The organism is Bradyrhizobium sp. DN3, assembly GCF_041357655.1.
Classification (GTDB): domain Bacteria; phylum Pseudomonadota; class Alphaproteobacteria; order Rhizobiales; family Xanthobacteraceae; genus Bradyrhizobium.
Genome location: NZ_JAULLN010000015.1, coordinates 1 through 113,338, shown reverse-complemented (window position 1 = coordinate 113,338; position 113,338 = coordinate 1). Strand labels below are relative to the sequence as shown.

At 64.2% G+C, this 113,338-nt stretch carries 101 protein-coding genes, 1 tRNA gene and 1 pseudogene (1 of these 103 cut by a window edge); 52 read left to right on the top strand and 51 right to left on the bottom strand.

Translation table 11 applies throughout. The features are described from left to right. The 5 genes and pseudogenes from AAE027_RS22400 to ftsZ form a co-directional block, all read left to right on the top strand. Window positions 1-1,602 carry the 3' portion of a DUF2326 domain-containing protein gene (locus tag AAE027_RS22400; RefSeq protein ID WP_370989512.1) on the top strand. The gene continues 207 nt to the left of window position 1, outside the view, so only the last 1,602 of its 1,809 coding nucleotides appear in the window; the start codon falls outside the window, past its left edge; the stop codon is at window positions 1,600-1,602. Between the two features lie 65 nt (window positions 1,603-1,667). Then, window positions 1,668-2,693, top strand: a complete 1,026-nt coding sequence (locus tag AAE027_RS22395) for a hypothetical protein (RefSeq protein ID WP_370989511.1) — start codon at window positions 1,668-1,670, stop codon at window positions 2,691-2,693. A 140-nt stretch (window positions 2,694-2,833) separates the two neighbouring features. Next, a pseudogene (locus tag AAE027_RS22390) lies at window positions 2,834-3,004 on the top strand (DUF2235 domain-containing protein); the annotation flags it as partial. Between the two features lie 123 nt (window positions 3,005-3,127). Further along, window positions 3,128-3,640, top strand: coding sequence for a hypothetical protein (locus AAE027_RS22385; protein WP_370989510.1), 513 nt, complete (start codon window positions 3,128-3,130; stop codon window positions 3,638-3,640). 52 nt (window positions 3,641-3,692) lie between these two features. After that, window positions 3,693-4,952: a cell division protein FtsZ gene (ftsZ, locus tag AAE027_RS22380; protein ID WP_370989509.1), complete on the top strand. Its 1,260-nt coding sequence runs from the start codon at window positions 3,693-3,695 to the stop codon at window positions 4,950-4,952. Between the two features lie 347 nt (window positions 4,953-5,299). On the opposite strand, the gene AAE027_RS22375 is transcribed toward ftsZ, so the two are convergent. Next, window positions 5,300-5,980, bottom strand: coding sequence for a hypothetical protein (locus AAE027_RS22375; RefSeq protein WP_370989507.1), 681 nt, complete (start codon window positions 5,978-5,980; stop codon window positions 5,300-5,302). 163 nt (window positions 5,981-6,143) lie between these two features. Here AAE027_RS22375 and AAE027_RS22370 point away from each other — a divergent pair, with 163 nt between their 5' ends. Further along, on the top strand, window positions 6,144-7,475 hold the full coding sequence (locus AAE027_RS22370; protein ID WP_370989506.1) for a DUF2235 domain-containing protein: 1,332 nt from the start codon (window positions 6,144-6,146) through the stop codon (window positions 7,473-7,475). A 446-nt stretch (window positions 7,476-7,921) separates the two neighbouring features. Continuing rightward, the gene (locus tag AAE027_RS22365; RefSeq protein ID WP_091893446.1) at window positions 7,922-8,173 is read left to right on the top strand and encodes a PilZ domain-containing protein; all 252 of its coding nucleotides are present in this window, start codon (window positions 7,922-7,924) and stop codon (window positions 8,171-8,173) included. A gap of 179 nt (window positions 8,174-8,352) precedes the next feature. Here the strand turns inward: AAE027_RS22365 and AAE027_RS22360 are convergent, their stop codons facing one another. From AAE027_RS22360 to cobS, 5 genes are all read right to left on the bottom strand, one after another. After that, entirely contained in the window at window positions 8,353-8,760 is a 408-nt protein-coding gene (locus AAE027_RS22360; protein WP_370989505.1) for a hypothetical protein, read from the bottom strand. A gap of 235 nt (window positions 8,761-8,995) precedes the next feature. Beyond that, on the bottom strand, window positions 8,996-10,108 hold the full coding sequence (locus AAE027_RS22355; protein ID WP_370989504.1) for an NADH:flavin oxidoreductase/NADH oxidase: 1,113 nt from the start codon (window positions 10,106-10,108) through the stop codon (window positions 8,996-8,998). Window positions 10,109-10,337: 229 nt separating this feature from the next. Continuing rightward, window positions 10,338-11,429, bottom strand: a complete 1,092-nt coding sequence (locus AAE027_RS22350) for an esterase-like activity of phytase family protein (protein WP_370989502.1) — start codon at window positions 11,427-11,429, stop codon at window positions 10,338-10,340. Further along, window positions 11,426-13,327, bottom strand: coding sequence for a cobaltochelatase subunit CobT (gene cobT / locus AAE027_RS22345; RefSeq protein ID WP_370989499.1), 1,902 nt, complete (start codon window positions 13,325-13,327; stop codon window positions 11,426-11,428). The genes AAE027_RS22350 and cobT overlap by 4 nt, the downstream gene beginning before the upstream one ends. A gap of 157 nt (window positions 13,328-13,484) precedes the next feature. After that, window positions 13,485-14,483, bottom strand: a complete 999-nt coding sequence (gene cobS / locus AAE027_RS22340; protein ID WP_091893436.1) for a cobaltochelatase subunit CobS — start codon at window positions 14,481-14,483, stop codon at window positions 13,485-13,487. A gap of 296 nt (window positions 14,484-14,779) precedes the next feature. On the opposite strand from cobS, the gene AAE027_RS22335 reads away from it, so the two are divergent. Next, window positions 14,780-15,439 (top strand): DedA family protein, encoded by a 660-nt coding sequence (locus AAE027_RS22335; protein ID WP_370989498.1) that lies wholly within the window; start codon window positions 14,780-14,782, stop codon window positions 15,437-15,439. Between the two features lie 108 nt (window positions 15,440-15,547). Here AAE027_RS22335 and AAE027_RS22330 read toward each other — a convergent pair whose 3' ends face one another. Then, window positions 15,548-16,849: a citrate/2-methylcitrate synthase gene (locus AAE027_RS22330; RefSeq protein WP_370989497.1), complete on the bottom strand. Its 1,302-nt coding sequence runs from the start codon at window positions 16,847-16,849 to the stop codon at window positions 15,548-15,550. Between the two features lie 77 nt (window positions 16,850-16,926). Between AAE027_RS22330 and AAE027_RS22325 the strand changes: the two genes are divergently transcribed. Together AAE027_RS22325 and AAE027_RS22320 are read left to right on the top strand one after the other, a co-directional pair. Beyond that, window positions 16,927-18,021 carry a citrate synthase/methylcitrate synthase gene (locus tag AAE027_RS22325; RefSeq protein ID WP_370989496.1) on the top strand — a complete coding sequence of 365 codons (1,095 nt, stop codon included), beginning with the start codon at window positions 16,927-16,929 and terminating at the stop codon, window positions 18,019-18,021. A gap of 256 nt (window positions 18,022-18,277) precedes the next feature. Beyond that, window positions 18,278-19,303, top strand: a complete 1,026-nt coding sequence (locus AAE027_RS22320) for an HWE histidine kinase domain-containing protein (protein WP_370989495.1) — start codon at window positions 18,278-18,280, stop codon at window positions 19,301-19,303. Between the two features lie 2 nt (window positions 19,304-19,305). Here AAE027_RS22320 and AAE027_RS22315 read toward each other — a convergent pair whose 3' ends face one another. Continuing rightward, complete coding sequence (locus AAE027_RS22315; RefSeq protein ID WP_091893426.1) at window positions 19,306-19,938, bottom strand: J domain-containing protein; 633 nt, start codon at window positions 19,936-19,938, stop codon at window positions 19,306-19,308. Between the two features lie 129 nt (window positions 19,939-20,067). On the opposite strand from AAE027_RS22315, the gene AAE027_RS22310 reads away from it, so the two are divergent. Then, on the top strand, window positions 20,068-20,337 hold the full coding sequence (locus tag AAE027_RS22310) for a BolA family protein (protein ID WP_091893424.1): 270 nt from the start codon (window positions 20,068-20,070) through the stop codon (window positions 20,335-20,337). Window positions 20,338-20,510: 173 nt separating this feature from the next. Here the strand turns inward: AAE027_RS22310 and AAE027_RS22305 are convergent, their stop codons facing one another. From AAE027_RS22305 to AAE027_RS22295, 3 genes are all read right to left on the bottom strand, one after another. Next, a complete protein-coding gene (locus AAE027_RS22305) occupies window positions 20,511-21,815 on the bottom strand; it encodes an HlyC/CorC family transporter (protein WP_091893423.1) in 1,305 nt (434 codons plus the stop codon). A 92-nt stretch (window positions 21,816-21,907) separates the two neighbouring features. Further along, window positions 21,908-23,056 carry a 3-dehydroquinate synthase gene (aroB, locus tag AAE027_RS22300; RefSeq protein WP_370990086.1) on the bottom strand — a complete coding sequence of 383 codons (1,149 nt, stop codon included), beginning with the start codon at window positions 23,054-23,056 and terminating at the stop codon, window positions 21,908-21,910. Next, window positions 23,053-23,664, bottom strand: coding sequence for a shikimate kinase (locus AAE027_RS22295; RefSeq protein WP_164939658.1), 612 nt, complete (start codon window positions 23,662-23,664; stop codon window positions 23,053-23,055). Before AAE027_RS22295 ends, aroB begins: the two co-directional genes overlap by 4 nt. A 146-nt stretch (window positions 23,665-23,810) precedes the next feature. Between AAE027_RS22295 and AAE027_RS22290 the strand changes: the two genes are divergently transcribed. From AAE027_RS22290 to AAE027_RS22275, 4 genes are all read left to right on the top strand, one after another. Further along, a complete protein-coding gene (locus AAE027_RS22290; protein ID WP_074116966.1) occupies window positions 23,811-23,957 on the top strand; it encodes a histidine kinase in 147 nt (48 codons plus the stop codon). A gap of 17 nt (window positions 23,958-23,974) precedes the next feature. Further along, the gene (gene xerD, locus AAE027_RS22285) at window positions 23,975-24,931 is read left to right on the top strand and encodes a site-specific tyrosine recombinase XerD (RefSeq protein ID WP_370990087.1); all 957 of its coding nucleotides are present in this window, start codon (window positions 23,975-23,977) and stop codon (window positions 24,929-24,931) included. Window positions 24,932-25,236: 305 nt separating this feature from the next. Further along, window positions 25,237-26,199 (top strand): acetyl-CoA carboxylase carboxyltransferase subunit alpha, encoded by a 963-nt coding sequence (locus AAE027_RS22280; protein WP_091893415.1) that lies wholly within the window; start codon window positions 25,237-25,239, stop codon window positions 26,197-26,199. Between the two features lie 639 nt (window positions 26,200-26,838). Further along, window positions 26,839-28,404 carry a L,D-transpeptidase family protein gene (locus AAE027_RS22275; protein WP_370990088.1) on the top strand — a complete coding sequence of 522 codons (1,566 nt, stop codon included), beginning with the start codon at window positions 26,839-26,841 and terminating at the stop codon, window positions 28,402-28,404. Window positions 28,405-28,579: 175 nt separating this feature from the next. Here AAE027_RS22275 and AAE027_RS22270 read toward each other — a convergent pair whose 3' ends face one another. The 7 genes from AAE027_RS22270 to AAE027_RS22240 all read right to left on the bottom strand — a co-directional run bounded on the left by AAE027_RS22270 (window position 28,580) and on the right by AAE027_RS22240 (window position 36,361). After that, on the bottom strand, window positions 28,580-29,275 hold the full coding sequence (locus AAE027_RS22270) for a branched-chain amino acid ABC transporter ATP-binding protein (RefSeq protein WP_370990089.1): 696 nt from the start codon (window positions 29,273-29,275) through the stop codon (window positions 28,580-28,582). Further along, window positions 29,268-30,002, bottom strand: coding sequence for an ABC transporter ATP-binding protein (locus AAE027_RS22265; RefSeq protein ID WP_370990090.1), 735 nt, complete (start codon window positions 30,000-30,002; stop codon window positions 29,268-29,270). The genes AAE027_RS22270 and AAE027_RS22265 overlap by 8 nt, the downstream gene beginning before the upstream one ends. Then, the gene (locus tag AAE027_RS22260; protein WP_370990091.1) at window positions 29,989-31,080 is read right to left on the bottom strand and encodes a branched-chain amino acid ABC transporter permease; all 1,092 of its coding nucleotides are present in this window, start codon (window positions 31,078-31,080) and stop codon (window positions 29,989-29,991) included. Before AAE027_RS22260 ends, AAE027_RS22265 begins: the two co-directional genes overlap by 14 nt. Before the next feature lie 192 nt (window positions 31,081-31,272). Continuing rightward, window positions 31,273-32,490 carry a substrate-binding protein gene (locus AAE027_RS22255; RefSeq protein ID WP_091893405.1) on the bottom strand — a complete coding sequence of 406 codons (1,218 nt, stop codon included), beginning with the start codon at window positions 32,488-32,490 and terminating at the stop codon, window positions 31,273-31,275. 4 nt (window positions 32,491-32,494) lie between these two features. Beyond that, entirely contained in the window at window positions 32,495-33,352 is an 858-nt protein-coding gene (locus AAE027_RS22250; protein WP_027577047.1) for a branched-chain amino acid ABC transporter permease, read from the bottom strand. Between the two features lie 138 nt (window positions 33,353-33,490). Further along, window positions 33,491-35,005, bottom strand: a complete 1,515-nt coding sequence (locus tag AAE027_RS22245; RefSeq protein ID WP_091893564.1) for an amidase — start codon at window positions 35,003-35,005, stop codon at window positions 33,491-33,493. Window positions 35,006-35,173: 168 nt separating this feature from the next. After that, window positions 35,174-36,361: a substrate-binding domain-containing protein gene (locus AAE027_RS22240; protein WP_176945867.1), complete on the bottom strand. Its 1,188-nt coding sequence runs from the start codon at window positions 36,359-36,361 to the stop codon at window positions 35,174-35,176. A gap of 179 nt (window positions 36,362-36,540) precedes the next feature. On the opposite strand from AAE027_RS22240, the gene AAE027_RS22235 reads away from it, so the two are divergent. Then, a complete protein-coding gene (locus tag AAE027_RS22235; RefSeq protein ID WP_091893399.1) occupies window positions 36,541-36,984 on the top strand; it encodes a MarR family winged helix-turn-helix transcriptional regulator in 444 nt (147 codons plus the stop codon). 540 nt (window positions 36,985-37,524) lie between these two features. On the opposite strand, the gene secA is transcribed toward AAE027_RS22235, so the two are convergent. Next, window positions 37,525-40,365 (bottom strand): preprotein translocase subunit SecA, encoded by a 2,841-nt coding sequence (gene secA / locus AAE027_RS22230; protein ID WP_370990092.1) that lies wholly within the window; start codon window positions 40,363-40,365, stop codon window positions 37,525-37,527. A 354-nt stretch (window positions 40,366-40,719) separates the two neighbouring features. Between secA and AAE027_RS22225 the strand changes: the two genes are divergently transcribed. The 3 genes from AAE027_RS22225 (at window position 40,720) to mutT (ending at window position 43,587) form a co-directional block, all read left to right on the top strand. Next, window positions 40,720-41,643: a peptidylprolyl isomerase gene (locus AAE027_RS22225; protein WP_370990093.1), complete on the top strand. Its 924-nt coding sequence runs from the start codon at window positions 40,720-40,722 to the stop codon at window positions 41,641-41,643. Window positions 41,644-41,928: 285 nt separating this feature from the next. Further along, window positions 41,929-43,170, top strand: a complete 1,242-nt coding sequence (gene argJ, locus AAE027_RS22220; protein ID WP_370990094.1) for a bifunctional glutamate N-acetyltransferase/amino-acid acetyltransferase ArgJ — start codon at window positions 41,929-41,931, stop codon at window positions 43,168-43,170. Between the two features lie 6 nt (window positions 43,171-43,176). Next, a complete protein-coding gene (mutT, locus tag AAE027_RS22215; protein ID WP_370990095.1) occupies window positions 43,177-43,587 on the top strand; it encodes an 8-oxo-dGTP diphosphatase MutT in 411 nt (136 codons plus the stop codon). Window positions 43,588-43,625: 38 nt separating this feature from the next. Here the strand turns inward: mutT and AAE027_RS22210 are convergent, their stop codons facing one another. Then, window positions 43,626-44,474, bottom strand: coding sequence for a methyltransferase domain-containing protein (locus AAE027_RS22210; RefSeq protein WP_370990096.1), 849 nt, complete (start codon window positions 44,472-44,474; stop codon window positions 43,626-43,628). A 145-nt stretch (window positions 44,475-44,619) separates the two neighbouring features. Here AAE027_RS22210 and AAE027_RS22205 point away from each other — a divergent pair, with 145 nt between their 5' ends. The 4 genes from AAE027_RS22205 to AAE027_RS22190 are packed head-to-tail and all read left to right on the top strand — an operon-like array spanning window position 44,620 to window position 47,100. Continuing rightward, on the top strand, window positions 44,620-45,417 hold the full coding sequence (locus AAE027_RS22205) for a ComF family protein (RefSeq protein ID WP_370990097.1): 798 nt from the start codon (window positions 44,620-44,622) through the stop codon (window positions 45,415-45,417). Between the two features lie 47 nt (window positions 45,418-45,464). Then, window positions 45,465-45,740 carry a glutaredoxin 3 gene (grxC, locus tag AAE027_RS22200; RefSeq protein ID WP_091898955.1) on the top strand — a complete coding sequence of 92 codons (276 nt, stop codon included), beginning with the start codon at window positions 45,465-45,467 and terminating at the stop codon, window positions 45,738-45,740. Then, window positions 45,737-46,615, top strand: a complete 879-nt coding sequence (locus AAE027_RS22195) for a carbon-nitrogen hydrolase family protein (protein WP_370990098.1) — start codon at window positions 45,737-45,739, stop codon at window positions 46,613-46,615. Before grxC ends, AAE027_RS22195 begins: the two co-directional genes overlap by 4 nt. Continuing rightward, the gene (locus AAE027_RS22190) at window positions 46,612-47,100 is read left to right on the top strand and encodes a DUF1178 family protein (protein WP_370990099.1); all 489 of its coding nucleotides are present in this window, start codon (window positions 46,612-46,614) and stop codon (window positions 47,098-47,100) included. Before AAE027_RS22195 ends, AAE027_RS22190 begins: the two co-directional genes overlap by 4 nt. Here the strand turns inward: AAE027_RS22190 and AAE027_RS22185 are convergent. The 3 genes from AAE027_RS22185 to AAE027_RS22175 all read right to left on the bottom strand — a co-directional run bounded on the left by AAE027_RS22185 (window position 47,097) and on the right by AAE027_RS22175 (window position 49,517). After that, entirely contained in the window at window positions 47,097-47,996 is a 900-nt protein-coding gene (locus AAE027_RS22185) for an EamA family transporter (protein WP_370990100.1), read from the bottom strand. The two genes, AAE027_RS22190 and AAE027_RS22185, sit on opposite strands and share 4 nt — an antisense overlap. A 265-nt stretch (window positions 47,997-48,261) precedes the next feature. Then, entirely contained in the window at window positions 48,262-49,035 is a 774-nt protein-coding gene (ubiG, locus tag AAE027_RS22180) for a bifunctional 2-polyprenyl-6-hydroxyphenol methylase/3-demethylubiquinol 3-O-methyltransferase UbiG (protein ID WP_370990101.1), read from the bottom strand. A gap of 14 nt (window positions 49,036-49,049) precedes the next feature. Then, the gene (locus tag AAE027_RS22175) at window positions 49,050-49,517 is read right to left on the bottom strand and encodes a PH domain-containing protein (protein ID WP_370990102.1); all 468 of its coding nucleotides are present in this window, start codon (window positions 49,515-49,517) and stop codon (window positions 49,050-49,052) included. A gap of 153 nt (window positions 49,518-49,670) precedes the next feature. On the opposite strand from AAE027_RS22175, the gene AAE027_RS22170 reads away from it, so the two are divergent. The 5 genes from AAE027_RS22170 to AAE027_RS22150 all read left to right on the top strand — a co-directional run bounded on the left by AAE027_RS22170 (window position 49,671) and on the right by AAE027_RS22150 (window position 56,731). Further along, window positions 49,671-50,927 carry an aspartate kinase gene (locus tag AAE027_RS22170; RefSeq protein WP_091898950.1) on the top strand — a complete coding sequence of 419 codons (1,257 nt, stop codon included), beginning with the start codon at window positions 49,671-49,673 and terminating at the stop codon, window positions 50,925-50,927. A gap of 268 nt (window positions 50,928-51,195) precedes the next feature. After that, the gene (gene ptsP / locus AAE027_RS22165) at window positions 51,196-53,463 is read left to right on the top strand and encodes a phosphoenolpyruvate--protein phosphotransferase (protein ID WP_091898949.1); all 2,268 of its coding nucleotides are present in this window, start codon (window positions 51,196-51,198) and stop codon (window positions 53,461-53,463) included. Window positions 53,464-53,521: 58 nt separating this feature from the next. Beyond that, on the top strand, window positions 53,522-54,607 hold the full coding sequence (gene prfA, locus AAE027_RS22160) for a peptide chain release factor 1 (protein WP_370990103.1): 1,086 nt from the start codon (window positions 53,522-53,524) through the stop codon (window positions 54,605-54,607). A gap of 3 nt (window positions 54,608-54,610) precedes the next feature. Next, complete coding sequence (gene prmC / locus AAE027_RS22155; RefSeq protein ID WP_370990104.1) at window positions 54,611-55,492, top strand: peptide chain release factor N(5)-glutamine methyltransferase; 882 nt, start codon at window positions 54,611-54,613, stop codon at window positions 55,490-55,492. A 459-nt stretch (window positions 55,493-55,951) separates the two neighbouring features. Then, complete coding sequence (locus AAE027_RS22150) at window positions 55,952-56,731, top strand: DUF4167 domain-containing protein (RefSeq protein ID WP_370990105.1); 780 nt, start codon at window positions 55,952-55,954, stop codon at window positions 56,729-56,731. 274 nt (window positions 56,732-57,005) lie between these two features. Here the strand turns inward: AAE027_RS22150 and AAE027_RS22145 are convergent, their stop codons facing one another. After that, window positions 57,006-57,752: a class I SAM-dependent methyltransferase gene (locus AAE027_RS22145; RefSeq protein WP_091893760.1), complete on the bottom strand. Its 747-nt coding sequence runs from the start codon at window positions 57,750-57,752 to the stop codon at window positions 57,006-57,008. A 108-nt stretch (window positions 57,753-57,860) separates the two neighbouring features. On the opposite strand from AAE027_RS22145, the gene gloB reads away from it, so the two are divergent. Both gloB and AAE027_RS22135 read left to right on the top strand, forming a co-directional pair. Next, window positions 57,861-58,628 carry a hydroxyacylglutathione hydrolase gene (gene gloB / locus AAE027_RS22140; RefSeq protein WP_370990106.1) on the top strand — a complete coding sequence of 256 codons (768 nt, stop codon included), beginning with the start codon at window positions 57,861-57,863 and terminating at the stop codon, window positions 58,626-58,628. Between the two features lie 23 nt (window positions 58,629-58,651). Beyond that, window positions 58,652-59,074 (top strand): cupin domain-containing protein, encoded by a 423-nt coding sequence (locus tag AAE027_RS22135; protein ID WP_091893764.1) that lies wholly within the window; start codon window positions 58,652-58,654, stop codon window positions 59,072-59,074. 136 nt (window positions 59,075-59,210) lie between these two features. On the opposite strand, the gene yddG is transcribed toward AAE027_RS22135, so the two are convergent. From yddG to AAE027_RS22120, 3 genes are all read right to left on the bottom strand, one after another. Next, window positions 59,211-60,080: an aromatic amino acid exporter YddG gene (gene yddG / locus AAE027_RS22130; RefSeq protein ID WP_370990107.1), complete on the bottom strand. Its 870-nt coding sequence runs from the start codon at window positions 60,078-60,080 to the stop codon at window positions 59,211-59,213. Window positions 60,081-60,249: 169 nt separating this feature from the next. After that, window positions 60,250-60,975 carry an acetoacetyl-CoA reductase gene (gene phbB, locus AAE027_RS22125; protein WP_091893769.1) on the bottom strand — a complete coding sequence of 242 codons (726 nt, stop codon included), beginning with the start codon at window positions 60,973-60,975 and terminating at the stop codon, window positions 60,250-60,252. Window positions 60,976-61,228: 253 nt separating this feature from the next. Continuing rightward, window positions 61,229-62,407, bottom strand: a complete 1,179-nt coding sequence (locus tag AAE027_RS22120; RefSeq protein WP_370990108.1) for an acetyl-CoA C-acetyltransferase — start codon at window positions 62,405-62,407, stop codon at window positions 61,229-61,231. Window positions 62,408-62,711: 304 nt separating this feature from the next. On the opposite strand from AAE027_RS22120, the gene phaR reads away from it, so the two are divergent. Both phaR and AAE027_RS22110 read left to right on the top strand, forming a co-directional pair. Continuing rightward, window positions 62,712-63,302, top strand: coding sequence for a polyhydroxyalkanoate synthesis repressor PhaR (gene phaR, locus AAE027_RS22115; protein ID WP_091893773.1), 591 nt, complete (start codon window positions 62,712-62,714; stop codon window positions 63,300-63,302). Window positions 63,303-63,514: 212 nt separating this feature from the next. Then, complete coding sequence (locus AAE027_RS22110) at window positions 63,515-64,132, top strand: class I SAM-dependent methyltransferase (RefSeq protein ID WP_370990109.1); 618 nt, start codon at window positions 63,515-63,517, stop codon at window positions 64,130-64,132. A 224-nt stretch (window positions 64,133-64,356) separates the two neighbouring features. On the opposite strand, the gene AAE027_RS22105 is transcribed toward AAE027_RS22110, so the two are convergent. Then, window positions 64,357-65,244 carry a branched-chain amino acid aminotransferase gene (locus AAE027_RS22105; RefSeq protein ID WP_370990110.1) on the bottom strand — a complete coding sequence of 296 codons (888 nt, stop codon included), beginning with the start codon at window positions 65,242-65,244 and terminating at the stop codon, window positions 64,357-64,359. Window positions 65,245-65,474: 230 nt separating this feature from the next. On the opposite strand from AAE027_RS22105, the gene AAE027_RS22100 reads away from it, so the two are divergent. Further along, window positions 65,475-66,410 (top strand): alpha/beta hydrolase, encoded by a 936-nt coding sequence (locus AAE027_RS22100; RefSeq protein ID WP_370990111.1) that lies wholly within the window; start codon window positions 65,475-65,477, stop codon window positions 66,408-66,410. A gap of 40 nt (window positions 66,411-66,450) precedes the next feature. On the opposite strand, the gene AAE027_RS22095 is transcribed toward AAE027_RS22100, so the two are convergent. The 3 genes from AAE027_RS22095 to AAE027_RS22085 form a co-directional block, all read right to left on the bottom strand. Next, window positions 66,451-66,699: a hypothetical protein gene (locus tag AAE027_RS22095; RefSeq protein WP_370990112.1), complete on the bottom strand. Its 249-nt coding sequence runs from the start codon at window positions 66,697-66,699 to the stop codon at window positions 66,451-66,453. A gap of 118 nt (window positions 66,700-66,817) precedes the next feature. Then, window positions 66,818-67,378 (bottom strand): carboxymuconolactone decarboxylase family protein, encoded by a 561-nt coding sequence (locus AAE027_RS22090; protein WP_370990113.1) that lies wholly within the window; start codon window positions 67,376-67,378, stop codon window positions 66,818-66,820. Window positions 67,379-67,460: 82 nt separating this feature from the next. Further along, complete coding sequence (locus tag AAE027_RS22085; RefSeq protein WP_091893785.1) at window positions 67,461-67,925, bottom strand: Lrp/AsnC family transcriptional regulator; 465 nt, start codon at window positions 67,923-67,925, stop codon at window positions 67,461-67,463. 162 nt (window positions 67,926-68,087) lie between these two features. Between AAE027_RS22085 and AAE027_RS22080 the strand changes: the two genes are divergently transcribed. After that, window positions 68,088-69,101: a 1-aminocyclopropane-1-carboxylate deaminase gene (locus tag AAE027_RS22080; protein ID WP_370990148.1), complete on the top strand. Its 1,014-nt coding sequence runs from the start codon at window positions 68,088-68,090 to the stop codon at window positions 69,099-69,101. A gap of 203 nt (window positions 69,102-69,304) precedes the next feature. On the opposite strand, the gene recQ is transcribed toward AAE027_RS22080, so the two are convergent. The 6 genes from recQ to AAE027_RS22050 all read right to left on the bottom strand — a co-directional run bounded on the left by recQ (window position 69,305) and on the right by AAE027_RS22050 (window position 77,706). Beyond that, the gene (gene recQ, locus AAE027_RS22075) at window positions 69,305-71,170 is read right to left on the bottom strand and encodes a DNA helicase RecQ (protein WP_370990114.1); all 1,866 of its coding nucleotides are present in this window, start codon (window positions 71,168-71,170) and stop codon (window positions 69,305-69,307) included. Between the two features lie 243 nt (window positions 71,171-71,413). Then, window positions 71,414-72,157, bottom strand: a complete 744-nt coding sequence (locus AAE027_RS22070) for a polysaccharide deacetylase family protein (protein WP_370990115.1) — start codon at window positions 72,155-72,157, stop codon at window positions 71,414-71,416. A 105-nt stretch (window positions 72,158-72,262) separates the two neighbouring features. Further along, window positions 72,263-73,264, bottom strand: a complete 1,002-nt coding sequence (metA, locus tag AAE027_RS22065; RefSeq protein WP_370990116.1) for a homoserine O-succinyltransferase MetA — start codon at window positions 73,262-73,264, stop codon at window positions 72,263-72,265. Window positions 73,265-73,276: 12 nt separating this feature from the next. Further along, entirely contained in the window at window positions 73,277-74,578 is a 1,302-nt protein-coding gene (locus tag AAE027_RS22060) for an O-acetylhomoserine aminocarboxypropyltransferase/cysteine synthase family protein (RefSeq protein ID WP_370990117.1), read from the bottom strand. 267 nt (window positions 74,579-74,845) lie between these two features. Next, complete coding sequence (locus tag AAE027_RS22055) at window positions 74,846-76,405, bottom strand: amidase family protein (RefSeq protein ID WP_370990118.1); 1,560 nt, start codon at window positions 76,403-76,405, stop codon at window positions 74,846-74,848. 119 nt (window positions 76,406-76,524) lie between these two features. After that, on the bottom strand, window positions 76,525-77,706 hold the full coding sequence (locus AAE027_RS22050; protein ID WP_370990119.1) for an MFS transporter: 1,182 nt from the start codon (window positions 77,704-77,706) through the stop codon (window positions 76,525-76,527). Between the two features lie 98 nt (window positions 77,707-77,804). Between AAE027_RS22050 and AAE027_RS22045 the strand changes: the two genes are divergently transcribed. From AAE027_RS22045 to AAE027_RS22035, 3 genes are all read left to right on the top strand, one after another. Next, window positions 77,805-78,758, top strand: a complete 954-nt coding sequence (locus AAE027_RS22045; protein WP_370990120.1) for a LysR family transcriptional regulator — start codon at window positions 77,805-77,807, stop codon at window positions 78,756-78,758. 245 nt (window positions 78,759-79,003) lie between these two features. Continuing rightward, a complete protein-coding gene (locus tag AAE027_RS22040; protein ID WP_370990121.1) occupies window positions 79,004-79,462 on the top strand; it encodes a VOC family protein in 459 nt (152 codons plus the stop codon). A 150-nt stretch (window positions 79,463-79,612) separates the two neighbouring features. Then, complete coding sequence (locus AAE027_RS22035; protein ID WP_370990122.1) at window positions 79,613-80,053, top strand: CBS domain-containing protein; 441 nt, start codon at window positions 79,613-79,615, stop codon at window positions 80,051-80,053. Window positions 80,054-80,423: 370 nt separating this feature from the next. Here the strand turns inward: AAE027_RS22035 and AAE027_RS22030 are convergent, their stop codons facing one another. Both AAE027_RS22030 and AAE027_RS22025 read right to left on the bottom strand, forming a co-directional pair. Then, the gene (locus tag AAE027_RS22030) at window positions 80,424-83,369 is read right to left on the bottom strand and encodes a transketolase (protein ID WP_370990123.1); all 2,946 of its coding nucleotides are present in this window, start codon (window positions 83,367-83,369) and stop codon (window positions 80,424-80,426) included. A 49-nt stretch (window positions 83,370-83,418) separates the two neighbouring features. Continuing rightward, on the bottom strand, window positions 83,419-84,204 hold the full coding sequence (locus AAE027_RS22025; RefSeq protein WP_370990124.1) for a hypothetical protein: 786 nt from the start codon (window positions 84,202-84,204) through the stop codon (window positions 83,419-83,421). Between the two features lie 214 nt (window positions 84,205-84,418). On the opposite strand from AAE027_RS22025, the gene AAE027_RS22020 reads away from it, so the two are divergent. The 4 genes from AAE027_RS22020 to AAE027_RS22005 all read left to right on the top strand — a co-directional run bounded on the left by AAE027_RS22020 (window position 84,419) and on the right by AAE027_RS22005 (window position 88,732). Then, window positions 84,419-85,609, top strand: coding sequence for an NADH-quinone oxidoreductase subunit D (locus AAE027_RS22020; protein WP_091893905.1), 1,191 nt, complete (start codon window positions 84,419-84,421; stop codon window positions 85,607-85,609). 20 nt (window positions 85,610-85,629) lie between these two features. Then, entirely contained in the window at window positions 85,630-85,956 is a 327-nt protein-coding gene (locus AAE027_RS22015; RefSeq protein ID WP_091893809.1) for an antibiotic biosynthesis monooxygenase family protein, read from the top strand. Window positions 85,957-86,047: 91 nt separating this feature from the next. Then, window positions 86,048-87,556, top strand: a complete 1,509-nt coding sequence (locus AAE027_RS22010) for an outer membrane protein assembly factor BamB family protein (RefSeq protein WP_370990125.1) — start codon at window positions 86,048-86,050, stop codon at window positions 87,554-87,556. Between the two features lie 183 nt (window positions 87,557-87,739). Next, the gene (locus AAE027_RS22005) at window positions 87,740-88,732 is read left to right on the top strand and encodes a ribose-phosphate diphosphokinase (protein ID WP_370990126.1); all 993 of its coding nucleotides are present in this window, start codon (window positions 87,740-87,742) and stop codon (window positions 88,730-88,732) included. On the opposite strand, the gene AAE027_RS22000 is transcribed toward AAE027_RS22005, so the two are convergent. Continuing rightward, window positions 88,644-89,774 (bottom strand): hypothetical protein, encoded by a 1,131-nt coding sequence (locus AAE027_RS22000; protein WP_370990127.1) that lies wholly within the window; start codon window positions 89,772-89,774, stop codon window positions 88,644-88,646. The two genes, AAE027_RS22005 and AAE027_RS22000, sit on opposite strands and share 89 nt — an antisense overlap. 235 nt (window positions 89,775-90,009) lie before the next feature. On the opposite strand from AAE027_RS22000, the gene AAE027_RS21995 reads away from it, so the two are divergent. From AAE027_RS21995 to AAE027_RS21980, 4 genes are all read left to right on the top strand, one after another. Continuing rightward, window positions 90,010-90,720 carry a dienelactone hydrolase family protein gene (locus AAE027_RS21995; RefSeq protein WP_370990128.1) on the top strand — a complete coding sequence of 237 codons (711 nt, stop codon included), beginning with the start codon at window positions 90,010-90,012 and terminating at the stop codon, window positions 90,718-90,720. Beyond that, window positions 90,704-91,384, top strand: coding sequence for a phosphoribosyltransferase (locus tag AAE027_RS21990; protein ID WP_370990129.1), 681 nt, complete (start codon window positions 90,704-90,706; stop codon window positions 91,382-91,384). The genes AAE027_RS21995 and AAE027_RS21990 overlap by 17 nt, the downstream gene beginning before the upstream one ends. After that, complete coding sequence (locus AAE027_RS21985; protein ID WP_370990130.1) at window positions 91,381-91,749, top strand: HIT family protein; 369 nt, start codon at window positions 91,381-91,383, stop codon at window positions 91,747-91,749. Before AAE027_RS21990 ends, AAE027_RS21985 begins: the two co-directional genes overlap by 4 nt. A gap of 246 nt (window positions 91,750-91,995) precedes the next feature. Beyond that, complete coding sequence (locus AAE027_RS21980) at window positions 91,996-93,195, top strand: CBS domain-containing protein (protein WP_370990131.1); 1,200 nt, start codon at window positions 91,996-91,998, stop codon at window positions 93,193-93,195. 117 nt (window positions 93,196-93,312) lie between these two features. On the opposite strand, the gene ligD is transcribed toward AAE027_RS21980, so the two are convergent. Together ligD and AAE027_RS21970 are read right to left on the bottom strand one after the other, a co-directional pair. Further along, entirely contained in the window at window positions 93,313-94,206 is an 894-nt protein-coding gene (gene ligD, locus AAE027_RS21975; protein WP_370990132.1) for a non-homologous end-joining DNA ligase, read from the bottom strand. 10 nt (window positions 94,207-94,216) lie between these two features. Continuing rightward, the gene (locus AAE027_RS21970) at window positions 94,217-94,570 is read right to left on the bottom strand and encodes a DNA polymerase ligase N-terminal domain-containing protein (protein ID WP_370990133.1); all 354 of its coding nucleotides are present in this window, start codon (window positions 94,568-94,570) and stop codon (window positions 94,217-94,219) included. On the opposite strand from AAE027_RS21970, the gene AAE027_RS21965 reads away from it, so the two are divergent. After that, window positions 94,563-95,135 carry a uracil-DNA glycosylase gene (locus AAE027_RS21965; protein ID WP_370990134.1) on the top strand — a complete coding sequence of 191 codons (573 nt, stop codon included), beginning with the start codon at window positions 94,563-94,565 and terminating at the stop codon, window positions 95,133-95,135. The genes AAE027_RS21970 and AAE027_RS21965 overlap by 8 nt on opposite strands. Before the next feature lie 110 nt (window positions 95,136-95,245). Here the strand turns inward: AAE027_RS21965 and AAE027_RS21960 are convergent. Beyond that, window positions 95,246-95,335, bottom strand: a tRNA-Ser gene (locus AAE027_RS21960). Between the two features lie 194 nt (window positions 95,336-95,529). Between AAE027_RS21960 and AAE027_RS21955 the strand changes: the two genes are divergently transcribed. Beyond that, on the top strand, window positions 95,530-95,871 hold the full coding sequence (locus tag AAE027_RS21955; protein WP_370990135.1) for a hypothetical protein: 342 nt from the start codon (window positions 95,530-95,532) through the stop codon (window positions 95,869-95,871). Window positions 95,872-95,923: 52 nt separating this feature from the next. On the opposite strand, the gene pcaF is transcribed toward AAE027_RS21955, so the two are convergent. Then, window positions 95,924-97,132, bottom strand: a complete 1,209-nt coding sequence (gene pcaF / locus AAE027_RS21950) for a 3-oxoadipyl-CoA thiolase (RefSeq protein WP_370990136.1) — start codon at window positions 97,130-97,132, stop codon at window positions 95,924-95,926. A 306-nt stretch (window positions 97,133-97,438) separates the two neighbouring features. Here pcaF and mutS point away from each other — a divergent pair, with 306 nt between their 5' ends. Then, window positions 97,439-100,180 (top strand): DNA mismatch repair protein MutS, encoded by a 2,742-nt coding sequence (mutS, locus tag AAE027_RS21945; protein WP_370990137.1) that lies wholly within the window; start codon window positions 97,439-97,441, stop codon window positions 100,178-100,180. A 148-nt stretch (window positions 100,181-100,328) separates the two neighbouring features. On the opposite strand, the gene AAE027_RS21940 is transcribed toward mutS, so the two are convergent. From AAE027_RS21940 to AAE027_RS21920, 5 genes are all read right to left on the bottom strand, one after another. Next, a complete protein-coding gene (locus AAE027_RS21940) occupies window positions 100,329-101,129 on the bottom strand; it encodes a hypothetical protein (RefSeq protein ID WP_370990138.1) in 801 nt (266 codons plus the stop codon). Window positions 101,130-101,307: 178 nt separating this feature from the next. Then, a complete protein-coding gene (locus tag AAE027_RS21935) occupies window positions 101,308-101,817 on the bottom strand; it encodes an OsmC family protein (RefSeq protein WP_370990139.1) in 510 nt (169 codons plus the stop codon). Window positions 101,818-101,872: 55 nt separating this feature from the next. Beyond that, window positions 101,873-102,658, bottom strand: a complete 786-nt coding sequence (locus tag AAE027_RS21930) for an ABC transporter ATP-binding protein (protein ID WP_370990140.1) — start codon at window positions 102,656-102,658, stop codon at window positions 101,873-101,875. A gap of 4 nt (window positions 102,659-102,662) precedes the next feature. Next, window positions 102,663-103,508 (bottom strand): ABC transporter permease, encoded by an 846-nt coding sequence (locus AAE027_RS21925; protein WP_370990141.1) that lies wholly within the window; start codon window positions 103,506-103,508, stop codon window positions 102,663-102,665. Window positions 103,509-103,720: 212 nt separating this feature from the next. After that, on the bottom strand, window positions 103,721-104,692 hold the full coding sequence (locus AAE027_RS21920; protein WP_370990142.1) for an aliphatic sulfonate ABC transporter substrate-binding protein: 972 nt from the start codon (window positions 104,690-104,692) through the stop codon (window positions 103,721-103,723). A 187-nt stretch (window positions 104,693-104,879) separates the two neighbouring features. Here AAE027_RS21920 and AAE027_RS21915 point away from each other — a divergent pair, with 187 nt between their 5' ends. Then, window positions 104,880-107,669: a [protein-PII] uridylyltransferase gene (locus AAE027_RS21915; RefSeq protein ID WP_370990143.1), complete on the top strand. Its 2,790-nt coding sequence runs from the start codon at window positions 104,880-104,882 to the stop codon at window positions 107,667-107,669. 146 nt (window positions 107,670-107,815) lie between these two features. Here AAE027_RS21915 and AAE027_RS21910 read toward each other — a convergent pair whose 3' ends face one another. Next, on the bottom strand, window positions 107,816-108,346 hold the full coding sequence (locus AAE027_RS21910) for a methylated-DNA--[protein]-cysteine S-methyltransferase (RefSeq protein ID WP_370990144.1): 531 nt from the start codon (window positions 108,344-108,346) through the stop codon (window positions 107,816-107,818). A gap of 40 nt (window positions 108,347-108,386) precedes the next feature. Between AAE027_RS21910 and AAE027_RS21905 the strand changes: the two genes are divergently transcribed. Further along, window positions 108,387-108,803, top strand: a complete 417-nt coding sequence (locus AAE027_RS21905) for a DUF1304 domain-containing protein (RefSeq protein ID WP_370990145.1) — start codon at window positions 108,387-108,389, stop codon at window positions 108,801-108,803. A gap of 146 nt (window positions 108,804-108,949) precedes the next feature. Continuing rightward, complete coding sequence (locus AAE027_RS21900; protein ID WP_370990146.1) at window positions 108,950-110,176, top strand: ABC transporter substrate-binding protein; 1,227 nt, start codon at window positions 108,950-108,952, stop codon at window positions 110,174-110,176. A gap of 125 nt (window positions 110,177-110,301) precedes the next feature. On the opposite strand, the gene AAE027_RS21895 is transcribed toward AAE027_RS21900, so the two are convergent. Then, a complete protein-coding gene (locus AAE027_RS21895; protein WP_091893856.1) occupies window positions 110,302-110,727 on the bottom strand; it encodes a DUF1330 domain-containing protein in 426 nt (141 codons plus the stop codon). Between the two features lie 168 nt (window positions 110,728-110,895). Here AAE027_RS21895 and AAE027_RS21890 point away from each other — a divergent pair, with 168 nt between their 5' ends. Continuing rightward, window positions 110,896-113,109 (top strand): transglycosylase domain-containing protein, encoded by a 2,214-nt coding sequence (locus AAE027_RS21890; RefSeq protein WP_370990147.1) that lies wholly within the window; start codon window positions 110,896-110,898, stop codon window positions 113,107-113,109. The last annotated feature ends 229 nt before the right edge of the window (window positions 113,110-113,338 follow it).

Genomic DNA, 113,338 nt, shown 5'->3' with positions numbered 1-113,338 from the left:
CACTTTCTTGCCAAACACAAGGATCGCTTCAACGATTTCGTTTTCTACTTCGAGATCTTCACGCACGAAGGCACGTGGGTAACAATTCGACGATCGGTAATGGAACCAAATGAGATCAGCCTGATAAAGACCGATATCAGCATCGCTGATGCGCGCGAGCGGCCGAGTGAGGATTGGGACCACTGGAACATAAATCTGACTGCGGCGCGGCAGGCACTTGATGCGTACCTCAATCTGAAGATGGTTGCCCCATGGGACTATCGAACCGGCGTATCGTACTTCTTGCGAACGCAAGCAGACTACACTGAATACTTTCAGATTCAGAAGTTTATGCGGGGACAAGACCGGGCATGGAAGCCATATTTGGCGGCGATCCTAGGCCTAGACCACGAAGCAGTATCCTTGAAGTACTCTGTAGAGGATCAAATTGCCGAGCTCACGGCAGGGCGAGATAAGCGGTTAGCTGAGATTGATCCCCAAGATCAGGATCGTGGCGAACTATCTACCCGAATTGAGATTGCCCGAGATGAAATATCGGAGATTGATCGCAAGTTGGACGGCTTCGACTTTCACGAGGTCGAACTCCAGATAAATAAGCGTGTTGTAGACGCTGTAGAGGCGACCATCACCGAGATCGGAGAAGAGTTATACGATCTTGACGTCGATATAGCCCAGCTTGAGCGCTCCATTAAATCGGGGATCAAGTTTGATGTTCGGCGTATTCAGCAGATTTATTCGGAAGCGCTCGTCGTCTTGCCCGTCGCGCTCGTCCGTAGCTACGAGGAGCTCATCGAATTCAATCAAAAGCTAACTACAGAACGAAATCGGGCTTTGCGGAAACGCATACAAGAGCTGAAGGCTAGGCGCGATACGCTATCTGAAGAACATCGCAAGAAGAGCGACGAACGACAGCGGCTGATGTCGATCGTGCAGCAGGCTGATACGTTTCGCAAGTATAAAGCCCTTCAGGCCGAGCAATCCCAGCGCCGAGCACGCCTAACCTTTCTAGAAGCTCAACTAGCTCGTGTAGATGCGGTGGCCGACATCGAGCGAACGCTTCGAGAGTTACGTGGACGCAAAGATGCCGCGACCTCTGCGATCGAACGAAGCCTAGAAAGAGGCAGCCCGGTGCAGGCTGCTGTAACCCGTTATTTTAATCGCTTTGTCAAACTCATTCTCGGGATAAACGGCGAATTCATCGTCAGCGGCAACACGAACGGCAATCTTGAGTTTGAGATACGAACTAAGGATGTTGTCGGTATCGATACTAGTCAGGACCAGGGACATTCGTATCATCGATTGCTCTGCGCGCTCTTCGACCTCTCCGTCCTTCGTGCATTGGACAAGGCCCCGTTTTATCATTTCGTGTATCACGATGGGATATTCGAGGGCCTGGACAACAGGGTTAAGCTACGCCTGCTTGACCTCATTCGTGAGATCGTCTCCGAGGGGAGAATCCAATATATTTTTTCCATCATAGACGCTGATCTTCCACGCAATCCTGAGACGCAGGAGCAAATCCGGTTCTCACCTGACGAAATTGTGCTTACCCTCAACGACCAAGGGGACAGTGGCCGACTGTTCAAAATGCCACCGTTCTAATCTACTCTGCCTTCGCGTCTATACCACCGTTAGCCACACTTCGATTGGACGCTCGCGCGCGATCAATGAAACCTGTCCGACGATCAATCGCACTGAACAAAATCTCAGAGCTCGCAAACCGCAGAACAGGGGCAAGCTACTACGATGCCATGGCAGCGGCGGTCGATAGGTTATTGGCACTCACGCAAGAATACGAGGCCACACCTCCATCGTACCGAGGTTATTTAGCCGTCGGCATATGCAGCTGCCTCGAAAGTCATATCAAGTATCTTTATGCCGCCGCAGCTGAGGGGTATGACGACCACCCCGAGGCTCTAAGAGAATTGTTCAAGGACGTACAAGTTGACATAGATACACTCATATCAACGACCACTCGGACCTTTGGTCTGGCGGACGTTGTTGCGGCCAATATCAAGGTATCGACGTTTTCTGCTTATCGGGAACGGGCTAGCCACCTCCTTAGTAGCTTTACGGGTAAACCGCACGACTTCCCATGGGACTTCGTGAAAGTGTTTGTTACAGGCGGCTCGCCCGAGCTCGATAAGGAGTATGCGAAAAAACTCGAACGGCTTGAACGTGTTTTCGACGCACGGAATCGATTTGTGCACGAGACCGATGTGTTGCCGCAGAAGGACACCGATCTGTCCGACAGTGATTTGCTCAAATGTGCGGAAGACGCGATCTCGTTAATGGAGCAACTGGAGAGACAATACGAGGAGATCGGAATGAATCCTCGCTTTGCTGCCATAAAAGAAGACGAAAACCTTGCTGCTGCAGCGACGAGAATTGAGGAAGAAATAGATCAATCGTTCGCGTGGATAAAGTCTCTTTGCGACGAACGTCAATACCCGAGTCTTGAGAGGTTCAGAGCAGCTTTTTCCGAATACATTTGGGCAAGATGCGACTTTCAGACGTCGGTATTCATCTCCCAACGGAGCGAGTGGACCACCAGTCAATTTTTGGATTTAGCTCCTGAATACCAGCGGTTACTTCGAGAAATGGGGTCGAAACAGAAGTACATGCTCTCGCAACACCCGATATCTGAACAGATTTCTGAAATCTTAGGAGAGACAACTCGACCTGATTCCTAGGTGATGTGCAGGTCGAACCGACCAGTGTTTCACAATCCTCTCCAGCTTATGTAGCCGGTAGTGAGAGCGGCAACCTTAGTCGCGATCCCTCCTTTCTCATTTTCCCCTATACTCGCCCCGGCAGCATCACTGGGAGGGGCATCCCATGGAGCCCGCAACGAAGCCCGAGCCCAAAAAACCTCATCATCTGCCGGCAACGAGATCAGCGAGAACATCTCCAACGTCCTGAATCTCTAGCGCCGCCTGCGCAAGACGGACAAGAGGCAGCCGCGGCAGATGGTCCTCTACGACCCCCCGTCGGCACCGTGACGACACTCGTAAACAGCACCCCTCGCGCGTTAACGGTCCATTAACCAACGCAGCCTAGCCTGCGGCAATCGTCCAGCCATCATTAGCTCGAAATGCCTTCCCGGTTCGCTCCAGGAGAAGCGCCGATGTGCGCTGAGTTGTTGACGTATGCCGATCTCAGTGCCCGGCTCGGTATCTCGCGAGAGGCCGCGCGTTCGCTGGCGAGACGCCGCCGGTTGCCGCGCGCGCGGTCGGAGGACGGCAAGGCCCTGGTGAGCGTTGATTTCTCCGAGCTCCGCTACACACCCCGCCCGCGACGCGGCCGCCGGGCCGACCCGATCGATGCCTCCCTGGCAAAGATCGAAGCCTTCAAGATCGAGGCCTTCAAGGCGGAGGTCGCGCGGCTCGAAGCAGTGGCAGCCAACACAAGGGCCGATTTCGAGCGCGAGCGCGAGCGTGCCGATCGGCTCAAAGTCGAGCTGATGCAGGCGGCCGCCGAGACGGCGGCAGCCAATGCCTGGGCGGCACGACTGGAAGACGAAGTGGCGGTTCTGCGGACCGGTGGCCGGGCGGGCGGCGCGATCGCGGGTCACGCCGCGCGTCGATTGGGACATCTGGCCGCGGCGATCGTGCAAGCAGACCGCGCGGCCTGCAGGTAGCACTCGAAAACTTTCTCCATCCCCGGCATGCCGGAGCAATCACGAGGGAAGCATGACTGGCATCACCGATATCCACGAAATGAAGGCCCGCATCGTCGTGTTCGGGGTCGGCGGCGCCGGCGGCAATGCGGTCAACAACATGATCACGGCCGGGCTGCAAGGGGTCGAGTTCGTGGTCGCCAATACCGACGCGCAGGCGCTGGCCATGTCGAAGGCGAGGCACCTGATCCAGCTCGGCACAAAGGTGACCGCAGGCCTCGGCGCCGGCTCGCAGCCGGAATTGGGACGCGCCGCAGCCGAAGAGGCGATCGATATGATCCGCGATCAATTGACCGGCGCACACATGGTGTTCGTGACGGCCGGCATGGGCGGCGGCACCGGCACCGGGGCTGCCCCCATCGTCGCCAGGGCCGCGCGCGAGCTCGGCATCCTCACGATCGGCGTGGTCACCAAGCCGTTCTACTTCGAGGGCCAGCGCCGCATGCGCTTTGCCGAAGCCGGCATCGAGGAGTTGCTGAAGACGGTCGACACCCTCTTGATCATCCCGAACCAGAACCTGTTCCGGGTGGCCAGCGACAAGACCACATTCGCCGACGCCTTCGCCCTCGCCGACCAGGTGCTTTATTCGGGCGTGGCCTGCATCAGCGACCTCATCGTCAAGGAAGGCCTGATCAATCTCGATTTTGCCGACGTCCTCTCCGTCATGAAGGAGAAGGGCAAGGCCATGATGGGACGGGGCGAGGCGTCCGGCGAGAAGCGCGTGCTTGCCGCCGCCGTGGCCGCGATCTCCAATCCATTGATCGAGAATCCCTCGATCAAACGCGCCAGTGGCCTCATCATCTCCATCACCGGCGGCAAGGATCTCATGCTGTACGAGGTCGACGAAGCCGCGACCCGCATTCGCGACGAGGCCGATCCGGACGCCAACATCATCGTCGGCGCGTCGTTTGACGACAGCCTCGAAGGCATCGTCCGCGTCTCGGTGGTGGCGACCGGTATAGACAATCTCGACCCGGCACCGCAGGCGCAACCGGTGGAAACCGCCCTGACGCAGCTCGCCGGCAGGCTGCGCAACGACGGCCGCCGCATCGCCGATCGCATCGAGCGCAGCGCCCCCCTTGCGCAAGTGGAAAGCCCGCCGCTTCGCCCGCAGCCGCACCACCCCGTGGGGCCACCGGCAAGGCCGAGCCTGGAATATGCGCGCCAGGCGGCCGACCGGCCGCTCGATCCCTACGGCCGCACCGCTGCGCGCAATGCGCCCGACGAGGCCGTTCTCGATATCCCCGCCTTCCTGCGCCGCGCCGCCAACTGAGCGGTGGCAGGACGGGGAGTTATTCGTTGCAATGCCGGACATGGACCGCTGCTACGCGGCTCCAACGCGCGGTGAAATCAGTCTTGTTCTCGCCACACACGGTGCGCTCCCTCTCCCGCTTGCGGGAGAGGGCAACCGCATATGACCATCAACAAGAGGTCGTCATGCCCGGGCTTGTCCCGGGCATCCACGTTCTTTGTGCTGCGGGGGTAAGGCGTGGATGGCCGGGACAAGCCCGGCCATGACGATGTCGAAACTTCAGCATCCCAAGCGCTCGCGTCATACGCGATTGCCCTGCGCTTGCGGAACCTGCAGACAAGCTTCTTAAGCTGCGCGACCCGCCAACTTCACGCGGCCGTGCTGCGCGGGCTCTCCGCTGTTTCCTTCTTGTCCGTCTCCTTGTCGCGAGACAGCCATGCTGGAAAACGAAGCAGGCGTTCGTTGCTGTCTTTCGGCAGCTCGATGGGCGGCGCTTCATTGGCCGAACTCGGCAGGTCCAGCGCGACGTGGCCTGTTCGCACCGCATCCGCGCGCTGATCCAGTTCGCGCAACAGGGGATCGAGCACGCTGTCGATTTCGGTCGCGACCGACACCAGGAAACTGTTGAGCTCGCGCGCCTCGGGCACGACTGCCGCAGCCGACTCGATCGCCTTGGAGAGACCATCGACGACGGGTGCAAACGCGCCGGCGGCTTGCTTGACTCGCGTTTTGATCGCTTCGATCTCGCACAAGACGCGCTCACGCTCCCGCCTTTTCTTCTCTTCCGAAAGGCGGGCTTCGATTTCGGCGATCTGGGCCGTCAGGGTCGTGGCTTCGGATGCGAGTGCATCGCGTCTTCCGCGCGCGCGATCGAGATCGCGGCTGAGATTGTCCACTAAGTCGTCCTTTCCAAACATGGCTTTGCTCCGTACGACAGCCGTTTTGGTCTGTAGGACGGCCTTGGCGCGAACCGCCAGCCTGGCAAGCGAACGAAAGGCTGGATCGGCCGAAACAGGCATCAATTTCGGTCGCGTCACATGGGCCGACATGGTGATCCCCCACTCGTCAACATTAGGCGACGGCATGGTTAACAAGTTGTTAATGTCAACAGATGAGAGATGGGGCAAAATGCCGGCGACGCCGCCTTCGGCTGCTCGCCGCCGTCCATTTCCGCTATACTCGCCCCGGTAGCATCACCTCGAGGCGCATCCCATGGAACCCGCCCACACCACCGCAGCCAAGCCCGAGCCGAAAAACGTCGTCATCTGCTGTGACGGCACCGGCAACGAGATCAGCGAGAACATCTCCAACGTCCTGAAGCTCTATCGCTGCCTGCGCAAGACCGACAAGACGCAGCCGCGGCAGATGGTGTTTTACGATCCCGGGGTCGGCACGGTGACGGAGCCGACGACGTGGAATCGCTGGAAGGCCAATATCAACCTGGTGCTGGGGCTCGCCACCGGCTATGGGCTCGATGACAACGTGCTCTCGGCCTATTGCTTCCTGGTTCAGCATTATACGCCGGGCGACAAGATCTATTTGTTCGGCTTCTCGCGCGGGGCCTATACCGTGCGGGTGCTGGCGGGGCTGATCCACAAGGTCGGCCTGATCTCGCCGGAGCAGGTGAACCTCGCCGGCTCGGGCCTCATCGCCTACAAGCAATATTCCGGCACCGGGCGCGGCAACGACATCGAGGACCTCACGGATATCGCGACCGACGAGAGCGGGCCGCTGCCGAAGGACCAATTCGATCTCGCCGCGCAGTTCGCGCGCATCACCTCGACGCGCTGGCCGACCATCCACTTCATCGGCGTCTGGGATACGGTGGCGAGCGTGATCGTGCCGCGCGCCGACCGGCTGTATTGGCCGAGCTTCGAGGAGCTCGCCTTCACGCTGCGCAATCCGAGCGTCAAAATCTTCCGGCAGGCGGTCGCGATCGACGAGCGGCGCTGCATGTTCCGCCTGAAGCAATACAGGGAGCCGCAGGAGTTCTGGAGCAATCGCTATGTGCCGGACGAGAAGAAGGTGCCGCAGGACATTCTGCAGGTGTGGTTCGCCGGCGTGCACAGCGACGTCGGCGGCGGCTATCCGGAAGCCGAGAGCGGGGAGTCGAAATATCCGCTGATCTGGATGATCGAGGAGGCCGCGAAGGCGGGGCTGAACTTCAACCCGCGTACCGTGAACCAGCTCGCCTTCGGCGTCCAGCGCAAGAACTCGCCGTTCAGCTATGTCGCGCCCGCCTTTACCGGCAAGACGGGCATGCTGCACGATTCCATGACGGCGGGCTGGCGGCTGCTGGAGTATTTGCCGAAGAGCGCGACGTACAAGGAATGGCCGGAGCGGAAGGTGGCGCTCGGCTTCTACATTCCCGATAGCGAGCCGCGCGTCATTCCCGAAGGCGCGCATGTGCATGAGAGCGTGGTGAAGCGGATGGCCGTGGAGCCGGACTATCGGCCGGTGAATCTGCCGAAAGATTTTGTGACGGTGCCGATGCCGGTGGGGCCGCAGCATACGGAGGTGGCGGGGGAGATGGAGGGGGTTTGAGGGGGGCTTCGCTCTCACCGCTCGTCATTGCGAGCGCAGCGAAGCAATCCAGACTGCCGCCGCGGAAGCAGTCTGGATTGCTTCGTCGCAAGAGCTCCTCGCAATGACGGTGGAAGAGGCAGGCGCGCGCTACGTACACCAGTGTCGTCCCGGCGAAGGCCGGGACCCATAACCACAGGCAGGAGTTTGGCGAAGACTGGTCGTTCGGGATTAGCACCACCGGCCATTGATAGACCTCGCGGTATGGGTCCCGGCCCCCGTGCGCAATTGCGCACTAGGCCGGGACGACGCGGAAATTGAGGCCCCGCCGCCCCACCCCGTTACCGCCGCTTTCTGCGTTCACTGCTACTTTTCATTAAAATTCTCCGCCCTGCCTTAGCGGGATCGCATCAACTCTGTTCCATCATCGGCTCCGATCCCCGCGAGACAGCGGAGCTGGAGGAGACGTGCCGCACTATCCGCGCAAATATGCCCGCGTGAAGCCTTCGGGGCTGGTGTCGCGCCAGGCCAAGATCATCACCGACCCGCGCGCGCCCGTGATTCCCTGCACGCTGATCGACTATTCGCCCGGCGGGGCCTGCGTCGATCTCGGCGGACAGGTGAGCATCCCCGATCGGTTCGAGCTGCTGCACGTCAACACCAAGAAGCGCTGCCGCATCGCCTGGAAGCGCGGAACGCGGGTGGGCGTGGTGTTTTAGGGACTGCGTGCTTACCCTCCCCTGGAGGGGGAGGGTCGGCTCATGTTGAGCGAAGCGAGACATGAGACGGGGTGGGGTGAAGGTCTCTCCACTTCACACGCTGCCCGTGAGGAGAGATCACCCCACCCCGCTCGCGCTTTGCGCGATCGACCTCCCCCTCCAGGGGAGGGTCAGAAAGCCTACTTCCGCATCCTGGCCTTCGCGCCCGCGACGATCTGCATGGCGACGCCGGCGGACCAGCCGAAGAGAGCAAGCCAGGCGAAGTTGATATGCGGATCGAGCCGGAGCACGATGACGGCGACGGAGGCGAGCGCGGTGAGCGTGGCGCAGAGCGTGCCGGCCGAGCTCAGAAATTCCGCGGCGTCGATGGCGTTGTGCGCATCGTCGAAGGGCATTTGCGGCGTGTCGATGCCGAGATAGAAGCCGATGAAGCCGAGCACCATCATCACCAGCAGGAAGCCCTGCGTGGTGAGCGAGGAGATCGCAGATCCCACATAGGCGCCGACGAACAATCCGCACGCCGCACCCGCCATCGCAAGACCCACGCGCTCGAACACATGGGCAGTTTTGCGAACACCAAAACGCATGGCCGGCCTCCGTGAGGCGTTGAGGAGACAGGTTAGGCCAGTTTTGGGGTGCGTGGAAGGCGAGGAGTTTTACGGATGCGTGAGTTTACTCCCTCTCCCCGTTCTTACGGGGAGAGGGTCGGGGTGAGGGGCCTCTCTCCTCACACGAGCGTAGCGCCGCACCTGTACCCCCTCACCCGGATCGCATCTGCGATGCGATCCGACCTCTCCCCGCAAGCGGGGAGAGGTGAAGAACTCACCGCGCCCCGAACGTGGTCCTGCCGAACAGCGCCTTTTGCGTCGAGGGCTGCGAGCGCCAATATTGCGGCGGGGCTTCGACCTCGCCGCCGACGTCCGCGGCGGCGTGCCAGGCCCAGCGGGGGTCGTAGAGCATGCCGCGGGCGAGCGCGACCATGTCGGCCTTGCCGCTGGCCACGATCTCTTCCGCCTGCCTGGCTTCGCTGATCAGGCCGACGGCGATGGTGGGCAATCCGGTCTCGCGCTTGATGGCTTCTGCAAATTGCACCTGATAGCCGGGGCCGAGCGGAATCTTCTGCAGCGGCGAGACGCCGCCCGAGGAGGCATCGATCCAGTCGATGCCGCGTGCCTTCAGCGCCTTTGCGAATTCGATGGTCTGCGCCAGATCCCAGCCGCCCTCGACCCAGTCGGTCGACGACACCCGCATGCCGACCGGCTTGTCGGCGGGGAATGCGGCGCGCACCGCGTCGAACACCTCGAGCGGAAAGCGCATGCGGTTCTCGAGCGAGCCGCCATAGACGTCGGTGCGCCTGTTCGAGATCGGCGACAGGAACTGGTGCAGGAGATAGCCGTGCGCGCCGTGGACCTCGATGGCATCGATGCCGAGCCGCGCGGCGCGCTTGGTGCAATCGACGAAGGCCTCGCGGATGCGCTTGAGGCCGGCGGCGTCGAGCGCGAGCGGAGCGGCCTCGCCCTCCTTGTGCGGCACGGCTGACGGGCCGACCGCCTGCCAGCCGCCGTGCTCGACCGGAATCAGCTGGCCGCCCTCCCAGGGCCGCGCGCTCGAGGCTTTGCGGCCGGCATGGGCAAGCTGCATCCCGATCGCGGTGGAGGAATGCTTGCGCACCGAATGGAGGATCGGCTTCAAGGCGGCTTCGCAGGCATCGCTGTAGAGCCCGAGGCAGCCCGCCGTGATGCGGCCGATCGCCTCGACATGCGTCGCCTCGATGCAGAACATCGCCGCGCCCGACAGGCTGAGATTGTTGATGTGGGTGAAGTGCCAATCCGTGGCCACGCCGTCATCGGCCGAATATTGGCACATCGGCGACACCACGACGCGGTTCTTCAACGTCAGTCCGCGCAGCTTGATCGGGGAAAACAGGGCGCTCATGCGGGAGTTCCGGGAGGATGGAGGATGCTGCAGGGAGTGTAGTGAGGGAAACGCGGATTGCTAGGCGCGCGGCGGGAATGGGGACTGGAGGGGCCATGCATTGCGGTGTTGGCTTGGTGCGAGCCTGCCTCCCAGCGTCATTGCGAGCGCAGCGAAACAATCCAGAATCTCTCCGCGGAGGCAGACTGGATTGCTTCGCTGCGCTCGCAATGACGGAGGAGAGACCGCGCTACTCCACCAGCGTGAACTGCAGCAACAATGTCCGCTGCAGCATCGAGAAGTTGTCGTCGGAGATCAGGGTCAGCACGGTGTCGCCCTCGGCCGTGACATGGGCGTCGATGCCTTCCATGTTGTCGATCTCGTGGCCGAGATCGGCGGAAAACAGCGTGAGGCCGTCGACCAGCGCACCCGGCGCGATCGACTTCAGCGGGATCGCGCGGATGCGGATGTTGACACCGGTGAACCAGGAGAATTTGCGTTCGAGGATGAGGAGATCGCCAGACGGCAGCAGCACCGCGTCGCTGATGTCGAAGTTTTCGGAGCGCCGCACGCTGAACTGGCCCGGCGTCGGGCCGCCGATCAGGAACGCGACGAGATTGCCGTCGGCGTCGAGCCCGCGCTCGGAGAAGGCGATCAGCGTGCCCGCGAGCACCTGACCTTGGCCTTTGGGAACGACGACGAGCGCCTCCAGCCCCTTGTTGTAGGGCAACTTGCGGACCGCAGGCGGCACCGCGATCACCTCGCCGCGGGCGCGGGTGCCGCCCTTGGCGAAATCATAGCGCAGGATCTGGTTGACGCGCTCGAGCCCGACATAGACGAGGTTGCCGTCGCGCGCGAGCGACTCGCTGTCGTACCAGAGCCGCTTATCCGTGATCGGCCGCCCGTCCGCGCCCAGCAGCGGCGCGGCCTCGACGTCCGCGAGCCCAACCATCTCGCGGCCGGAATAGCGGATGGCGCCGGTGAACCAGCCGCCCTGGTCGGAGATCGCGAGGAAGCGCTCGCCCTTGCCGTCGAGGAAGCGGAGGCCGGACAGGCCGCCGAAGCCGCGATAGGGCGAGGTCAGCACCAGGCCGCTGCGAAAATCCAGCGAGCCGAAGCGCGTGCGCGAACGGTCGCGCGGCTCGAAATTGGGAATGCTGCGCGCGTTGACCTCGACGCTGACGGGCGCAGCGACGGCGTGGTCGAGCTGGAGGGCGCGCGGCGGCGGCTCGGTCGCGGGCTGCAACTGCGCCTGCGCCCGCGCCAATCGCGGCATCGTCAGAATGGAAAATCCCGCCGCCGCGTGGCCGAGAAAGCTGCGGCGGGATTGATGGTTGCTCACGAATGCAATTTGCGGCGCGGCCGGCCGGGCGCTTGCGTCGGCGCGGTGTTGGTCTCGCTGAAGAGTTCGGCGAGCTTCTCGGTGATGGCGCCGCCGAGCTCCTCGGCGTCGACGATCGTCACCGCGCGGCGATAATAGCGCGTCACGTCATGACCGATGCCGATCGCGATCAGCTCGACCGGCGAGCGGGTCTCGATCTCCTCGATGATGTGGCGCAGGTGCCGCTCGAGATAATTGCCGGGATTGACCGACAGCGTGGAATCGTCGACCGGCGCGCCGTCCGAGATCATCATCAGGATCTTGCGCTGCTCGGGCCGGCCGAGCAGGCGCTTGTGCGCCCAGTCCAGCGCCTCGCCGTCGATATTCTCCTTCAGGAGGCCCTCGCGCATCATCAGGCCGAGATTCTTTCGCGCACGGCGCCACGGCGCATCCGCCGATTTGTAGATGATGTGGCGGAGATCGTTGAGGCGGCCGGGATTGGCCGGCTTGCCGGCGGCCAGCCAGGCTTCGCGCGATTGCCCGCCCTTCCAGGCGCGCGTGGTGAAGCCGAGAATCTCGACCTTGACGCCGCAACGCTCCAGCGTGCGCGCGAGAATGTCGGCGCAGGTCGCGGCGACCGTGATCGGGCGTCCGCGCATCGAGCCGGAATTGTCGAGCAGCAACGTCACTACGGTGTCGCGGAACGTCGCCTCCTTCTCGTGCATGAAGGACAGCGGGTGATAGGGATCAGTGACGACGCGCGACAGCCGCGCGGGATCAAGGATGCCCTCTTCGAGGTCGAACTCCCAGGCGCGGTTCTGCTGCGCCATCAGGCGGCGCTGCAGCCGGTTGGCGAGGCGAGCGACGATGCCTTGCAGATGCGCGAGCTGCTTGTCGAGATAGGCGCGCAGACGCTCCAGCTCGTCATGGTCGCAGAGATCCTCGGCCGCGATGACCTCGTCGAATTTCGGCGCGAAGGCGTGATATTCCGGCCCGCGCGGCTCATTGGCCCCGCGCGAATTCGGCCGCGTCGCCTCGCCCGGCGTCTCGTCGTCGCCGAGTTCGCCGTCGTCGAACGTATCCGAGGTCGAGGCCTGCGCGCTTTCCATCGCGCTCTCGCTCATCTCCTCCGAGGTCGCCTGCGCCTGGTCGGCGCTCATCTCTTGCGCGGCGTCGGAATCGGGCGAGCCCTCGGCGCCGGACTGGTCGTTGTCGCCGTCCTGGTTCTCGTCGTTCTCGTCATTGTCCTCGGTATCGGCGTTGCGCTCGTCGCCGAGCTCGAGCGCCGAGAGCAGATCATGCACGGCATCGCCGAACCGGGTCTGGTCCTCGAGGACGCCATCGAGCCGGTCGAGCCGCCTGCCGATCTTGTCTTCGAGAATCGGACGCCAGAGATCGACCATCTTCTTCGCTGCCGTGGGCGGCGCCATGCCGGTCAGGCGCTCGCGCACCAGCATCGCCAGCGCATCGGCGAGCGGCGCATCGGCGCGGTCGGTGATCTCGTCGAACTTGCCGCGATGGAAGTGATCGTCGAGCATCGCGGTGAGATTTTTGGCAACACCCGCCATGCGGCGCGCGCCGATCGCCTCCACCCGCGCCTGCTCCACCGCCTCGAACACGCCCCGCGCCTGCGGATTGCCCGGCATCAGCTTGCGATGAACTTTCGGATCGTGACAGGCGAGCTTGAGCGCGATGGAATCGGCATGGCCGCGCACGATCGCCGCATCACGCCTAGTCATCTTGCGCGCAGGCTCGGGCAGCCGCGCCTTGCCGGGCGCAAGGCCCGGGCGCTCGGCCGCAAATGAGATGTCGAGCTCGGGCGATTTCGCGATCGCCTTCAGGCAGGAGGCGACCGAGCGCTTGAACGGCTCGGTCGGCGCTTCCTTGTTGCTGCGGAATTTGGAGTTGGAGGTGGTCATATCACCTTAATCCGTCGTCCCGGCGAAAGCCGGGACCCATAACCACCGGCCGTCGTTGGGTCAGGAAACTATCAGCGTCGCTTCAATCGAGACATCACGCGGTATGGGTCCCGGCTCCCGTGCGCAATTGCGCACTAGGCCGGGACGACATCAAACCTCAGCTCAGCGCCACGTTCACCGCCGATTCCGGCAGCTCCGCGTTGAAGCAGCGCTGGTAGAACTCGGCGACCAGCGGACGCTCGAGCTCGTCGCATTTGTTGAGGAAGGTGACGCGGAAGGCGAAGCCGATATCGCCGAAGATGTCGGAGTTCTCCGCCCAGGTGATCACCGTGCGCGGGCTCATCACCGTCGACAGATCGCCGTTGGCGAAGGCGTTGCGGGTGAGATCAGCGAGGCGCACCATCTTGTTGACGATGTCGCGGCCCTCCTGAGTGCGATAGTGCTTGGCCTTGGCCAGCACGATCTCCACTTCCTCGTCATGGCTGAGATAGTTCAGCGTGGTGACGATCGACCAGCGGTCCATCTGGCCCTGGTTGATCTGCTGGGTGCCGTGATAGAGGCCCGAGGTGTCGCCGAGGCCAACGGTATTCGCCGTGGCGAACAGGCGGAACGCCGGATGCGGCTTGATCACCTTGTTCTGGTCCAAGAGCGTCAGGCGGCCGGAGACCTCCAGCACGCGCTGGATCACGAACATCACGTCCGGGCGGCCGGCGTCGTATTCGTCGAACACCAGCGCGACGTTGTTCTGCAGCGCCCAGGGCAAGATGCCGTCGCGGAATTCGGTGACCTGCTTGCCGTCCTTGACCACGATCGAGTCCTTGCCGACGAGGTCGATACGGCTGATGTGGCTGTCGAGGTTGACGCGCACGCAGGGCCAGTTCAGGCGCGCGGCGACCTGCTCGATATGGGTGGATTTGCCGGTGCCATGATAGCCCGTCACCATCACGCGGCGGTTCTTGGCAAAGCCGGCGAGAATGGCGAGCGTGGTGGCGCGGTCGAAGCGGTAATCGGAATCCACTTCGGGCACATGAGGATCGACTTCGGAATAGGCCGGGACTTCGAGATCGCTGTCGATCCCGAACACCTGGCGCACCGACACTTTCATGTCGGGCTGACCGGAAACTTCCTCAACTTTGGACAGGGCGGCGGTCGTCATCAATCCTCCGAGGTCCCGGGCGGTCCCGAAACCGGTTATTCGCACGTTGGCTGCGGCTGGGTGCTGAAAATCAACCTATCAGAGACAAGTGGCCGGCAGAAGCCCGCCCACCAATCAAAGTTCCATTGTCTTTTCATTTAGATAGGCAAGGAACGCAGTTTTTGGAGGGCTGCCTTGCGAATCACGCTCGAATTCCGGGCGGTTGACGCCTCTGCCTGCGTGGATGGCACTGTTGCCGCATGTGCTTACCTATGTAGGGTCTGAATTCCAGTACTCCAGCCCGCTACAGAGACGACGTGACATCCTTCCTCGATCCCCTCATCGCCTTCGTCTCGGCCCATGCGTGGCTGGCCTATCTGACCCTGTTCCTGGCGGCGCTGCTCGAAGCGGTGCCGGTCGTGGGGTCGGTGATCCCCGGCTCGACCATCATCCTGGCGCTGAGCGCGCTGGTTCCGGGCGGCGAGCTGAAGCTGCCCTGGGTGCTGCTGGCGGCCGCACTCGGCGCGGTGCTCGGGGACGGATCGGCCTATTGGATCGGGCACCGGCAGCAACGGGAGATCCTCAACACCTGGCCGCTGACCAACTATCCGCGCCTGGTCGCGCAGAGCGAGAGCTTCTTCCATCGCTTCGGCACCTGGGCGGTGTTCTTCGCCCGCTTCGTACCCCCGATCCGCGCCTTCGTGCCCGTTACCGCCGGTGCGCTCGGCATGCCGCCGGCGAAGTTTTACGCAGTGAACATCCCGGCGATCCTGGCCTGGGCCCCCGCGCATGTGCTGCCGGGCGTGCTGGCGGTCTCAGCGCTGCATGAATATGCCGGGCTGCACCACCATGGGCATGTCGGCAAGCACATCTGGATTTTGACCGTGGTGGCCGTGGCGATCGTGGTGGGCGTCGGGCTCTGGTTCATCCGCCGAAGGCACGGCAGCGGTGTCGCGGAAGCGAAGCCGCGGGGTTAGATCTTACCCTCCCCTGGAGGGGGAGGGTCGGCTCACATGAAGCGAAGCGGAATGTGAGACGGGGTGGGGTGACGGTCTCTCCGCATTGGCACTGTCCGAATGGAGAGATCACCCCACCCCGCTCGCGCTGCGCGCGATCGACCCTCCCCCTCCAGGGGAGGGTGAAGGCGCGCTCCTGGTTAGGTCTTCGACTCCAACACCCCCCGCCCTCCGTCCCGGTGCGGGCCCCACATACCTTGCCCGCGGCCTGATCAGCTTGCCGAACTGCAATTGCTCGCTGGCATGGGCGATCCAGCCGACGCTGCGGGCCATCGCGAACAAAGCGAGCTCGCTGCCGACGGGCAGGCGCAGGGCGTGCACGAGCACGGCGAGTGCGTAGTCGATGTTGACAAACTCCCCGGTCGCCTCCGCGATCCGCTCCGGCACCTCGCGGGTGAACTTTCGCGGTGCGCCGGCGCGCGACAAGGCATTCAGCAGCGATTGCGCGCGGGGATCGCCGCGCTTGTAGACGCCATGGCCGAAGCCGGCAAAGCGCTCGCCGAGCGCGACGCGCTCGCGCACCATCGGCTCGACGTCGCGATCGATCAGCGTCTTCACGAGTTGCGAGGCCAGCACGCCGGCGCCGCCATGCTTGGGCCCTTTCAGCGCGGCGAGGCCGGCGATCACTGCGTCATAGAGATTGAGACCGGTCGAGGCGGCACAGCGCGCGGTGAAGGTCGAGGCGTTCAATTCATGGTCGGCGAGCAGCACCAGCGCGCGGCGGATCAGATCGGGAGCATGCTTGTTGTCAGCCGCCCACGCTTTCGCAACCTGCTGATGCAGCGGTTCGGCCGATGGCTCGGCATTGAGCATGGTCGCGACCAGCAGGCGGACGATGCGCGCGCCGACCATGGCGCGGCCATCGGGCGCGCGGGTGAAGGCGCGAGGATCGGCGCTCGCGGCCAGCGCGAGCACAGCGATGGCGCGGTCGATCGGCGCCGCCCGCCGCGCGGCCTGCCCGATCGTCCGCATCTCCTCGGAAAGAAGGGGCTGATTGTCCTGATCAAACGGATCGACGCCGGAGACGTCCCACAGCAGCGTCGCCGTGTGCTCCAGCGTGTCGTTCTCGGCGAGATCGACGCAGTTGACCCCGCGGTAGATCGCGCCCTCCTCGGTGATGGTCGAAATCTCCGTATCCATCACCGGCAGGTCGGCGTCGAAGCTGCGCAGACCCCTTGGCTCCGGCGACGGCACCCGGCGTTCCTTCAGCGCGCGGACGTCCTCGGCACGGTAGCGGTTTTTTCGCGAGTCCGGTGTCGGCTCGGAGCGGATCAGGCCGCGGCTGACATAGGCGTAGAGCGTGGCCGGCGAGATCGCGAGCTCGGCGGCGGCTTCCCGGGCGGAGAGGTAGAGCTCGCTGGAATTTTTCATATTGATTTATGTAATCAAGATTGATCAATCTGTCGAGAGGCCCGACCTTTCCCATGCGTCAAACAGGAGATTGGGCCATGAACATCCACCTCACCAAAAGCCAGATCGGGCTGCACGGCGTTCCCGCGGCGGAGACCGTGCTGAGCCATGTCGATGGCGAGCGCGGCGAGCTGATCATCGCCGGCGAGCATGTCGGCAGCCTCGCCGCCAAATCGAGCTTCGAGGGCGTCACCGCCCGGCTCTGGAACGGCGCCAGCAAGACCAGCTTAAGCGAAGCCAATGTGCGGGCGAGCCTGGGTGCCGCGCGCGAGCGCGCCTTCGCGCGATTGCCGGACCTGTTGCCGGCGACACAGGGCATGGGCATCGTCGACGGGTTTCGCGCGGCAGTCGCGGGACTGCGCGCCGAACATGGCCTGGAGCACGAAGCGACCATCGTCGGCGCGTTTCCGGTCATCGCCGGCGCGCTGGTCCGCCGCGCAAAAGGGCTCGAGCCGGTCGCGCCCGATCCCAGCGTGAGCCACGCCGCCGACACGCTGCGCATGCTGCACGGGCGGGCGCCTGCAGCGCGCGAGGTCACCGCGCTCGATGCCTATCTCGTCACCGTCTGCGACCACGGCATGAATGCCTCGACCTTCACGACCCGCGTGGTGGCCTCGACGCAAGCCGATCTGTTCGCCGCCGTGACCGCGGGCTATTGCGCGCTCACCGGCCCCTTGCATGGCGGCGCGCCGGAGCCGGTGCTTGAGATGCTCGATGCGATCGGCTCGCGCGAACGCATCCAGAGCTGGGTAGATGCGGCGCTGGCACGCGGCGAGCGGATGATGGGCTTTGGTCACCGCGTCTATCGCGTGCGCGACCCGCGTGCCGACGTGCTGAAGACCGCGATCGAGGCACTGGCTTCCAATGGCGCCGACCTGCCCTTTGCCGGCGAGGTCGAGGCGTATATCCGTAGCGCGCTGCGCAAGAAGAACCCAGACCGGCCGCTGGAGACCAATGTCGAGTTCTTCACCGCCATCCTGCTCGATGCACTCGCAATTCCGAGGCAGGCCTTTACGCCGATCTTCGCGGTGGCGCGTGCGGCAGGATGGACCGCGCATGCGCGCGAGCAGCAGCGCACGGGACGGCTGATCCGGCCGAGTTCGTCCTATGTGGGGGCCATGCCGAAGGAATGATGAAGTAGCCTGGATGGAGCGAAGCGAAATCCGGGAAAGTCGCTTGTGTGAGAAAGACCCGGATTACGCTGACGCTCCATCCAGGCTACGCGGCTGAGGACTAAGAGAGAGGCGACAGCGGAGCTCCCACTCCGCTATCGTGCAAGCGAAGTTCTGATCTACGACAGGTTGAGGAGGGTCTATACGTCTCCGACGAGCACTGTGGAACGAATGCGCGGCCGGCGAATTGCCTGAGCTGGCCCCGCAGAGGAACGCGATGCTGGACTTGCTTGGACATTCGGACGAGGCCAGGATCGGCGAGATCGCGAGGCAAGCAGCGAGCAGGAGCGCTGGCGGCGCGGATTCCGAGAGGCGATTCCGGGACTTGCTCCAGGCGCTGCCCGCCGCGATCTATACGACCGACGCAGAAGGCCGCATCACCTTCTTCAATCAAGCCTGCATCGATTTTGCCGGACGGACGCCAGAGGTCGGCGCGATGTGGTGCGTGACATGGAAGCTCTCTCTGCCCGACGGCACGCCGCTCCCCCATGATGAGTGCCCCATGGCAATCGCGCTCAAGCAGAACCGGCCGGTGCGCGACGTCGAGGCCGTGGCCGAACGGCCGGACGGCTCACGGATTTGCTTCATGCCATATCCGACGCCGCTGCGCGACGAACGCGGCCGACTGGTCGGCGCGGTGAACATGCTGGTCGACATCACGGCTCGCAAGCAGGCCGAGCAGCGGATGATGCTCCTCGCCTACGAGGTCGATCATCGTTCGAACAATCTGCTCGCGGTGACGCAGGCGATACTGCGGCTGACGAAGGCCGAGACCGCTGCAGAATTCCAGGCCGCGTTTCAAGGCCGACTCAGTGCGCTTGCCAACGTGCAGAGGCTGTTCTCGGCGTCGCGCTGGACCGGCGCGAGTCTGAAGACCATCGTCGAAGACGAACTCCGGCCCTACGGCGAACGTATCAGCATCACTGGAGACGACATCCGGCTGCCGGCGACGCTCGCCCAATCGATCGCGGTCGCCGTGCACGAGCTTGCGACCAACGCCGCCAAATACGGGTCGCTATCGACGCCTTCGGGCCGGCTGGAGATCCGCTGGGAGACCAATGGTGCAGAACCTCTGGTGCTGCACTGGTCGGAGCGCGGCGGTCCCAGGGTCGACGAGCCGCCGACGCGCAAGGGCTTTGGCATCGGCGCGGTCGATGGCATCATCCGCACCTTGCGCGGACGGGTGACCCGGTGGTGGAAGCCGGAAGGACTGGTTTGCGAACTGTCCTTCCCGGAGGCGTAGCCTTACGCCTCCCGCACCACCGTCTTCAGATAATTATACGCCTTGATGATCTCGATCAGGCGGTCTTCGGTCGAGCGGTCGCCGCCATTGGCATCGGGGTGATGCTGCTTCACCAGGGCCTTGTACTTGGTCTTGACGTCGGCGAGCGTGGCGTCGGGGCCGAGGCCCATGACCTGGAGCGCCTTGCGCTCGGCGTTCATCACCTTGCGCGTCTCGGCCTTGGGCTGAGCCTCGGGACCGCGGCGCCAGCTGGCGCGGCCGTTGATCTCACTGAACATGCTGAACGGATCGAAGGCGCCATCGATCTCGGCTTCCGAAGCTTTCTTGCCGCCGTTGGCGCCCATCTTCCAGGTCGGTCGGTGGCCGGTCAGCGCATCCTTCTGGTAGCGCGCGACCGCATCGGCATTCATGCCGGAGAAGAAATTGTAGTTCTGGTTGTACTCGCGGACATGCTCCAGGCAGAAGTGCCAGTACTCGCGCGAATTCTCGCGCCCCTTCGGCGCGCGGTGGCTGCCCTTGTTCTGGCAGCCGGTCCATTCGCAGGCGACCACGGTCTCGCGCGGCTTCGCTTCCGGCTGCTTGCCGCGCGGCTTGACGCGGATGGAGTCGAAGAACTTTGATGAATCGATCGGCATGGCTGACTTTGACTACGCAATGCAAAAACCTTCAAGTCTTGACATTGCAATTAGCTAGAAACCCGGTCGCAATTACCTGGGACTCCCGGGTATTGACGGGGTGCGATCGCGCACCTTAATGGCACACACATGGCTATCAGAGACACTATCAGCAACAGGTTGCAAGAAGCTTTCAGGCCGGAAAGCCTGCAGGTCGTCGACGAGTCGCACTTGCATGAAGGCCACGCCGGCCATCGGCCAAGCGGCGAGACGCACTTCCGTGTGTATATCGTGTCTGAGGCCTTCAAAGGGAAGAGCCGGGTCGATCGCCATCGCATGATAAATTCGGCGCTGGCGGCGGAACTCGCCGGCGGCGTCCACGCGCTCGCGATCCACGCGAAGGCGCCGGGGGAAGGGTGATCTCCTCTTACCCTCCCCTGGAGGGGGAGGGTCGCTTCACACCGAGCGCAGCGAGATGTGAAGCGGGGTGGGGTGACGGTCTCTCCGCGCTGAGCACTACCCGAGTGGAGAGATCACCCCACCCCGCTCGCGCTGCGCGCGATCGACCCTCCCCCTCCAGGGGAGGGTAAGAATCAAAACGACGTCCCGGCCCTCCTCGGTTTTGCCTCCTCCAGCTCCGCCTCGCGCGGCACCGGTGAGATACGGAGCGCGGTGATGCGGTTGCGTTCGCGGCGGAGGACGCGGAAACGGAAGCCGTGGAAGGTGAAGCTCTGGCCGCGGTCGGGGATCGAGCGGGCCTCGTGAATGACGAGGCCGGCCACCGTGGTCGCCTCCTCGTCGGGCAGGTGCCAGTCCATGGCGCGGTTGAGATCGCGGATCGGCACCGAGCCGTCGACCACGACCGAGCCGTCCGGCTGGGCGCGCACGCCGGCGACCACGACGTCGTGCTCGTCGGAGATGTCGCCGACGATCTCTTCCAAAATGTCTTCCAGCGTCACGAGCCCTTCAACCTCGCCATACTCGTCGACGACGAGCGCGAAATGGGTCTTGCGACGGCGGAACGCCTTGAGCTGCTCGGAGACCGGGCGCATCTCCGGCACGAACCAGGGCGGCAGCGCGATGGTGGAGACATCGATCCGCGAGGTGTCGCCGTCGGAGGCGCGGATCGCGCGCAGGAGATCCTTGGCGTGGAGCACGCCGATGATGTTCTCGGGCTTCTCGCGCCACAGCGGGATTCGGGTGTATTCGGTCGCCAGCACCTCGCGCACCAGCTCTTCCGGCGGCAAATCGGCATTGATCATCATCATCTCGGTGCGATGGATCATGACGTCGGAGACCTGGAGCTCGCGCAAGTCCAAGAGGCCGCCGAGCATGTCGCGGTCATGCTTCTCGAACTTGCCTTCGTGGTGCAACAGGTCGACCGCACCGCGCAGGCGCTCGGTCGGCGACAGGATCGCCTGGTGCTCGCCGGCGAGGCCAAACAAGCGCAGCAACAGGCGCACAATGACTTCCACGATCCGCAGCAGCGGCCCCAGCACGTACATGGTCAGCCGCATCGGGCGTGCGACCGCAAGCGCCACGCGGTCCGGCGCGTTGATGGCGATGGTCTTCGGCAGAACCTCCGCGAAGATCACGACCAGCGCCGTCATCACCCCGGTCGCATAGAGCACGCCGACATCACCGAACCAGGCCGTGAATATCGCGGTGGCGATCGCGGAGGAGCCGATATTGGCGATGTTGTTGCCGAGCAGCAGCGCGCCGATCAGGCGCTCGCGCATGTCGAGCAGCTGCGAGACGACGTCGGCGTCATGATTGCCCTGCTTGGAGAGCCTGAGCATGCTGGAGCGCGAGGCGCCGGTCAGCGCGGTCTCGCTCGCGGCGAAGAACGCCGAGACCAGGAGGCAGAGGACGACGATGGTGAATCCGAGCCAGTCCATGCAGCACTCTAGCTTCTTGTTTGGACGCGTTGTCTTGACGCGAACCGGTATCCACTTCGCGCGAAAACGCTTTGGCGCCGTTCAGCCGCGCATCACGCCTTCTGCGCGAGCTTCTCTTGCAGGAAATCGCGCACCGGGGCGGGCTCGACATCCTTGGCGATCACCGCGCGCCCGACGGCCTCCAGCAGGATGAAGGTGAGCTTGCCGCGCTTGACCTTCTTGTCCTGCGCCATCAGCGCCATCAGCGCGTCGGCATCGGCAAGCCCTTCCTGGGCAAAACCCGCGATGTCCCGCAAGCGCGTCGGCAGGCCGGCGTCGATGAGGTGCCGCTCGACGCGCGCCGCGTCGTGCTCGCCGATCATGCCGAGCCTGGCCGAGAACTGCGCCGCCAGCGTCATGCCGATCGCGACGCCCTCGCCGTGGAACAGGCGGTCGGAGAAGCCGGTCGCCGCTTCCAGTGCGTGACCAAAGGTATGGCCGAGATTGAGCAGCGCGCGCTCGCCAGTCTCGCGCTCATCGCGCGAGACGACGCCGGCCTTGGCGCGGCACGACGTCGCGATGGCATGCTCGCGCGCCGAGCCACCCCTGAAGATGTCGGCATGGTTCTTCTCCAGCCAGCTGAAGAAGGCTTCGTCGCCGAGCACGCCATATTTGGCGACCTCGGCATAGCCGGCGCGGAATTGCCGCGGCGACAGGGTATCGAGCACGGCGGTGTCGGCGATGACCAGCACCGGCTGGTGGAAGGCGCCGAGCAGGTTCTTGCCCTGCGGCGAGTTGATGCCGGTCTTGCCGCCGACGCTGGAATCGACCTGTGCCAAGAGCGAGGTCGGCACCTGCACGAAATCGACGCCGCGGCGCAGGATCGCCGCGGCAAAGCCGGCGAGATCGCCGACCACGCCGCCGCCGAGCGCGATGACGAGATCGTTGCGCTCGATTTTCGCGGCGATCAAGGCCTCGCTGACTTTTTCCAGGCCCGCATAGGTCTTGGAGATCTCGCCTTCCTCGACCACGATGCGCGAGGTGGGAATGCTGGCCGCAGTGAGCGATGCCTCGGTGGGTTCCAGCCAGTGCTTTGCAACGGTGCGGTCGGTCACAACAGCGGTGCGCACGCCGGGGCGCAAGCGCGCGACGCGCTCGCCGACCGAGGCCAGCACGCCGCGGCCGATGACGATGTCATAGGCGCGCTCGCCCAGCGCGACATCGACATTGACAGGATCGGAATGTTTCAAGGGCGCAGTCATCGTACGGCACTCGCAACGTCAGCAGGCGGCACGCCGCAGAGATGGGCGTGCAGCGTCTCGATGCATTCCTCGACGATCTTGTCGTGCGGCACGTCGCGCGAGGCGATGGTGAGGTCGGCATGGCGATAGACCGGCTCGCGCTCGGTGAGCAGGCGCGTCACGGTTCCTTCGGGATCGGCGGTCTGGAGCAGCGGGCGATCGGCACGACGCCGCACCCGGCGCATGATGACGTCGTGGTCGGCCTTGAGCCAGATCGAGACCGCTTTCGCGGCGATCCGCGCCCGCGTCTCCTCGCGCATGAAGGCGCCGCCGCCGGTCGCGAGCACGATCGGTCCACCGTCCAGCAGCCGCGCGATCACGCGGGCCTCGCCGTCGCGGAAATGTGGCTCGCCATGGCGCTCGAAAATTTCCGGTATGGTCATGCCGGCCGCCGCCTCGATCTCGGTGTCGGCGTCGACGAAAGGCAGCTTGAGCCGCGCCGCCATGCGGCGGCCGATGGTGGATTTGCCCACCCCCATCATCCCGACGAGCACGATCGAGCGCGCCCCGAGCGCCGACAGGATGTCGGCCTCAGGCGAACCGGATAGCGGCAACGCGGCGTCGGACATGGATCTCGCTCGATCTGCCGCCAAAGGCGGCATGCTTTTGCCACCTATACGACCCCGCAGGGGGCCTCGCCAGAGGACTCTTGCCACGAAACGGCGAACATGTTGGATGATTTCATTGGTTAATTTGGCCTCCGGACCCCAGCACGATGCCCAGCCTGTTCCGCTTCCTGACGGTCGTCGCCGTGATCGCCGGCATCGTCTATGGCGTGGTCTTTGCGCTGGCGAACTTCGTCAGTCCGAAGCCGCGGGAAATGACGGTGACGATCCCGCCTGACAAGTTTCTCAAGAAATAGCAGCTAGGCTCCAGGGCATGCGCACCAAGCCCTCCGATAGCAAGCTCACCGGCCTGTTCCTCGACATGCTCGCGGCGGAACAGGGCGCCGGGGCCAACACGCTCGATGCCTACCGCCGCGACCTCAGCGATTTCTCGGAATTTTTGGGCCGCGCCGGCCACAGTTTTGCGGATGCGGAGACGCAAGTCCTGCGCGACTATCTCGCCGATCTCGATGCGCGCGGCTTCAAATCCACCAGCGTCGCGCGGCGGCTGTCGGCGATGCGGCATCTGTTCCGCTTCCTCCTCAACGAGCGCATCCGTGCCGAGGATCCCGCAGCGATCCTGTCGGGACCGAAGCGCGGCCGCGGCCTGCCAAAAGTGCTGTCGATTGCGGATGTCGACCGCATGCTCCGCCGCGCCAAGGAATTGAGCGAGGCGGCGGATCAATCGCCGTCGAAACGGCTGCGCGCTTTGCGGCTCTATTGCCTGCTCGAAGTGCTCTACGCCACGGGCCTGCGCGTCTCCGAGTTGGTGGCGCTGCCGCGCTCGGCCGCCAAGCGCGATGCGCGCATGATCGTGGTGCGCGGCAAGGGCAACAAGGAACGCCTGGTGCCGCTCAACGACGCCGCCCGGCAGGCGATGGCCGATTATCTCGCGGCGACGGAAGCTGCGAAGGCTGACAAGAAGAACAGCGTGGCCGCCTCGAAATGGCTGTTTCCCTCCTTCGGCGAGAGCGGACATCTGACGCGCCAGCATTTCGCCCGCGATCTGAAGGAGCTCGCGGTCGCCTCCGGGCTTCAGGCCCGCCTGGTCTCCCCGCACGTGCTGCGCCACGCCTTTGCCAGCCACCTGCTGCACAATGGTGCCGATTTGCGCATCGTGCAGACCCTGCTCGGCCACACCGACATCTCCACGACCCAGATCTACACCCATGTGGTCGAGGAGCGGCTGAAGAGCCTGGTGCGCGACCTGCACCCGCTGGCGGAGAAGTGAGGCGTGGGAGGTGCGCCCCCTCTCCCGCTTGAGGGAGAGGGTTGGGGAGAGGGTGTCTCCGCAAAGGGACAACCCCCTAGAGGTGAAAGCCCTCACCCGCGCCTTTGGCGCGACCTCTCCCGCAAGCGGGAGAGGTGACGATCCACCTTGACTTCGGCCACATCTCCGCGGAAAGAGCCGTGGCCTCACGATTGATTTGGCTGGCGTCTCACGAGCACACAGGCCAAACCATTGAAGAAGCTAAACTTCTTTCCACAACCCCAACCTCGTTTCGCTCTCTCGCCCCGTCCCCTTATATTGAGTTGATGCCAGACCAGATGCGCAGCTATCTCGATTTCGAAAAGCCCGTCGCCGAGCTCGACTCCAAGGTCGACGAGCTCAGGATGTTGGCGGCCTCCGGCACCGACATCGCCGAGGAGATCGGACGGATCGAGGACAAGGCGGCGCAGGCGCTGGCCGATCTCTATCTGAACCTGACGCCGTGGCAGAAGATGCTGGTAGCGCGGCACCCGCAGCGGCCGCATTTCAACGACTTCATCAAGGGCCTGATCACCGAATTCACGCCGCTGGCCGGCGACCGCAAATTCGGCGAGGACGAGGCGCTGGTCGCGGGCTTCGGCCGCTTCCGCGGCGAGCCGATCTGCGTGATGGGCCAGGAAAAGGGCGATTCCACCGAAAGCCGCATCCGGCACAATTTCGGCATGGCGCGGCCGGAAGGCTATCGCAAATGCGTGCGGCTGATGGAGATGGCCGAGCGGTTCGGCCTGCCGGTGCTGTCACTCGCCGATTCCGCCGGCGCCTATCCCGGCATCGGCGCCGAGGAGCGGGGACAAGCCGAGGCGATCGCGCGCTCGACGGATGCCTGCCTGGCGCTCACGGTGCCGAACGTCGCCATCATCACCGGCGAGGGCATGTCGGGCGGCGCCATCGCCATCACCACCGCCAACAGAGTGTTGATGCTGGAGCACGCGATCTACAGCGTGATCTCGCCGGAGGCCGCCTCCTCTATCCTCTGGCGCGACGGCACCAAGGCGCAGGAAGCCGCCAACAACATGAAGATCACCGCCCAGGACATGCTCCGCTTCGGCGTGATCGACAGCATTTTGAAGGAGCCGGTCGGCGGCGCCCACCGCGACCCCGCCGCCATGATCGCCACCACCGGGGACGCCATCGCCAAGGCTTTCGACGAGCTCCGGGGTCTCGACGGCGACGCCATCCGCAAGCAGCGGCGGCAGAAATTCCTCGATATCGGCCGGAAACTGGGCTGATTGGTCCCGATTTCGGTCTCGTAGAGTGGGCAAAGCGACTCGTCCGCCGTAGCTCGAAGAGCGAAGGCGGAAGCGTGCCCACCACTCCCAGCCGCGCGACCGGCTGGGCTGATTCGGCCGGGTTCGACGACAAATACGGCTCTCTCAGCTCGTCGTCCTGGCGAAAGCCAGGACCCATACCGCGGAATCTCGCGATTGCGGACGCTGGGAGTACCGAACCTCGAGTCTTCGCCAAACCACTCCCTGTGTTATGGGTCCTGACTTTCGCCCGGACGACACCGAGTTTGACGCTGGGGCAACCCCATCTTCCCCAGTAACCCCGCATTAACCCTTTTCTTGCCCAAATCAGCGATCTCTGTTCCAATCCGGCCGAAAGGCCCAAGTTACGTCCCAAGTCGCGTCCAAAGTCGCGTCCATTCAGTCTTCGTTGACCATGCCACTGGGCCAACGGGCTCGTGATCTCCGCTCGGGTTGCGACCACATGACCCAGAGGTTAGAATTTTAATCAATGGCTTCAGGGCATAAGCGCTGGGGCGTGGTCTGAAAAAGCCCGTCGTGACGGGTCCGGATTTGCGGTCAGGCCATGCTTCAAAAGAATTGGGGTTCGCGCTCGCTGCCCGGCACGGTGTGGGGTCCATCTTGATTTCTCGTTCGCTTGCTCGCGCGCTTTTGGCTTCGGTTGCGCTTGCCGCCAGCGTCGTGCTGGCCGGCTGCGACACCGACCAGGTTTCGCTCGCGACCAACGCCAAGGCCAATCAGCCGGTGCCGCCAAAGCTTCTCGCCGCAATGGCCGAGAAGAACATGGACCTGCAATCGCCGATCCTGGTCCGCCTGTTCAAGCAGGAGGCCGAGCTCGAGGTCTGGAAGCAGACCCGCTCAGGCCAGTTCGCGCTGCTCAAGACCTATCCGATCTGCCGCTGGTCGGGCGATCTCGGCCCCAAGGTGCGCGAAGGCGATCGCCAGGCGCCGGAAGGATTCTACTCGATCAATCCGAGCCAGATGAATCCGCAATCGGCCTATTACCTGTCGTTCAACACGGGATATCCGAACGCGTTCGACAAGGCGCTCGGGCGCAGCGGCTCGCAGCTGATGGTGCACGGCGATTGTTCGTCGCGCGGCTGCTACGCCATGACCGACGAGCAGATCGCGGAGATCTATTCGTTGGGGCGAGAATCCTTCTTCGGCGGCCAGAAGGCGTTCCAGCTCCAGGCCTATCCGTTCAAGATGACGCCGGTGAATATGGCCAAGCACCGGAACAATCCGAACATGGCCTTCTGGAAGATGATCAAGGAAGGCTATGATCATTTCGAGGTGACGCGGCAGGAGCCGAAGGTCGATTTCTGCGAGAAGAAATACGTGTTCGATGCCGCGAAGCCGGCGGACGCCAAGCGCGATCCGGTGTTCGACGCCTCGGCGAAGTGCCCGGCCTATGTGATCCCCGAGGACATCGCCAGCGCGGTGCGCGAGAAGCAGGCCAAGGACGAGACGGAATACGCCAAGCTGGTCGCCAAGGGCACGCCGGTGGCGCGCATGAACACCGGCATCGACGGTGGCATGAACAAGATCTTCGCCGCCAAGATTCCGGAAGGCTCGACCGGCCTGTCGGAGGGCGCTGAAGGTACCACGCTGCAGATGCTGGCGATGGCGAAGGCGCCCGGCACGATCCCAGGCCACGTCAATCCACCCAAGCCGAACCTCGATGCGGCAGCAAGCGCGCCGCAGGAAGAGCCGGTCACAGCCAGCAGCGCGCCGGCAACCAGCACCCGCGTCGCCGCGGCTGCGCCGGCCGAGAGATCGCAAGAGAAATCTCAAGGCGGCGGCTTCTTCTCCAACCTCGGCCGCAAGATGGGCTTAGGGACCGCCGACACCACGGCGACGACCACGCCTCCGCCGCAAGCCACGGCGTCCGTCGCGCCAGCCACGACCTCCACGACCCCGCCCACGGCGGCGTCGAGGCTGAAGGCCGCAGTGACCCGCTTCGCGCCGGGGCATGACAAGTCCAAGGACGCCACGAAGGATGCGCCGAAACCGGCCGTCGCCGCCAAGCCCGCCGAGCCGGCGAAGCCAGACACGCGCCTCGCCGCAACGCGCCCGGCGCTGAAGCCGTCGGTGTCGGATGGCGCGGGTGACAGCGGGCAGCTCGCCGGCGCCGCGCCGGTGGTGCAGTCGAACTCGTTCGACAGCCGGTTTGGGGCGGTGAAGTAGGGGCGGTGCGCCGTCCCATCCCAGCCTGACGCCGTCATTCCCCGCGAAGGCGGGGAATCCAGTATTCCGGAGACAGCCGTTCTCGATCGAGAAGCCGCGGCGTACTGGATGCCCCGCTTTCGCGGAGTATGACAGCTGAGGTCGGTGTGAGAGCGGCGCGCTTCACGCGCATGTCCTACGGCGCCAGATACCGCATCAGCTCCGGATTGCTCCGCACCTCGCCTGCCTCGCCTTGCAGCGCGACCCTGCCGCGGTCGAGCACGTAGGCGTAGTCGGCGACGCGCAGCGCGAGGTCGAGGTGCTGCTCGACGATGATGACGGCGATGGTCTTCGCGAGTTCGATCAGGCGCTCGGTGATCTCCTCGATCACGCCGATCCAGACGCCTTCGGTCGGCTCGTCCAGCAGCAACAATTTTGGATCGCCCAGCATGGCGCGGCCGATGGCGAGCATCTTGCGCTCACCGCCGGACAGCGTGCCGGCGGGCTGGTCGAGGCGCTGGCCGAGCTTCGGGAAGATTGTCAGGACGCGATCGACGGCGGACGCATCCTTGCTCACGAGCGAGCCGACCGCGAGATTGTCGCGTACCGACAGGCGCGCGAACACCGAATGCTCCTGCGGGACGTAGCCGATGCCGGCGCGCACGCGCTCCTGGGTGGCGCGGAGGCTGATGTCGCGGCCGTCGAAGGCGACCTCGCCCTTCCAGGCCGGCAGCTCGCCGACGATGGTCTTCATCAGCGTGGTCTTGCCGGCGCCGTTGCGGCCGAGCACGGCGACGCCGCCACGCCAGGGAATGCCGAGGCTGACGTCGAACAGCACCTGGCTGCGGCCATAGCCGGCGTCGAGATGCTTGATATCCAAAAATTCAGGCACGGCGCAGATAAATCTCCTGGACAGATGTGTTGGCCTGGATCTCGGACACCGTGCCCGACGCCAGCACCCTGCCCTGGTCGAGCACGGTGAGGCGATCGCAGATGTCGCGGATGAAATCGAGATCGTGCTCGACGATGACGAGCGAGCAATGCTGCTTGATCGGCTGGAGCAGTTCGCCGGTGACGCGGCGCTCCTCCAGGCTCATGCCGCCGGTCGGCTCGTCCAGCAGCAGCAGTTTGGGCTTGCCCGCCAGCGCCATCGCGATCTCCAGCCATTGCTGCTGGCCGTGCGACAGCGCGGCGGCCGCATCGAAGGCGCGGTCGGCGAGGCGAAATTGCCTCAGCATGGTCATGACCTGGTCGTGCAGCAGCCTGCGCGTGCGCGAGAGCACGAGATCGAACAGCGAGCACTGTGCCTGGAGCGCGAGCAGGATGTTGTCGTACAGCGTCAGCGACGGCAGCACAGACGTGATCTGGAATTTCAGGCTCATGCCGGCGCGGGCGCGCTCGGTCGGCGTGAACGCGGTGATGTCGGTGTTGACGAATGACACCTTGCCCTCCGTCGGCACTTCGGCCCCGGCGATGCACTTCATCAGCGTGCTCTTGCCGGAGCCGTTCGGACCGATCAGTCCGTGAAACTCGTTCTCGCCGACGGTGAGCGCCGCGCCATCGAGCGCGGTGAGCTTGCCGAAGACTTTCCTGATGCCGGCGGCTTCAAGGAGCGGCATTGCGCTTCTCCTTAGGCTTCGCACCAAAGCTGCCGACCCGCTCGCGCTCACCCAGCACGAAGCTGATGAGACCGAGCGGCCGGAACAGAATCACGAGCAACAGCAAGAGGCCGAGAATGATCGGCCAGACGTCGCGATAATTGTCCGACAGCCAGAAGCTGACACCCTCGACGATGACCGTGCCGATGACGGCGCCGATCAGCGTGCCGGAGCCGCCGAACAGCACATAGAGCACCACCTGCGTCGAGACCACGACGCCGACCATGTTGGGCCAGACGAAGCCTTCGTGGAACGCGTAGAGGCTGCCGGCAAGGCCTGCGATGGCGCCGCCGACAGTGAAGATGATCGCTTTCAGATGCTGCGCCTTGTAGCCGAAGAAGGCGATGCGCTGCTCGTTCTCGCGCAGGCCTGCGAGCGCGAGCCCGAACTGCGAGCGGACCAGGAAGCGGCAGAGCAGGTAGACGACGACGAGGATGCCGAGCACGAGATAGTAGAACGCCGGCCCTTCCGAGAATTCGTATGAACCAAGCGACATCGGCGCGATCGAGGGGATGCCGTTCTGACCGCCGAGATAATACCAGCCGCGCGCCAGGCGGTCGGCAGCGTAGGAGCCGGTCAACGTGCCCAGCGAGACGAAGATCACGCTGGAGGGATGCCGTCCCAGCAGCAGGAAGCCGCCGAGCAGCAGCGCAAAGGTGAGACCGATGAGCGTACCCGCCGGCAGCACCAGAAAGATGTTGGTGATGTCGAGGTCGCGCGCGAGCAGCGCGACGCCGTAGCCGGCCGAGCCGAAGAACAGAGCCTGGCCGAAGCTCATGATCCCGGCATAACCCCAGACGAGGTCAAACGACAGTGCGAACAGCGCCAGAATGATCACGCGCGTTGCGAACACCGTGAGGTAGTCCTGCAGCACCAGCGGCGCGAGCAGGGCCGCGACGAGCACGACCGCCTCCACGATCGGCAGGGCTTTTCGCGCCGACGATCGCTCGGCTGGCACGCCTTCGGCCACCGAAACGTCCATGTCGTCCCCGACCGCGGCGTGGACCGCCTGCTTAGCTACACCCATCGATTTCAGCATTCCGAGTTAAAGCCCTCCATGGTGGCCGATCGACCTCTCCCCAGCGGGGAGAGGTCGGATTGCACCTGGCGATGCGAAGCATCGTCCAGTGCAATCCGGGTGAGGGGCCGCGGCGCCCCAGTGAGACCAGATCCCCTCACCCGGATCGCATCTTGCGATGCGATCCGACCTCTCCCTACGGGAGGTGAAGATTCAGCATTCCTTGGGATCGACGAGGCCGCTGCTGCGGGCGACGATCTCGTAGTTTCCGCCCTTGGCGACCGCGGTGTACATCTTCATCTTGCAGTGCCGCTTGCCTGGCACCATTTCGGCAGGTCCGCCGGGACCTTCGGCGATCTTGGCGTGGTCGAGCGCGGCGGCTACCGACTCGCGGTCGATCTTGCCGGCCTCCTTGACCGCGGCTTCCCACAGCTTCAGGCCGCGATACGTGCCGGTCGCAGCGCTGCCGGCGGCGAACAGGAAGTTGCCCGGGAAATCCTTCTCGTACGCCGCCTGGATTTTTGCGTCGAACGGGTTCTCCTTGGTCAGCACCTTGAAATAGTCGAGACAGCTGGCGAGGCCCTCGATCTCGGCGGCCTGGTTGATGTTGAGCGTGTTCTCGTCATAGTAGACGCAGGCGAGCCGTCCGCCGTTCTTGAGGAAGCCGGCTTCATAAAGCTGCTTGAAGAACGGTCCGACGCCCGGCGGGATGACAGTGTTGAAGACGACGTCGACCTTGTTGGAGATGATGCGGTTGACGGTTGCGGAGAAGTCGATCTGGTCGAGCGGGTAATATTCCTCGAACACGACCTCGCCGCCATTCGCCTCGATCACCTTGCGGGCATAGATGTTGAGCGTGTGCGGCCAGACATAGTTGGCGCTCGGCAGCGCGAATTTCTTGCCGCCGTTCTTGATCAGCCAGGGGATGAACTCGTCGCATTGCTGCGCCGGCGTCGGGCCGGTGCAGAACAGGTAGGGCGTGCACTCCTTGCCCTCGTAGAGCTGCGGATAGATGTAGAGCGTCTTGCCGCGCGCCACGATCGGATCCTTGATCGCGTTGCGCATCGAGGAGGTGATGCCGCCCAGCACCATGTCGACCTTGTCGCGCTGGATCAGTTTTCGCACGTTGCCGACCGCGACGGATTCGTTCGAGGCGGTGTCCTCGATATAGAGCTCGAGCGGCCGGCCGAGCAGGCCGCCGGCGGCGTTGATCTCCTTGATCACCATCTTGGCGACGTTGGCGTCGGCATTGCCGGCATAGGCGATCGGACCGGTGAGGTCGGTGGCGATGCCGACCTTGATCGGGGCTTCGGCCGCATTGGCCCAGGGCGCCGGGATCACCCAGCTGCCGACGCCGGTTGCGACCGCACCGGACGCAAAGGCGAAATTGGAGAGGAAGCGGCGCCGTGAGAGCTGAGTGCGATCGAACATGTGACTAAACCCCTTTTCCAGCGATGAGGCCCTGCGGGCGGAATTTGATGAAGACGATGGCGAGCACGAAGACGAGCACGTCGGCGACGACGGGCGCCATCACCCAGGGCAACGCGGCGCTGAGCGTGCCGATGACGCCGGCGCCTGCGACCGGTCCGATGAAGGAGCCGACGCCGCCGACCATGACCGCGACAAAACCCTGGATCAGGAAGCGCAGGCCGAGATCGGCAAACAGGCTGAACACCGGCACGATCAGCGCACCGGCAAGGCCGGCCAGCGCTGCGCCAAACGCAAAGGTGGCGCCGTAGATCAGCGGCGTGGAGATGCCCGACGCACGCGCCAGCGACGGATTCTCCAGCGTCGCCCTCACGCGCAGGCCAAAGCTCGTGCGCGACAGCAGCAGATAGCAGCCGCCCATGACCAAGAGCGTGATGACGATGATGGTAAAGCGCCAGGCCGAGATGTGCATGGCGCCGATGTCGATCGAGCCGCCGATCGGTTCGGGCACGGTGAGATAGAAGCCGCCGATCAGGCCGCGCACGGATTCGCGGATGATGAGGCCGAGCGCATAGGTGCCGAGCATGGCGACGATGGGCGCGGCGTAGAAGCGGCGGATGATCAGCGCCTCCAGCACGAAGCCGAGCGCGCCGACCACAAAGGGCGCCGCAACCATGCCGGCCCAGATCGGCAGTCCCTTGGCGTAGGCGAGATAGGTGATGTAGGCCCCGAGCAGGACGAACTCGCCCTGCGCGAAGTTGAAGATACCCATCATGCTGGCGATGATCCCGAGCCCCAGCACGATCAGGACGATGATCGCGCCAAAGCTCAGGATCTCGAACGCCGCGACGAACGCGTTAGCCATGCGCCGGAGCCTTTCCCGCTCCGATGGAATCGGAACGGGGCTCTGGATTCTTGTTTTGATGCGCTTTCTTGACGCGAACCGGTATCCGCTTCGCTCGAAAACGCCCTGGCGCTCCGTTCGGCTGCATCGAAGCCTCGCTCACATCTTCTTCCAGTCGCCGATCTGCTCGAAGGCATGAGCGGCGCGATAGATCGTGGCTTCCTCGAACATGCGGCCGACCAGCATCAGGCCGACCGGCAGGCCGTCGACCATGCCGCAGGGCAGCGACATCGCGGGATGATGGGTGATGTCGAATGGCGCGGTGTTGGAGATCATCTCGAGCGCGCGGGCAACGTAATCCTCGCGGCTGGCATTGGGGGCCGGCAGCGGCGTCGCCTTCATCGGCGTGGTCGGCATCAGCAGCAGATCGTAATCCCCGAACGCCTTGTCGTAGGCCGCGGTCAGCCGTCGCGAGATGTTGAGCGCCTTGCCGTAGAAGCGTGGACCGAAATTGTTGTTGATGTAGGTGCCGAGCATCATGAACAATTTCGTGGTCTCGGACAGCGAATCGGCCTGCCGGCGCCAGCCGCGATGAAAGTCCATCAGCGAGGTCGAATAGAGATCGCCGCGGCTGAGGCCGTAGCCGTCGCCGAACATCATGGTCTGGGTCAGGCCTTCGGTGCCGATCGGGGTCCAGATCGCGCCGCCCAGGAGGTGCATCGGGATCGACACCGTCTCGATGCTGGCGCCGAGATCCCTGAAGCGTTTCGCCGCCTCGCGCACGCTCTCATTCACCGCGGCCTCTGCACCCGGCTGCTCAAAGCCCTCCTTGACGATGCCGATCTTCATGCCCTTGACGCCCTGGCCGAGCGCTTTGGTGTATTCCTCGACCTTCGGAGCCTTGATGCGGGAATCGTAGCCGTCGTCGCCGGCGAGCACTTCGAGCAGCAGCGCATTGTCGGCAACCGTCGCGGTCATCGGGCCGGTATGATCGACGTAGATCTCGATCGGCATGATTCCGGTATAGGGCACGAGGCCCCAGGTCGGCTTCATTCCGTAGATGCCGCAGAACGAGGACGGCATGCGGATCGAGCCGCCCTGATCGCCGCCGATCGCCATGTCGACCTCGCCGAGCGCAATCACGACGCCCGAGCCTGACGACGAGCCACCGGCCGAGTAACCCATCTTGTGCGGATTGTGCACCGGCCCGTAGGAGCCGGTGTGGCTGCCGCCCGACAGGCAGAAGTGCTCGCAATGGGTTTTACCGACGATCTCGGCGCCGGCATCGAGCATGCGCGTGACGATGGTGGCGTCGAAATCGGGCACATAGCCTTCCAGCGTCGACGAGCCGTTGGTCATGGGAACGCCGGCGAGCATGATGTTGTCCTTCAGCGCGACGGTCTTGCCCTTGAGCTTGCCGCTGGCGGCGCCCTTCACGGTCGATTTGCGATACCAGGCATTGCGCGGGTTCTCTTCGGCCGAGGGCCGATAGCCCGGCGTGCGGGGATACTTCACCTCCGGCACCTCGTCCGGCATTGTGGCCACGAGATTGTAGGCCTCGATCGAGCCCTGCATCAGGCCGCGGAACGAGGCGACGTCGTCGTCGGTCAGCGAAAGGCCGCACTGCTCGGCGACGCTGCGAAGTTGGGCTGGCGTGGGAAGGACAACTGTCACGGCGCTCTCCTCAAAGGCTTCTTGATCCCTGGCGTGGACGGAAGCCGCTTGGGCACCGCGCCTGCACAGCGCGGAGCCGACCGGCTTCACCTCGATATTACAGACGGAAATATTTTCCTTTTCAAGTATTATTTCGAAGATCCGCCCGCAACCGATGGACAATCTCGCTCAGACCGGCTTGATCAGCTTGAAGTCGAGACCGTCGGCCTCGGCGAGATACATCTGCATGCGGGCGTGACCGTTGCGAACGGTGACCGGGCCGCGCGCGCCGCCATAAACGACGTTGCGCCCCGCCGCGAGCATGGGAGCCATGGACAGCGAACCTGCCTTGTTCGCGACGGCTTCGAGGAAACGCAGGCCTTCGTAAGTGGACTGGCCGAGCGAGCCGATCGGCGGAGCGTTCGGTCCGAACATCGTGCGATAGCGGCTTTGGAAGTCATCGTTGGCCCGCGAGCCGATGCCGGGGAAATAGCCGGAGGCGCAGAACATATTCTCGCTGTTGTCGGCGCCGATGCCGAGCAGCACGGTCTCGTCCATCGCGCCCGCGAGCCGCAGCGTCGTCGCGGCAAGCCCGCATTCGCCGAAGGCACGGTTAAAGGTGATGCTGTCGGTGCCGATCAGCGAAATCAGCACGACATCGGGCTTCGTGGCGCGGATGCGCGCCAGATGTGGCTCGTGATTATCCTCGCCGAGGGGGACGAACTCCTCACCGACGACCTGCCCGCCGGTCTCCTTGATGTAGTTCTTCACGGCGCGATGCGACTGCCAGGGCCAGACATAGTCGCTGCCGATCAGGTACCAGCGCGACGCCTTCTTGACGTCAGCGAGCCAGTGGATCGAGGGCCGGCTCTGCCAGCGCGGCGTCTCGCCGATCGCCATCACGCCCGGCGTGCGCTCGCCACCCTCGTAGACCGGCGTGTAGATGTAGGGGATGCGATGACGCGTGGTGACGTCGCGCAAGCCGACACGGATCGCACTGGTGTGCAGCCCGACGATGAGATCGACCTCGTCGAATGCGATCGCCTGCTCAGCGCGGTTCAGCACCTCGTCGAGCGGCCCGCCCGCGTCGTAAATGGAAAGCTCGATTTCGCGCCCGAGGATGCCGCCGCGCTTGTTGATCTCGGCGACGGCGAGCTTGGCACTGTTGGTCGCACAGGGGCCCCAGACCCCGGGCGAGCCGGTGCAGCAGATGAAGCCGCCGATCCGCAGCTTGTTCGCGCCGCGCCGCCGGAAGAAGGCGTGATCCCTGGGCGACAAGACACCATCAGCCGCCGATGACGACGACAGATTCCTGAACAGCAAGGACGGCGGCAACGCCGGGCCGCCGTGAGCCGGGAAGTTTACCGTCGCGCGCACGCCAACTCCTGTCTGGGACCAGACCTGAAAGCACATTGAGCAGGCGGCCGCGGCTTCCGCCCTTTTGTTGGGCAATGATCCTATTTTGAAAATATTGAATATTCAACAATTGAAGTGCATATAGATGCAGCATTGATTGCAAGACATTCACTCATTTGGGTCAAGACGAAGTCTTAGCCGTGGCAAAACCGTCGAAAGAAAACTCCCCGATCACCGAACACCTCGCCTACCTGCTCGCGCAAGCTAACCGCGAAATCAACCGGCAACTCGAACTGCGGTTGAGCAAGGAGGGCGTGCCGGTCGAGCAATGGCGCATCTTGAAAGTGCTGTCGGATGGCAACGGCCATTCGATGGGCGAGCTTGCCGATGCCGTGCTGCTCAACCATCCGACATTGACCAAGATGATCGACCGTATGGTCTCGGACACGTTGGTCTACCGCGTGCAGGACCCCAACGACCGCCGCAAGGTGCTGATGTTCATCTCCGACCACGGCAAGGTGCTGAGCAAGAAGCTCAACTCGCTCGCGGTGGACCAGGAGGAGCACATCCTGGAGAGCTACGGCGACAAGTCGACCAGCGAATTGAAGCGGCTCTTGGAGAGCTTGATCGACAGCTCGAATTGAGCTGTCGTATCAGACGCGATCTCTCAACTCACGTCGTCCTGGACAAGCGAAGCGCAGATCCAGGACCCATTACCACAGGGCGCAGTTTGGCGAAGACCGTGGTGACGAGCTTCGCGTAACAACTTCTCCCTGGGGTAATGGGTCCTGGCTTTCGCCAGGACGACGATGGAGTGAGTTGCGACACGACCGGCCAAACAAAAGCTGTCGTCCCGGCCTAGTGCGCAATTGCGCACGGGGGCCGGGACCCATAACCACAGGATTTAGTTTGGCGGACGGTGTTGGTTTCGATTCTTCGCTCGGTACGCCGACTGCGCATCATCGATGAATCACGCGGTATGGGTCCCGGCGTACGCCGGGACGACGATGTGGAGAAGCCGCGCGTCACAACGTAGCGTCAGCGCCCGCGGGCGATCCAGTATTCCGGAGAATGCTGTGATTGAGCCGAGAGGCTGCGGCGTACTGGGTCGTCGCCGGGTCAAGCCGGGCGACGACGGCGGGGAGTGAGGCGCTGACGTCGCGCCTCACAAATACATTCAAGCCTTACGCATACTTGCCGTGGCAGTGCTTGAACTTCTTGCCCGAGCCGCACGGGCAGTCCTCGTTGCGGCCGACCTTGCCCCAGCTTGCCGGGTTCTTGGGATCGCGAAGGGCCGCGTCGGTGGCTTGGGCGCCGAGCGTGACGCTGGCGAGCGCCATCTCGTCTTCGCCGGTGTTCGGGTCGAACTTGTGCGCCTCCATCGCCGGCAGGATGGGAGCTTCCTGCTCCGGCGGGACGATCTCGACCCGCATCAGCTGCGCCGTCACGGCCTCGCGCAGATGCGCGCTCATCTCCTGGAAGAGGTTGAAGGCCTCGGTCTTGTATTCCTGCAACGGATCGCGCTGGCCGTAGCCGCGCAGGCCGATGACCTGACGCAGATGATCCAGCATGATCAGATGCTCGCGCCAGAGATGGTCGAGCGTCTGCAAGAGAATGGTCTTCTCGACGTAACGCATCACGTCGGGACCCCATTGCGCGACCTTGGCCGCCATGTGCTCGTCGGCTTTGGTCTCGATGCGGGTCAGCAGCTCCTCGTCGGCGATGCCCTCTTCCTTGGCCCATTCGTCGACCGGCAGGTCGAGATCGAGCACGCGCTTCAATTCATCCTTCAGCCCGGCGACGTCCCACTGCTCGGCATAGGCGTGCTCGGGCACGTGCTTGGCGACGAGATCGTCGATGAAGGCGTGGCGCATGTCGGCGATGGTCTCGGCGACGCTCTCGTCCCTCATCAACTCGACGCGCTGATCGAAGATCACCTTGCGCTGGTCGTTCTGGACGTTGTCGAACTTGAGGAGGTTCTTGCGGATGTCGAAGTTGCGCGCCTCGACCTTCTGCTGCGCCTTCTCGAGCGCCTTGTTGATCCAGGGATGGATGATGGCCTCGCCCTCTTGCAGGCCGAGACGCTGGAGCATGCTGTCGAGACGGTCCGAGCCGAAGATGCGCATCAGGTCGTCTTCGAGCGACAGGAAGAACTTTGACCGGCCGGGGTCGCCCTGACGGCCGGAACGGCCGCGCAGCTGATTGTCGATGCGGCGGGATTCATGCCGTTCGGAGCCGATGATGTAGAGGCCGCCGGGCTTGTTCACGGTCTTGGCAGGCTTGCTCCCCTTCGCCGGCTCGGTCTCGACGGTCTCCTCGGCCTTCAGCACGATGTCGCGGAAATGCGCGATGTCGGCTTTGATCTGCTCGATCTTCTTGGCCTTCTCGGCATCGTCCTCGATGCCGGTGGTCTCCTGCTGGATGCGCATCTCCAGCGAGCCGCCGAGCTTGATGTCGGTGCCGCGGCCGGCCATGTTGGTCGCGATCGTGATTGCGCCGGGCACACCGGCTTCGGCGACGATATAGGCTTCCTGCTCGTGGAAGCGCGCGTTCAGCACTGCAAACAGCTTTGCCGGCTTGCCGGCGCGGGCCGCGGCATAGAGCTTGTCGAGCGCGTTGTCCTTGCCGAAGTCGATCTGCTTATAGCCGTTCTTCTTGAGGAATTCGGCCAGCACTTCCGACTTTTCGATCGACGCCGTACCGACCAGCACCGGCTGGAGCCGCGCGTTCGCACGCTCGATCTCGGCGAGGATCGCGCCGTATTTTTCCTGCTGGGTGCGGTAGACCTCGTCGTCCTCGTCGAGACGCGCGATCGGCAGGTTGGTCGGAATCTCCACGACCTCGAGCTTGTAGATGTCGAACAATTCGTCCGCTTCGGTCGCGGCCGTGCCGGTCATGCCCGCGAGCTTCTCGTACATGCGGAAGTAGTTCTGGAAGGTGATCGAAGCCAGCGTCTGGTTCTCGGGCTGAACCTGGACGTGCTCCTTAGCTTCCAGCGCCTGGTGCAGGCCTTCCGAATAGCGGCGGCCCGGCATCATGCGACCGGTGAACTCGTCGATGATCACGACCTCGTTGTCGCGGACGATATAGTCCTTGTCGCGCGTGAACAGCGTGTGGGCGCGCAGCGCCTGGTTGATGTGGTGCACGACGGAGACGTTCTCGACGTCGTAGAGCGACTCGCCCTTGAGCTGGCCGGCATCGCGCAGCAGGGTCTCGATCTTCTCCATGCCGGCTTCGGTCAGCGTCACCGTGCGCTGCTTCTCGTCGACCTCGTAATCGGTCTTGTCGAGCTTGGGCAGGAAGCTGTCGATGGTGTTGTAGAAGTCGGAGCGGTCGTCGAGCGGACCGGAGATGATCAGCGGCGTGCGCGCTTCGTCGATCAGGATGGAGTCGACTTCGTCGACGATGGCGAAGAAGTGCGGCCGCTGGACCATGTCCTCGAGCCGATACTTCATGTTGTCGCGCAAATAGTCGAAGCCGTATTCGTTATTGGTGCCGTAGGTGATGTCGCAGGCATAGGCCGCCTTGCGCTCGGCATCGTCGAGGCCGTGCACGATCACGCCGGTGGTCATGCCGAGGAAGCCGTAGATCTGGCCCATCCAGCCGGAGTCGCGGCGGGCGAGGTAGTCGTTGACGGTGACGACGTGAACGCCCTTGCCGGCGAGCGCGTTGAGGTAGACCGCGAGCGTTGCGACCAGCGTCTTGCCTTCGCCGGTCTTCATCTCGGCGATGTCGCCCTCGTGCAGCACCATGCCGCCGATCAGCTGGACGTCGAAATGGCGCTGGCCGAGCGTGCGCTTGGCCGCCTCGCGCACCGTGGCGAAGGCGGGCACCAGGAGGTCGTCGAGGGTCTTGCCTTCGGAGATCTGCTTCCTGAACTCGGCGGTGCGGGCCTTGAGCGCCTCGTCGGAGAGTTTCGAGACTTCGGGCTCCAGCGCGTTGATCGCGTTGACGCGGGACTGATATCCCTTCACCCGCCGGTCGTTGGCGGAGCCGAAAAACTTGCGGGCGAGCGCGCCGATCATGCCTAGTTCCTGTGTTCGCGATTTAACCGCGTTGCAGCCAAGAAGTTGTCACCCGCCTGCCTATTCAACTCACCGTGACGCCGATGGCGCCTTCAGCCCGGACTGCGGGGGTCGTCCGCCATATGGGTGGGAATTGAGCAAGTCTGGGTTCAACGGCCAAAAACGCAGCAAAATAAACGCCATCGCCATGGACGCGACCGGGCCAGAGATATGGCCGGCCCCTAGCCTTGTCAACGGCGGCCGCATTGCGGCTAATTCATCATTTTGACAGACTTTTCGCGTTGCCAAGCCCCCCTGATTGGGCGAGTGTCCGCCCCGCTCGAGCAGCCCCCTGCTTCAACATAAGGATTTTCCATGACCACCTCGTTCCCGGTAACCACCGGCCAGCGTTTCCGCCATGCGTCCGCTCTGGCCGGCTGCCTCGCTCTGGCGCTGTCCCTGGCGTTCGCCGGGCCGCTCCGCGCCGCCGACGATCCGGTGCTGGCGAAGGTCAATGGCGCGGAAATCAAGAAGAGCGACGTCGCCATGGCCGAGGAAGAACTCGGACCGAGCCTCGCCCAGATGGACCCGGCGACCAAGGACGAGAACGTCCTGTCGTTCCTGATCGACATGAAGATCGTCAGCAAGGCTGCCGAGGACAAGAAGGTCGCCGACAGCGAGGAGTTCAAGAAGCGCCTGGCATTCGCGCGCAACCGCCTCCTGATGGACAGCCTGCTCGCGGGCGAGGGCAAGGCCGCCACCACCCCCGACGCCATGAAGAAGGTCTATGAGGAGGCCTCCAAGCAGATCACCGGCGAGCAGGAGGTGCGCGCCCGCCACATCCTGGTCGAGACCGAGGACGAGGCCAAGGCGGTGAAGGCCGAGCTCGACAAGGGCGCCGATTTCGCCGATCTCGCCAAGAAGAAGTCCAAGGATCCGGGCTCCGCCGATGGCGGCGACCTCGGCTTCTTCACCAAGGAGCAGATGGTGCCGGAATTCTCAGCCGTCGCCTTCGCGCTCGAGCCGGGCAAGATCTCCGACCCCGTGAAGTCGCAGTTCGGCTGGCACGTCATCAAGGTCGAGGAAAAGCGTAACCGCAAGGCGCCGGACTTCGAGCAGGTCAAGGCCCAGATCGAGAACTACGTCACCCGCAAGGCCCAGGCCGAGTACGTCGCCAAGCTCCGCGCCGAGGCCAAGGTCGAGCGGCTGGACCAGCCGGCGGATGCGGCAAAGGACGCCAAGCCGGCCGATCCAGCCAAGCCGTCCGACAGCAAGATGGCGCCGCCTGCGAAGAAGTAAGCCGAAGACAATTTCGACGTCGCGATGGCCGGGCATGTCCCGGCCATTTGCGTTTTTGGTGTGGACGGGCGCGGCAAATACAACTGTCGTCCTGGCGAAAGCCAGGACCCATTACCACCGTCATCAATTGTTCACGAAGGCAATCCCCATCGCGCAAACCGACACTTGCTGCGGCGTATGGGTCCTGGCCTTCGCCAGGACGACACTGTGTATGCGGCGCGCCTCTCCCAATCCGCCGAGTGAGATGATAGGAAGCGCCTCCCGCCCCGTTACCGGAAGCCCGCGATGTCCTCCTCCGTCTCTCCCCTCGCCCCGAAACACGTTCCCGACATGCCCGTGATCGCGGGCGTCCGTCTTGCGACCGCCGAGGCCGGCATCCGCTACAAGAACCGCACCGACGTGCTGCTGGCGGTGATGGACAAGGGCACGGCCGTGGCCGGCGTCTTCACCAAGTCGAAATGCCCGTCCGCGCCGGTCGAATGGTGCCGCGCCAAATTGAAGGGCGGCAAGGCTCGCGCACTCGTCGTCAACTCCGGCAACGCCAATGCCTTCACCGGCAAGACCGGCCGCGCATCCACGGCACTGACCGCGAAGATCGCCGCCAAGGCCGTCGGGTGCAGCGAGGGCGAGATCTTCCTCGCCTCGACCGGCGTGATCGGCGAGCCGCTGGACGCGACCAAGTTCGACGGCGTGCTCGGCCGCCTCGCCGAGACCGCCGAGCCCGGCGATTATCTCGCTGCGGCCAAGGCGATCATGACCACCGACACCTTCCCGAAGGTCGCGACCGCAACCGTGAAACTCGGCAAGGCCAAGGTCACCATCAACGGCATGGCCAAGGGCGCCGGCATGATCGCTCCCGACATGGCGACCATGCTGTCCTTCATCTTCACCGACGCGCCGATCGCGCCCGCCGCGCTGCAAGCCCTGCTCAAGAGCGGCGTCGAGGACACCTTCAACGCCGTGACGATCGATGGCGATACCTCGACCTCGGACACGCTGCTCGCCTTCGCAACGGGCGCCGCCGCCGCGCATGGTGCGCCAAAGATCAGCCGCGCCAGCGACCCGCGCCTGAAGGCCTTCGTCAAGGCATTCAATCAGGTGCTCGCCAATTTGTCCGAGCAGGTGGCCCGCGACGGCGAAGGCGCGCGCAAGCTGGTCGAGATCACCGTCGAGGGCGCCAAGACCAAGGCTTCGGCGCGCAAGATCGCGATGTCGATCGCCAACTCGCCGCTGGTCAAGACCGCGATCGCCGGCGAGGACGCCAATTGGGGCCGCGTGGTGATGGCGGTCGGCAAGGCCGGCGAGCCGGCCGATCGTGACAAGCTCTCGATCTCCTTCAACGGTATCCGCGTCGCCAAGAGCGGCGCGCGCGATCCGTCCTATGACGAAGCCCAGGTGTCGGAGGCGATGAAGGCGCCGGAGATCGCGATCAAGGTCGCGCTCGGCCTCGGCAAGGGCCGCGACCGCGTCATGACCTGCGACCTCACCAAGGAATATGTCGCGATCAACGGGGATTACAGGTCGTAAGGCAGCATGGCCGATCTCAAGCTCACATTGGTGGTGGCCTGCGCGCTGATCGACGCCGACAAGCGCGTCCTGATCGCGCAACGCCCCGAGGGCAAGGCGCTGGCCGGCCTCTGGGAATTCCCGGGCGGCAAGCTCGAGCTGGGCGAGCGGCCCGAGCAGAGCCTGATCCGCGAGCTCCACGAGGAGCTCGGCATCACGGTCGCCGAGCCGTGCCTGGCCCCGCTGACCTTTGCGAGCTACGGCTACGAGACCTTTCACCTGTTGATGCCGCTCTACATCTGCCGGCGCTGGGAGGGGCAGGTCACGGCGCGCGAAGGCCAAAACCTCGCCTGGATCCGCGCCAACAAGCTGCGCGACTACCCGATGCCGCCGGCGGACATCCCGCTGATCCCGCATTTGATTGATTTGTTGATGTGAGCAGTGTCCCGGACGCTGCGCTGCGTCCGGGACACACGTCACTCTTTCCCCGCCTTCTTCACCGCCTCGGCCAGACTCGCCTTGGCCGAGCCGGGCTTGAGCGGCTGCTGCTGGCTCGCATGCGGAGCCCAGCCGGAGAGCCAGATGATATCGAACGTCGCACGGATGCGGCCGTCGGCATCGGCGAAGCGCTCGGCATAGATCTCGGCCATCCGCAGCAGCGTCGCGCGACGGCTCGGCGCGCGCCGCCGCTCGATCAGCACATTGGCCGCACCCATGCGGCGGAGATCCTGCATCAGCGCAAACGCATTGGCATAACGCACCACGACCCGGTCGACGTCCGTGACCGGCAGCGCAAAGCTCGCCCGCTGCAACAGCGCTCCGATATCGCGCAAGTCCGCGAACGGCGCAACGCGCGGCGACACGCCGCCTTCGCATTCGGCTTCGGCGGCCGCAAACGCCTGACGCAGCTCGGTCAGGCTGTCGCCGCCGATCATGGCGGCGAGCAGCAACCCGTCCGGCTTCAAGGCACGGCGCACCTGCGCGAGCACACCCGGCAAGTCGTTGACGAATTGCAGCGCCAAAGCCGAGACGATGAGGTCGAGGCTTTCGGGTGCAAAGGGAAGCTTCTCCGAACCCGCGGCATCGAGCGCGATGTGCTCGATGGCAGGTAGCCTCGTGCGCAGTCCTGCGAGCCCTTCACCGGGCGTCCAAAGATCGGCCGGTGCCTGGAATTCCCGCATCACCGCGGCCAGCCGGTCGGACATGTCCTCGGCGACACGATCGAGCAGGAAGGCCACCGGACCTTGCGCCTGCGCGCGACCCTGCCGCGCGTGCAACAAAGCGCGATCGAACAGGGCAGGAGGGGTTTGCGGAGCTTGAGCCATGCCGCTGGTTACGCCGATCCAAGTCGTTCTGGCAATCTCCCCTCTGGTGTCCCGGACGCGGTGCGGCACGCAGTGACGCTCCGCTGCGTCCGGGGCATGAGAGTGCTGCTTGAGCGGATAAGCACGGAACGCTAGCCTTCCCCGCATGGAAGCCGAACCCGCCCCCGCCCGATCCATCGCCGCCCCTCTGCGTGCTGCCTGGACGGCTGGTCAACAGGTGCTGTCGCGTGCGGCGCGGCTTGCCCTCGACATCGCACTGCCGACGCAGTGTGTGTCCTGCCATGAGCCGGTCGACGGCGAGGGCGTTTGCGCTTCCTGCTGGGCGCGGCTGTCGTTCATTGAACGACCTTATTGCCCGCGGCTCGGCATTCCCTTTGTGTATGACCCCGGTCCCGACATGCTGTCGATGGAGGCGATCGCGAGCCCGCCGGCCTACCAGCGCGCGCGAGCGGCGGTGCGTTATGACGACGTCGCGCGCACGCTGGTGCATGCGCTGAAATACCAGGACCGCACCGATTTGGCGCCCGCCATGGGCCGCTGGATGGCGCGCGCCGGCGGCGAGCTGCTCTCTGGCGCAGACATGCTGATCCCCGTTCCCCTGCATTGGCGGCGGGCCTGGCGGCGCCGCTACAACCAGTCCGGGGCGCTGGCGCGGATCATCGCGCGGCAGAGCGGCGTCGAGGTCCGGGGCGAGGTGTTACGGCGGGTGCGCGCCACCGAGCAACAGATCGGCCTGTCGCGGGCCCAGCGCGCCACCAATGTGCAGGGCGCGTTCCAGGTATCCCCCGACCGTCAGCCCGAGATTCAGGGCCGCCGCATCGTCCTGGTCGACGATGTCTTGACATCGGGCGCCACGTTGGACGCCTGTGCGCGGGCTCTGCTGCGCGCCAAGGCCGCCCAGGTCGACGTGCTGGTCTTTGCCCGGGTTGTGGAGACCCGGTAAAGTCCCATATAATTCAACGAATTCATGACATGAGAGCGCCAGACGAGATGACTGCTGCCATCGAGATCTACACGAGGCCGGGCTGCGGCTATTGTTCCGCCGCCAAGTCGCTGTTGAGCCGCAAGAAGGCGACCTTCACCGAGTTCGACATTGCCAAGAACCCGTCCTGGCGCCAGGACATGTACGGCCGCGCCGGCGAAGGCTCGACATTCCCGCAGATCTGGATCGGTGGAACCCATGTCGGAGGCTGCGACGAGCTCTACGCGCTCGACCGCGAAGGCAAGCTCGACGGCATGCTCGACAGTATCAAGGCCGTCTCATGAGCGAGGATCGGACCTTCACCGCCGCCATGGTGCAGATGCGCACCGGTCTAATGCCCGGGCCGAGCCTTGAGCAGGCTACCAAGCTGATCCGGCAGGCGGCTGCGGACGGCGCGGACTACGTGCAGACGCCCGAAGTCAGCAACATGATGCAGCTGAACCGCAAGGCATTGTTCGAGCATCTTCAGAGCGAAGAAGACGACACCTCTCTGAAGGCATATCGGGCCCTCGCAGCGGAACTCGGAATCCACATCCATGTCGGCTCGCTCGCGCTCCGATTCTCGCCTGAGAAGGCGGTCAATCGCTCCTTCCTGATCGGGCCCGAGGGCAACGTGCTCGCGAGCTACGACAAGATCCACATGTTCGACATCGAGCTGCCGGACGGCGAGAGCTATCGCGAATCCGCCAATTACCAGCCGGGCGAGACCGCCGTGATCTCCGACCTGCCCTGGGGCCGCGTCGGTCTGACGATCTGCTACGATGTCCGTTTCCCCGCGCTCTACCGCGCGCTCGCCGAGAGCGGCGCGTCCTTCATCACCGTGCCCTCGGCCTTCACCCGCAAGACCGGGGAAGCGCATTGGCACGTGCTGCTGCGTTCGCGCGCGATCGAGACCGGTTGCTTCATCTTCGCCGCGGCGCAAGCCGGCCTGCACGAGAACAAGCGCGAGACCTACGGCCACTCCCTGATCATCGACCCCTGGGGCGAGATCCTCGCCGAGGGCGGCGTCGAGCCCGGCGTCATCATGACCAAGGTCGACCCCGCCAAGGTCGAGACGGCGCGCCGGGCGATTCCCTCGCTCCAGCACGGCCGCCGCTTCGGCGTCGCCGACGCCAAGGCCGGGCCGGACCATCTGCATCTCGTACGGGGATCGGCATGATCCGCTACGCACTGCACTGCGACCGGAACCACGCTTTCGAAAGCTGGTTTCAGAGCTCGTCCGCGTACGATTCACAGGTGAAGCGCAAGCTCGTGACCTGCCCGATCTGCGGCTCGGCCAAGGTCGACAAGGCGATCATGGCCCCGCGCATCGTCGGCAAGAAGGGGCGCGGCCGCGCTACGCCGCCACCGGAGCCCACCGCGAGCGCCACGCCTGCGCCCGAGGCTGCGCCGTCAGGACCGACCTCGCTACTGATGGCGCAGGAGAAAGAGCTGCGCACGAAGCTGAAGGAGCTGCGCGATCACATCGTCAAGAACGCCGACAATGTCGGCGAGCGCTTTGCCAACGAAGCCCGCGCCATGCACTACGGCGACAAGGAGCACCGTCCGATCTATGGCGAGGCCTCGCCCGACGAAGCCAAATCGCTGATCGACGAAGGCATCGAGGTGTCACCGTTGCCGGTGCTGCCGGAAGACCGGAACTAAACCCCTACCAGAACAGCCACCCCGACCACGATCAACGCGATGCCTGCAAGCTCGCGCGGCGCGATCGGCTGCTTGAACGAGTAGTACGCCACGGCTTGCGCGAACAGCACCTCGATCAAAGCGAGCGTGCGGACATTGGCGGCGGCCGTGAGCGCGAACGCCAGGAACCAGAATTGCGAGGCGAAGGCGCCCGTGAAGCCCGCGAGCATCGACGGCCGCCACAGTCCGAGGATTCCCCGCAACACGTCTGGCGCGCGCCAGAGCAGATAGATCGTCAGCACCAGCGTCTGCACGAACAGGCCGAGCACCAGTGTGAAGGACGAAGCCGTCACGAACGACACGCCCGGCACCGTGATGATGGCGCCGCGAAAGCCGACCGCGGAGAGCGCGAAGGCCGCCGCGGCGACGAGCCCCGTGATGGTCGGCTTCAATTCCGCAAAGCTCTTCTCGCCGCCGGGCCGGAGCGCAGTGATGACGACGCCGACGGTCGCGATCACGATCGCCAGCACCTTCAGCCAGGTCAGGTGATCGCCGAGGAAGACGAAGCCGAAGATCGCGGTCTGGATCGCTTCGGTCTTGAGGTAGGCCGTCGTCACCACGAAGGAGCGGTCGTTCATGGCGAGCAGCATCAGCCCGGTGGCGACGATCTGGCTGAGTGCGCCGAGCAGGAGCCACGGCCAGAACACGATCGGCGGCATGCCGACATGATCGCCGGTGGCGACCAGCACCACCGCGAGAAACAGCAGCGAGAACGGGAAGCCGAACAGGAAGCGGATGTTGGTCGCGCCCCAGGTCCCCAGCGGCTTCGTCAGCGACCGCTGCATCGCATTGCGCGCGACTTGCCCGAGCGCGGCAATGATCGTGAAGGGAATCCAGAGGCTGGCTATGGTGAACATGGGGGGATGGGGGCTACGGGAGTGTTGGTGCAAACTGCCGGGGACGCGGCAACAGGTCAATCATGCGCGCGTCATAGGAGCGATGCTCTCGCGACAAACTCGCTGTCGTCCCGGCGAAGGCCGGGACCCATAGCCACAGGATTGGATTTGGCGAAGACTCGTGGTTACCGGCCTCGCGCCGCAACTCTTCCCTGGGGTTATGGGTCCCGGCCTTCGCCGGGACGACATTGGAGTTGTGGATGCAGCGTGCCGCTTACGCGCGGCCTCACACCATCCCTTCCGCCACGACCATGTAGTTCACGTCCATGTCGGAGGAGAGGGTCCATTTGTCGGCGAAGGGGCTGTAGACGACGCCGGTCTGCTCGGTGATGACGAGGCGGTTGTCGAGCAGGTATTTTGTGAGCTCATCGGGAGTGACGAACTTGTTCCACTCGTGGGTGCCGCGCGGCAGCCAGCGCAGGACGTATTCGGCGCCGACGATGACGAGTGCGAAGCTCTTCCAATTCCGATTCAGTGTCGAGACCACCATCAGACCGTTCGGCTTCAGCATCGCCGCGCAGCGCTTCAGGAAAACTCCGACATCGGTGACGTGCTCGACCACTTCCATCGCCAGCACGATGTCGAAGCGCTCGCGCGGATCGATCTCTTCCACGATGGTGCAGCGGTAGTCGATCGCGAGATGGCTCTTGTCGGCATGCAGCTTCGCGGCGGCGATGTTGCTCGCCGAAGGATCGATGCCGATGACCTGCGCCCCCAAGCGCGACAGCGGCTCGCACAGCAGGCCGGCGCCGCAGCCGATGTCGAGCACGCGCAAGGACCCGAGGCAGTTGAGGCTGCGCACATTGCGCTCGAACTTGCGGCAGGCGGCGTCACGGATGTAGCCAAGCCGCAGCGGATTGATCCGGTGCAGCGGCGCCATCTTGCCCCTGGGGTCCCACCACTCCGCCGAGAGTTTTGAGAATTTCGCGATCTCCGCGGCGTCGACGGTCGAACCCGGCTGGGCGGTGGCGGTTGCGGAAGTATTTTGCTGCATGCTCATGGTTACGCGCGGTCCTACCGCGTGGTGATCGAACTACGGAAGGCGAGTGGCGAGGCGATGGTCTTGATCGTCTCGATTCCCTCGCCGACGCCGCGAATCGTCACGTCGCCGTAGTTGAGAATCCGTCCAAGAATGGTCTGGTCGACGTCGACGCTCTCGACCTTGTCCAGCGCCATCTCGAAGGTGCGGCGCTTGATGAACCCGGTCTTGTGCACGACCCGGAGGTTGGTGACGTCGGTTTCGGTGGTGAAGCGATGGAACCAGCCCTTGATGGTCCAATACAGGGCCGCCAGAGCCACGAGACCCGCGGCTGTAAGGCAAAGCAAAACGAGCCCGTCGGCGGTTGCCTGCCGCGACAGGATCAGCAGGGCCAACGTTACGATCCAGGCCACGATGGCCGGAAAATAGAAGATCCAGTGCGCATTGGTCGAATACAGCACCCGCTCGCCCGGTTGCAGGATCTCGTCGATATAACGCGCCATGGCCTCGGTTAACCCACTACCCCCGCACCCTGCCCCCGCAGGAACCCGCTTGCCCCCGGCCCCGCCGCTCTGTATACGCGCGGTCGGTATCCGCGAGGCACCCGTCCGGTGCGGTCACCATACTGATCCTTATGAGGGAATGCACGCGTCGTCATGAGCCGCCTCGTGATGAAATTCGGCGGCACGTCCGTCGCCAACATCGAACGTATCCGCAACGTCGCGCGCCACGTGAAGCGTGAGGTCGACGCCGGCCATGAAGTGGCCGTGGTCGTCTCGGCGATGTCCGGCAAGACCAACGAGCTGGTGGCGTGGTGCACCGAGGCCTCGCCCCTGCACGATGCGCGCGAGTACGACGCCGTCGTTGCCTCCGGCGAACAGGTGACGTCCGGCCTGCTTGCCATCGTGCTGCAGGGCATGGGCATCCAGGCCCGCTCATGGCAGGGCTGGCAGATCCCGATCAAGACCAGCGACGCCCATGCCTCGGCCCGGATCGAGGACATCGACGGCAGCGAGATCATCAAGCGCTTTAGGGAACGCAAGGAGGTCGCGGTCATCGCCGGCTTCCAGGGTATCAACCCAGATACGGATCGCATCACCACGCTCGGCCGTGGCGGCTCCGACACCTCGGCCGTGGCGATCGCCGCCGCCGTCAAGGCGGACCGCTGCGATATCTACACCGATGTCGACGGGGTCTACACCACCGATCCGCGAATCGTGCCGAAGGCCAAGAGGCTTGATAAGATCGCGTTCGAAGACATGCTGGAACTGGCCTCCCAGGGCGCCAAAGTGCTCCAGGTCCGCTCGGTGGAACTCGGCATGGTCCACAACATGCCGATCTTCGTCCGCTCGAGCTTCGACAAGCCCGAGGATATCGACCCGCATGCCAACCAGCCGCCCGGCACGCTGATCTGCAGCGAGGAGGAGATCATGGAAAGCCACGTCGTCACCGGTATCGCCTTCTCCAAGGACGAGGCCCAGATTTCGGTGCGCCAGGTCGAGGACAAGCCGGGCGTGGCGGCCTCGATCTTCGGCCCGCTGGCGGATGCCAACATCAACGTCGACATGATCGTGCAGAACGTCTCGGAGGACGGCAAGACCACCGACCTCACCTTCACGGTGCCGGCCGCCGACTACACCCGCGCCAAGGACACGATTACCGCCGCCAAGGCCAAGATCGGCTATGCCCGGCTCGATACCGCCACCGACGTCGCCAAGATTTCGGTGATCGGCAGCGGCATGCGCAGCCATGCCGGCGTCGCCGCCCAGGCGTTCTCGGCCCTCGCCGGACGGAATATCAACATCCGGGCCATTACAACCTCCGAGATCAAATTCTCGGTTTTGATCGACACCGCCTATACCGAGCTTGCAGTGCGAACCCTGCACACGCTCTACGGCCTCGATCAGACTTAGACGAATTTTCTGTTAGCGGTCGCAGCAAACGCGAAGGTGTCCACACATTCGCGTTTGGCAGGCGTTTTGCTTGGCAAAACAAGCCCCAATTCGCTATAGGCGGACAGGGTGGGCTGCCAGATACTGTGCCCCAGTTGAGGCGATGCCGATTCGGCTCTGGCAACCACCAGGGCCGGCGCCGGACGAACAAGCTTGTTGTTTTTCTGGATTTCCGGGCGAGCCGCCGACAGCCCTTCGGGGCCCGGCAGACGGAGGAGATTGACGGTACATGCGGAGCGCGTCGGGAGGTCCCCGCGTCTTGTTGAGACGGCTCCGCGAAACCATGGCGGAGCAGGTCTCAGCCCAGGAGCGGCTGGACAAGATCGTGGTGCTGATTGCCGCCAACATGGTGGCCGAGGTGTGCTCGGTTTATGTGCTGCGCATCGACAACACGCTGGAACTCTACGCCACCGAGGGTCTCAACCGCGAGGCGGTGCACCACACCGTGCTTAGCGCCCATGAGGGCCTGGTCGGCCTCGTCGCCAGCGAGGCGACGCCGCTCAACTTAAGCGATGCGCAGAGCCACCCGGCCTTCTCGTTCCGCCCCGAGACCGGCGAAGAAATCTACCACTCCTTCCTCGGCGTGCCGATCCTGCGGGCCGGCAACACGCTCGGCGTGCTGGTGGTGCAGAACCGCGCCAAGCGGAACTATGTCGAGGAGGAGCTCGAGGCGCTCCAGACCACCGCCATGGTGCTGGCGGAGCTGATTGCCTCCGGCGAACTGTCCGCGCTCGCCCAGCCCGGCCAGGAGCCTGCCGCGCGCCATTCCGCGCAGAAGGTCGGCGCCATCCTGTCGGAAGGCATCGCGCTCGGCCATGTCGTGCTGCACGAGCCGCGCGTGGTCATCAAGGACTACATCGCCGAGGACCTGCCGAAGGAAATCAAGCGGCTCGACACCGCGCTCGCCAAGCTGCGCGCCGATCTCGACCGCATGCTGGAGCGCGGCGACGTCGCCGACGGCGGCGAGCACCGCGACGTGCTGGAAGCCTACCGCATGTTCGCCAACGACCAGGGCTGGTCGCACAAGCTGCACGAAGCGGTCGCCACCGGCCTCACCGCGGAAGCCGCCGTCGAGCGCGTGCAGTCCGATACCCGCGCGCGCATGCTGCGCTCGACCGATCCGTATCTACGCGACCGCCTGCACGACCTGGAAGATCTCGGCTACCGCCTGATGCGACAGCTGGTCGGCCAGGACCACGCGCCTTCACGCGAGCAATTGCCCGATAACGCCATCGTCATCGCCCGTGCGATGGGCCCGGCGGCGCTGCTCGACTACGACCGCAAGCGCCTGCGCGGCATCGTGCTGGAGGAAGGCACCGCCAATTCCCACGTCTCGATCGTGGCGCGCGCGCTCGGAATCCCTGCGGTCGGCGAAGTCCCGAACGCGCCTGGCATCGCCGATCCCGGCGACGCCATCATCGTCGATGGCACGTCGGGCTCGATCTATGTGCGCCCCTCGCAGGAAATCGAGGCCGCCTTCGCCGAGCGCGTGCGCTTCCGCGCCCGCCGCCAGGCGCAGTATCTGGCGCTGCGCGATCGGCCTTGCGTTACCAAGGACGGCCAGAAGGTCGAACTGATGATCAACGCTGGGTTGGCCATCGACCTGCCGCATATCGACGACACCGGCAGCGCCGGCATCGGCCTGTTCCGCACCGAATTGCAATTCATGGTCGGCCAGAGCCTGCCGCGCACCAGCGACCAGCTCGCGCTCTATCGCACCGTGCTGGATGCGGCCGGCAGCAAGCCCGTCACCTTCCGCACCCTCGACATCGGCGGCGACAAGGCGCTGCCCTACATGGAAGCGGTGATCGAGGAGAATCCCGCGCTCGGCTGGCGCGCGATCCGGCTCGGGCTCGATCGTCCCGGCCTGTTGCGCGGCCAAATCCGAGCGCTGTTGCGTGCCGGCGGCGGCCGCGCGTTGCGCATCATGTTCCCGATGATCTCGGAGGTCGCCGAATTCGATGCGGCCAAGGCGCTGGTCGAGCGCGAGCTCACATATTTGCGCCAGCACGGCCACACGCTGCCTGAAAGAATCGACATCGGCACCATGGTCGAGGTGCCGGCCCTGCTCTACCAGCTCGACGAGCTCCTGAAGAAGGTCGACTTCATCTCCGTGGGCTCCAACGATCTGTTCCAGTTCCTGTTCGCGGTCGACCGCGGCAACGCAAAAGTCTCCGAGCGCTTCGACACGATGTCGGCGCCGATCCTGCGCGCGCTGCGCGACATTGCACGCAAGTCCCATGCGGCGAAGAAGTCGCTGTCGCTCTGCGGCGAAATGGCCTCCAAGCCGATCGGCGCGCTGGCGCTGATCGCACTGGGCTATCGCTCGCTGTCGCTCTCGGCCACCGCCCTCGGCCCGGTCAAGGCGATGGTGCTCGACCTCGACGCCAAAAAGGCCGAGGCGATGCTTGGCCCGTTGCTGGACGCGCCTGCGGGCAGCGTCGCGATCCGGCAGAAGCTGACGGAATTTGCCGAGGCCGAAGGCCTGGCGTTGTAGCGAGCCTGGCGCCGCTTCCGCTCTCCTCGCCTCCGTCCGCCCATTTGAGACTGTACCGATGTCGTCACTCCCCGAAGCCAAACTGGACGTCCTGCTCGCGCATCACGCCTCGCTCGAGGCCGAATCGCTGGGCCAGCTCGCCTCCGACCGTTATGTGCAGATCACGCGCGAGCTCGCCGAGATCACGCCGCTGATCGAGGCGGTGAAGACCTATCGTTCCGCGGTCAGGGAGCTCGCCGATACCGAAGCCCTGATCGCCGATCCCGCGACCGATGCCGAGATGCGCGGCATGGCGGAAGCCGAGCGCGACGAGCTCGCCGCAAAGATCGAGGAGCTGGTCCAGAAGATCCGCGTCGCGCTGCTGCCCAAGGACGCCATGGACGACCGCAACGTGGTGCTGGAAATCCGCGCCGGCACCGGCGGCGACGAGGCTTCGCTGTTCGCCGGCGATCTGTTCCGGATGTACGAGCGCTTCGCCGGCCTTCAGGGCTGGAAGGTCGAGGTGATCTCGGCCAGCGAAGGCACCGTCGGCGGCTACAAGGAGATCATCGCCGAGGTGCAGGGCCGCGGCGCATTCTCCAAGCTGAAGTTCGAATCCGGCGTACACCGGGTGCAGCGCGTGCCCGATACGGAGACGCAGGGGCGCATTCACACCTCCGCGGCGACGGTCGCGGTGCTGCCGGAGGTCGAGGATGTTGACGTCGACATCAAGAACGAGGATCTGCGTATCGAGACCATGCGCGCGCAGGGCGCCGGCGGCCAGCACGTCAACAAGACCGAATCGGCGATCCGCATCACCCACATCCCGACCGGGATCGTGGTGATGATGCAGGACAGCCGCTCGCAGCACAAGAACCGCGCCTCCGCCATGAATATCCTGCGCTCGCGCATCTACGACGCCGAGCGCCAGCGCGTCGATGCCGCGCGTTCGGCCGAGCGCAAGGAGAAGGTCGGCTCCGGCGACCGCAGCGAGCGCATCCGCACCTATAACTTCCCGCAAGGGCGCGTGACCGACCATCGCATCAATCTGACGCTCTACAAGCTGCCGCAGGTGATCGCGGGGGAAGCACTCGGCGAGCTGATCGACGCGCTGACCACAGAGCACCAGGCCGCGCAGCTCGCCGCGCAGGGCGCGGCGGCCTGACGCGTGAGCAATCCCTTCACCGGACAATCGATCGAGAGCGTGCGGCGCACGCTGGCCACGCAATTGAGATCGGCCCAGCTCGACGAAGCCGAGCTCGATGCCCGCATCCTGCTCGGTGCGGTGCTCGGCCTCGACCTCACTGGCCTGATCGCGCAGGCCGCCCGCCCCCTCACGGAAGCCGAGGCGTCGCGGCTCGCACAGCATTTACAGCGTCGCATCGCCGGCGAGCCGGTGGCGCGCATTCTCGGCACACGCGAATTCTGGGGGCTGCCATTTCGCCTGTCCGAAGCGACCCTGGTCCCGCGTCCCGATACCGAGACCGTGGTCGAGCTCGCACTCGAAATCCTTCGCGAGCAGAAGGCATCTCATCCACCCCGCATCGCCGACATCGGCACCGGATCCGGCGCGATCCTGCTTGCGCTGCTGCACGAAATTCCTGATGCCTTCGGCGTCGGCACCGACCTCAGCCTGACCGCGCTCGTCACGGCCAGGGACAATGCCAGGGCTCTCGGCCTCGCCGACCGCGCCGCCTTCGTCGCCTGCTCCTATGCGGCGGCGCTCTCGGGCCCGTTCGATCTCATCGTGTCGAACCCGCCCTATATTCCCTCGGCCGAAATCCCGAAATTGAGCATCGAGGTGCGCGAGCACGATCCGCATCTGGCACTCGACGGTGGCAATGACGGATACGACGCCTATCGCGCCCTGATCCCGCAGGCGAGCGAACGCCTCGCCCCCGGGGGCGCGCTGATCGTCGAGGCCGGACAGGGCCAGGCCCGAAATATTGAAACCTTGATGGCGGCTGCCGCGTTAGTGCTGGACAGGCCACCCAAGGCCGATCTGGCGGGCATTCCGCGGGCCGTTTCGGCCCGAAAAATGCCCCCATAAAAGCCGGATTGGCCCGTAAAAACCTCTTGGAATATCCCGTGGGAACGACTACGTTTCGGTCAACACATCGGTGCCGGCCCCGTAGACCTACGGGCGAAAGCCGGGCTCTCGGGCGAGAGCTTTACTGATTATAGGTTCCAAGCCGCAGGTCCTGTTGAGCGCGATGGCCAGTGGAGCTGCGCTGCTCTCCGACCGCAACGTGAACGAAAGCCTATTGCGCTTGAAGACTTACGCAAGAAAGCTGGGCCTGTTTCGGCAGGCGATATGAATGGGTTCGCTGGCAATGAATGCTGGCGGGTGGGGAACGCGTCTTTGTTGAACGCGACGGTCGACGAACATCGGCAGGGTTCAGGCTGCTCTTGCACGCGGTGCGTGCGAGAACCGTGAACCGCTGTCACCAGGTCACTCCGAGCAATCAGTAATGCGTGCAACCTTTAGGGCTGGAATTAAAGGCAGGACATGAGAAACGGTCAGAACAAGCAGCGGATGCGCAACCGCAACAACAATAACAACAACAACCGGCGCGGTCAGAACCCGATGACCCGGGTCTTCGAGTCCAACGGGCCCGACATCAAGATCCGCGGCACGGCTTCGCACATCGCTGAAAAATATCTTCAGCTCGCGCGCGATGCGCGCTCCTCCGGCGACCCCGTTGCGGCCGAGAACTACTACCAGCATGCCGAGCATTATTTCCGCCTGATCGCGGCCGCCCAGGAGCAGTTCCGCCAGAATCAGCAGCAGCCGCGCGGTGACGAGCCCATCGCCAGCAGCGACGACAGCGAGGACGATGGCGAGAATTTCTCGGCCTTCGGCCAGGAGCCGGGCTTCGTCCCGCAGCCGCCGCAGCAGCCTTTCATGCGCGACCGCGATGGCCAGCGTGATCACCATCAGCGCGATCATCAGCCGCGCGACAACCAGCAGCCCTATCAGCGCGATCAGCAGCAGCCGCGCGAGCACCGCGAACGCGAGCATCGTCCGCAACCGCAATATCAGCCGCAGCCGCAGAATCAGCCGCAGCCCGTCATCTCCGATGCCGGCAGCGTCGATCGCCTGCCCTCCTTCATCACCGGCGCGCAGCCACAAGTGAATGTCGGCGCAAATGGCGGCCAGGGCGGCTTCGAGGGTGGCGGCGGCGGTGGCGAACGCTATCCGCGGCGGCGCCGCCGGCCGCATGGCCCGCGTCCCGAGCGCGAAGCCGCTCCGGTCGCGCCCAGCGACGATCTCGCGACCGGCGAGTAAGCTTCTTCCGATTTCGTGAACTGCATCGTCCCGGCCACGCCGGGACGATTTGTTTTTGGCAATGCGCGTTGGCTGAGTTGCACCTCTTGCGGGAGAGGTCGGCATTAGGCGGCCTCGGCCGCCGTTCTTGAAAAACGCCGATGCTTTGCATCGGCTATGGCGCCGGGTGAGGGCTCTCTCCTCTTGGCGAATCTCTCTGCGGAGGCACCCTCTCCCCACCCCTCTCCCGCAAGCGGGAGAGGGAGCGCACCGTCTTCGCGGCAACGCCGATGGCTCAGCTCCGTGTCACCGTCGTCGAGGACGGCACCAGCACGGGCTTCGCCAATGAGGGAATCAGCCGTGCCCGCTCGCGCTTGGCGGGGATGGCGCGGTAGACCTGCTTGGTGGCTTCGACGATGTGCACGCCCGCAAAGGGCAGTGACAGTGCCGCGCCGGCGCGCTCCCACATCTGCGCCGATTTCAATACCCAGCCGCCGGCGTAAGGCGGCATGAACAGCGCCTCGCCCCAGGCCGTCGGCGTGAACCAGGTCTGACGCAGCAGCTCGGTGATCTGCGAGCGCGAATAGGGCCGGCCATGGCCGAACGGCGTGCTGTCGGTGCGCGTCCACACCCCACGCCGATTCGGGATCACGGCGATGACGCGGCCGGACGGCGCCAGCACGCGCCATACTTCGCGCAGCAGCGCAGCCGGATCGTCCGACATCTCCAGCGCGTGGACCAGCAGAATGCGGTCGACCGCGGCGTCAGGAAGCGGCAGCGAGAACTCGTCGACCAGCGAGGCCAGCGCGGGCCGCCCGGTCGGCCATTTCAGGACGCCCTGGGCCGCCGGCATGAACGCGATGCAGCGCTCGGCATCCTCGCGGAACAGTCCGAGATAGGGCGTGGGGTAGCCGATGCCGAGCACGCGCTGACCCTCGGCGCCCGGCCAGCGCTGCCTGATGCCGCGATTGATCATTTGCCGCGCCACGATCCCGAGGCGGCGGGAATAGAACTCGCGGAGGTCGACGACGTCGATGGTCATGACGGCAATGTAACATGCGTAAGGCCGCCGCCGCGCGCGGAATATTGCATTGCCTGCGCAACGTTAACGCCATATTTGTCTGGCGGGGCTGAGCCCGATGGAGATGTCATGGCCGCCGAAATTCGTACTTTCACCTGTTTAAACGACAATTTCGGTTATCTGATCCACGATGTGGAAACCAAGGCGACGGCGTCGATCGATGCCCCGGAGGCAGGTCCCATCCTCAAGGCGTTGGAGCGCGAGGGCTGGCAACTCACCGACATCCTGATCACCCATCATCACGGCGATCATGTCGGCGGGGTCGCCGAACTCAAGCAGAAATTCAATTGCCGCGTCGTCGCGCCGCATGACAAGACCACGAAGATTGCCAACGTCGATTTGCGCGTCGCCAATGCCGACGTGGTGAAGATCGGCAACCTGCTGGCGCGCGTCGTGGAGACGCCCGGCCACACGCTCGACCACGTCTCCTACGTGTTCGACAATGAGAAGACCGTATTCGCCGCCGACACGCTGTTCTCGATCGGCTGCGGCCGCGTGTTCGAAGGCACCTATCCGATGATGTGGGATTCGCTGTTGAAGCTGCGGGCCCTGCCCGACGACTTCAAGCTCTATTGCGGCCACGAATACACGGCATCCAACGTCAAATTCGCGCTGACCGTCGACCCTGACAATGCGGCGCTCCAGGCCCGCGCGGCGGAGGTCGCCAAGCTGCGGGCCGAGAACAAACCGACCATTCCCGTACTGCTCGGCGACGAGAAGCGTGCAAACGTGTTCCTGCGCGCCGACGAGCCCTCGGTCGCCGCCAGGCTGCACATGAAGGGCGCGGATGCCGCCGCGGTGTTCGGCGAGCTGCGCGAGCGCAAGAACAAATCTTGAAGAACAAGTCCTGACGGGGACCGATGCCGACCGCAGCCGAGATCATCGCCCGCCTCGAGCTCCGACCGCATCCTGAAGGCGGGCACTACCGCGAGACGTTTCGCGACCAGGCGACCGACGCGCAAGGACGCTCGCGCTCAACCTCGATCTACTTCCTGCTCGCGCGCGGCGAGCGCTCGCATTGGCATCGCATCGATGCGGTCGAGACTTGGCACTATTACGCCGGCAGCCCGCTGACGCTGCGCATCGCGCATGACGGCTGCTCCCAGCACGAGGTGCAGCTCGGCACGGACCTCGTCAGCGGCCAGCGGCCGCAGGCGATCGTGCCGGCAAATGCCTGGCAGATGGCGGAGACGACGGGCGAGTGGACCCTGGTCGGCTGCACCGTCGCGCCCGCGTTCGAGTTCGCGACCTTCGAGCTCGCGCCACAGGGCTGGGAGCCGTAGCTCCACACAGTCATTCCGGGGCGCCGCGCAACCGGCGAACTATGATGCGCAGTTGCGCATCAGAGAATCCATCTCGGCACCAATGACGCGGATAAATGGATACCGGGTTCGCGCTTCGCGCGCCCCGGAATGACAATCAGCGCTTCCGTAGCACCATGTCCTTCGCCGCGATCAGGCCGCCGCCGGCGATCAGGATGGCGGCGACGGCGATGTTGGTGCTGGCTTTTGCAAAGCCGGCGGCGATGAGGAAGCCGGTCGAGAGCAGCGGCGTCGCGTAGGAGGCGGCGCCGAGCACGCGGATGTCACCGCGCTTCATGCCGATGTCCCAGCTGTAGAAGGCAGCACCGACGGGACCGATGCCGAGCGCGACCACGGAAAGCCATTGCAGCGTGGTCTCCGGCCAGACGGTGGTCTCGAGCGCGGCGTGCATCAGCGCGGCGAGCGCCGCGGTCGCGAGGCAGAATCCGGCGACCGCATCGGTCGGCACCGTCTTCAATCGCCGCGACAGCACCGAATAACTCGCCCAGACGAAAGCGGCGATGAAAGCCGCGACCAGTCCCGGCACCGCCCCCGGCGCAAAGCCGCTGCTATTGCCGGCAAACAGCAGCACGGTGCCGACGAGACCGAGCACGGCTCCGATGATGTGATGCAGGAACAGCCGTTCGCCCGGCAGGAAGGACGAGAACAGCACGATCAGCAGCGGCCAGAGATAATTCAAGAGGCCTGCTTCAGCCGGCGGCGCGAAGCGCAGCGCGAGGAAATAGAGCGCGTGATAGCCGAACAGGCCGCCGACGCCGACGACCCAGACGACGAGCGGCTGGCGCAGGCTGTTCGCCGCCTCGCGGCGACCGATCCAGGTGAGCAGGCCGACGAGACCGCCGATCGCGAAGGTCATCGCGGCGAGCTGGAATGCCGGAATCTTTCCGGTCGCCACCGTCATCACTGAGAGCAGCGACCACATCAGGATCGCGGTCAATCCGATCAGCGTCGCGGTGCGGGGAGTCATTGTGGAAGGCCTCGTCATTCCGGGATGGCGCGTAGCGCCGGACCCGGAATCTCGAGATTCCGGGTTCGCCGCTGTCGCGGCGCCCAGGAATGACAGTGCATGGACAAATGCCCGGGACAAGCCCGGGCATGGCGATGTTGCCAATATCAGTCCGCGTGATGCCTGTGCATCACACCATGTATTGGCCGCCGTTGACGGTCAGCGTCGAGCCGGTGATGGCGCCGGCCTCATCAGCGGCGAGGAACACGACGGCGCGTGCGATCTCCTCGGGCTCGCCGAGACGGCCGATCGGGATCAGCGGCAGGATCGCCTTTTCCAGCACGTCCTTCGGCACCGCCTGCACCATCTCGGTGTTGATGTAGCCGGGGCAAATCGCGTTCACGGTGACGCCGCCTTTGGCGTTCTCCAGCGCCAAGGCCTTGGTGAAGCCGATCTCGCCGGCTTTCGCCGCGGAATAATTCACCTGGCCGAACTGGCCCTTCTGGCCGTTGATCGAGGAGATGTTGATGATGCGGCCGAACTTGCGCCCGCGCATGCCTTCGATGACCTGGCGCGACATGTTGAACAGCGAGCCGAGATTGGTGCCGATCACGGCATTCCACTGCTCGAGGCTCATCTTGTGGAAGGCGCCGTCCTTGGTGATGCCGGCGTTGTTGACGAGCACGTCGATCGGGCCGACCTCGGCCTCGACCTTCTTCACGCCCTCGGCGCAGGCATCGAAACTGCTGACGTCCCATTTGTAGACCGCGATGCCGGTCTCGGCCTTGAACTTCTCCGCCGCAGCATCATTGCCGGCATAGCTCGCCGCAACCTTGTAGCCGGCCGCCTTCAGCGCCTTGCTGATCGCAGCACCGATGCCCCGCGTACCACCCGTGACCAATGCAACACGTGCCATATCGTATTCCTTCCCTTGGACTCTTCGGACGTTTCTGACGCGATCGTTTTTTAACTGCGGATTATGCGGGACGTTTGACGGACATCAAGAACAAAACGCCCGGCATGAGCCGGGCGTTTCTCTTTAGTCGAGGCATGCGCAGTTGCGAAGAATATTTGATTTGCAACCGCCGCCTTTTTAATCGCGTGCAATGCACTCACTGATGTGTGCAGCGCACGCGCAAATGACGCGTAAGTTACGTGTCAGGCTTTCCTCAGTCGCGCGCCAGACACATCGCGATACCCATGCCGCCGCCGATGCACAGCGTGGCAAGACCCTTCTTCGAATCGCGCTTCTGCATTTCATGCAGCAGCGTCACCAGCACGCGCGCGCCGGATGCACCGATCGGATGGCCGATCGCAATCGCGCCGCCATTGACGTTGACCTTGGAGGTGTCCCAGCCGAGGTCCTTGTTGACGGCGCAGGCCTGCGCCGCGAAAGCTTCGTTGGCCTCGATCAGGTCGAGATCGCCGACACTCCAGCCGGCCTTCTTCAGCGCGGCGCGCGAAGCCGGGATCGGGCCCGAGCCCATGATCTTCGGATCGACGCCGGCCTGCGCCCAGGACACGATGCGCGCAAGCGGCTTCTTGCCTTCCTTGGCGGCCTGCTTCGCGGTCATGAGCACCACGGCGGCAGCGCCGTCATTGATGCCGGAAGCCGAGCCCGCGGTGACCGTGCCGTCCTTCTCGAAGGCCGGCTTGAGCTTGGCCATCCCGTCGAGCGTCGCGCCATGGCGCGGATATTCGTCGGCGTTGACGACGACGTCACCCTTGCGGGTCTTGATGGTGACGGGAACGATCTCGTCGTTGAACCTGCCGGCCTTCTGCGCGGCCTCGGCCTTCTGCTGCGAGGCGACCGCGAACTCGTCCTGCTGGGCGCGGGTGATCTGCCACTGGCGCGCGACGTTCTCGGCGGTGTTGCCCATGTGATAGCCGTTGAAGGCATCCCACAGGCCGTCCTTGATCATGGTGTCGACCAATTCGAGGCCGCCCATCTTGACGCCGCCGCGCAGATGCTGGGCGTGCGGGGCCATGCTCATGGACTCCTGTCCGCCGGCGACCACGATCTCGGAATCGCCGTTGAGCAGCGCCTGGTAGCCGAGCGCGACGGTGCGCAGGCCGGAGCCGCAGAGCTGGTTGACGCCCCAGGCCGGGCTCTCCACCGGAATGCCGGCGCCGATCGAGGCTTGGCGGGCCGGGTTCTGGCCCTGAGCGGCGGTCAGAATCTGACCCATGATGACTTCCGAGACGCGGCCGGGCTCGATGCCACCGCGCTCCAGCGCCGCCTTGATGGCGATGGCGCCGAGATCGTGGGCGGGAAGGGTCGCGAACGCTCCGTTGAAGCTTCCGACCGGGGTGCGGGCGGCGCTGACGATGACGACATCGTCTGACATGGGCATCTCCTGAGGTTGATTGGGGGCAGGCGGGGCTGGGAAAACGGCTCGCCAGTCTCGGACGGCATCCTGTTAACGTCGTTGCGGCATGTCAATCGGCCGGAGACCGAATTCATGCCGCAGCGCATTCAAAATAGTGTTCTTGGCGCTTTCGCAAGCACGTTTTTGCTGCCCGATTAACCGTGGCGCACAAAACGGTAGCGTGACCCCTTTGAAAATGCTTATTTTGTTGCGTTGCGTACTCTTCCCGCCCTGCGGCATTGCCCGTCGGGTTCCTGTTCTCCGCGCTTGCAAGTGAGAGCCCATGGCGAAATCAGACCAACCCACCACCATCAAGAAATACGCGAACCGCCGGCTCTATAATACCGGAACGAGCACTTATGTGACGCTCGAGGACCTCGCCGCCATGGTCAAGGACGGCGAGGATTTCCTGGTCTACGACGCCAAGACCGGCGACGACATCACCCGCTCCGTGCTCGCCCAGATCATCTTCGAGCAGGAGAACAAGGCCGGCCAGAACCTGCTGCCGACCACCTTCCTGCGCCAGCTCATCCGCTTCTACGGCGACAGCATGCAGATGGTGGTGCCGAAATATCTGGAACAGTCGATCGCGACCCTGACCCAGGAGCAGGAGAAGTTCCGTAAGCAGATCGCCAACACGCTGTCCGGCACACCCTTTGCTCCGCTCGAGGAGCAGGTCCGCCGCAACATGGAGCTATTCCAGCAGACCTTCTCGATGTTCAAGCCCTTCGCCGCGCCTCGCCCGGCGGCCGGCGCGGAGCCGGAGCCCGATGCCAATGCCGAGGCGCCGAAGGACAGCAACATCGACGATCTGCGCCAGCAGATGAAGGAAATGCAGGAACGCCTCGAGCGGATGTCGAAGAAGGACGAGTAGGTCCTCTCATTGGCGCCAACCCGCCGTGCCACGGGCGGACGATCGGCCGCTTTGACCGACTGCTTCCCAATGTCGTCCTGGCGAAGGCCAGGACCCATACTCCGAGGCGGTGGTTGTTGATGCGGGCTGAGGCCGCAAATTGCGACCACAACATCGAGTGGTGATAATTGGTCCTGGCTTTCGCCAGGACGACGCTGGAGAGGCATGCCGCCATGTCCGATCGAAGCGCGCATTGGGACAACGTCTACGCCACCAAGGGCGAGGCCGAGGTCAGCTGGTTTCAGAGCAGCCCGACGACCTCGCTCGCGATGATCAGAGCAGCCAACCTAGACCCCGAGGCCGCCATCATCGACATTGGCGGCGGCGCATCGCGGCTCGTCGATGCTCTGTTGCAGGACGGATATCGCGATATCGCCGTGCTGGATCTCTCTGCCAACGCGCTTGACCTAGCGAAGAAGCGACTCGGCGCCGCCGCGTCAGCGGTCGAGTGGATCGTTGCCGACGCCACGACATGGCGCCCGGCAAAGACATACGATCTATGGCACGATCGCGCGGCGTTTCACTTCCTGACCGATGCCCGCGACAGGGCTGCCTATGTCGAGCGCCTGCGGTTGGCACTTGCGCCTGGCGGTCACGTCATCATCGCGACGTTCGCGCCCGACGGCCCGGAGAAATGCAGCGGTCTGCCGGTGCAGCGACATGACAGCGCGAGCCTTTTGGCAGAGTTGGGAGCGGAGTTCGAGCTAATCGAAACGCGCCGCGAGACGCATCACACGCCGTGGGATTCGACGCAGGCATTTCAGTTCAGCCGTTTTCAAAAGCGCAGCTAAAGGTCACTGTCATGCCCCGGCTTGCCGCCTTCGCTAAAGCTTCGGCGGCCGAGCACCCTTGTGGCCCCGGCGTAGCCTTGGCGGAGCCGGGACCAGGGCATCCAGTACGCCGCGGCCTCTCGATCAATCACTTCCGTCTCTGGAATACTGGATCGCCCGGTCAAGCCGGGCGATGACAGCGGAGTGAGTGGCGCGAAAGCGCTCGCAATGACGGAGCTCGCAGCTCAAGCCGCCAGCTTCACCGCATGCGCAAAGTCCCAATAGAGTTTTCGCGCCCGGGTGTAGAACGGGCCCGGCTTCAGCTCGCGCTCGTCGATGCGGACAACCGGCGCGACCTTGGCGAAATTGCCGGATGAAAAGATCTCGTCGGCGGCGAGGAAATCGGCATAGCGCAGCGTCTTCTCGACCACGGTGATGCCGTCGCCGCGAAGCAGGCTGATAACGCGCTGGCGCGTGATGCCGTTGAGGAACGTGCCGTTGGGCACCGGCGTGTAGACCACGCCGTCCTTGGCCATGAACACATTGGAATTGCCGAACTCGGCGACGTTGCCGAGCATGTCGAGCATCAACGCGTTCTGAAAGCCGCGCGAGGCGGCTTCCGCCAACGCGCGCGAATTGTTCGGATAGAGGCAGGCGGCCTTGGCCTCGACCGGGGCGCATTCGGCGGTGGGCCTGCGGAACGGCGACAGCGTGATGGCGTTGCCGACGGGTTTTGGCATCGGCGCCTCGTAGATGCACAGGCACCAATTGGTGGTCTCGGGGTCGAACAGCACGCCGCCGCCCGAACCGTTCTGCGCCCAATACATCGGACGGACATAGAGCTCGGCATTGGCCGCAAAGCGCGCAATGCCCTCGCGCGCGAGCGTGAGCCAGGTGTCGGTATCGACCACCGGCTTCAGGCCAAAATTGACCGCCGATTGATTGGCGCGGGCGAGGTGGCGGTCGAGATCGGGCGCCACACCCTCGAACGCGCGCGCGCCGTCGAATACGATCGAGCCGAGCCAAGCCGCATGCGTGCGCGGGCCCATGATCGGCACATTGCCGTCGTGCCATTTGCCCTCGAAGAAGGTCCAGCTCGGCGAATATTCGATCGGCTTCTTGATCTCGGCCATGACCGGCCTCCCCTTGGAAATATCCGGGCACTATTGTCCCAATTTCTAAACGATTTGCTGCGGAGATTGGGTAAGTTACCCTCTCCCCTTGTGGGAGAGGGTGGCTTCGCGGCACGCGAAGCCGGGTGAGGGGTCTCTCTTCGCGAACTCGATAGAGGTTCTATGCGGATACGGACCCCTCATCCGGCGCTTCGCGCCACCTTCTCCCACAAGGGGAGAAGGAAAATCTCATGCCGCTCGATCCGCTCGCAAAGCGCTTGTTGACCATGGTGGCTGCCGCCGCGCCGCAGGCACGAAGCCGGCCGAGCGTGGAGGCACGGCGGCAGTCACTGGCCAAGCTGATGCAGTTCGCGCGCGCTGATGCGCCGGATGTGACGACGTCCGACGGCAGGCTGCCCGGCCCTGGCGGCGAGCTGCCCTATCGCCTCTATGCGCCCGCAAGCGCCGGTGAACGCGCGCCGGGCTTCGTGTTCTTTCACGGCGGCGGCCTCGTCGCCGGCAGCATTGCCACGCATGACCGCATCGCGGCGGCGCTGGCGCATGCGACCGGCTGCCGCCTCGTCTCGGTCGACTACCGGCTCGCGCCCGAGCACAGATTTCCCGCCGCCGTCGACGACGCGGTTGCCGCCACCGAATGGGTCGCGCGCGAAGCACCAACACTCGGCATCGATGCCGAACGGCTGGTGGTCGGCGGCGATTCTGCCGGCGCCACGCTGGCTGCGATCGTGTGCCAGGAGGCGGCTCAGAACGCGGGCCTCTCCATCGTCGCGCAATGCCTGATCTGCCCGGTGCTGGATTTCGAAGAGACCTCGCCTTCGCGCGAGGAATTCGCCGAGGGTCATCTGATCGATCGCGCCACCATCGAAGCCGATCTCGCCGACTATCTGCCGGGCGGCCTGGATGCCGCCGATCCCCGCGTCTCGCCCCTGCGCGCGACGCGGCTCACAGGCCTGCCGACGGCGATCATCCACACCGCCGAGTTCGATCCCATGCGCGACGAAGGCAATGCCTATGCCCGCAAGCTGCTCGCCGCGGGCGTCGTCGTCGAGCATGTCTGCCACGACGGCATGGTCCACAATTTCCACGCCATGGGCGCGATCCTGCCGCAGGCGCAGCTCATGCTATCGCAGATCGGCGAGCAGGTCAGGCGCGCGGTCGCGAGGTGAGGTCTTTCCCCTCATCCCGTTGTGGACGAAGAAAGCAGCATCACGCCCTTGCGCCGATCACCGCACGCGCCGCGATCACGTATTCAGGCCAATGCGCGTCCGCATAGCGCTCGGCCTGGCGCGCACAAGCAAGGTCAGGCGCATGAGCTGCTGCAATCATGCGCGCAAAGCGCTCTTCGGCAACGGTGGCGTCGTCCGTGGCAAGCTGCGGCGCGGTGGCTACCGCTGCGGTCGGAGCGACGACGAGCCCCGCCAGTCCAGTGAGCAAGATGCGGCGTGACGTTTTCATGGCTGTCATTTCCTGTTGCCCTGTCCTGTTTCTTTTGCGCTTGCAATCATGAGTGGCGAATGCGTGCGACAAGGTAGCGCTCCACTTCCGCCCGGTCCAGAAGCGCAAATGTGGCAAGCTAGTCCGGCACCGGTACGTCGAACGTGTTGAGCGTGACCGAGACCATGCAGTAAACGCCGACGAGGTAGGAGAGTTCGGCCGCGCCGTGCTCGCCAAACTCCTTCACGGCGGCGCGCCAGGTCAATTCCGGCAGAACGCCGCCACCGACCAGCGCGGACGCCACGTCATAGGCGACGGCCTCCTGCCTGGTGAGATCAACCGGCCGCTGTCCGGCGACGATAGTCGCGAGCTTCTCGTCGGACAGTCCGCGCCGCTCGGCGACCAGCACATGGGCATAGAGCTCGTAGCCGGAGCGGAAATGCGAGCCGGTGACGAGGATGGCGACCTCGCGCACCGGCGCCGGCAGCAGCGGGTTCGACGCGATCGCCTTGACCAGCTCCCACACCGGCTTGCCGAAGCGCGGCTCGCGGATCCAGGGATTCCAGGGGCCGAGCAGCGCGCCGTCGTCGCGCATGTTCACAAAACCCTTGAAGTGGTCCTTGATGCCGGCTCGCATGTCGTCATAGAGCGGCTTCTGTTCGTCGGTCAGATCCTTGGGATCGAGAATGGGAAGGCGCACGGCGGGGATCTCCTCGTTGAGAAGATGCGAGGCTCGCCTGCAGGCACGAGCAAGGCAAGTGAAGTTGCCGTGACGGGCCCGCTCAGAATTCGAGCGGCGCGTTGTCGACGACTTCCTTCATCACGAAGAAGGTGCGGGTCTGGCGCACGCCGGGCAGCGCGATCAGCTGCTCGCCATGGATGCGGTTGAAATCCTCCATGTCACCGACGCGGATCTTGAGGAAATAGTCGAAATCGCCGGCGACGAGATGGCAGTCGAGCACGAACTTCAATTTTGCGATCGCCTGCTCGAAAGTGGCAAAACTCTCCGGGGTCGAGCGGTCGAGCACGACGCCGACCATCACCAGCGTGCCCTTCGCCACCTTCTTCGGTGCCACCATGGCGCGCACAGTCGCAATGAAACCGTCCTCGAACAGGCGCTGGGTACGGCGATGGCAGGTGGCGGGGCTGATCGCGACGGTTTCGGCCAGCTCGGCGTTGCTGAGCCGGCCGTTATTCTGCAGCAATCGCAATATCTTAAGGTCGATGCGATCGAGTCGGGCGGACATGGAAGAAGCTTTCATTTCCAAGCGGAATTCTGGAATGATTAGACCCGCTAGGCGTAAATTGCGCAAGCTATGTCGCGATATTGCCGCCGCATTTGAGAGCACATTTCCTGCCTCAGATGCTAGTTGCTGCGGCCAGCTCAACGCCAACCGGAATGACCCATGATGCTGGAAAAATTCGCGCGCTACCCGCTCACCTTCGGCCCGACACCGATCGAGAAGCTGGAGCGGCTGTCAAAACATCTCGGTGGCCAGGTCGAGGTCTATGCCAAGCGCGAGGACTGCAATTCGGGCCTTGCCTATGGCGGCAACAAGCTGCGCAAGCTCGAATACATCATTCCGGACGCGATCGCGTCCAACGCCGACACGCTGGTGTCGATCGGCGGCGTGCAGTCCAACCACACCCGCATGATCGCGGCGGTCGCCGCCAAGCTTGGCATGAAGTGCCGTCTGGTGCAGGAAGCCTGGGTGCCGCACGAGGACGCGGTCTATGACCGCGTCGGCAACATCATGCTCTCGCGCATCATGGGCGCCGACGTGCGCCTGGTCGATGACGGCTTCGACATCGGCATCCGCAAGAGCTGGGAGCAGGCGATCGAGGAGGTGAAGGCGGCGGGCGGCAAGCCTTACGCGATTCCCGCCGGCGCCTCCGTGCACAAATTCGGCGGCCTCGGCTATGTCGGCTTCGCCGAGGAAGTCCGCAAGCAGGAGAAAGAGTTCGGCTTCAAGTTCGACTACATCGTCGTCTGCACCGTCACCGGCTCGACCCATGCCGGCATGCTGGTCGGCTTCGCCGCCGACGGCCGCGCCCGCAAGGTGATCGGCATCGATGCATCGTTCACCCCTAGCCAGACCAAGGCCCAGGTGCTCGAGATCGCGCAGAACACGGCCAAGCTCGTCGAGCTCGGCAAGGAGCTCGTCGCCGATGACGTCGTGCTGATCGAGGACTATGCCTATCCCGCCTATGGCGTGCCGTCGGAAGAGACCAAGGAAGCGATCCGCCTCACCGCGCGGCTCGAAGGCATGATCACCGACCCCGTCTACGAGGGCAAGTCGATGCAGGGCCTGATCGATCTTGCGAAGAAAGGCTATTTCGAGAAGGGCGCGAAGATCCTCTACGCCCATCTCGGCGGCGCGCCTGCGCTGAACGGGTATGCGTACGCGTTCCGGAATGGGTGAGGCACTCAGCTCCCGCCTCATACACAGCTGTCGTCCCGGCGAAGGCCGGGACTCATAACCACCGCGCCTCGTTTGGCGAAGACTCGTGGTTGCCAGCCTGCCGCAACAACTTCTTCCTGTGATTATGGATCCCGGACCTGCGCTTACGCTTGTCCGGGATGACGTGGGAGGGAGTTGAGCGCGACAACAAACGCTGCGTTGCCCTACCTCGTCCTGATGATCTGCAGCAGTTCGTCGCCGTAATGCTCGAGCTTCTTGTCGCCGATGCCGGGCACGTTGCGCAGTTCGTCCAGCGTCGTCGGCCAGGCCCGGACGATGCCGTCGATGGTGGCATCGTGCAGCACGACATAGGCGGGCACGCCGCGCTCGCGGGCGATGTCGGAACGCCAGGAGCGCAGCCGCGCGCGCAATTCGGGATCGACATCGCCTTGCGGCGCGCTCGCCGCGAGCGCGAGGTCGCCGCGGCGCGATTTGGCCCGGCTTGAGCGGATGCGGGTGCCGGGCGCTTCCTCGCGCAGCCACACCGCCGTTTCGCCGCGCAGCACGCCGCGCGAAGAATCCGTCAGCTTCAGCGCGCCGAATGCTTCGCTGTCGCTCTGCAAATGCCCCATTGCCACCAATTGCCGCAGCACCGTGCGCCACTGCTTTTCGTTGAGCTCGCGGCCGATGCCGAACACCGACAGCTTGTCGTGGCGGAACTGCGTCACCTTCTCGGTCAGGCGCCCGACCAGCACGTCGATCAGGTGCATCGCGCCAAAACGTTGCCCGGTGCGGTAGACGCAGGACAGCAGCTTCTGCGCCAGCACCTTGCCGTCGCGCATCTTCGGCGGCGTCAGGCAATTATCGCAATTGCCGCAACTCTCGCCCATCACGATCTCGCCGAAATAGGCGAGCAGCCGCCGGCGCCGGCAGTGCGGAGTCTCGGCAAGACCGACCAGCGCGTCGAGCTTGCCGATCGAGACCCGCTTGAAATCGTCGGACGCGTTGGATTCGTCGATCATGCGGCGCTGCTGCACGATGTCCGAGAGGCCATAGGCCATCCAGGCGGCCGACGGCTTGCCGTCGCGGCCGGCGCGTCCCGTCTCCTGATAATAGGCCTCGATGCTCTTGGGCAGATCGAGATGGGCGACGAAGCGCACGTCGGGCTTGTCGATGCCCATGCCGAACGCGATGGTCGCAACGATGACGATGCCGTCTTCGTTGAGGAAGCGGTCCTGGTTCCGCGAACGCACGCTGCTATCGAGGCCGGCATGATAGGGCAGCGCGGCAATATCGGCGTCTTGAAGCGCGGCTGCGACCTCCTCGACGCGGTTGCGGGACAGGCAATAGACCACGCCCGCATCGCCCATGTGACGCTCGCGGATGAATTCCTTCAGCTGCGACACCGCATTGCGCTTGTCGACGATCTCGTAGCGGATGTTGGGCCGGTCGAAGCTGGAGACGAATTGCGGGGCGCCCGTCAACTGAAGCCGCGCCACGACCTCCTTGCGCGTCAGCTCGTCGGCGGTCGCGGTCAGCGCGATGCGCGGAACGTCGGGAAAGCGCTCGGCGATGATGGACAAACCGACATATTCGGGCCGGAAATCATGGCCCCATTGCGAGACGCAATGGGCTTCGTCGATCGCGAACAGCGCCACCTTCGCCTGCGCCAGCATCGAGAGGCAGCGCGGCGTCACCAGCCGTTCCGGCGCAACATAGAGCAGGTCGAGATCGCCCGCGATCAGGCGGCGCTCCACCGCCGAGGCCTCCTGCGGAGTCAGCGACGAGTTCAGCGCGGCCGCGTTGACGCCGGCTTCGATCAGGCCGGCGACCTGGTCGCGCATCAGCGCGATCAGCGGCGAGACCACGATGCCGCAGCCCTCGCGCAGCAGTGAGGGGAGCTGATAGCAGAGCGACTTGCCGCCGCCAGTCGGCATCAGCACCAGACAATTGCCGCCATCCGTCACGTGCCGGATGATCTCGCCCTGCGCGCCGCGGAACCCCGGCAGTCCGAACACCGAATGCAGCACCGACAACGCATCGCGGCCGTTGGCCGGCGCTGGCAGTGGAGCGGTGGAAGGGGAGGACATGGGCGTGTCTGGAACAAGGCCGTGGATTCGTCACAAGGCCAGTCGCATGCTGACGCGGGCGTGGCAAGGCCGTTTGCGGGGCAAAGGCAGTCTTCCCTCTCCCCTTCCGGGAGAGGGTGCCGAGCGAAGCTCGGCGGGTGAGGGGTTCTATCCGCGAACTCGATAGAGACTACTATGCTGAGACAACCCCTCATCCGGCGCTTCGCGCCACCTTCTCCCACAAGGGGAGAAGGAAGAAAACCGCTACACCCCGATCCGTCGCAAAGCTTCCGCGACCGTCACGATCGGCATATTGCGTTTCCGGGCCGCCTTCAGCGCATGGCGCATCAATTGCGGCGTGCAGCCAAAGGGGCTCGGCGCGTTGGCGACGTCGTGGCCGTAGAAGATCAGCCAGCCGCCGCTTTCGACCGCCTCATCGAAATAGCGGTCGATGCCGGCCGCATCGATCTCGCAATCGATCAAAGGCGACGCGCGCAGGAACTGGAGGTCGATGACGTCGCTGTTAACGCCGGGAAGGATGCCGCGCGCCGAACGGTAGGCCCTTGTAAGCTGCGGCTTGCGCCAGACCGAGGCGAGGCCATACGGATAGGCGAAGTTCTGCAGCACGATCGAGGAATCGATGCTGCGGAAATAGTTGCGGTTTCGCTCGATCTCGCGCGCCATAGCGGCCGCGTCGAGATCGACCGCGCACTGATGCGAGAAGGTGTGGCAGGCAATCTCGTGACCGGTCCGGTGAAGCCGCACGATCGCGTCATTCGACAGCCCATGCCAATGGTCCGACGGCTGATCGATCAAGCTGCCGGAGAGGTAGAACGTGCCGCGACCGTCATGCTGCTCCAGGAGCTCGGCACCTTCGCCTGCGGCGCTATCGGGGGCATCGTCGAAGGTGAAGCTCACGATCGGCGCGCGCGCAGGCAACCGGTGCGGCGCGGCGCGGAAATGCCGGGCCAGCCGATTGCTCACGCGTCCCTGGAGTTCCGACCACACGCTGCGTTTCCTGCGATTTCGTATTTCTCTACTGAAACATTCGTGCGCTGGTTGAGGCAAGCCTAACGCTCAAGTAATCCTAACGCGAAACCAACATCCCTTTGGCTAGCGCACCGAGACCGGCGCGTCGGCATCCGCGCCGAGATATTGCAGCCAGTTCCGGAACAATGCCGCCGCTGCGCTGCCGGCGGCGATATCGGCGCGCAAATTCAGCGCAGGCAATTCGTTGGTGAGCGCCGGATGGCGCTGGTGCCGCGCCTGTTTCTCGAAGCGGGCCAGTTTCTCTTCCGTCGCTGCGTCAAAATAACTCACGGGCAGGTTCGGATAGTTCTCGCGCTCACGCGCGAGATAGCGGCCGATGTCGCGCAGATATTCGCGCTGGAGCGATAGGGCATCATATTCCGGGTGGCCCTGGAAGAACACGAAGCGGCTGGCATATTGGCGGACGAAGACATCGACGCCAGCCTCCTCCGAACGTGTCAGCACCTGGTATCCGGCCTGAACGAGGTCGTCCTCGGCGATCTCGTTCAGGCGCGAATGCGAGACCTTGAGCGGCGCAGGCGCACCGCGCGTCAGGGGATCATGCGCTACGGCTTCGCAGTCGAAGATGCCGTGACATTTGGCCGGCAGCCGCCGTCGTTCGATACGGTCGAGATGCAGCACCGCCGCATGCGCGGCGAGGCACGACCAGATCGTCGAGCGTGTGTTGATCTTGGCCCAGTCGACGAGGTCGGTCAGATCGCGCCAGTACGGCTCCTGGTCGAGCTCCGGCGCGACCGGTTCGGCGCCGGTCACGATCAGTCCGTCGAATCTCTGGCGCTTGAGATCCGCAAGATCGGAATATTCACTCTCGACGTGCCACTTCGCTTCCGGCGATCGCTTCACGGAAGGAAGCGAGAAGCAGTGGAAGCGGATGCGGCGCGGGCCCGCGGCGGCCTGGAGCAGCTTCATGAACTGTCGCTCGGTCGCCTTCAGCGCCGGGTCCGGCATGTTGTTGATCAGCCCGATGGTCAGCTCGGCGCCGCCCCGATCAAGCGCGAGATCACCCCCGGCCGGCACCAGTGCCGGGCTCGACATCACTTGATCCCTGTCGATCAAGATCGTCATCGGCGCCCTGGCCTACTCCGCGGCCTGGAGGCGCGACGACGGACAGGCCTTTTCCAGCGCCTGGTCGATGTCCTCGATGATGTCGGCGGAATGCTCGATGCCAATCGACAGGCGGATCGTCTCCGGCAAGACACCAGCGACACGCTGCTGCTCTGCCGACATCTGCCGGTGCGTGGTCGAGGCCGGATGGCAGGCGAGCGACTTGGCATCGCCGATGTTGACGAGGCGCGTGATCAGCTTCAGCGCATCGTAGAAAGTCTTGCCGGCTTCCATGCCGCCCTTGATGCCGAAGGTGAACAGCGAGGAGGCGTTACCGTTCAGATATTTCTGCACCAGCGGATAATAGGGGCTGTCCGGGAAACCCGTGTAATTGACCCAGGCGGCGCGCGGATCATTACGCAGGAATTCGGCGACCTTGCGGGCGTTCTCGACGTGACGCTCCATGCGCAGCGCCACGGTCTCGATGCCCTGGAGCAGCAGGAAGGCGTTGAACGGCGAGAGCACCGAGCCCATGGTGCGCTGATAGACGCTGCGCGCGCGCTCGATATAGGCGGTCCTGCCAAAGCGTTCGGCATAGACGAGGCCATGATAGGACGCGTCCGGCTTGTTGTAAGCCGGGAAGCGGTCGGCGTATTTCGCCCACGGGAAGTTTCCGGAATCGACGATGGCGCCACCGAGCGTGGTGCCGTGGCCGCCCAGGAACTTGGTCAGCGAATGCACGGCGATGTCGGCGCCGTAGTCGAACGGCTTGAGCAGAATGGGGGTCGCGACCGTGTTGTCGACGATCAGCGGCACGCCGTGGGCGTGCGCGATTTTCGCCAGCCCCTCGATGTCGCAGACATTGCCGGCGGGATTGCCGATGGTCTCGGCGAACACGGCGCGGGTATTCTCGTCGATCAGCTTCTCGATCGCATCTAGCTTGTCGCTCTCGGCGAAGCGGCCGGTGATGCCCTGCCGCGGCAGGATGTGCGAGAGCAGCGTGTGCGTGGTGCCGTAGAGCTGCGGCACGGAAACGATGTTGCCGCCATGATCGGCGACATTGACAAAGGCGAAATGCAGGGCCGCCTGGCCGGTCGCAACCGCGAGCGCGCCGACGCCGCCTTCGAGCTGCGCAATGCGCTTCTCCAACACCGCGCTGGTCGGATTGGCGATCCGGCTGTAACGAAAGCCCTCGGCCTCGAGATTGAAGAGCGCGGCGCCATGATCGGCGCTGTCGAAGGCGTAGGCCGCGGTCTGGTAGATCGGCACGGCGACGGCGTGCGTGGTGGCTTCCGGTTCGTAGCCGGCGTGAATAGCGATCGTCTCGTTGCGCATCGTGCCACCTCCGCGTGGGGCGGGCCGCACTTATTGGCCTCACGGCATGTGCGTTGTCCGCCGTCCTCCTGTTAGAGGCGGGTGGTAAAGCGGACAATAATTCGCCTAGAGATCGAGGAAGTAACCCTAACGCTTGTTGGCGAGGTGGCCAGAATTCGGGTTAAACTGGATTAACGAATTGACGAGGTTTGCTGCGACAGCGGCGTTGCTTTTGCCTTCTCCCCCTTTGGGGAGAAGGCAGTCAACGCGGCGATAGCCAGGCTACACCTAAGCCATCTGCTCCCACAGCCTGTGGGCGAGCACGCCGGCACGCTTCTCGATCGCGGCCGCCGCATCGAGCGCAAGATCCTCGCGATAGCGCCCAGCAATGAGCTGCACGCCGATCGGCTTGCCGTCATGGAGGGCCACCGGCACCACCGCGCCGGGCAGGCCCAGCACGTTGATCGCCGAAATGAAGCGGATCTCGCCCCAGAAGATCTCGCGCACGCGCTCGGGACTGACCGTGTCCTCGCGCGGGCCCGGCGTCGGCTTCACCGTGGTCGGCGCCAGCACGACCGGATACTCCTCGAAGAACAATTGCCAGGCGCGGATGTGGCCATTGCGCGCGGCCGTCGCCTGCATCCAGGCTTTGAGATCGAGCACGTTGGCCTTGGTCTTCATGCCGCCCCAGGCCTTGTGAAAATCCTCGGAGGTGACCTTCAGCATGCTGGCTTCCTGCATCACCACGGTCTCGTTGGTGATGATGTCGCACCAGGTCTGCCAGACGCCGTTGATGTCGGGCACCTCGACCTCGCTGACGCGATAGCCGGAACGCTCAAGATGATCCGCGGCTTGGCGCAGCGCCGCGGTGACCTGCGGATCGACGTCCATGTCATCGGGGATCTTTGCCAGCGCGACCTTGATCGGCCCCTTCGGCTTCGGTCCGGCCAGCGGCGCCGGCACCCACCAGGGATCGCGCGGATCGCGTTGGCTCATCACCTCCAGTGCGAGGCGAACGTCGGCGACGTGACGGGCGAGCGGCCCCTGCGCCGACATCAGATGGGCCAGCATCGGCCGCTCGGCGGTGGCGCTTCCGTTAAAAGCGGGGATGCGTCCCTGCGTCGGCTTGATGGTGGCAATGCCATTGCAGTGCGCGGGCCAACGCAACGAGCCGCCGATGTCGTTGCCATGGGCGATGGTGCCGATGCCGACGGCGACCGCCGAGCCTGCGCCGCCGGAAGAGCCACCGCAGGTGATGTTCGGATCCCAGGGATTCAGTGTCAGCCCGTGCAGAGGATTGTCGGTGAAGCCGCGGAAGGAGAATTCCGGCGTATTGGTGAGTCCGATGACGATCGCACCGGCCTTTTTCAAGTTGCGCACCACGGGGGAATCCGACGGCGCGATGAGGTCCTCGTTGGCGGGAACGCCGTTGAAATTTGGCCGGCCTTCGTAGTCGACATTCTCCTTGATGGTTATGGGCACGCCATGCAGGAGGCCGAGCTCGCCGCCCTTCGCGCGCTGCCTGTCGGCCGCGTGCGCAGCCTTCAACGCCTCTTCCGAGAGATCGACGACGACGGCGTTCAGCCTCGGATTGATGGCGTGCATCCGTTCGAGATGCGCTTCGACGGTCTCGACGGCGGAGATTGCACCGGAGCGGATGGCAGCCGCAGTCTCGACCGCCGACCATTGCCAGGCCGGCCCCTTGGGACGGCGCGATGAGGCTGGCTTGAGCCGCGTGGCTTTCTTTGCCTTCTTCGCAACGACGCCCTTGCGGCTTGTGCTTTTCTTGCTGGCGGTCTTTGCCGGTTTCTTCGAAGCAGCTTTTTTCCTGGTCGTCGTCTTCGCCACGTCGCATCTCCTGAAATTGCACCGCAGACGTTACGGATGGCGAAAGGACGTGTACAGGTGCGTTTTCTGCATGGCGCGATGGCGCGGCGCGGCGAATTGTCCGCGAACGCGCCGCTGCGCTATTCCGCCGGACAAGCCGCAACGGCGGCTTGCGCGCGGTCCAGCCGGAGGCTCCACAGCGCCAGCACAAGACCGACGGCGGTGATGCCGGCTGCGACCAGAGGGAGCGCCGAAAGGCCGAGCCCGCGATCGATGGTGACACCGCCGGCCCAGGCGCCGAGGGCGTTGCCAAGATTGAACGCGGCGATGTTGAGGCTGGAGGCGAGCGTGCGGCCATTGGGGCCTGCCGCTTCCAGCACGCGAAGCTGGAGCGGGGCGACGGTTGCAAAAGCGGCGATGCCCAGCAGCAGGATCAGCACGACCGCCGGGATCTTGACCGACAGCACGGCGGCAAGGCCAAGAAGCACTATGGCGAGCGCGGCGAGCGTTCCGATCAGCGCGCCGGCAAGGCCACGGTCGGCGAGCTTGCCGCCGGCGACGTTGCCGATCGCGAGCCCGACGCCGAACACCAGCAGGATCGGCGAGACCGCGGCCTCCGAAAAGCCGGTGAAGCGCGTCAGGATCGGCTGGATATAGGTGAAGACGACGAACAGGCCGGCAAAGCCGAACACGGTCATGGCAAGGCCGAGCAGCACCTGCGGGCGGCCGAGCACCGAGACTTCCTCGGCAAGCGAGACCGGCTTGTCGTCGTTGCCGACATGGCCGGGCACGAGCGCGGCGACCACAGCAAAGGCGATCACGCCGATGACCGTCACGGCCCAGAATGCCGCGCGCCAGCCGAGCATCAGGCCGAACCAGGCGCCGAAGGGCACACCCAGCAGTGTCGCGACCGTGAGGCCGATGAACATGGTGGCAATCGCCGAGGCCCGCTTGTCTTCGGCGACGAGGCTCGTCGCCACCACCGACCCCACGCCGAAGAAGGTACCGTGGGCGAGCGATGTCAGCACGCGCGCGGCCATCAGCAGTTCGTAATTCGGCGCCAGTGCGCAGGCGGCATTGCCCAGCGTGAAGATCGCCATCAGCGCCAGCAGCACGGACTTCCGCGGCATGCGCCGTGTGGCGAGCGTCAGCACCGGCGCGCCGACGAACACGCCGAGCGCATAGCCGGAGATCAGCAGGCCCGCGACCGGCACCGAGACATGCATCTCGGCGGCGACCTGGAGCAACAGGCCCATGATGATGAATTCGGTGGTGCCGATGCCGAAGGCACCAGCGGTGAGCGCAAGGACGGCGGGAGGCATGCGTGGCTCCGATGGATGAGACGAGCCACGCAGATAGCCGCACCGCAGCAAAACCATTAGAATGTCCGCAATCCAATCATTTGTGACGTGAATTCAACATGGCCCGCTTCGACACCAACCGCTCCGCTGAGATGGAGGTTTTCGTCCGCGTCGTCGACTTAGGCGGCTTCACCCAGGCCGCGCAAAAACTGCGCCTGACGCCGTCGGGCGTGAGCAAGTTGATCTCGCGGCTCGAGGCACGGCTCGGCTCGCGCCTGGTCAACCGCACCACGCGCAAGCTGACCCTGACCGAAGAAGGCCAGGCGTTCTACCAGCGGGCCGTGCGGATCCTCGCAGAGATGGAGGAAGCCGAACGCGAGGCGGCCTCCGGTGCGGCCCCGCGCGGTCGCCTCACGGTAAACAGCAACATTCCGTTCGGCATGCTGCATGTGATGCCGCTGATCCCGCGCTTCCTGGAAGAGCATCCCGACGTCACGCTCGATCTCGTGCTCACGGACACGCTGATCGACCTGATGCAGGAACGCGCCGACGTCGCGATCCGTGTCGGCCCATTGCGTGCGTCGCGTCTCGTCGCACGGAAACTCGGCACCAGCCGCATGGTCGTGGTCGGCGCGCCGGACTATCTCGCACGCTGCGGCACGCCGAAGACGCCGGCCGATCTCGCCGATCACCGCGGCATCGGCTGGACCTTTCCGCGCAGTATCCGCGGCTGGCCATTCAAGCGCGGCGACCACACCGAGGAAGCGGTGCCGCCGCCCGTCGCGCGCGCCAGCGACGGCGAAGCCGCGCGCCGCCTTGCGCTCGGCGGCGTCGGGCTCGCGCGCCTCGCCCTCTTCCACATCGGCCCCGACATCGAATCCGGCCGCCTCGTGCCGGTGCTGCAAAGCTACAATCCCGGCGACCGCGAAGACATCCACGCCGTCTATGTCGGACACACAGCCCCGCTCCCGGCACGCGTCCGTGCATTCATCGATTTCCTCGCCGAGCATGTGCGGGTGAGCGACCCGGCCCTGAAGCGCGCGGGGGATGGAAGGTGGAGATTGGTGGGATGAGGCCCGATGGCTAACAGAATGTCAGTCAACCGGGCGCCGCCATCGCAAGGAACCTATCTCTTCGCTGACAAAATGCAGCCGTGTCAGCGCTGTTCCCAAGGCAACGTAATGGGGAGCAACGCGCTGTGGCATGGATTCGCTTTCTGATCGCTCGAGGTCCGCCGTGGCTGGGGCACTCATACCCGATTGCGGCCTGGGCTGAGTCTACCCACCTGATCGATAGGTAGGCAAAAGAGGAGAATCCAATGACTGAGTTCGCAAGGCCGCGCGCCATTGGCTTCAACCACATAGCTTTGGAGGTCGGAGAGATCGAAGAAGCACTGGCATTCTACGGCCGTCTGTTCAGCTTCGAGCTACGTGGCAAGACCGACACCATGGCCTTCATCGATCTGGGCGACCAGTTCATCGCGCTGCAGAAAGGCCGCCGGCAAGCAGCGGACGACGGCCGCCATTTCGGGCTCGTGGTCGACGACAAGGAAGCGGCGCGCAAGGCGCTGGATGCCGCAGGTGTCGCCGTGATCGATGGACCCTTCCTCGATTTTCGCGATCCATGGGGCAACCGCGTCGAGATCGTGGGTTATGACAATGTCCAGTTCACCAAGGCTCCGAACGTGCTGCGCGGGATGCGTCTGACACACCTCGGCAAGAACGAGCATGCGAAGAAGGAACTCGCCGAGAAGGGCATGGCGGTGGGGCCAGGCTGAAACAGGCCGTGACGCTCTCGTCTCTGCACGGATCAGAACCAGTATCGTCTTTGGAACGCGCGATCGTCGCCTCCGTTGTGTTGACATATCAATCGAAGAAGCCCCCGCATCATCGAAATCTGTCGGGGCAGACTGGCATAGGAGTTGATCATGAAGAAGATCAGCGATGTGATGACGCGCGACGCGAAAGTCGTAAATCCTAACGACACGATACAGAATGCAGCAAAGCTGATGAAAGAGTGCGATTGTGGCGTATTGCCCGTGGGTGAAGGTGACCGCCTCGTGGGCATGATCACAGACCGCGATATTGCGGTGCGCTGCATCGCGGACGGCAAAGGCCCGAACAGCAAGGTCCGTGACGCGATGACCCAAGCGGTGAAATACTGCTTCGACGACGAGGACATATCTCACGTCTGTACGAACATGAGTGAGATCCAGGTACGGCGATTGCCCGTGGTGGACCGGAACAAGCGCCTGGTCGGCATCGTGTCGCTTAGCGATTTGGTGCGCCAGTCGGCAGGGACTGCCAAGGCGCTGCATGGAATCGCGCGGCCGAGCCAGCAGCATAACCAGAGTTCCGCCACCGCCTGAGCCTCTCACCGATGGTAAGGCACCTGATTTTAGAGTATCCGTGCATCGCCGGAAACGGCGGCCAGATAGGCCGTTGAAGTAACGGACGCTTGGCCGTCGCCCACTCCCTCTTTTCGCTCCAGCACCGACCTGGAGCGGGGCGTGATTCAAGGGGCAGGTTCAGCACGGTGCTCCGGGAACTTCTTATTTGGATGCCGGGGAACTAGGCTACATTAACACAAGCCGCCGCGGACGAAAATTTCCGGGAACGACTGCGCCGTGTGGCAGTTATCCAGTCAGAGCAAGTAACTTTTGAAAGGTGGAATCCTTGAAAAAGTGAAAGCTCGAGCCCCGTCATTCCAATCATTGGATGGCGGGGTTTATTTTTGTTTCAGGCAGCCAACTGCAGGACCTTCTCTTCAATCGAGCGGCGCGAAATGCCGTACCTGTCGAGCAATTCGTCTTTCGTGCCAGAGCGCGGCAGTCGTGCAATCCCCAGCCGATGCACCGGCGCCGTCGAGCCAACCGCGGTCGACACGGCATCGCCCAGCCCGCCATCGATCGCGTGGTCCTCGACGACAATCAGCCCCCCGGTATCACGAGCGGCTGCCGATAGCGTGACGACATCGATAGGCTTCACCGAGTAGGCATCAATCACGCGGATCGAAATCCCACGTGCATCGAGCATGTCGGAAGCGGCCAACGCCTCATGCACGGTAATACCAGCCGCAACGACAGTGAGCCGATCTTGCAGCGACGAGCGCAGTACCTTGCTGCCGCCGATCGGAAACTCCTCCGCATTGGAGTAGATCACCGGTGTCTTGGGCCGTGTCGTCCGGATGTAGACGATGCCATTGGTACGCGCCGCCATCGCGGTCAGCTGCTCGGCGCTCACCGCATCTGCCGGATACAAAACCGTACTTTCGATCAGGGCGCGGAACATGGCAAGATCCTCAAGGCCCATCTGTGACGGGCCGTCCTCGCCGATCGACACGCCGCAATGGCTGCCGCACAGGACGAGATGGGCGGGCCGCGAATACTGCGCCATGCGGATGAAATCATAAGCGCGCGTGAGGAAGCAGGCGAACGTCGCTGCACATGGGATCTTGCCCGCCGCTGCGAGTCCGAGGGCGACGCCGACCATGTTCTGCTCGGCGATGAAACTCTCGAAGAACCGTTCCGGGTATCGGGCCGCGAACGGCTCTGTTCCGGTGGAGTTCTTCACGTCGCCGTCAAGCGCTACCAGCGCGGGCTCCTCGCCAGCGAGCTTCTCCAGCGCGTGCCCGAACGCCTCGCGGGTGGCGACCTTATCACCCAGCCGATAGGCGGGAGGGGAGTGTGTCGCGGCCACCCGCTGCGGGCGCGCCATCTGGCCGACCCGACGTGGCTCGACGACGGGCGGCGCCTGCGTCTCATCGCCCAGTTCGTCGAGTGCCTGCGCCATCTGCTTGCGGTCGAGCGGTTTGCCGTGCCATCCGTCCGCTCCTTCCAGGAACGAGACCCCTTTGCCCTTGATGGTACGCGCGAGGATGGCGGTCGGGCCACCGTCATGCGCGGTCCGAAATGCCGCAAGGATCGCTGTCATATCGTGACCGTCGATCTCGATGGTGCGCCAGCCGAAGCTCGCGAACCGACGCGCGAACACCGCGGTATCGTGGTGATAGGGCGCCGCCTCGCTCTGGCCGAGACCGTTGATGTCAACGATCGCCGTCACGTTCGCAAGGCCATTGAGCGAAGCAAACTGCGCGGCCTCCCACACTGAGCCTTCCGAGCATTCGCCGTCGCCAAGCAGGCAGAACACGCGGGCATCGATGCGGTCCAGGCGGTTCGCCGCTGCGAGCCCATTGGCCGCCGCAAGCCCCTGTCCGAGCGATCCGGTCGCGACCCTGACCCATGGATTGAGCGGAGTCGGATGGCCTTCCAGCGTGCTATCGATTCGCCGCAGTGACAGCGGATCCTCGCTGATGGCGCCGGCTTCGTGCAAGGCCGCCCACAGGATTGGCGCCGCATGGCCCTTCGACAGAACGAACGTATCGACATTGCGCGCGGCCGCATCGAGCGGATCCCAGCGCATCTCGCGGAAGAACAGCGCGGCCACGATATCGGCGCACGACATGCAAGAGGTGGGATGACCCGAGCCCGCTTCCGTCGTCATGCGGATCACCAGTCGCCGCAGCCGGCGGGCCTCTGCGCGCAGATCGTCCACATCACGGAACGCCACAGCGCGCTCACCCTTGGCGGCGAACAGCTTGAGCAGCGAGTCGAACGGATCGATGAACTTCTGGACCGCGTCGTTCTCGAGCTGGGCCGTGACCAGATCGAACGACACCCCAAGCCGACCCAGATCTTCCATGACGCGCCGCGCGCGCTGCACATCGTGCGTGACCGTGGCCTGCACAGTGCCGTGGTCGCGGAACCCTGCGATGGTCTTGCGCGTCATCGTGTTGATGGTCATTGGACCGATCAACGGCTCGACATACATGAGATCCGGATAGTCCGGGTTCTTGGTGCTGGTGCTCGCCCATAGCATCCGCTGTACCCGCCCGCCTTTCTCGGCGAGCGCCATCCAGCGGTTACTCGCCCGGATATGGCTAAATGCCTGATAAGCGAGCTTGGCGTTCGCGGTCGCGACCTTGCCCAGAAGGCTGCGTGGATCTGGATCGGGAGGCAGGCGGTCGGGCACGATGCGCTGCCGCAGTAGTCGATCGACGAGCACATCGATGCGACTGAGGAAAAAACTTGCGACCGAAGCGATGCGTTCGATCGGCTGGCCTGCGTCCAGCCGCCGTTCAAGCGCTCGCAGGTAGGCCTCGGCCACTGCCTCGTAGCGGGCGATCGAGAACAGCAGCGTGATGTTGACGTTGATGCCTTCGAACAGCAGCTGCTCGATGGCCGGAACCCCTGCCGGAGTGCCGGGAATCTTGATGAACAGGTTGGGTCGGTCGACCAATGTCCACAGCCTCCGCGCCTCCTCGATCGAGGCCTCTGTGTCGTGCGCGAGGTGGGGCGATACTTCGAGGCTTACGAAGCCGTCGACGCCCGCGGTCTCCTCATACACCGGGCGCAGGATATCACAGGCGTTCCGTACGTCGCTGGTAATGAGTTCTTCATAAATCCCGGCTGGGGATCGGCCCGCCACGGCTGCGCGAACGATGTCATCGTCGTAATCCGCGCCTTCCGCGACCGCCTTCTCGAAGATGGCCGGATTCGACGTGATACCACGCAAGCCTTCCTCGCCAACCCGCCGTGCCAGATCGCCGCTATTGATCATTCGCCGGGTGAGATCATCCATCCAGCAGCTCTGGCCTTGCGCCAAGAGTTCGATCGTCCGGTTCATATGCGGTCTCCATAGTTCAAGTGCCTGGAAAGCCGACCATGCACTGCCTTTATTGCCATTCGCCCTTGATCAGCGGACCGATGGGATGCTCGCGCGGCGACATCTTGAGCTGGCGGAAAATGTCGGCATTGCGGGCCGTCTCGTGTTCGGTCTCGATATTGACCCCATAGGCGCGCTCGGGATCGACGCGCGCGCCGATCAGGATGAACTCGGCGCCTTCATAGTCGAGCAGATGCGGGTCTTCCGATGCGAAGCGCCGGCCGCGGAATTGCCGCTCGACCGGTTTGGGGTAATGCGCCTCTTCCCGCTCTGACAGTCCCGCGCCGGGCGGAGACCCGGCCTCGGGGTTCTTGATAGACAGAATGTATGCCGCCTGGCGCTCGATATTCAGCTCCTCCTGGACTTCGCCGGGCCGCGGTGGCAGTTCGAGTTCATAGCTCAAATGGAGATTGCGACCGCGCTTGATTAGCGCATAGACGCCTTCGCCGGCGGGCCGGACCGGCGGCAGCGTGCGTTCACCGCGCGTCCTGGTCGCATAATGATGCTCACGGAATTCGTTCTCGACGGCGGGACCGGACTTGATCGCTTCGATGAACCCCCAGATGCGTTCATGATCACGCGCCTCGGGCAGCCGCTTGCGCCCGAGCACCGCCACACGAAGCCGGGCCTGTCGTTCCGGCTTCATCACCATGTAGAAGCGCTGGATGTCGCCGAGGTCTTCGGCCTTATCTTCCTCGATCCGGGGTCGGTAGGCAAAATAGATGTCGCCTTTTTCGACGATCTCCTCCGAAACCTCCGCCTCCGGGTCGCCGCGCCTCCGTCGCACAGAAACCATGTCGCAGCCTATCGTGCTCACCCCGTCTGCCCTGCACCCTGCTCAACGGAATGCAAACGCACGTGTTCCTAGGTTCGGGCCGGGACGCGATGCGGCCGTGTAGTTCCTCGCAGCGGGGCCGGAGGAGGCTGCGGGAGCTTTAGGAACGACCAAGGCTTGGGCCGCGTTGCTGCTACGCCGGGCGCGGACCCGCAGCCGCAGCCGTGAGTTCGCCATGGAGGAAGAAGGCCTCCGCAATTTCACCATCAATTTTGGGCCGCAGCATCCGGCGGCCCACGGCGTGCTGCGCCTGGTGCTGGAGCTTGATGGCGAGGTGGTCCGTCGCGTCGATCCTCACATCGGCCTGCTCCATCGCGGAACCGAAAAGCTGATCGAAAACAAGACCTATCAGCAATCGATCGGGTATTTCGACCGGCTCGACTATGTCGCGCCGATGAACCAGGAGCATGCGTTCTGCCTCGCAGCGGAGCGGCTGCTTGGCCTGGAAGTGCCGCGCCGCGGCCAACTGATTCGCGTGCTGTTCTGTGAAATCGGACGCCTGCTCTCGCACCTGCTCAACATCACAACCCAGGCGATGGACGTCGGGGCGCTCACTCCACCGCTGTGGGGCTTCGAAGAGCGGGAGAAGCTGATGGTGTTCTACGAGCGCGCATCCGGCGCGCGCATGCACGCCAATTACTTCCGTGTCGGTGGCGTGCATCAGGACCTGCCACCGAAGCTGATCGATGACATCGAAGCCTTTTGCGATCCGTTCCTGCGCGTGGTGGACGATCTGGATCGGTTGCTGACGGGACTTCGCATCTTCAAGCAGCGCAACGTCGACATCGGCAGGGTGACGTTGAAGCAAGCCTGGGAGTGGGGATTCTCGGGCGTCATGGTGCGTGGCTCCGGCGCCGCCTGGGACCTTCGCAAGGCACAGCCCTATGAATGCTATCCGGAGATGGATTTCGACATTCCGATTGGCAAGAACGGTGACTGCTATGACCGCTATCTGGTCCGCATGGAAGAAATGCGCCAGTCGGTGCGCATCATGAGACAGTGCATCGCCAAACTCCGGGCTCCTGACGGGCAAGGTCCGGTCGCAGTGCAGGACAACAAGATCTTTCCTCCGCGCCGCGGCGAGATGAAGCGCTCGATGGAGGCCCTGATCCATCATTTCAAGCTTTACACAGAAGGCTTTCACGTGCCTGCCGGGGAGATCTATGCGGCAGTGGAAGCCCCCAAGGGCGAGTTCGGCGTGTATCTGGTTTCCGATGGGACCAACCAACCCTACAGGTGCAAGATCCGCGCTCCATCGTTCGCGCATCTGCAGGCGATGGACCTACTCTGCCGCGGCCACTTGCTCGCCGACGTCTCAGCGATCATCGGGTCGCTGGACATCGTGTTTGGGGAAATCGATCGATAATGTCGTGAAAGGAGATCGCCATGCCACAGATCCAGATCGGCCAGCAGCCGGTCACGCAAATTACCATCATCGAAGCCGAACCGGAGAAGCAGGCCGAAGCCCTATCGCTCATGAGGGAGCGAGCTCGCTTCATGCAGCGTCAGCCGGGGTTCATTTCCGTCAGCCTGCATCGCAGCCTCGATGGGCGTCGTATCGTGAATTACATTCAATGGGAAAGCCGTGATCTCCTACGGGCCGCGCACCAATCACCTGAATTTCGCAAAGCCTGGAGTCAATTCGGAAGTCTCACCGACGACATCGATCCTCATTTGTACGAGGTCGTCGACGTCCTCGCGAAGAGCGAGTGAAACCGACGCTCGATGAGCGCGAGAGCGAAACGCCTCAGCTCATCTGCCCCACGATGATGGAACCGGAGCAGCGCGGGGCTGTTAGGCGGACATGAACATCCGACGCGCTTTTTCGAGGACAGCCCGTCCTGCCTGGAGGGTGGGACTATTTGCACTTGCGCTATCGCCGCTATCCGCCCTTGCTCAAGACGGCTCCGTTCTGACCTATCATGGCGACAACAGCCGAAGCGGCCAGTACGTCGTTCCCGGGCTATCCTGGGATAAAGCCAGATCGGTTCAGCTGGATCGCACGTTCAACGCTCGTGTCGCGGGCTCGATGTACGCTCAGCCGCTGTACTGGCGTCCTCCTGGCGCGAACGCCGGGATGCTATTCGTGGCCACCGAGGACGACGTCGTCCAGGCCCTCGACGCGACGACCGGTAAGGAATTGTGGAGGCGCGTGGTCGGGCGTCCAGTGCGCCGTTCGTCGCTGCCGTGCGGAAATATCGATCCGCTTGGTATTACCGGGACGCCGGTGATCGACCCTGCAACCCAAGCCATCTATTTCGATGCTGCCGTGGAGCGAGGAAACGGCCCGCGCCACGAGGTGTTCGCGCTTTCGACAAAGGATGGCAGCGTTCTCCCCGGCTGGCCGATCGATGTGGCCGACCTTCTGCAAAAGGCAGGACGACATTTCGACCCGAGCGTCCACAACCAGCGCGCGGCGCTCACGCTTCTTGACGACACTGTGTATGTCGCCTTCAGTGGCCATTTTGGTGATTGCGGGAACTATCACGGCTGGGTGGTCGGACTTTCCCTGCGCGAGCCCGGCAAGCATGTCAGCTTCGAAACGCGTGGGCTTGGGGGCGGGATCTGGGCGCCGGGCGGTCTGAGCGTCTCCGAGCATGACATCTACTTTGCGACTGGGAATACGCTCGGCGCGCCGACCTGGAGCGACGGTGAAGCCGTGTTTCACTTCGGACCCGACCTGCGCCGCAGAGACGACAAGAGGGACTATTTTGCGCCATCGGATTGGAAAACGCTCGATGCCGCCGATGCGGATCTCGGGGGCAGCAATCCGCTTACTTTCAACATATCCGGAGCGGGCGGGGACCGCGCTCTGGTCCTGGCGCTGGGGAAGGATGGCAAGGCTTATCTTCTCGATCGAAATAGTCTCGGCGGCGTCGGCGGCCAGCTGGCGGTCGAAACAGTATCCCAGTCGTCGATCGTCACGTCGCCGGCCGCCTATCGCGTCGGCGATGATGTCTTTGTTGCCTTCCAGGCCTCCGGAGCGCATTGCCCGCAGCCCGGCCGAGGTCACGATTTGACGGTCTTGAAGATCGCAGCAGGCTCCCCGCCGGCGATGGCCACTGCCTGGTGCGGTGCGCTCCGCGGCCGCGGCTCCCCTGTTGCGACCACCACGGACGGCCATTCCAACCCGATTGTTTGGATTGTTGGCGCCGAAGGCGACAATCGGCTGCACGCATTCCGCGGCGATACCGGCGAACCGATTTTTGTAAGCGAGGCCTTGAGCGGCCTCCGACGCTTCCAGACGCTGATCGCGACGCAGGACCGCCTCTATGTGGGCGCCGACGGGCGCATTTACGCCTTTCATTTTTGAAAGGCACGCATGTGCAGCTTCACGAGACCGGATGGCACCTCTCCCATACCGGGAACTCGGCATTGGCCTCATTTGTTCAATGGTGAGATCCCCTTGAAGCTGGGGTCTCGCGCTTGCAGCCCTGCCGACGCGGAAGTGATCCCATCCCGCTCGGGGCCGGTCATCTCGCGAACGGAGCTATAGATGGCGGAATTGGCCTGTCATTCCGAGATGCGGCTGTTCGCGCTGAACGCGACGGCCGATCTTGGCAAAGCCACGGCTCAGGCGCTGGGTTGGTCGCTTGCTGCACACGAGGAGCGTGAGTTCGAGGATGGCGAGCACAAGGCGCGCCCCCTCGATTCGGTACGTGGCACAGACGCATACGTGATACAAACCCTGCATAACGGGCCAAACCAGAGCGTAAACGACAAGCTCTGCCGATTGCTCTTCTTCATCGGCGCTCTCAAAGACTGCGGCGCCGCTCGCGTCACCGCGGTCGTGCCGTATCTTTGCTATGCGCGAAAGGATCGCCGCACCAAGCTCAACGACCCGGTAACGACGCGCTACATTGGCAGTCTCTTTGAGGCTGTTGGTACTGACGCCGTCGTCGCCCTCGAGGTGCACAATCCGGTTGCGTTCGAAAATGCCTTCCGCTGCCGGACCGTCGCCCTGACGTCGACAACGCTATTCGTTAAGTTTGCCGCGCAATTATTGGATGAAAGCTTCAGCGTGGTGTCTCCAGATCCCGGTGGCGTGAAGCGCGCACAACTCTTGCGAGAAGCGTTGGAAGCCACGCTGCATCGTCCGATCGGCAAGGGGTACGTCGACAAGCACCGCAGCGCCGGCGTGGTTTCGGGCGACCTCTTCGTCGGCGATGCAGCCGATGCGACAGTGCTCATCATTGACGACCTGATCAGTACCGGAACCACGCTGCTGCGTGCCGCGCAGGCGGCACGGCGCGCCGGCGCCCGTCGCGTATTGGCTTTCGTGACACATGGGCTATTCATGCCTGGCTCCGCCGAGGTCGTTGCGAATCCTGCCATTGAGCAGCTTGTCGTGACCGATGCGGTGCCCGTTCGAATTGACGATGCCGCTGCGCGCGCCAAGGTCAAAGTCCTCCCTGTCGCCCCACTGCTCGCCGAGACGATACGCCGGCTGCACGAGAACCGCGATCTCGCCGACCTCCTGGTTTTCTGAGCAATCCAACCAGCTTGATTGCGTCCGATGCCGCCAGGCGAAGATATTGGCGCGCGACCCGCGGCCACTTCTCGGGACTGCGCGGCTCGGGCTCGAGGAGATGGGCGATCGCAAGACGGGCGCGCAATGTTGCACGATGACACCGATAAAACGTCATTAGCTCGTCGCCCGGACTGTCCTTGAGTTCTTGCCGTATCCGTCGTGTAATGTACTCGCCGATCCATCCTGCCCCAAGGCGCTCGCATTCAAGGTCAAGGAAAGCGATCTCGTCAAATGGATCGACCGCACGCAGGCGCGGATTGAATTCGATGCAGTCAATGATGCGAACTGGATCGCCAAGCCAGATGTGCTCGGGCCGCAGGTCGCCGTGACCATCGATGATCTTTCGGCGACGGATGCGATCGGCGAGTAGGTCTGATCGGCGATCGAGGAAACGGCGTTGCATCTGGTCGATCCACTGTATCAGCCCCGCCGGCATCGCGAGCCGCCTGTCAAGCAGCACGCGCCGATTATAGTCGAGGCTTCGGTACCATTCGGCTAGTCGGACGGCCGACGAAATGAAGGTAGGCTGTGCGCGGCGATAGAACTGGGCAAGGACAGCGGCCAGCCGATCAAGCTCCCAAGTTTTGACATCCCCCTCAACAATGCTGTTATCCAGCATATTCCGCTCGTCGAGGCGACGCATCATGACGAGCCAATCCACCGCCTCCCCTGAGCCGCCGATGGCAAGCCCCTTGGGAGACCAGACCAGCGGCAGGACGTCGAGATATACGTCATGGGCGAGGCGGCGATTGAGGCGCAGCTCAGCCCGGCACGCGGCCTCACGTTTGGCCACGCTCGAAAAGTCAAGATATGGAAAGCGGACCGGCTTCTTCAGCTTGTAGGCTTTATCCCCGACGAGAAAGACCCATGACATATGGGTCTCGCGAGTGGTGATGGTGGCTGCGCCTTCCGGATACACATTTCGCCGGCTCAGAAAATGTACTTTGTCACGCAGCCGCAGCTCGCGGATTTCGCTCTCGCTCTGCTCTCGCGCTTCCATTGCTGGCGCCCATCAACGCTGCAGGAACGGCGCAGCCCCCGCTTTGCCGAGTTGCATTGATCGCCTGCACCTTAGAGGCCTTCATCCGCCCAATCTGGGCGAGCGATACCACAGGAGCGGTTCCCGCCCCGTCGCCGGGCGGCTTGTCGAAGCCGACGCGAAGGCCTTCCGGAGCTGCGAAACCAAAGCTGGCAGCGCCCGTTGGTAGCAAAGGGAATAAGAAGTGAGAGCGAAAATGGTTGCTCGTGCTCGACCGGGACAGAGCGGTGAGGTCCGGGACGTTTCCATTCCACCTAGTGGGCTTGCCGGTATATTACACATTCCCGAAGGCAGCCGTGCCGTAGTCGTCTTTGCCCATGGAAGCGGATCGAGTCGCTTCAGCCCGCGCAATACGGCAGTTGCCGCCGCTCTCAATCATCATGCGCTAGCGACCCTGCTGTTGGACCTCTTGACCGTCGATGAAGAAGCGAACCGCGCGAATGTATTCAACATTGAGCTGCTGGCCGACCGTTTGCTTGATGCGGTGCGCTGGCTGGATCAGGACCGGACCATGGCTCGGTTTGCGGTGGGTCTGTTCGGCTCGAGCACGGGAGCAGCAGCAGCGCTCATGGCAGCAGCCCGGCTCCGCAACCGAATCGGCGCTATCGTCTCGCGCGGCGGCCGTCCCGATCTCGCCGGCGATGCAATCGATCAAGTCAATGCTCCAACCCTCTTCGTGATCGGCGGCAATGACTTCGGGGTGATCGAACTCAATCAAGATGCATTTGCGCGGCTTCGAGAACCCAAGGCAATCGAGATCGTTCCGGGAGCCAGTCATCTCTTTTCGGAACCGGGAGCCATCGAACAAGTGACAGACCACGCAGCACGATGGTTCGCCCGTTACCTCACTCCTATGACTCCAGGAGCAGGTTCGAAGGCAGGACAGCAACATGCCGTTCAGAGATAGAATCGAAGCGGGTCGAAAGTTGGCGGCGCCCCTCGCCACGTACGGGAACCAGCATCCGGCCATTCTGGCGCTCCCTCGGGGTGGCGTGCCCGTGGCAGCTGAGGTCGCAGCCGCGCTGCATGCGCCGCTCGATCTCATCATCGTTCGCAAGGTCGGCGTCCCGTTCCAAAACGAGTTGGCAATGGGTGCCGTGGTAGATGGTGGCGCACCGATCGTGGTGCGCAATGATGATGTCATTCGGCTCGCAGGCATCAGCGAAGCCGATTTCCAAGCCGAGTGCCGCAAGGAGATTGCCGAGATAGAGAAGCGGCGTCAGCGCTATTTGGGAGATCGTCAACGTCTTGAGATTTCCGGTCGGACGGCAATCGTTATCGACGATGGCATTGCGACCGGCGCCACCACGCGGGCCGCCTTGCAGGCGACGCGAAAACGAAATCCAAGCCGGCTCGTCCTCGCGGTTCCCGTTGCACCGACCGAAATTGTCCCGCAAATGCGCGCAGAATGTGATGATTTCGTCTGTCTTGAGGAACATACCGCGTTCGCCGCCATCGGTTACTACTATCGGGATTTCGGCCAGGTCTCCGACGACGAAGTCCTCGACATGTTACGACGCTTTCCGATTTCGTCCGATCTGCGCCAGTCGCGGGAAAGAGCCCAGCAATGATCGACTGTCCTTTCTGCAAAATCGTCAGCGGCGAGATGCCGTCAGCGAAAGTGTATGAGGACGAGGAACATCTCGCCTTTCTCGACATTCGCCCGCAATCCCCCGGGCACACTCTCATCATCCCAAAGAAACACCAGCGCTGGGTCTGGGACGTACCGAACGTTGGCGCGTATTTCGAAGTCGTACGGACGGTTGCGCGCGCAATGCAGAAGGCGTTCTGCGAGGAAATACATTCCCGCATCATGGGCGAAGAGGTGCCGCATGCGCACATTTGGCTGTATCCCGCTCCAGGCAGGGCGAAAGGCGACCCGAGAGATTTTGAGCGGAATGCGAAAGCAATTCGCGACGCACTTGAGCCGCTATGATCCGGAGTTCTGGGCATCACCAGTAGCCTCACCCGTCATGCTCGCGGAACGTGATACCCGGGGGCAGCCCTCCAGAACTCATCGCGGATGACTACATTAGTATCAGGTGGACAACGTATCGCGTGAATATGCCAACAGGCGTCTTCGGCGCACACGATCGCAGACCGGCAACATCACGCTGAGGTTGGCCTTAGGAACAATGGTCCTCGACACGATGTTTCCCATGAACGCCATTGCGAGGCAGCGATGTTCCTGCACCGGATCAAAATCCTCACGCTCGCCGGGTTCACGATATGGATCGACATCTCGTGGCTCATCCTGGCAGCGCTGTTGATCTGGACGCTGGCGCTCGGCGAGTTCCCTCGCACAGTTCCGAATTTGTCCGCCGCCACATACTGGTGGATGGGATTCGCAGGCACGATCGGCCTGTTCATCTCGATCATCCTGCATGAGCTGAGCCATGCGCTGATTGCGCGGCGTTACGACATGCCGATTGCCGGCATTACGCTGTTCATCTTCGGCGGGGTCGCCGAACTGAACAAGGAGCCGAGCAGCGCCAAGGCAGAATTCCTTATGGCGATCGGTGGGCCGATCGCCAGCATGGTGCTTGGCACCATCCTGCTCCTGGTCGCCGCCGCAGGCGAGAAGACCATGTCCCCCGCCGCATTCGGCGTGCTCGACTACCTGGGCGGCCTCAATTGGATCTTGGCACTGTTCAATCTCATTCCCGCCTTCCCGCTGGACGGCGGACGGGTGCTGCGCGCTGGCCTTTGGGGCTGGATGAACGATTTTGGACGGGCCACGCGCATTGCCGCCGGCAGTGGCGAGTTCTTCGGCCTTGCCATGATCCTGTACGGCATCCTGGAATTCATCACCGGCAGCACAATCAGTGGCGTCTGGCTGTTCTTTATTGGCTTGTTCCTGCACGGCGCCGCCGGCGCGGCACGGCACGAGTTGACGCTTCGCCACACCTTCGGCGGGCTTCCCGTTTCCACGCTCATGCAACGCAATCCGATCGGCGTCGCCCCGGATATTTCCATTGCGGAATTGGTCGAGGATTACTTTTACAAGTACTACTTCAAGGCTTTTCCCGTGCTGCTCGACGGCGAACTCATTGGCTGCATCATGGCGAAGGATGTCCGCGATCTTGATCCCTCCGACACCACCCGGCGCCGCGTCGCTGATGTCATGCGCTCCTGCTCGCCGGAGATCATTGTCCCTCCGCATCTGGATGCACTGGAGGCGCTTGCAAGGATGCAGGGCGGTCGGCACAGTCGTCTGCTCGTGGTTGAACAGGGACGGCTTCTCGGCGTCCTGGCCTTGTCCGATATGCTTCAATACCTCTCGCTCAAGCAGGAGCTCGACCGAAACATGCAGGATCTGCCATGGAGCGCTGCCAAGACCCGTAATGCGCGATCTGCCCACTACGGGCATCCCGCCCGCTGACGCGCGAGCCAATGTCCAAGCAAATTCGCTCAGATTGCGTTTAGCGGATGGCAACAGGGAACGCATTGTCCGCAATTGCCCTTGATCCTTAAGTGGCTGAGGACTTCGGCCCGGTTCTCATGCGCGCTCCCGTCTGACTTGCCGCGCCGGCTTGTCGCTGCGCATGCCGAGAAACACCGGATGTCGCATCTCCCCCTCGCGGGTCCATTCAGTGAACTTGACCTGGCACACGAGCCGCGGCTTGATCCACGTGGTCCGGTCCTCGTGCGGAACGTCCGTAAACGGCTTCTTGTCTGTTCTCAACTTCATCATGCGCGCGTGCAGCGTCGCGAGCATCTCTCGGGAGAATCCCCCACCGCTGTGACCAACATAGACAAGCTTGCCCTTGTCGCACACGCCAAGCAGCAGCGAGCCAAAGTGCTGGCGGCTCCCGCGCGGCGCGGTGAAGCCGACGACAATGGCTTCCTGTTCCTGGTCGGCCTTGATCTTGAGCCAATCTTTCGTGCGCCTGCCCGAGTGGTAGAGACTTGCGGCACGCTTCGCGATAATGCCCTCCTCCCCCGCTCGTCGTGCTTTGTTGAACGCCGCCTTGCCATGCCGCTTTCTGTGTCCGCTGTAGTGGACGAGTGGGTGCCGGGTAAGGATGGCGTGCAAACGGTCCTTGCGCTCAAGCAACGGCTTGCGACGCAGGTCGCGGCCATCGAGGAAGAGCAGATCGAACACATAATAGCGGAGACGCGCCTTGCCTTTCAGGGCATTCTGCAGCAGCTGGAATCGGGATCTGCCCTCCGCGTCGAGCGCCACTAGCTCGCCGTCAATCACGGCATTGCGCTTGATGATATCGAGCGCTTCGGCGACTGGGGCATAACGCCTGGTCACGTCGTTGCCATTGCGCGAGTAGAGGGAGCCATTTCTGCCTCCGGTTTTTGCGACAAGCCGGAAGCCGTCCCATTTCGTCTCGAAGATCCATTCCTTGTCATCGAATGGCGCGTCGATGAGGGTCGCCAGCATTGGCCTGAGGTCACTTTTTCGCATGCGTCTTGATCAGCAGCCATTGCTTCGGGCTCTTCAGGCGCACGAGCGAATATGCCCCGCGAAGCTTGCTTCCCTTGAGAACGAAGCTCAGGCGTCCTCGCCGCAAGCCTGCTCGCATGGTTCGCTCGCTCTCTGCTGCGCTGGCCGCGCCCTCGGCTTCGTAAGTACCGCCGTCCCATTTTTCAACGAGCCCTGCGCGTCGAAAACTCGCGTCAATGACCGTCGGTTCCAAGGCGAATCGGCGGCCGGTCTTGGCGCTGTTGGAAATCAGTGGCGCGACGGCAGTTGATAGAGCCAGAGCATTTGCATTGCCAGGCTTGGCGCCGGAACCGATGGCCAAGGCACGCGTCGCCAATACACATCTCGATCACCGTCGTGTCGCGCCTGAAGGCCCGTTCCGACGACCGCGGCTCTACGTGGTTGGCGAGGCACCCGGCGCAGAGGAAGCTGCGCAGGGCAGGCCTTTTGTCGGTCCGGCCGGCAGGGCGTTGCGCGAGATGCTGGATGAAGCTGGGATCGATCCCCAACAGGTGCGTTTGGCAAACGCCATTCCTTTCCGGCCAATCGCGCATTCCAAAGATCGGAAGCCACGTAATCGCAGCCCAACAATCGAGGAAGTCGATCGCTATGGCGCGGCAGTGCTGATCGACATTCGGCGTTCCAGGCCAGGCGTGATCGTTGCTCTTGGCAGCACAGCGGCTCGCCTGTTCGGCCAGCCGCAATCGATCCGCGTGACGCGCAAGGCAAAGCTCCAATTTGAAGGTCACCCGCTCCGCATCACTTTCCATCCAGCTTACGTCCGCCGCTTCGGCGGACGGAACGGCGACGCCTGGCGTCACGCGGTCGCCGATCTACGCCGGGCCTGGAACGACTCGGCGGTTCATTTGGATCCAAATCGTGCTTGAGGATCTCGACAGGGCGTACTGCCGACTGCGGCGGGCGCAGTCGACGCATAGCAATGGGCTAACGAACCCAAGCGCGCGAAATCGTAGTTTGGCGCATGAAATCGCGCAAATGGCGGAGAGAGTGGGATTCGAACCCACGGTACGGTTTCCCGCACACACGCTTTCCAAGCGTGCGCCTTAAGCCACTCGGCCATCTCTCCGGAGCGCCCTCTCTTGAAGGGGCGCCGACGATTTTGCAAGGGATCGCGGGTAAATCGGGCGAATTTTCCGCAACATATTGTATTTACGAGAGAATATCTGATACCGATCGACGCCCGATCCGCCCGCCGGCTGAACCTGCGGCGGGTTTGGGGCGACGATTCACGTGAGGACGCCAAACCGCCAGGGGGATGCCATGACCGTCTGCAAGACCATCACTGCGCTGAGCCTGATTTCGGCCCTGGGTATCGCCGTCGCCGCGCCGGCGATGGCGCAGGTCTGCACCCGGCAGGGCGTTGACGTGAGCTGCGACGACGGGCGGCGTGGGGTGCTTTCGGGCGATGCCATCATCTGGCCGGACGGTACCCGCTCGAGCTCGACGCCGCATCCGAGCGTGATCATCGGCAACAAGAGCTCGGTGCATGTCGGGCCCGGCGTGTTCGTCGGCCAGGGCAAGGGCATCGTGCCGCTGGATGATCCCAACGCACCGAACAAGCGGCAGTGCGCGATTCTGGATGGCGTGTCGTATTGCTATTGAGGCACTCGTTTTCCTCTCTCCCCGAAAGAACGGGGAGAGAGATGGAAAGAGCTCAATTCAGCTTCTCGATCGCGACCGCGACACCCTGGCCGACGCCGACGCACATCGTGGCCAGCGCGAGCTTGCCGCCGCGCTTTTCCATGCCATGCACGGCGGTGAGCGCGAGACGGGCGCCGCTCATGCCGAGGGGATGGCCGAGCGCGATGGCGCCACCATGCGGATTGACGAAGTCGGCATCATCAGGCACGCCGAGCTGACGCATGCAGGCGATGCCTTGCGAAGCGAAGGCTTCGTTCAGCTCGATCAAATCGAAATCGCTGATCTTCTTGCCGAGCCGCTCCATCAGCTTGCGAGTCGCCGGCACAGGTCCAATGCCCATGATGCGCGGCGGCACGCCGGCCGAGGCGAGGCCGAGAATGCGCGCGCGGGGCGTCAGACCGTGCCTCTTCACCGCAGCTTCGGATGCGAGGATCATTGCGGCGGCGCCGTCATTGACGCCGGAGGCGTTGCCGGCAGTGACCGTGCCGAGATTGCGCACGATCGGCTTCAGCTTGGCGAGACCCTCCAGCGTCGTCTCGGGGCGCGGATGCTCGTCCTTGTCGACTGTGATGGGGCCGGCCTTGCCGCCGGGAATGGTGATCGGCGTGATCTCTTCCGCAAAATAGCCGGCCGCAATCGCCGCGCCCGCGCGCTGCTGCGAGCGGATGGCGAAGGCATCCTGGTCGGCGCGCGAGACCTGGAATTCCTCGGCGACGTTCTCGCCGGTCTCCGGCATCGCATCGACGCCGTACTGCGCCTTGAGCAGCGGATTGATGAAGCGCCAGCCGATCGTGGTGTCGAAGATCTCGGCCGAGCGCGAGAACGCCTCCTGCGCCTTGCTCATCACGAAGGGAGCACGGGTCATGGATTCGACGCCGCCGGCAATCGCAAGCTCGATCTCGCCGGAGCGGATCGCGCGCCCCGCAGCGCCGACCGCATCGAGGCCGGAGGCGCAAAGCCGGTTCAGGGTCTGGCCGGGAACCGAATCCGGCAAGCCCGCCAGCAACAGCGCCATACGCGCGACGTTGCGATTGTCCTCGCCGGCCTGATTGGCGCAGCCGAAGAACACTTCATCGACCTGGGCCCAGTCGAGATTGGGATGCTTGGCCATCAGCGCCTTGATCGGGGTAGCGGCGAGGTCATCGGCGCGCACCTTGGCGAGTGAGCCGCCGAACCGGCCGATCGGGGTCCGCACGGCATCGCAGATAAAGACGTCACGCATCGTTGTTCTCCCTGAATGCCGCGATCCGGCCCAAATTCTTCGATGTCCGCGGAGTTTTAGGAGGGCGCCCGCGGCAGGTCAATTGACGGTTTCGCGTGCGTTTTGCAGGGCCTGCCGTCCGCCACGCATGCCGCCGTGCGGACAACGTGGAAAACCTCGCCTCTCCGGCCAAAGCGATAGGAGCGAGGGGCGAAATTTTGTAGGTTGCGCCGCTTGGAGCGCGGTCAGAACCGCACTCCAAGGCTCTTGTTTTTTGACGCGTTTTCTTCACGCGAACCGGTGCCCACTTCACTCGAAAACGCTCTGATGACAATGCAACAGCCCATTCCCGCGCCAGAGCCCGAATCCACGCCCGCTCCGCCGGCGGAAGCCGCCGCGCGCGTGACGCCGATGATGGAACAGTACCTTGAAATCAAGGCGGCGCATCAGGGATTGCTGCTGTTCTACCGGATGGGAGACTTTTACGAGCTGTTCTTCGAGGACGCCGAGATCGCCTCGAAGACGCTCGGCATCGTCTTGACCAAGCGCGGCAAGCATCAGGGCGCGGATATCCCGATGTGCGGCGTGCCGGTCGAGCGCTCCGAGGATTATCTGCACCGCCTGATATCGGCCGGCCACCGCGTCGCCGTGTGCGAGCAGACCGAGGACCCCGCCGCGGCGAAAGCGCGCGGCAACAAGAGCGTGGTGCGCCGCGGCGTGGTGCGGCTGGTCACGCCGGGCACGCTGACGGAGGACACGCTGCTCGACGCGCGTGCCAACAACTACCTGCTGGCAATCGCGCGCGCCCGCTCTTCCGCCGGCGGCGACCGGTTTGGCCTTGCCTGGATCGACATCTCCACCGCCGAGTTCATGGTGACGGAGTGTTCGGGCGGCGAGCTTGCCGCGACGCTGGCGCGCATCAATCCGAACGAGGCGATCGTCACCGACGCGCTCTACAACGACAGCGAGCTCGGACAGACCCTGCGCGAGCTGCCGGCGGTGACGCCGCTGACCCGCGACGTCTTCGACGGTGCCACCGCCGAAAAGCGGCTGTGCGATTATTTCGCGGTCGCGACCATGGACGGGCTGGCGCAGCTGACGCGGCTGGAAGCCACGGCTGCGGCCGCCGCCGTCACCTATGTCGACCGCACCCAGGTCGGCAAGCATCCACCGCTGTCGCCGCCAGCGCGCGAGGCCTCGGGCGCGACCATGGCGATCGATCCCGCCACCCGCGCCAATCTCGAATTGACGCGCACGCTCGCGGGCGAGCGACGCGGCTCGCTGCTCGACGCCATCGACTGCACGGTGACCTCGGCCGGCTCGCGCCTGCTGGCCCAGCGTCTGGCGGCGCCGCTGACCGACGCGCCAGCGATCGCGCGGCGGCTCGACGCCGTCAGCACCTTCGTTGCCGATTCGGCAACGCGCGAAGACATCCGCAGCATCCTGCGCGGCGCGCCCGACATGTCGCGGGCGCTGGCCCGTCTCTCGGTCGGCCGCGGCGGGCCGCGCGACCTCGCCGGCATCCGCGACGGCATCATCGCAGCCGACCAGGTGCTGACGCGGCTGTCCGAACTCGACCAGCCACCGCACGAGATCGCCGCGGTCATGGCGGCGCTGCAAAAGCCGTCGCGCGAGCTCGCATCCGAATTTGCCAGCGCACTCGACGAGCAACTGCCGCTGATCAAGCGCGATGGCGGCTTCGTGCGCCAGGGTTACGAGCCTGCGCTGGACGAAGCCCGCAACCTGCGCGATGCCTCGCGCATGGTGGTGGCCTCGATGCAGGCCCGCTACGCCGACCAAACCGGCGTGAAGGCCCTAAAGATCCGGCACAACAACGTGCTCGGCTATTTCGTCGAAGTGACCGCGCAGCACGGCGACAAGCTGATGTCGCCGCCGCTGAATGCGACCTTCATTCATCGCCAGACGCTGGCGGGCCAGGTGCGCTTCACGACCTCCGAACTCGGGGAGATCGAGGCCAAGATCGCCAATGCCGGCGACCGCGCGCTCGGGCTCGAGCTCGAAATCTTCGAGCGGCTGTCCGCCAAGGCGCTCGAGATCAGTGAAGACTTGCGCGCCGCCGCGCACGGCTTTGCGCTGCTCGATGTCGCGACGTCCCTCGCCAAGCTTGCGGTCGACGAGAACTATGTGCGGCCCGAGGTCGACACCTCGCTCGGCTTTGCCATCGAGGCCGGCCGCCATCCCGTGGTGGAGCAGGCGCTCAAGCGCAATGGCGAGCCGTTCATCGCCAATGCCTGCGACCTGTCGCCAGCGCCTGGACAGAAGTCCGGCCAGCTCTGGCTGCTCACCGGTCCCAACATGGCCGGTAAATCGACTTTCCTGCGCCAGAACGCGCTGATTGCCCTGATGGCGCAGATCGGCAGTTTCGTGCCGGCGACGCGGGCGCGGATCGGCATCGTCGATCGCCTGTTCTCGCGCGTCGGCGCCGCCGACGATCTCGCCCGCGGCCGCTCCACCTTCATGGTCGAGATGGTCGAGACCGCGGCGATCCTGAACCAGGCCGGCGAGCGCGCACTCGTGATCCTCGACGAGATCGGCCGCGGCACCGCGACCTTCGACGGCCTCTCGATCGCGTGGGCCGCGATCGAGCATCTGCACGAGAGCAACCGCTGCCGCACGCTGTTCGCGACGCACTATCACGAGCTGACCGCGCTCTCGGCCAAGCTGCCGCGCATGTTCAACGCCACCGTGCGGGTGAAGGAGTGGCAGGGCAACGTCGTGTTCCTGCACGAGGTGCTGCCGGGCTCGGCCGACCGCTCCTACGGCATCCAGGTCGCCAAGCTCGCCGGGCTGCCGCCGGCCGTGATCACCCGCGCCAAATCGGTGCTGGCGAAGCTGGAGGCCCAGGATCGCGGCCAGACCGCCCGCGCGCTCGCCGACGATCTGCCGCTGTTCGCCGTGCCCTCGCGCGCCGCCGCGGAAGCCGCGCCGCCGAGCGAAGCGGAGCTTTTGATGGAAGCCGTGAAGGCGTTACATCCCGACGAGATGTCGCCACGCGAGGCGCTGGACGCGCTGTATGCGTTGAAGGCGAGGCTGCCGAAGCAGTCATAGTGCCGTAGGGTGGGCAAAGCGACTTGTCCGCCGTAGCTCGAAGAGCGAAGGCGGAAGCGTGCCCACCATGCAACGGCGAATCCGCAGGCAGATGGTGGGCACGGCGCGCGAAATGCGCGCCTTTGCCCACCCTACGAAGGGTCGAAGCTCACGCAGCCGCCAGCCGCTTCCTTCGCCCGTTCCACCACAGCGTCAGATTCCAGACGATGCAGGTGGCGAGACCCATGCTGAGGCCGATCGCGGAGCCGAAGTTTGCGGCGCCGACATGCATCACCGCAATCGCCATACCGAACCCGAGCAGGCCCCAGGCAGAGTTGGCGAGCACCGCGGCGGTCGGCGGGCCGCCGATGCGCGGATGCAGGATCACCATCATGCTGGTGAAGACGATCGGGTAGAGCGCGATGACGCCGGAGACCCGCGGGCCGACCCAGCCCGACGTCGAAACCACGATCGCGACCAGCGTCGCCACCAGCGCGGCGCGGAACGGAATGTCGTACCAGCGACGCGTGACCAACGGCATCTTCACGTGGCGGTACTTAGCGAGCAGCGGAATGCAGATGCCGAAGGCAATCAGGTTCACGGCGAGCCCGGCCGTCAAGGTCCAGTCGAACAGGCGGATGATGGAGGCCAGCACGATCCACACCGCAACTGCGCTGCCGGCACTCACCAGCAGATTGTTCCGCTGCGCCAGCACGACATAAGAGAGGCCAAGGACGATCGTCGCGGCGTTCACCGGAAGGCTCGACAGCGCGCCTTGCGCGATGAAGGCGGCGTCATGGTCGAGCGCGAGGAAGACATAGGAAGGCCCCGCCGAGATCGGCAGTGTCGCCACCAACGCGCCGATCACCGGGCCGGAGCGTTCAGTGATGATCGACGCCGTCACCACGAACGCCGCGGCGATCGCCATACGCAGGAGAAGGAAGAAGATGAAGTGGAGGTCGGGGGACATTTTTGGCTTCTTACCCTCCCCTGGAGGGGGAGGGTCGGCTCATATGGAGCGCAGCGAAATATGAGGCGGGGTGGGGTGACAGTCTCTCGACGGAGACGGTGCCCGAGTGGAGAGATCACCCCACCCCGCTCGCGCTGCGCGCGATCGACCCTCCCCCTCCAGGGGAGGGTACAGAGAGTCACATCTGCTGCATCGACACCGACACCTTCGGGCCGTTCTTGATGGTCTGATAGACCACGCAATATCGCTCGGTGAGTTTCAGCAACAGATCGAGGTTGTCTTGCGGCGCATCCGTGTCGACCTCGAAGCGCAGGCGGATCTCGGCGAAGCCGACCGGGGTCTCCTTGTCGACGCCGAGCGTGCCGCGGAAGTCGAGGTCGCCCTCGGCATAGACATTGCCGGTCCTAAGCGGCACCTCGATCGCGGTCGCAACCGATTTCAGCGTGACGCCGGCACAGGCGACCAGCGCTTCCAGCAACATGTCGCCGGAGCAGAGCTCGAGGCCGGAGCCGCCGGTGGCGGGATGGAGGCCGGCCATTGCGATGGCGCGGCCGGTCTCGACCTTGCACGCGATGCCGTCGCTGTCGGTCGAGCCCTTGGCCTTCAGCGTGATCAGCGCAGCCTTGGGATCGGTCTTGTAGCGCTCCTTGATCGGGGCCTGCATCTGGCGCAATTGGGCAGCGTCCATGTTCGTTCTCTCCCGGAAAGATTGCTCCTCGATGTACCGGCTTGAAGGCGAATTGTCACCACCACATGGCCTGACCGGGACCCTGGGTTGCGTCACGGTCGGGCACGCCGCGGTCGAGTGAACGGTCGAGCGATGTCAGCACACTTCGCTTGAAATTCTCGAACAGCGGCGAGTTGCGGTCGCGCGGCCGGCCCAGATTGATCTCGATCTGGTCGAACAGCCGGCCCGGCCGCGGCCGCATCACCAGCACGCGATCGGCGAGCACCACGGCCTCGTCGACGTCATGCGTGACGAGGATCAGGGTCGGCCGCGTGTCGGCCCAGAGGTCGAGCAGATGATCCTGGAGGTCGCGGCGGGTGAAAGCGTCGAGTGCGGAGAAGGGCTCATCGAGCAGCAACACCTCAGGCTGCGGCACCAGCGCGCGTGCGATCGCGACGCGCTGTGCCTGTCCGCCGGAGAGCTCGCGCGGCCAGGCCTGCGCCTTGTCAGTGAGCCCGACGCGCTCGAGCGCGCGCGCCACCTTCTCGCGCCGCTCGGCGGCGGGCAGATCGGCAAGACCGAAGCCGATATTGTCGGCAACGCTGAGCCAGGGCAAAAGCCGCGGTTCCTGGAAGATGATGCCGATCTTGGCGTGGGGCGAACTGATCGCCTCATCATCGAGCGTCACCGTGCCGGAGCTGGCGCGGTCGAGCCCGGCGATGGCGCGCAGCAACGTTGACTTGCCGCAGCCCGAGCCGCCGATAATGGCGATGATCTCGCCTTGGCGGATCTGGGCGGAGAAGCGCGCCAGCGCCTGCACGCCGTTGGGATAGGTCTTGCTGACCCGGTCGAGCGCGAGCATCGTCTCAAGCTCCTTTCGCGCGGGAGAAGGCGTCCTGCCAGCGCAGGAAGGGCGCGGCGGCAACCTCGATCAGCCAGTCCGTGAGCTTGCCGAGGATGGCGAAGATCACGATGGCCGCGAGGATCTGCGCGGGCTTGCCGAGCTGCTGGCCGTCGAGCAGGAGATAGCCGAGCCCTTCGGAGGCGCCGATCAGCTCGGCCGCCACCACGAACATCCACCCCAAACCGAGGCCGACGCGCAAAGACACGACATAGGCCGGCAGCACCGCGGGCAACAGGATGCGGCGAATCATGGCGACCCCGGAGAGACGGAAGGTGCGGCCGACCTCGACGATCTTGCGATCGACCGAAAGGATCGCGCCCATCACGCCGAGATAGACCGGGAAGAACACGCCGACCGCGATCAGCACGATCTTCGAGGTCTCGAAGATGCCGAGCCAGAGAATGAACAGCGGCACCCAGGCGAGCGAAGGGATCGCGCGCAGCGCCTGCACGGTCGGATCGAGCAACCGCCGCGCCAGCGACCAATAGCCGGAAATGGCACCTAACAGCGTGCCTGCGACGACGCCGAAGGCAAAACCGAGCCCGACCCGCCCCAGCGTCGCTGTGATGTGGCGGACCAGCTCGCCGGAGCGGGCGAGCTCCGTGATGGTGGCCAACACGCGCGAGGGCGGCGGCACCAGACGTCCGTTGGACCAGCCGAGCCAGACCACGAGCTCCCAGCCAAGCGCCAGCGTCAGCGGCAGCAACAGCCCCAGCATCGGTCGCGCATAACGTGCGACGCGCGAAGGCGCGGCAACGCTGTCGGCCGTATCAGAGGATTGTTGCAGGACTGGCGCGTCGGAGATCATGGTTCTAGCAAGCGCGTCTGGTCGGGGAATGCAACACTCCTATTGCCGCGTGCCCCGCCTGTCGTCCCGGGACCCATAACCACAAGGAGACGTGGTTATGGGGACTCGGAGTGACCGCCTTCGCGCAATAACCACGCTCGGTGGGTATGGGTCCCGGCCTACGCCGGGACGACAGCGGAGTTTGTTGCGCGCGCTTGCCTCTTCTCTGCGAACTAATTCGTCGGCAGCGGGACCTGGTCGTCGATCAGGGCGTCCAGCGTCGCCTTCACATCGACCTTGGCACCGACGACGCCGGCTTGCTGGAGCGCGAGGCCAGCGGCGAGGATCGACTCGCGCTGGGGCGCGCCGATGCGGTTGTGGGTCAGCTCGGTGCGCTCCTTCAGCTGCTTGTCGACGACGGCCTCCGGCAGCTTGGTCACCGCGATGAAGGTCTTCTTCAGCTCATCGTAGTTCGCCAGCGAATATTTGCGCGCGTCATCATACACCGCGAGCACGCGGCGGGCGGCATCCGGATAGTCCTTCAAGAACTGCTCGCGCGCATTGAGGATGCCCCAGGTGTTGGCGTCGGCCTTGCGATAGAACAGCTTGGCGCCCTCCTCGACCTCGGCCTGCGCCATCATCGGATCGAGCCCGGCCCAGGCATCGACGTCGCCGCGGATCAGCGCGGTCTTGCCGTCGGCATGCTGGAGCAGCACCGGCGTGATGTCCTTTTCGGTGAGACCCGCGCCAAGCAGGGCGCGCACCAGGAAGATGTGCGGATCGGTGCCGCGCGTCACCGCAACGCGCTTGCCCTTGAGGTCCGCAACGCTCGCGATCTTGGAATCCTTTGATGTCACCAGCGCCGTCCATTCGGGACGCGAATAAACGTAGATCGATTTGATCGGGTTGCCGTTGATGCGGGCGACCAGCGCCGCCGAGCCCGCGGTCGAGCCGAAATCGATCGAGCCGGCGTTGAGGAATTCGAGCGCCTTGTTGGAGCCGGCCGACTGCACCCAGGTGATGGTGATGCCATCCTTGGCGAACTCCTTCTCCAGCAGGCCCTTCTGCTTCAGGACCATCGAAACCGGATTGTAGGTCGCCCAGTCGATGCGGATCTCCTTGAGCGGATCCGCCGCCCGTGCCGCAGGGGTCATTGCGAGCGCGACGGCTCCCGCCAACAGAATGCGTCGTGTAATCCTGGTCATGCCCAACCCCTCCAAAACTTCATTGTTTTTCAAGGAGTTATGTCTAGAGGTCAACGAGAAAATCCGTCCCTTGCAAGCGCGCGGCCCGAGAAGGGATTTGCCCAAAGCCGCAGCTTTCCAGCATGGAACGGCTATTGCCAGAGAATGGCGGGTGACAGCGCCTGCCGCCTCTTATATCCGGTGAGACATGGACAGCGTCGCGATTGAGCAGAAGCCAGAGACGGATGACCGCTTCGACACCGCGCGGATCACCGCCGCGGTCGATGCGCTCGCCGAAAAGCACGAGGGCCGCGAGGACACGTTCCGCACGGCCATGGCGCAATTGCTCAAGGCCGAGCTGATCGCCTCGCGCGCCGCGGCACAGGCGATCCTGCTGAAGGACCGTCACGGCCGCCGCTGCGCCGAGCGGCTGTGCCATGTCCAGGACGAGATCATCCGCATCCTCTATTCAGCGGCAACGCGGCATCTCTACCGCTCGCCGATCCCGAGCGGCGCCGAGCGTATGGCGGTGGTGGCAACCGGCGGCTATGGCCGCGGCCTGATGGCGCCGGAATCCGACATCGATCTCTTGTTCATCCTGCCCTACAAGCAGACCGCCTGGGGCGAGCAGGTCGCCGAAGCCATCCTCTACTGCCTCTGGGACATGGGGCTGAAGGTCGGCCACGCCACCCGCTCCGTCGACGAATCGATCCGCCAGGCGCGCGGCGACATGACGATCCGCACCGCGATCCTTGAGACGCGCTTCCTGACCGGCGACAAGCCGCTCTATGACGAATTGGTAGAGCGCTTCGACAAGGAAGTGGTGCAGGGCACGGCGTCCGAATTCGTCACCGCCAAACTCGCCGAGCGCGAGGAGCGACATCGCCGCGGCGGCCAATCGCGCTATCTGGTCGAACCCAACGTCAAGGACGGCAAGGGCGCCCTGCGCGACCTGCACACGCTGTTCTGGATCGCAAAGTATGTCTATCGGGTCCGCGACACCGACGAGCTGGTCGAGCGCGGCGTGTTCGACGCGCAGGAATACCGCAGCTTCCGCCGCTGCGCCGATTTCCTCTGGTCGGTGCGCTGCAATCTGCATTTCTACTGCAATCGCGCCGAAGAGCGCCTCTCCTTCGATCTGCAGCGCGAGATCGCGGTCCGACTCGGCTACACCTCGCATCCCGGCATGCAGGACGTCGAGCGCTTCATGAAGCATTACTTCCTGGTTGCCAAGGAAGTCGGCAACCTCACCGCCATCCTCTGCGCCAAGCTCGAGGACCAGCAGGCCAAGCCGGCGCCGGTGCTGAGCCGGATGATGGCGCGGCTGCGACCCAGCACCGTGAAGCGGCGCGTGCCTGATAGCGACGACTTCATCGTCGACAACAACCGCATCAACATCGCCGCGCCCGACGTCTTCAAGCACGATCCGGTCAATTTGATCCGCATCTTCCGCCTGGCGCAGAAGAACAACCTCGCCTTTCATCCCGATGCGATGCGCGACGTGACGCGCTCGCTCGGCCTGGTCAACGGGACCTTACGCGAAAATCCCGAGGCCAACCGGCTGTTCATGGAGATCCTGACCTCCAACGACGCCGAGACCGTGCTGCGGCGGATGAACGAGACCGGCGTGCTCGGGCAATTCATCCGCGCCTTCGGCAAGATCGTCTCGATGATGCAGTTCAATATGTATCATCACTACACCGTCGACGAGCACCTGATCCGCTGCATCGGCTTCCTCCAGGACATCGAACGCGGCGGCATCGAGGAGTTCGCGCTGGCCAGCGATTTGATGCGCAAGACGAGGCCCGAGCACCGCGCGGTGATCTACATCGCGACGCTGCTGCACGACGTCGCCAAGGGCCGGCCCGAGGATCACTCGATTGCCGGCGCCAAGGTGGCGCGGCGGCTGTGCCCGCGGCTCGGCTTCAGCCCGGCCGATACCGAGCTGGTGGCCTGGCTGATCGAGGAACACCTGACGATGTCCACGGTGGCGCAGTCGCGCGACCTTTCGGATCGTAAAACGATCGAGAACTTCGCCGCCGTGGTGCAGTCGGTCGAGCAGATGAAGCTCCTGACGATCCTCACCACCGCCGACATCCGCGGCGTCGGCCCGGGCGTGTGGAACGGCTGGAAGGCGCAGCTGCTGCGCTCACTCTATTACGAGACCGAGCCGGTGCTCACCGGCGGCTTTTCGGAAGTCGATCGCGGCAAGCGCCTCGCCGCCGCGTACGCCGAATTCCGCATGGCCTTCGCCGAATGGCCGGAGGACGAGCTCGATGCCTATATCGGCCGGCACTATCCGGCCTATTGGCTCAAGGTCGAGCTGCCGCGCAAGATCCGCCATGCCCGCTTCGTCCGCTCCAGCGAGCAGGCCGGCCACAAGCTCGCGATCAATGTCGGCTTCGACGAGGTGCGCGGCGTCACCGAGCTCACGATCTTCGCGGCCGACCATCCCTGGCTGCTGTCGATCATCGCCGGTGCCTGCGCCTCGGCCGGTGCCAACATCGTCGACGCCCAGATCTACACCACGACCGACGGCCGCGCGCTCGACACGATCTCGATCTCCCGGGAATATGACCGCGACGAGGACGAGGGACGGCGCGCCACGCGCATCGGCGAGATGATCGAGGACGTGCTGGAAGGCAAGCTGCGCCTGCCGGAGGTTGTGGCGCGGCGCACCGTGCGCAGCAAGGCGAAGCCCTTCGTGATCGAGCCGGAAGTGACCATCAACAACCAATGGTCCGACCGCTACACCGTGATCGAGGTCTCCGGTCTCGACCGCCCCGGCCTGCTCTACGAGCTGACCACGGCGATCTCGAAGCTCAACCTCAACATCGCCTCGGCCCATGTCGCGACCTTCGGCGAGCGCGCGCGCGACGTGTTCTACGTCACCGACCTGCTGGGCGCGCAGATCAACGCGCCGACGCGGCAGGCCGCCATCAAGAGCGCGCTGACCCATGTGATGGCCGGCGACAAGGCGGTGCAGCCGGCGGCGTGACCCTCGTCCGTCATTCCGGGGCGCGCGTAGCGCGAGCCCGGAATCCATTCATCCGCAGAGTCGGTGGCGCGATAGATTCTCCGGTGCGCAATTGCGCACCCATGGCTCGCCGCTCCGCGGCACCCCGGAATGACGAGAGGAGAGAGCTAAACCTCCACCCCTTCATGCCGCAGCAGCCAGCGCTTGCGCTCGAGCCCTCCGCCGTACTTCACCAGTGAGCCATCCGCGCCGATCAGGCGGTGGCAGGGCAGCACCACGCTGATCGGATTGGAGCCGTTGGCGTGGCCGACGGCGCGAATGGCTTTGGGCATATCGATCCTTGCGGCAAGCGCGCCGTAGCTCATCGTGGTCCCGGTGGGGATTTGCGCGAGCGCGGTCCAGACCTTTTGCTGGAACGACGTGCCGGCAATGCGCCATGCGATGGCCGAGAGCTGGCCGAGATCGCCTTCAAAATAGCGCGACAGCGCAGTCCGCATCTGCGTCGGCGCAGGCTGATCGATGAGGTCCACCGCGCCATAATGCAGGCGCAACAGCTTGCGCATGCGGTGCTCGTAGTCTTCCCAATCGAGCGCGCGCAACACGCCCTCGGCGTCGGTGACGAGCAGGGCGATGCCGATCGGCGTCGCCAGGCGATCGAGACCGAAGCGTTCAGGCGTTTTGGTTGATCGAGCGGGCATTGCGGCACCGTTGCATCGAAATACGTCCGTCGCACTTGCCATGCCGGCCGTGCTAACGTCCACCCGAAAGCTGACGCTTTTGGGGGAGCTCAACTTGAATTTGATCGCCAATCTTCTGGTGGCGCTGGTCGCCATCCTGCATGCCTTCTTCCTGATCCTGGAGATGTTTCTCTGGGACAAGCCGCTGGGCTTGAAGGTGTTTCGCAACACGCCTGACAAGGCCGCGATGACGAAGGTGCTGGCCGCCAATCAGGGCCTCTATAACGGCTTCCTCGCCGCCGGCCTGCTCTGGGGTCTCGTCCACGGCAATCCCGCCTTCGCGTTCCAGATCAAGGCGTTCTTCCTGCTTTGCGTGATCGCGGCCGGCGCTTATGGCGCCGCGGCCGTCAGCACACGCATCCTGATGGTGCAGGCGCTGCCGGCGGCGATTGCGCTGGTAGCATTGTTCCTGGCCTAGCTTTTGGCCTGAGACGCTACGGCGCAGCGCCGTGATCCTTGCGCGGCGGCGAACGTTCCTCCACAATCTTCGGCAGCGATGGCGACCGTTGCAATCAACGGACAAAGACCATCGATCGAAAATTCCGTCAGGAGGAACGACCCAATATGACCAATCGCAGAGCCTTCCTAGCTGCCACGACGGCCCTCGCCTTCGCGTTCTCAGCGAGCCAAGCCCTCGCCCAGAAGAAATACGACACCGGCGCGAGCGACACCGAGATCAAGATCGGCCAGACCGTCCCGTTCTCCGGCGCCTATTCCGTCTACGCCAATATCGGCAAGACCCAGGCCGCCTATTTCAAGATGATCAACGATCAGGGCGGCATCAACGGTCGCAAGATCAATTTGATCCAGTATGACGACGCCTATTCGCCGCCGAAGACTGTCGAGCAGGTGCGCAAGCTGGTCGAAGGCGACGAGGTGCTGTTCACTTTCCAGCTGATCGGCACCGCTGCGAACGCCGCCGTGCAGAAATATCTCAACGGCAAGAAGATCCCGCAGCTCCTCGCCTCGACCGGCGCGGCGCGGTTCAACGACCCGCAGAACTATCCCTGGACCATCGCCTATAATCCCAACTACGTGTCCGAGGGGCGCATCTACGCAAAATACATTCTCGCCAATCATCCCAACGCCAAGATCGGCGTGCTCTACCAGAATGACGACATGGGCCGCGACTATCTCGCGGGCCTCAAGAGCGGCCTCGGCGACAAGGCCGCCAGCATGATCGTCGGCGAGGTCTCCTATGAGGTCACCGACCCGACCGTCGACTCGCAGGTGGTCAAGCTGAAATCGATGGGCGTCGACCTGTTCTACGATGCGTCGACGCCGAAATTCGCGGCTCAGGCGATCAAGAAGCTTGCCGACCTCGGCTGGAGCCCGGTGCATATCCTCGACATCAATGCGAGCCCGGTGTCGGCGACGTTGAAGCCCGCAGGCCTCGACATCTCCAAGGGCATCATCTCCACCAATTACGGCAAGGACCCCGGCGATCCCCAGTGGAAGGACGATCCGGGCGTGAAGGCCTTCTTCGCCTTCATGGACAAGTATTTTCCGGAAGGCGACAAGCTCAACACCGTCAACACCTACGCCTATTCGGTGGCCGAGCTGCTGGTGCAGGTTCTGAAGCAATGCGGCGACAACCTGACGCGTGAGAACGTCATGAAGCAGGTCGCCGGCATCAAGGGCTATACGCCGAGCCTGGCGCTGCCCGGCATCAAGATCACCACGGGCCCGAACGACTATCGCATCAACAAGCAGATGCAGATGATGAAGTTCAACGGCAAGCGCTGGGAGCTGTTCGGACCGATCATCGCAGACACCGGGCCGTCGGGTTAGTGTGGTCTCGTAGGGTGGGCAAAGGCGCGCAGCGCCGTGCCCACCACCTCTCCACGATCGCATGAGACGTGGTGGGCACGCGCCGGAATGCGCATTCGCGCACTTCGGCGCTTTGCCCATCCGCACTACGAAGGTATCTCGCCAAAGTTCTTCCCCACCGGCAGCACCGCGTGGCGGATCAGCCGGGAATCCTCCACCGCTGCCTGCCTATGCTTCACCGCTTCGCGATAGACGGGATCGCGGATCATCTCGACGAAGGCAGCAACGCTCGGGTATTCGGCGATGAAGCAATGGTCCCAGCGCTCGTCCTGCGGGCCGATCAGCATCAGCTCGAATTTGCCTTGCCAGACGATGCGGCCGCCGAGGCGCTCGAACACCGGGCCGCTCTCGCGGCCATAGGCCGCATAGGCTTCCGCGCCACTGGCCTTGCGGCCGTCCGGATAGGCCGCCTCCTTGCGCAACCGCACCAGGTTGAGCATGTGGATCGGGCCCGGGCGGTCGTTGTCCCGGAATTGCGCGAAGATCTCCTTGGTCGGATCGATGTGGCCCATGCGAGTTCCCTCTTTCTTGATGCGGGCGATCCTAGCTCCGGCGCCTCAGAAGCGGAACTGCGGCCGGCGAATGCCGCACCTCCTAATCGCGCGTTAAGCTTTGTGTAACCGGGCCTTAAACAGCGACCGCTAGCGTGCGGCGGGGCGGGCTGACCGGGCGTTTTGCGTATGGCGTGGGGAAAGAAAAAGGGTGGGCGGAAGGAGCCGTTGTTCGGCTTGCCCGCGGCGCTCGCCGATCTGCGCCTGACCGCGGCGGACCGCATTCCCGGCGGCGAGGACAAGCCAAAGAAATCAGCGAAATCATCCGCCAAGCGCAAGAGCGAGGATGCAGGCGACGAGCCGCCGCCGCGCGAGCGCAAGGCTCCGGCCGGTCGCAGCGGCGCGAAACGCCGATCGAAATCGCGCGGAGGCCTCAGCCTCGGCCGCCTGGTCTATTGGGGCGCGGTGCTCGGGCTGTGGGGCGTCATCGCCGTGATCGGCGTCGTGGTCTATGTCGGCGCCCATCTGCCGCCGATCCAGTCGCTGGAGATCCCCAAGCGCCCACCGACGATTCAGATCGTCGGCATCGACGGCAGCATACTGGCGCAGCGCGGCGAGATGGCCGGCGCCAATATCGCGCTGAAGGATTTGCCGCCGTACTTACCCAAAGCGTTCATCGCCATCGAGGACCGCCGCTTCTATTCGCATTTCGGCATCGACCCGGTCGGCATCCTGCGCGCCCTCGTCACCAACGTGCTCCATCGCGGCGTCTCGCAGGGCGGCTCGACGCTGACGCAGCAGCTCGCGAAAAACCTGTTCCTGACCCAGGAGCGCACCATGCAGCGCAAGCTGCAGGAGGCGGAGCTGGCGATCTGGCTGGAGCGCAAGCATTCCAAGAACGAGATTCTGGAGCTCTATCTCAACCGCGTCTATTTCGGCTCCGGCGCTTACGGCGTCGAGGCCGCGGCGCAGAAGTATTTCGGCAAGTCGGCCAAGAACGTCACGATCGCTGAAGCGGCCATGCTGGCGGGCCTCGTCAAATCGCCCTCGCGCCTCGCACCGAATCGTAATCCCGAAGGCGCCGAAGCGCGCGCGCAAATCGTGCTGACGGCGATGGCGGATGCAAAGTTCATCACCGACGCGCAGGCCAAGGCCTCGATCGGCCATCCCTCCTACGAGGTGAAGCCGGTCGGCGCCGGCACGGTCAATTACGTCGCCGACTGGATCGGCGAAGTGCTGGACGACCTGGTCGGCCAGATCGACGAGAGCATCAAGGTCGAGACCACGATCGATCCAAAGCTCCAGAGCGTGGCGGAAGCCGCCATCATCGACGAGCTCGCGGCCAAGAGCGTGAAGTTCAACGTCAGCCAGGGCGCACTGGTGGCGATGGCGCCCGATGGCGCCGTGCGCGCCATGGTGGGCGGGCGGAACTATTCCGAGAGCCAGTACAACCGCGCGGTCACGGCGAAGCGCCAGCCGGGCTCCTCGTTCAAGCCGTTCGTGTATCTCACTGCGCTCGAGCAGGGGCTGACGCCGGATACCGTCCGCCAGGACGCGCCGATCGAGGTCAAGGGCTGGAGACCTGAGAACTACACCCACGAATATTTCGGCGCGGTGACGCTGACGCAGGCGCTGGCGATGTCGCTCAACACGGTTGCCATCCGCCTCGGCCTCGAGGTCGGGCCGAAGAACGTGGTGCGCACCGCGCACCGGCTCGGCATCTCCTCGAAACTCGAGCCCAATGCCTCGATCGCGCTGGGCACCTCGGAAGTCTCCATGGTCGAGCTGGTCGGCGCCTATGCCCCCTTCGCCAACGGCGGCCTCGCGGTGACGCCGCATGTCGTGACGCGGATCAAGACGCTGGGCGGCAAGCTGCTCTACATGCGCCAGCCGGACGAGCGCAATCAGGTGATCGATCCCCGCTATGTCGGCATGATGAACTCGATGATGCGGGAGACGCTGATATCAGGTACCGCCAAGAAGGCCGAGATCCCGGGCTGGCCGGCGGCCGGCAAGACCGGCACCAGCCAGGATTACCGCGACGCCTGGTTCATCGGCTACACCGCCAACCTCGTCACCGGCGTCTGGCTCGGCAATGACGACAACTCGCCGACCAAGAAGGCGACCGGCGGCGGCCTGCCGGTCGAAGTCTGGACGCGCTTCATGCGCACGGCGCACGAGGGCGTGCCGGTGGCGGCCTTGCCGAATTCACAAGCCAGCTGGGGTCTGTCGAACCTCGCGCAGGCGGCCTCGCAGGTGTCACCGCCGACAGCGGCAGGACCAGCACCGGCGAACAATGGCGGCTATCGCCCGCCGTCCCCCACGCGCGCCAATGTGCGCCCCGAGGCAGCCGCAGGGCTTGATGGCTGGCTGATGGACCGCCTGTTTGGCGGGAATCGATAGCTTGGGGCTGAGGGCCTTGGGCCCCTCGAAACAAAAACTGCGAAAACAACCCCATGCACAGTAGACGGCAATCGCCGGCGCGATGCGCGGCTGATGATGCGAAGCGTTTGATGCGGCGGGACTAAACGAGCGAGACGCGCAATCGTCGCGAAGTGTGGCGAAAATCGAGCGAGATGATCTTCCCCCAAAAAAGTGGACGGCGTTCAAGCCGATTTTAGCTCCATCTCGA

Excerpts from the sequence above, each read along its gene's own strand:
- AAE027_RS22395 (WP_370989511.1), top strand. The coding sequence starts at position 1,668 with ATGAAACCTGTCCGACGATCAATCGCACTGAACAAAATCTCAGAGCTC.
- AAE027_RS22385 (WP_370989510.1), top strand. The coding sequence starts at position 3,128 with ATGTGCGCTGAGTTGTTGACGTATGCCGATCTCAGTGCCCGGCTCGGT.
- ftsZ (WP_370989509.1), top strand. The coding sequence starts at position 3,693 with ATGACTGGCATCACCGATATCCACGAAATGAAGGCCCGCATCGTCGTG.
- AAE027_RS22375 (WP_370989507.1), bottom strand. The coding sequence starts at position 5,980 with ATGTCGGCCCATGTGACGCGACCGAAATTGATGCCTGTTTCGGCCGAT.
- AAE027_RS22370 (WP_370989506.1), top strand. The coding sequence starts at position 6,144 with ATGGAACCCGCCCACACCACCGCAGCCAAGCCCGAGCCGAAAAACGTC.
- AAE027_RS22360 (WP_370989505.1), bottom strand. The coding sequence starts at position 8,760 with ATGCGTTTTGGTGTTCGCAAAACTGCCCATGTGTTCGAGCGCGTGGGT.
- AAE027_RS22355 (WP_370989504.1), bottom strand. The coding sequence starts at position 10,108 with ATGAGCGCCCTGTTTTCCCCGATCAAGCTGCGCGGACTGACGTTGAAG.
- cobT (WP_370989499.1), bottom strand. The coding sequence starts at position 13,327 with ATGACCACCTCCAACTCCAAATTCCGCAGCAACAAGGAAGCGCCGACC.
- cobS (WP_091893436.1), bottom strand. The coding sequence starts at position 14,483 with ATGACGACCGCCGCCCTGTCCAAAGTTGAGGAAGTTTCCGGTCAGCCC.
- AAE027_RS22330 (WP_370989497.1), bottom strand. The coding sequence starts at position 16,849 with ATGAAAAATTCCAGCGAGCTCTACCTCTCCGCCCGGGAAGCCGCCGCC.
- AAE027_RS22325 (WP_370989496.1), top strand. The coding sequence starts at position 16,927 with ATGAACATCCACCTCACCAAAAGCCAGATCGGGCTGCACGGCGTTCCC.
- AAE027_RS22320 (WP_370989495.1), top strand. The coding sequence starts at position 18,278 with ATGCTGGACTTGCTTGGACATTCGGACGAGGCCAGGATCGGCGAGATC.
- AAE027_RS22315 (WP_091893426.1), bottom strand. The coding sequence starts at position 19,938 with ATGCCGATCGATTCATCAAAGTTCTTCGACTCCATCCGCGTCAAGCCG.
- AAE027_RS22310 (WP_091893424.1), top strand. The coding sequence starts at position 20,068 with ATGGCTATCAGAGACACTATCAGCAACAGGTTGCAAGAAGCTTTCAGG.
- AAE027_RS22305 (WP_091893423.1), bottom strand. The coding sequence starts at position 21,815 with ATGGACTGGCTCGGATTCACCATCGTCGTCCTCTGCCTCCTGGTCTCG.
- aroB (WP_370990086.1), bottom strand. The coding sequence starts at position 23,056 with ATGACTGCGCCCTTGAAACATTCCGATCCTGTCAATGTCGATGTCGCG.
- AAE027_RS22295 (WP_164939658.1), bottom strand. The coding sequence starts at position 23,664 with ATGTCCGACGCCGCGTTGCCGCTATCCGGTTCGCCTGAGGCCGACATC.
- AAE027_RS22290 (WP_074116966.1), top strand. The coding sequence starts at position 23,811 with ATGCCCAGCCTGTTCCGCTTCCTGACGGTCGTCGCCGTGATCGCCGGC.
- xerD (WP_370990087.1), top strand. The coding sequence starts at position 23,975 with ATGCGCACCAAGCCCTCCGATAGCAAGCTCACCGGCCTGTTCCTCGAC.
- AAE027_RS22280 (WP_091893415.1), top strand. The coding sequence starts at position 25,237 with ATGCCAGACCAGATGCGCAGCTATCTCGATTTCGAAAAGCCCGTCGCC.
- AAE027_RS22265 (WP_370990090.1), bottom strand. The coding sequence starts at position 30,002 with ATGCCGCTCCTTGAAGCCGCCGGCATCAGGAAAGTCTTCGGCAAGCTC.
- AAE027_RS22260 (WP_370990091.1), bottom strand. The coding sequence starts at position 31,080 with ATGCTGAAATCGATGGGTGTAGCTAAGCAGGCGGTCCACGCCGCGGTC.
- AAE027_RS22255 (WP_091893405.1), bottom strand. The coding sequence starts at position 32,490 with ATGTTCGATCGCACTCAGCTCTCACGGCGCCGCTTCCTCTCCAATTTC.
- AAE027_RS22250 (WP_027577047.1), bottom strand. The coding sequence starts at position 33,352 with ATGGCTAACGCGTTCGTCGCGGCGTTCGAGATCCTGAGCTTTGGCGCG.
- secA (WP_370990092.1), bottom strand. The coding sequence starts at position 40,365 with ATGATCGGCGCGCTCGCCCGCAAGTTTTTCGGCTCCGCCAACGACCGG.
- AAE027_RS22225 (WP_370990093.1), top strand. The coding sequence starts at position 40,720 with ATGACCACCTCGTTCCCGGTAACCACCGGCCAGCGTTTCCGCCATGCG.
- argJ (WP_370990094.1), top strand. The coding sequence starts at position 41,929 with ATGTCCTCCTCCGTCTCTCCCCTCGCCCCGAAACACGTTCCCGACATG.
- mutT (WP_370990095.1), top strand. The coding sequence starts at position 43,177 with ATGGCCGATCTCAAGCTCACATTGGTGGTGGCCTGCGCGCTGATCGAC.
- AAE027_RS22210 (WP_370990096.1), bottom strand. The coding sequence starts at position 44,474 with ATGGCTCAAGCTCCGCAAACCCCTCCTGCCCTGTTCGATCGCGCTTTG.
- AAE027_RS22205 (WP_370990097.1), top strand. The coding sequence starts at position 44,620 with ATGGAAGCCGAACCCGCCCCCGCCCGATCCATCGCCGCCCCTCTGCGT.
- grxC (WP_091898955.1), top strand. The coding sequence starts at position 45,465 with ATGACTGCTGCCATCGAGATCTACACGAGGCCGGGCTGCGGCTATTGT.
- AAE027_RS22195 (WP_370990098.1), top strand. The coding sequence starts at position 45,737 with ATGAGCGAGGATCGGACCTTCACCGCCGCCATGGTGCAGATGCGCACC.
- AAE027_RS22190 (WP_370990099.1), top strand. The coding sequence starts at position 46,612 with ATGATCCGCTACGCACTGCACTGCGACCGGAACCACGCTTTCGAAAGC.
- AAE027_RS22185 (WP_370990100.1), bottom strand. The coding sequence starts at position 47,996 with ATGTTCACCATAGCCAGCCTCTGGATTCCCTTCACGATCATTGCCGCG.
- ubiG (WP_370990101.1), bottom strand. The coding sequence starts at position 49,035 with ATGAGCATGCAGCAAAATACTTCCGCAACCGCCACCGCCCAGCCGGGT.
- AAE027_RS22175 (WP_370990102.1), bottom strand. The coding sequence starts at position 49,517 with ATGGCGCGTTATATCGACGAGATCCTGCAACCGGGCGAGCGGGTGCTG.
- AAE027_RS22170 (WP_091898950.1), top strand. The coding sequence starts at position 49,671 with ATGAGCCGCCTCGTGATGAAATTCGGCGGCACGTCCGTCGCCAACATC.
- ptsP (WP_091898949.1), top strand. The coding sequence starts at position 51,196 with ATGCGGAGCGCGTCGGGAGGTCCCCGCGTCTTGTTGAGACGGCTCCGC.
- prfA (WP_370990103.1), top strand. The coding sequence starts at position 53,522 with ATGTCGTCACTCCCCGAAGCCAAACTGGACGTCCTGCTCGCGCATCAC.
- AAE027_RS22150 (WP_370990105.1), top strand. The coding sequence starts at position 55,952 with ATGAGAAACGGTCAGAACAAGCAGCGGATGCGCAACCGCAACAACAAT.
- AAE027_RS22145 (WP_091893760.1), bottom strand. The coding sequence starts at position 57,752 with ATGACCATCGACGTCGTCGACCTCCGCGAGTTCTATTCCCGCCGCCTC.
- gloB (WP_370990106.1), top strand. The coding sequence starts at position 57,861 with ATGGCCGCCGAAATTCGTACTTTCACCTGTTTAAACGACAATTTCGGT.
- AAE027_RS22135 (WP_091893764.1), top strand. The coding sequence starts at position 58,652 with ATGCCGACCGCAGCCGAGATCATCGCCCGCCTCGAGCTCCGACCGCAT.
- yddG (WP_370990107.1), bottom strand. The coding sequence starts at position 60,080 with ATGACTCCCCGCACCGCGACGCTGATCGGATTGACCGCGATCCTGATG.
- phbB (WP_091893769.1), bottom strand. The coding sequence starts at position 60,975 with ATGGCACGTGTTGCATTGGTCACGGGTGGTACGCGGGGCATCGGTGCT.
- AAE027_RS22120 (WP_370990108.1), bottom strand. The coding sequence starts at position 62,407 with ATGTCAGACGATGTCGTCATCGTCAGCGCCGCCCGCACCCCGGTCGGA.
- phaR (WP_091893773.1), top strand. The coding sequence starts at position 62,712 with ATGGCGAAATCAGACCAACCCACCACCATCAAGAAATACGCGAACCGC.
- AAE027_RS22110 (WP_370990109.1), top strand. The coding sequence starts at position 63,515 with ATGTCCGATCGAAGCGCGCATTGGGACAACGTCTACGCCACCAAGGGC.
- AAE027_RS22105 (WP_370990110.1), bottom strand. The coding sequence starts at position 65,244 with ATGGCCGAGATCAAGAAGCCGATCGAATATTCGCCGAGCTGGACCTTC.
- AAE027_RS22100 (WP_370990111.1), top strand. The coding sequence starts at position 65,475 with ATGCCGCTCGATCCGCTCGCAAAGCGCTTGTTGACCATGGTGGCTGCC.
- AAE027_RS22095 (WP_370990112.1), bottom strand. The coding sequence starts at position 66,699 with ATGAAAACGTCACGCCGCATCTTGCTCACTGGACTGGCGGGGCTCGTC.
- AAE027_RS22085 (WP_091893785.1), bottom strand. The coding sequence starts at position 67,925 with ATGTCCGCCCGACTCGATCGCATCGACCTTAAGATATTGCGATTGCTG.
- AAE027_RS22080 (WP_370990148.1), top strand. The coding sequence starts at position 68,088 with ATGCTGGAAAAATTCGCGCGCTACCCGCTCACCTTCGGCCCGACACCG.
- recQ (WP_370990114.1), bottom strand. The coding sequence starts at position 71,170 with ATGTCCTCCCCTTCCACCGCTCCACTGCCAGCGCCGGCCAACGGCCGC.
- metA (WP_370990116.1), bottom strand. The coding sequence starts at position 73,264 with ATGACGATCTTGATCGACAGGGATCAAGTGATGTCGAGCCCGGCACTG.
- AAE027_RS22060 (WP_370990117.1), bottom strand. The coding sequence starts at position 74,578 with ATGCGCAACGAGACGATCGCTATTCACGCCGGCTACGAACCGGAAGCC.
- AAE027_RS22050 (WP_370990119.1), bottom strand. The coding sequence starts at position 77,706 with ATGCCTCCCGCCGTCCTTGCGCTCACCGCTGGTGCCTTCGGCATCGGC.
- AAE027_RS22045 (WP_370990120.1), top strand. The coding sequence starts at position 77,805 with ATGGCCCGCTTCGACACCAACCGCTCCGCTGAGATGGAGGTTTTCGTC.
- AAE027_RS22040 (WP_370990121.1), top strand. The coding sequence starts at position 79,004 with ATGACTGAGTTCGCAAGGCCGCGCGCCATTGGCTTCAACCACATAGCT.
- AAE027_RS22035 (WP_370990122.1), top strand. The coding sequence starts at position 79,613 with ATGAAGAAGATCAGCGATGTGATGACGCGCGACGCGAAAGTCGTAAAT.
- AAE027_RS22030 (WP_370990123.1), bottom strand. The coding sequence starts at position 83,369 with ATGAACCGGACGATCGAACTCTTGGCGCAAGGCCAGAGCTGCTGGATG.
- AAE027_RS22025 (WP_370990124.1), bottom strand. The coding sequence starts at position 84,204 with ATGGTTTCTGTGCGACGGAGGCGCGGCGACCCGGAGGCGGAGGTTTCG.
- AAE027_RS22020 (WP_091893905.1), top strand. The coding sequence starts at position 84,419 with ATGGAGGAAGAAGGCCTCCGCAATTTCACCATCAATTTTGGGCCGCAG.
- AAE027_RS22015 (WP_091893809.1), top strand. The coding sequence starts at position 85,630 with ATGCCACAGATCCAGATCGGCCAGCAGCCGGTCACGCAAATTACCATC.
- AAE027_RS22010 (WP_370990125.1), top strand. The coding sequence starts at position 86,048 with ATGAACATCCGACGCGCTTTTTCGAGGACAGCCCGTCCTGCCTGGAGG.
- AAE027_RS22005 (WP_370990126.1), top strand. The coding sequence starts at position 87,740 with ATGGCGGAATTGGCCTGTCATTCCGAGATGCGGCTGTTCGCGCTGAAC.
- AAE027_RS22000 (WP_370990127.1), bottom strand. The coding sequence starts at position 89,774 with ATGGAAGCGCGAGAGCAGAGCGAGAGCGAAATCCGCGAGCTGCGGCTG.
- AAE027_RS21995 (WP_370990128.1), top strand. The coding sequence starts at position 90,010 with ATGGTTGCTCGTGCTCGACCGGGACAGAGCGGTGAGGTCCGGGACGTT.
- AAE027_RS21990 (WP_370990129.1), top strand. The coding sequence starts at position 90,704 with ATGCCGTTCAGAGATAGAATCGAAGCGGGTCGAAAGTTGGCGGCGCCC.
- AAE027_RS21985 (WP_370990130.1), top strand. The coding sequence starts at position 91,381 with ATGATCGACTGTCCTTTCTGCAAAATCGTCAGCGGCGAGATGCCGTCA.
- AAE027_RS21980 (WP_370990131.1), top strand. The coding sequence starts at position 91,996 with ATGTTCCTGCACCGGATCAAAATCCTCACGCTCGCCGGGTTCACGATA.
- ligD (WP_370990132.1), bottom strand. The coding sequence starts at position 94,206 with ATGCTGGCGACCCTCATCGACGCGCCATTCGATGACAAGGAATGGATC.
- AAE027_RS21965 (WP_370990134.1), top strand. The coding sequence starts at position 94,563 with ATGGCCAAGGCACGCGTCGCCAATACACATCTCGATCACCGTCGTGTC.
- AAE027_RS21955 (WP_370990135.1), top strand. The coding sequence starts at position 95,530 with ATGACCGTCTGCAAGACCATCACTGCGCTGAGCCTGATTTCGGCCCTG.
- pcaF (WP_370990136.1), bottom strand. The coding sequence starts at position 97,132 with ATGCGTGACGTCTTTATCTGCGATGCCGTGCGGACCCCGATCGGCCGG.
- mutS (WP_370990137.1), top strand. The coding sequence starts at position 97,439 with ATGACAATGCAACAGCCCATTCCCGCGCCAGAGCCCGAATCCACGCCC.
- AAE027_RS21940 (WP_370990138.1), bottom strand. The coding sequence starts at position 101,129 with ATGTCCCCCGACCTCCACTTCATCTTCTTCCTTCTCCTGCGTATGGCG.
- AAE027_RS21935 (WP_370990139.1), bottom strand. The coding sequence starts at position 101,817 with ATGGACGCTGCCCAATTGCGCCAGATGCAGGCCCCGATCAAGGAGCGC.
- AAE027_RS21930 (WP_370990140.1), bottom strand. The coding sequence starts at position 102,658 with ATGCTCGCGCTCGACCGGGTCAGCAAGACCTATCCCAACGGCGTGCAG.
- AAE027_RS21925 (WP_370990141.1), bottom strand. The coding sequence starts at position 103,508 with ATGATCTCCGACGCGCCAGTCCTGCAACAATCCTCTGATACGGCCGAC.
- AAE027_RS21920 (WP_370990142.1), bottom strand. The coding sequence starts at position 104,692 with ATGACCAGGATTACACGACGCATTCTGTTGGCGGGAGCCGTCGCGCTC.
- AAE027_RS21915 (WP_370990143.1), top strand. The coding sequence starts at position 104,880 with ATGGACAGCGTCGCGATTGAGCAGAAGCCAGAGACGGATGACCGCTTC.
- AAE027_RS21910 (WP_370990144.1), bottom strand. The coding sequence starts at position 108,346 with ATGCCCGCTCGATCAACCAAAACGCCTGAACGCTTCGGTCTCGATCGC.
- AAE027_RS21905 (WP_370990145.1), top strand. The coding sequence starts at position 108,387 with ATGCCGGCCGTGCTAACGTCCACCCGAAAGCTGACGCTTTTGGGGGAG.
- AAE027_RS21900 (WP_370990146.1), top strand. The coding sequence starts at position 108,950 with ATGACCAATCGCAGAGCCTTCCTAGCTGCCACGACGGCCCTCGCCTTC.
- AAE027_RS21895 (WP_091893856.1), bottom strand. The coding sequence starts at position 110,727 with ATGGGCCACATCGATCCGACCAAGGAGATCTTCGCGCAATTCCGGGAC.
- AAE027_RS21890 (WP_370990147.1), top strand. The coding sequence starts at position 110,896 with ATGGCGTGGGGAAAGAAAAAGGGTGGGCGGAAGGAGCCGTTGTTCGGC.